Genomic DNA, 115,343 nt, shown 5'->3' with positions numbered 1-115,343 from the left:
CAGGTGCACCGATCATGGAAGCCGTAACTACCATTGATAAAGCCAGCATCATCGTTTGGTTAATACCAGCTAAGATGGTGCTTTTCGCTAATGGCAATTCTAGCTTGAACAATTTTTGGCTACCGGTCCCACCGAATGAATCCGATGCTTCCACCAGTTCTTTAGGAATTTGACGAATCCCTAAGTTGGTGAAGCGAACGGTTGGCGGCAAGGCGAAAATCACTGATGCGAAGACCCCTGGGACCATTCCGATTCCAAAGAAGGCAACGGCTGGGATTAAGTAAACAAATCCCGGCATGGTTTGCATAAAGTCTAAAACCGGGGTAATAATCGCTTTGGCGGTTTCGTTTTTTGCCATCAAGATCCCCAGCGGCACCCCAACGATGATGGAAATCAAACTGGACAGGATCACTAAGGTGACTGTACTCATCAGATCATTCCACAGACCTTGGTTGTAAATAAACAGCAAGCCGATTAAGGTGAAGGCGGTTAGGCCCCACTTTTTATTGGAGATGAAAAAGGCGACTGCTGTTAACAGGACAATTAATAGTAACGCTGGAATACTAGTTAAAATCCCAGTCATTCCATCCATGATGAACTGGCCGCCTTGTTGCAGAGCGGAGAACAGTCCAGTGAAGGTTTGAGTCAGCCAATCGGTAAAGTTTTCGACCCAATCAGCTACTGGTAAGCTTTGTTGTAAGAAATTAGTCATTTGCGGTCACTCCTTCTGGTTCTTCTTGGGATTCTTCCCGGGTTGCTGCTAATGATTCCAGCACACTGCCGCGAATTACCACCCCTTCTAACCGATCGTTTTCTACTACCGCTAATGGTGTAGGTGAATCAAAAATCAAATTGAAAATGTCTGTGACCAGCATGTCTTTAGGAATCGTGCGGACATTTTTATCGATCACATCTTTCAAGGATAAATTCTTTTTGCTGGCTTCTAAGGCTTTGTCGGCTGTCAGGCTGCCCTTCAGCATCCGTTTACGGTCAACGGCCAGCAGCATGCTGACTTCTTCCTTCCGCATCCGGTTCAAGGCTACGTTTGGTCCATCGATTTCAATATTCGTCGTCAAGGCTGGCACCATAATGTTGGCCGCTGTTAGAACCTTAGAACGATCGACATCTTCAACGAAGTCACGAACATATTGGTTGGCTGGGTTGGTCAAAATTTCTTCCCCGGTACCAATTTGCATGATTTGGCCATCCTTCATCAAGGCAATCCGGTCCCCGATCCGTAAAGCTTCATTTAAATCGTGGGTGATAAAGATAATCGTTTTTTGAACGTTGGATTGCAAATCTAACAGCTCATCCTGCATTTCCCGACGAATCAAAGGGTCCAAAGCTGAAAAAGCTTCATCCATTAGTAAAATTTCCGGATCGTTGGCTAATGCCCGGGCCAAACCAACCCGCTGCTGCATCCCGCCAGATAACTGGTTAGGATATTGATCTTTAAATGATAGCAAGCCGGAGTTATCCAAGGCTTGTTCGGCTAATTTTTGACGTTCTTCCTTTGGTACGCCGCGAACTTCCAACCCATACTCCGTGTTCTCAAGAATGGTGCGGTGAGGAAAGAGGCCAAAATTTTGAAAGACCATGTTTAGTTTGTGACGGCGGATTTCCCGCAATTCTTCCTTGTTCATTTTGGCAATATCTTGCCCATCAATAGAAATGACGCCAGAGGTTGGATCGATCAGACGATTCAACAGGCGAATCATGGTGGATTTCCCACTACCAGAAAGCCCCATTACCACGAAGATTTCTCCTTCGTTCACCTCAAAGCTGGCATCATAAACCCCGACGGTGGCGCCGGTTTTTTCAAATATTTCATTTTTGCTTTTATTTTCTTTAATCATAGCCAGCGCCTGCTGCTTGCGCTTGCCGAATATTTTCGTTAAGTGTTCTACTTTAACTTTACTCATTAAAAAACTCCTCCTTCAAACAAAGTGACCATATCATAGTAACATCATGTGGTCACTTTTGTCAAAGCACAACTGCAAGTTTTCAGAAAACCGTCAGCAAACTACAAAAAAAGCCCATTATTCGGCGACTATCTCCAAATAATGGGCAAACTTCTTAATTATTCTTTTATTTCGCTGGTTTCTTCGGGGTAAAAAAGATGCTGCATCCGCTGGAAGCCCAGCTCATTACTCACGAAGAACAACGTGCTGCCTGCACTTAGCTTGGCATAGGGACCTGGTGACAGCAGCAGCTCCTCACCATGCTGGATGGCTATCATGGTCGCTCCGGTCTCGTGCCAGAGGTTCAACTCATTCACCGTCGCATCTAAATGCTGAGCCTTTTCCGTCAGCTTCAGCTCATAAGGAATAAAGGGTGCAAAGTTGTGCACCCGCTTCGTCTGTGAAACCAATTGATCCAACAGGCCGGAAAAATTCTCCAGCTCTTGCTTTTGTTGTTCAACACTTTCCATAATATCGTTTTTGATTTCTTGAATCGATTGGACATCTTTATATTTATCTAAATAAGCCTGAGCCTTTTCAAGGGATAGAACATAGGCTCCGCTGCCGTGACGCACTTCCATAATTCCCAGATCCACCAGGACATTGATGGCTTTGCGGGCAGTTTCCGGCGACACATTAAAATTACTGGCCAAGGTGGAGCGGGCGTGAATTTTCTGGCCGACAACATAACGCTGGTCGGCAATCCGTTCGGCAATCTCCACTGCGACTTGCTGGTAGCGGGGTAAGGACACCCGTTTCTTTTCTTTATCCATGTTGACCCTTCTTTACGTGGTTTGTTCAATGCATCTCATAGTGTACCCTATGAATATATTTTTCCGCAAGAGAAACCTTAATTTGTTAGTGTTTACTATTTAATAACCCGCTAAAAATCCCGGTTTGACAAGTGATTTTGCTCGCAATTTTGTTAAAAAAGTCGTAATCTATCTCAGATCGAATTTTTAAGGGGGAGATTATTTGTCGTTTATAATAGGAATTATCGGACTGATTTTAGTCTTAGGATTGAGTTTTCTCATTAGTAGCAATCGCAAAAATATTAACCTGCGACCGCTCTTAGTGATGCTGATATTGCAATTTTTACTAGGCTTTATTTTACTGCGAACCACCTTTGGCACGACCTTGGTGAGCGGCTTGGCGAATGTCTTTGCAGCACTGCTTTCGTTTGCCCAATCAGGTGTAACCTTTGTCTTTGGCGGCATTGCCAATAAAGGTGAGGCACCGTTTTTCTTAACGGTGTTGATGCCGATCGTCTTCATTTCAGCGATTATCGGCATTTTGCGTTACATAAAGGTGCTGCCTTTCTTCATGAAATGGGTGGGCCTAGGCTTAAGCAAAATTAACGGCTTAGGCAAATTGGAATCCTACAACGGGATTGCCTCAGCGATTCTTGGTCAGTCAGAAGTCTTTATTTCGGTGAAAAAGGAATTGCCTCTTTTATCGGAAAAACGCCTGACCACCATGAGTATTTCCGCCATGTCTACAGTGTCCATGTCCATCGTCGGTTCTTACATGGCCCTGTTAGAGCCACGGTACGTAATTACGGCGCTGGTAATGAATCTGTTTGGCGGATTTATTATTTCTTCTATTGTAAATCCGTATCAGCTGGAGGAACAAGAAGATGAGCTGGTGATTGAAGAAGACGGCCAGCAAACCTTCTTCCAAATGCTGGGAGAATACATTTTAGACGGCTTCCACGTGGCGATTACCGTGGCGGCGATGCTGATCGGTTTTGTCGCCTTGATTGCCATGATTAACTTCATCTTCAGCAAGATCACCGGCTTAACCTTCCAGGAAATTCTAGGTTATGTCTTTGCACCACTAGCCTTCATCACCGGAATTCCTTGGAACGAAGCAGTGGATGCCGGCAGTTTGATGGCAACTAAACTAGTCACTAACGAATTTGTGGCCATGACTGAATTAGCCAACGGTTCTTGGGATTTCAGCGGACGCACTACTGCGATCGTTTCCGTGTTCCTCGTGTCATTTGCCAACTTTTCTTCCATTGGTATCATTTCCGGGGCCATGAAAGGTTTGAACGAAGAAAAAGGCAATCTAGTTGCCAAAAACGGACTGAAAATTTTACTAAGCGCCACCTTGGTCAGCTTCTTGAGCGCCATTGTGACGGGACTAATCTTTTAATGAAGGAAAGCTTAAGGTCGCCGAGATCTTAAGCTTTTTTTGTTCCACCATTGTGGAAAGATTGATCCCCAATAAAAGGCCCATAAACAAAAAAAGCCCCTAAGTTAGACTAAAAATCTAACCTAGGGACTGCACTTCAATTTACTTAGCTTATTTCTTTTTGTTCTCTTCGATGAATTTTTCACCCATCCAACGAGAAGCGATTTCGTCCATTGTGCCGTCTTCACGGTATTGGTTGATATACGTGTTAAATTCTGAAGTTAAATCAGAATCCTTGGCAAAGGCAATGTTAAAGGTGTTGTCGCCAGTAATTCCCAGCTCTTCATCGCTAAAAATAATGTAAGAGTAATCAGGGTTTTTCTCCGCTTCAATCGCTGCTTTGGTTGCATCCATCATGGCTCCGTCTACCCGGCCGTTGTACAAGTCCTGCAACACAGCAGCACCAGAGTCAAATGGTGTAACTTCTGCCCCCATGCTTTCGGCTTGTTTTTCGAAGTTGGTACCGAAGCTTACCGCAATTTTCTTGCCCTTCATGTCCTCAACTGACTTAATTTCACGATCTTTCGGGAAGATTACACCGGTTCTAGTGTAGAAATAAGGGTCTGAGAAATCCACGCTTTCTGCCCGTTCTTCAGTGGCAGTCATCCCTGAGATAATCAAGTCCGCCCGGCCAGATTGCAATTCACCAATCAAGCCTTTAAATTCCGTTTCGATAATTTCGTACTTAAAGCCCATGTCGTCTGCCAGCTGATCCATCAAATCCACGTCAAAGCCGACAATTTCCGTTTCACCCTCGTCGTTTAATTCCGCCGATTCAAAGGGTACAAAGTTCGGGCTCATAGCCACTTTAAGGGTTTGACCTGCTAGCGGCTTCGATGAATCGTTGCTGCTTGCTTCCTGTGTACTGTCAGTGGTGCCGCTCTCGCCGCCTCCACAGCCTGCTAATAATCCAACTAATCCTAGTGCTGCCATTGCTACTTTCCATTTTTTCATTTTTTCCCCATCCTTTTTTATAATACTTTCGCTAAGAACTCTTGCGCTCTTTGCGATTGTGGCGCGGTAAAGAAAATTTCTGGTGTTGCGGTTTCTTCGATAATGCCATTTTCCACAAAACAGATGCGATCGGCCACTTCCCGGGCAAAGCCCATTTCATGGGTAACCAAAGCCATCGTAATGTTGGTATCTGCCAAGCCTTGAATAACGGCCAATACCTCTTTAACCATTTCCGGATCCAAGGCACTGGTAGGTTCATCAAACAACATAACCTCTGGTTCCATACACAAGGAACGTGCGATGGCGACCCGCTGCTTTTGACCGCCGGATAATTTTGAAGGATACTCATTTTCCTTATCGCTTAACCCAACCCGCTGCAACAGCTGACGAGCTTTTTCAGTTGCGACTTTTTTATCCAGCTTTTTCACCTTCATCGGGGCATAGATCATATTTTCCAGCACGGTTTTGTGAGGAAACAGATTGAAATGCTGGAACACCATCCCAGTATTTTCCCGGACCTTCTTGATATCAACATTCTTTTGCGTGATATCCTGCCCGTCGATGATAATTTCACCAGCATCTGGTTGCTCCAGCAAATTCATACAGCGTAGAATGGTCGATTTCCCCGAACCAGAAGGCCCGATAATGGCGACAATTTCTCCTTTGCCAATTTGCAAATTAACTCCCTTTAATACTTCAACTGAACCAAAGGATTTATGAAGATTTTTAATATCGATCACTGCGCTTCAGTCTCCTTTCAATAAATCCGGCAAAGGTATTCAAAATCATCACTAAAATGTAATAGATCACGGCGACCAAAAGAAATGGCTCAAATGCCAGATAGGTCGCGTTCATGGCTACCTGTGCCGAACGCATCAAATCCAGCATACCGATCGTCGAAACCAATGAAGATTCCTTCAATAAAGCAATCGTTTCATTCACTAAAGCCGGCAGCACGGTTTTCAATGCTTGAGGAATAATAATATCCATCATGGCATCTTTTTTAGATACCCCCAAAGACAAGGCCGCTTCCATTTGACCGACATCGACAGCTTCGATTCCGCCCCGCAAAATCTCTGAGATATAGGCGGCGGAATTCAGTGAGAAGGCAATCACGGCTGCATTAAAGGCTGGAATTTCATAATTTACCAGCTGAGGTGTCGCAAAGTACACGATAAACACTTGCACCAGCAGCGGCGTTCCTCGAAAAATCGAGGTATAAAACTGCGCCGCCAGCTTCAATGGTTTGATCGACGATACTTTAATAATCGACAGCAAAATCCCTAAGATCAAGCCCCCGAACAGAGAAAACAGGGTAATCTTCAAGGTACTTTTCAGTCCGTTTAAATAGACTCCTTTGTAAGGGAAGACCCGCTCAAAATGCAGCTCCAGCCCCGCCGCCTCAGCCGGTGCACTAGTCAGCAAAACAACTGCCACAAGAGCCGCAAAGGTTAACAGTACAAGATGTTTTTTCTTCATTAATTCACGCCTCCTCTGATTTCACTTTTGGTTCCTTGGTTCAAGCTAGCTTCGTAATCTAGGTAGTCGTAAATATCTTGCTCAATTTGGTCCGAATAAGCTTGCAGCTCTTCTAGCGACAGTTCTTCAATCGAGCGTTCATGTTCTTCGCAGTACAAAACAATACTTCCCACCACATCATGAGCATCCCGGAAGGCCACGCCTTTTTTCACCAAGTAATCCGCTAAGTCGGTGGCGTTCAAGAAACCAGACTTGATAGCTTTTTCCATGTTCTCCTGATGAACCTTCAAGGTGGCGATCATCTTTTGCATGATGGTCAAGGTCTGATCCGTCCGATCAAAGGCGGAAACAAAGGCTTCCTTGTCCAGCTGCATATCCTTGTTGTAGGTTAGTGGCAAGCCCTTCATAATCGTCAGCATCGACACCAGCGAGCCAATCGCTAAGCCGGCATGTCCACGGACCAGCTCTGCAGCATCTGGATTTTTCTTTTGCGGCATCATACTGCTGCCAGTGGCATAAGCATCATCCATGGAAATAAATTTAAATTCCTGGGAACACCATAGAATCAATTCCTCGCTCAAGCGACTCAAATGCACCGCAATCAATGAACAAGCTGAAAGCAGTTCAATGATGTAGTCCCGATCACTCACCGCATCCATGAAGTTGACGGAAGCCGTGGCAAAATCCAAATATTCCGTCGTCTTGCTGCGATCAATTTGGTGGGTAGTCCCGGCCAACGCTCCCGAACCTAAAGGATTTTCATCCATAATCTCCAGGGCATTTTGGACCCGCTGCTTATCCCGCTTGAACATTTCTACATAGGCTCCTAAATGATACTGAAACGTCACCACCTGCGCCCGCTGCAAATGAGTATATCCCGGCATCAGCACCGGATTTTCCGCCCCCTTTTCCTGCAGGGCTTGAATCAAGCGCTCCAACAACTCAATAAAATGATTCCCTCTTTTGCGGCAATACAACTTCGTATCCACGGCTACCTGATCATTCCGGCTGCGGGCTGTGTGCAGCTTCTTGCCCAGCTCGCCAATCCGCTGCGTCAAGGTCAGCTCGGTAAAGCTGTGAATGTCTTCAAAAGCATCCTCATCAATCACTAATTTCCCAGAATCAAGATCCTTTAAAATCGCTTTTAAGCAGGTAACGATTTTATTGCTTTCATCTGGTGTTAAAATCCCGACATCTCCCAGCATCGTTGCATGAGCAATACTGCCGATGATGTCCTCTTCATAATAACGTTTCCCCAGAGGCAAAGAATTATCAAAATCCTTCATTAACTGGTCTTCTTCCTTGTTAAAACGTCCTCCCCATAACTTCATCCTTTTTTCTCCCTCGTGCATAAAATAATGATTTACTTGCCTTACGAAAACTGCTGTATATTTATGCATTTTACCATCAAAACCGCACTTTGTATACGTTTTTTCACACCGTTTTAACATTTTAATTCCATCGAAAAACCATCTGAATTTAACCTTAGAATGAGTGGAAAAGATCCGCTTCAAATTTCGGAGAATAGAAGTTCAGTTCCAGCCGTTTCAGCTAACTTCTTTTGCCTTGCCATCCATTGACCCTTACTGAAATTCAAGTGAACAACCAGATTCCCTAATCAATTTTACTGCATAAAAAAAACAGCTCCTGCTTTCGCAGAAACCGTTAATTAAGGTTGTTCATCTTCATATACATCCACTTCGTAAGGCTCGCCTTCATAGAAGTACGAGGTATCTACAACTGCTTCCGGATCACGGATAATCAGCTCTTTTCTAAAAGGAAAGCTGGATGCTGTGCCGCTTTTCGTCTTACTACCGGAAAGCGTATAGGTCAGTTTGCCGTCATCGTCAGCCGGCAAACTCAATTGCGCCATCACATCATCAATCACTGTTTGTTTGTCGAAATCCTCATCTTTAACTGCTTGCTTATAATCCTTAAAGAAGTTTTCTTGTCCGTCAAAATATTCTAATACCATCTTGATCGCTTCCTTTCACGTCCTCTTTCTTCTATTGTAAAAGAAATTCCCAAAAACCGTTAGTAAAAGGATTAAGACAGATCCAGCAAGCCTTCCTCGGTTTGATACAAGGGCCAGCTGCCGGTCAGCTCCAAGCGGATCAATTTCAATTGATCCTCAGCTTCCATCCCCCGCAGCTCAGTAATCAGCGCCTGCAGAAGCTGTTGCTGCTGGGAAAGGTGTTCATTGCTGGGCAGCAGCGCATCCTGATCCAAAGCCTGCAAATATCCGCGATGATCCGTCCGCATCTTTTTCAATATGCCCTTCAAATCCCGTTCATCGTTGCGGGAAAGCTTCGGCTTATTGTCCAAACTATAGGCCACCCGCTTTTTATCCAGTAAAAGAGTCGCGAAAATCAGCGGCACTGGAGAAACAGGCTTATTAGGTTCAACGATGTTCCATTCATTTTCTAATAGATCGATTGCTAGTGTCAGTTTCATTATGTATGTTCCTCCTTTGTAAAAGTAGTTTAGCACTTTTTATTCCAACGTCCCCATTCTACGTCGGGGAATTAGGCAATTTTAACTATTTCAAAAACTCACTTGTAAGTCGCGTCAATGTTCTCTATACTTGCAATCGGACAGCTTTTTAGTCTATAAATACTATGTACGCTAAACAATCAAGAAGGAGCATTTTTTGTGAAAAAGAGCATGAAAATACTAATTGGCATTCTCGTAGTGATCATTATCGCCTTGATCTTTGCCGGCAATTATTTCTATAACTACGCCGTGGTCCCCGCTGAAAAAGACTTTCTCGGTGACGGCAGCTACGAAAAATCTGCCGAACTGATCCAGGCTGAAGCTTGGTTTACTGACGACAACAACCGCACCACCTGGGAGCTGAAATCAGAGGATGGCCTGGATTTATCAGCGATTTACCTGCCCGCAGACAGCGATCAGAAGAAGACCGCCATTATCGCCCACGGCTACATGGGCAAGGCTGAGGACATGGCCCAATATGCCGAGCTTTACCACAGCTTAGGATATAATGTACTATTACCCGATGCACGGGGCCACGGCAGCAGCGAAGGGGACTATATCGGCTTTGGCTGGGATGAACGCAAGGATTATCAGCAATGGATTCAAGAAGTCTTAGACAAAACCAACGCTGATGAATCCATCGTACTCCACGGCGTCAGCATGGGAGCCGCCACTGTCATGATGACTAGCGGCGAAGAATTGCCCGACAATGTCAAAGCAATCGTTGAGGACTGCGGCTACACCTCTGCCAAAGACGAACTGTCTTATCAATTGAAGCAAATGTTTAATCTGCCGCAATTTCCGCTGATCCAAGTAACAAGCCTGATTACCAAAATCCGCGCAGGTTATTTCTTTGGCGAAGCCGATGCAGTGAAGCAGCTCCAAAAAAATACCACCCCAATGCTGTTCATCCACGGTGACAAAGACGACTTCGTTCCCTTTTTCATGTTAGATGAAGTCTATGACGCCACCGATGCACCAAAAGAAAAATATGTTGTACCCGATGCCGGACATGCTCAAGCGATGTCCAAAGATCCAGCGAAATACAAAGAGACAGTCGCGAACTTCCTGGCTGCTCACCCGTAACTAAAAGAGGCGCCGCAAACTTCAACATTTGCGGCGCCCCTTTTTTAATTTTCGATACGTTCAATTAAATACTCCGCCAGCACATCCGTCACGGCCACACAATTAAATATCCCTGACTTCATCGCCGCGTACAAAACTTCTTTTTTGGTATCCTCGTAACAAATCGTTGCCACTTTAGGAATCTGACGAATACTTTCCAGACTCACGCCAATGACATTTTTATTGATCGCGCAATCGACTTCCTGTCCTTCCGCATTAAAGAATTTGGAATTAATGTCTCCCACAACGTCCGCATCTGCCAACTGCTGAATATCTTCTTCATTAATATAGCCGATTTCTGTCATGGTATTGCTGGAGGAAAAAGGTGAAGCCAGACCCACCACAGCCATATCGACATCTCTTCCAGCTTCCAGCACATCCTTAATGGCCGCATTTTGAATCAAGTTTTCTCGAATGATCGAATTGTCCACCAAAGCCGGCGAGTACAAAAATTTACACTTGGCTCGCAGCTTGCGGGCTAAGTCATAGGCCAGCTGATTGGCATGAATGTCGACATAGTCCGAGCCCATTCCACCAATCAATGGAATAATCGTCGCCTCAGGATGGTTTTCATAAGGGTACTCGTCTACAAAACGCCGTAAAATCTTGCCCCAAGACAAACCGATCTTCTTAGCTTTAGCGATATCCTTTTTATAGGCTGTGATCGCCGTCTGAATAATGATTTTTTCAATTTCATTTTCCCTAAGGGTACTAGTATCCAAAACTACCGCATTTGTTAAACCAAACAGTTTTTCTAATTTCAATTCCAACTCTACGGAGTAAGCGCTTTCGCTTTTAATATAAATATCCACGATGCCCTGATTTTTTGCATCGATAAGATACTTCGATACCAGCGAACGGGAAATCCCCAAACGCTCGGCAATATCTGATTGCTTCATGTTCTCCTTATGGTACATCGTCGCCACTTTTACTAAGTCACGGTTGTTCTGCCCTTTTTCCATCCTGATCCTCACCTCTCAATAAAAAATCCTCCCTTAGAGTGTAAGGGAGGTCGTTGCAAATTACAATACTTCGATTGTATCGCCAACTTCAAATTTTGGAAATCCGCCAGGGCTTGCGATGATCGCGCCTGGAAGTACTTCCTCTGCTTCATTACGGAAGTAGATGGAAATGTGTCCCAATTCTTCAAAATTTGCGTTCGCCTGAGAGCCAACTTCATCAATTGTAAATTCTTGATCTCCGAATTTTATTTTTCCACCAACTTTTAATGCATCCTTTGGTGTATCTTCAAATTCATGAATCACACAAATATCTCTCAATTCAGCAGTTGCTGTTGGTCCAAAGAGGATGATTAACTGTTCTTCTTCAAAAGCTGGTACCATGCTGCCGATTTCTACAATTTTTGTTTTTGTCATTTATTCATTCGCTCCCATTCAACTTCTTTTTAATACATACCAAAACTTGCTAACCAAGCCAAGATTACTGCAGTAAACCCAGTTAACATCCGACCATAAAGGATTGCCGGAACACCGATCGCTACTGTTTCAGGTTTTGCTTCCCCTAGTGACAAACCAACCGGGATAAAGTCACAACCACAATGAGCATTAATGGCAAACAAGGCAGGCAATGCGTACTGCACTGGTATCGAACCGTTCGCAATTTGCGTACCAATTAGTACCCCGATTACCTGAGAAATTACCGCACCAGGTCCTAAGATTGGTGACATGAAAGGAATCGTACAAATTAGTGACAAGACAATCATCCCTGGCAGTGAGCCTGCTAGTGGTGACAACACCTCAGCCAACCAGTCACCGATACCAGTGTAGTTGATAATCCCTACCATCATACTGATAAAGGCCATAAATGGAATGATATTTTTCAATAGCATATCTACCGCATCACGACCAGATTGATAGAAGGTACTCATAACTCCACCGATGGCACGAGAGAAACGAACCAGAATGCCGTCTTTTTTCGCCACTTCTTGAGCATGTTCTTCTTTAATCTTCGAATAGCGTTCTTTAAACTCAGTTTCTGATTCGCGACCTTCTTCTTGCTTCGTAAGAATCGCTTCTGTTTTTGCTGCCGATTCAGCTGAGCTGGCATGAGCATGATCTACTCCAGCCATTTGACGATCTTCTAAATTAGCATCTTCGACTAACGTTACATCCTCTGGACGAACCCCAGAAACGAAGATATCTTCTGTAATATGTTTGGACAAAGGTCCAGAAGGTGACGAAGGTAAAATATCCACCGTTGGGATACGTTTCATTGGATAAACCCCAATACGAGCTGTCCCGCCACAGTCAATGACTGCACATAAGGTTTCATCCTCTGGAATTTGATTTTTAAAGCCGTCACAAGCTTGACAGCCAGTTAAGTTGGCAATTTGCTGCGCCACCGGATGGATGCCGCCGCCAGTAACTGATACAACTTTATTTTTCTTTTCATTCGGTACTAAGGTTAAACCAACACCCCAACCTTTATTACCCGGTTTTACAAAGACTGTTTTATACATGCCGCTTCCTCCTTTTTTATGCGTTCGCTTTTTTCGCTTCTTTGGCCATCATGAATTTCGTCAACGTTTCAGTTACAATCCCACGCATCAGGATAACTACGATCCCAACTAGGAAGTAACGAACCGCTAGACTGGACTGGTTGTAGCCAGCCTCCATTACCCCATTCGCAATCCCCAGATAAACGAATAATTCACCTGCATTGGCATATGGGAATAAACCAGTAACGGGATGGACAAAAGACACAGCTGCATCATAAAAGGCTGGTTTTTCTTCTTCTTTAACGAATTTTCCAAACGTATAAGCCATCGGGTTAGTCAGCATTAGTACTGCTAAAATCGGCATTAATGTATAGCGTAAAATCATGTATTTAGAACAATAGCGAATCGCCCGGTCAACACGTTCTTCCCCGATAAATGAGATAACTGAGTAAGTGAAAGTTAGCAACACAATCAGCAAAGGAATAATTCCGGTCATGTAGCCCATGAACTGTTCCCCGCCGGCTTCAAACAACCCAATAAAGTTTCTTCCTGCCCATTCAATATATTTCATATTAATTTCCTCCTTTTAGGTAATCGCTTCCAACTTACGTGAGTAGATTTTCGACAACGCTTCTTCAATTTTCGACAGTTGACTTTCTTGAACCTTCTTACTGTAAAACTCTTCCAAATGCTTTCCTTGATACGACGAATCTTCCTTGAATTTAGCAAAGACGGTCATCCCACTGCAGCAATAGCATTGAATCACTTTGCCGTCTTTATCCACAACAACTGCAACCACTGTTCTCATCACGCGGCCTTTAACGACCTCCGTATAAAAATCATAGTCTGTTCCAGCCTGCTCCGTTGTAACCTTTTTAATGAAGCTTTGATACTGTTTTACTTGGGCAACACTTAGCACGCTTTGCAGCAGCATTAGTCCAATGAAAAAAATTACGAATCCACTCATAGGTTTGTTCCTTTCCAAAAGCAGACAGGGGGCGCCCCCCATCTGCTTTAATGATTACTCTTAGTCACCAAACGTTGAATCTTGTAATTTACGTAAACGATAAACCGTAGTTGATTCATCAATCTCAATGTCATCATACGTTAAGAAGGTGCCATCTTTAATGTCGCGTTTTGCAACCGATGATCCGCCAACTAAACCAATTGGCACATTGCCATTTTTCGCCATGTCTTCATGAGTTTCCAGTACACCGCGGACACAATAGCCGCCGATACCATCGATTTTTTCGCCTTTTTTAATGTCTTTCTTCGCAACTGCGACTGTTTCAGAGATTGGAGCACCCATTGGAACGATCGCATGGTCATGATTCAAGACCGCTTTCGCAATTGTAATTGGTGTTTCCAAGCTTGCTAAGTGATATGGACGGTAAAGAATGTGATGATCACGATCGCCCTTCTTCATCAAGTAGCTTAATTCATGCTGCACGCCTTCGTTTTGGCCTTTTACAATCACGAATACTCCTGGTGCTAAACCATCAACGTATTCAACGACGCCATATTTGCTTAAGACACCGCCATTTTCTTTCGTATCTAAATCTTTCACAACTGAATCTACGTCGCCGCTGATTCCGTGCATTCCCACTTTATCAGGAACAAATCCGATCGCATTCGATAGTAAGTTCATTTCCGCCATGGTCTTCGTGCCATCTTGGAAAGCGGCTAACATGTGGCTAGACATATGTTTCGCATCAGCTTCTGCTTGAGCAGTGTCTGGATTTGCGCTAACTTGCAGTTTGTTGTTCTTCCCTTTACCTGCAACTAAGACTTCCATCCCCATGCTTTTCGCAAATTCGAACAATTCAGTGGTTGCTGCTGGCTCATCGCCATCAGATCCGGTATAAACTAAATTCGCTGAATCATACATTTTCTTCATCAAAGGTCCAATGGTAATGTCCACTTCTACGTTCAAGAGAACTAAATGCTTTTGAGCTAACAAAGTTTCTAAGGAAATTTGCGCCCCAACTTCAGGTACACCAGTTGCATCGACAATTACTTCCACTTTATCGGAATGAATAATTTCTTTAAAATCTGAACTGGTTAAAATGTCGACTTTCTTTTCTGCACTTGCGTTGTAGGCATCGGCTGCACGTTTGGCTGCATCAATGTGAATATCGCTGACGCCGGTCACGGCCATTCCCGGAATTGTCGAAATCTGTGCGACCATTCCAAAACCCATTTGCCCTGCGCCGATTACTCCGACTTTAATTGGGTCATTGTTTCTTTCTCTCTCTAAAAGCTTTCCATACAGTGTCATTTGAACCCCTCCATTTAATTGTCATATGACAACTCAACTGTCATATGCTTAAGACACCCTTAGTATAACACGGCCCAAAAACATGTCAACGCTTTCTTTTATCTTTTTGCACCTTTTGTATGTATTGGAACATATGTTACAGCGGCCGAAACCCCTATAGAAAAGGTGATAGACGGCTTCTCAACAGGCTTTCTTCATCACTGACCTTTATAATATGAAAAACCAAAAAGGTATTAAAATAACGCAACATTTTTTAGGTGAAATTCAAGAAATCAGATTTTTTATAAAACCAAAAGAGATTGATCAGTAATTCACGTTTCACAAATTCACGAAGTTAACTGATCTGCTCATGGTCCTCTACCTTAAAAATTATTTGTATTTATAATTGTTATTAATCAATGATTAATAACTTATCACAAGATTGTGAGCGTTTGCACATTAAGCAATAGTCCTTCCTCTGCTGAAAAAAAACCGTCTGCCCTTTCTCCGTCTGCTCCCTCTCCCTATGCAATTTGTCATTTTACTTCTTCAAGCAATGCCTCTTTTTCGCAACACACCAAAAAATCCTGCGAAAATTTCTTCTGTTTGAAGAATTTTCGCAGGATAAATTTATTTTAGCCTCTAGTCTTTCCCCCGGCTACATTAATGGTTACGCCACTAATGTAGCTGGCACGATCAAATCTGGAAATTGCTTCTCTACTATCACCTAAATATAGTAAAGAGCTCTTTTATTGTTCATTTACTATTATTAATTTTTCGTGGATAGGGCTAGACCAAGATAAATTCCTTCTATTATATAAAGAGCATCCCTGTCAAAAAACAAGGATGCTCTTTATACCAACAACTATTTATTGTGCAGCAAGTGCGGGAACCTCTGTCTCCACACCTGGCATCTCTGGAAACAAATTTTTTTCCAGTATATATCCTTTACCCCATAAAGTCTTCAAACAACTGCCGTCCAGCCCAGCTATTTCAAGCTTAATTCTTAATCGTTTGATTAAGCCAGATAACTGAGATTGATTGGAATTCGTCGGTTTTGAATGCCAGATCATCTCACAAAGTTCATCTCGCGAATAAACAGTACCATCTGCCTCTAACAAACAATGGAAAACTGCTTTCTCTAAACGGGATAGAGAAACATTTTCTAACAATTCCTGCTCATTATAGGGTATGGCTTTTGTCATTAAGACAACTCGGTTGTTCAACGATTTTGTACTCATTGCATTCGGAACACTTAATACTTCACGAAGCGTTTCCGTTGATGGCTCGTTTGACAAGAATCGTTTGACTCCAGATATCTTCTGCTTATCCAGTTCTTCTTCGGAAAATGAAGCATCAGTTTTTTGAATAATCAGGTCCACGTGATTTCCTAAAAGAAGTAACACACGCCCCCGTTCCTTATCTGTGATCGTATCGCTTAGCAGCACAATTTGGAATTCCTTTAACAACTCTTGGGGTACTGTACCACGCATAAGCATTTCTAAAAGTGAATTTGTACAAAAGACTTCATGACCTAACAAGCGAATTTGTTGTTCGATCTGTTGCTCAGCAAAACAGCACTTAGTTAATAACAAAATTCGACACATTGGTTATCTCCTTCTTTCTTCTTTCCTGTATTAAACTGTCTCTCCGTCTTTGCGATTTTTCTTGCGGCGGGTGACGATCAAGTAAATGATTAGAATTAAAATAATTCCACTAAGAATACCTAAGGCAATGAACAGCCAGCGATTATTACTTTCAACGGTAATTCCGACAGCATCGTTATTGATCCGGTCAGCGTCCTCATCTGTAACAGTAAATATCTTATCAAACTCCCAACGATTGCCGCTTTGATCTTCGGCCACCATATTGAGACGATAATCACCAGGGTACATCGGATCTCCATCTGTTGGAATGAAATAATTGAAGGTTGTATTCGGGGCTACCCGATGATCCGTCGTTTTGGCTTCTTTGACAACATCGTCTGAATCTGCGCGATAGACCTGCGCATCAATCGTTAAATCTGTAATGTTCATGGCCTGTGGATTTTGCAAGTTTACTACAAACTGCGGCTTGAATCCTCTAAGATCCGCAGTGACTTTCTTCAATTGCATATCTGGTTTAACAACCGTATCGTTTTCAGTCAGAATGACACCAATCACATAGGCCGTAGCTACACTGACACTATTCTCAGCCTGCTGGTTGTCACTAACTTTTGAAACCCGAATGCCGCCAAGGTTCATGCCATCAAATTCTTCTGCCGGCATTTTCAAGGTAATATCGATGATGGACTGGCTTTTTGGGGGAAGTTTGATTTGGTTTTGAGCACTAGCGATTGTGTCGAAGGGCTGAGCTAAGGTTTCATCAACTGGGTTCTCCGTTTTTTGATAATCGATAATGACATTATTGTTGGTAAATGCATTGTTTAATTGAATCTCGTAAGTTGCTGCTTCATCACTCTCATTACTGATTTCTACTTGAATGACTTGTTCTTGGTCTGGCGCCATTCGCAAATCAAAGAAGGAGCGTCCGGTATCCCGCTGATTCTCAGGGAGCATCGCCCGAACCGAATAGCCCACTCCGTCGTCAGCAGCATCTTCTGCATATACGTTCACACTGCCGATTAATCCAATCAATATAACGAATAAAACTCTACCTATTTTTTTCATCCTGTCCTCCAAATATGTACCAAGAGAACTAGAAGACTAGTTCTCTTAAAGGTTGTGCTATGAGCTTATATTGTGTCGTTTAATTCGAATGTGATCGTGCCATCGTAAGTACCTGCATTTGCGTCAGTTATCTTCATATTTGATTTAATCTGACCGTCTTTACCACCTTCTTTAAACACATAACTACCCACCACTCCTGTTGGAACAGTGACAACCGGTACAGTATCTCCATCAATAAGAGTTGCTAAAGTACCAGTAGCCTCTCCATTTGTAGAATCTCCCATAGTAACGTCAAGTGATACTAAGGTATTAGACGCTGTTAAATCTGCTTGTGTATAACTAGCAGATAATTCCCACTCACGATTAGTTAGGGTTGTTCCAACTGGCGCTTTATCTTCACCTGTAATAAAGCGAGTATCCATTACTTTAGCATCTCCTGTAACTGTAGCATCAGCACTGATTGTACCCGCAGATACTGCATGTGGGCCGTAATTAAACTCCGATGGAACTTGCAACAACTGAAGTTTGTCGTAATCATCGTGATTTTCATCCTCAATATTTTTAATCGTAATCGTTGTATCAGAATCTAATTCTCCACCTGCAACTACCGCTGCACTCGCTGGAGCAGCAGCCCCCACAATCGCCATTAACACTAACATTGAACCGAACAGTTTGATTTTTTTCAATTTAAATTCCTCCATTTTTCTATTTATATCAAGTTCATTTGATATCCATTTTATAAAACATCCTGTATTGCCCATTCCATCGGCGCATAATAATCGCCTAATTGGTTGTTTTCTTTGACCATCAGGGAAATATTTTCTTTAGGCACGCGATAAGTAATCGTCCCGCTTCCTTGATGATCCGTTAAACGTACGACCTCAGTTGCTTCACTGGTTGATACTGCATCGACGCGTTTTACTTCACTGCAGATATTTATGGGAAGCCACTCTTGATCGGCTTCTACCTGACCTGCACCTAATGTGTATTCGTAATTCTCCAGCTGATGACCTTCCACGCTAGTAAAAGGCTGAGAAATCAGCATCAATTTCCAATCAGCTGAGGTCTCTTGATTTTTCCTGATTACTACCGAAAAATCATCCAACGCCTGATAGGTTATTACCCCATCATTTGTGCCAACCAGACCAAAGTCTACATTCGTAACCGACATAACCTCAATCGGCTGCGGCAAAATCGTGATAGTCGTAGAGGATTGACCGCCATTGGCTAAGGCACTCACAGGAGAAAAAATGCTGCAGATGAGTAAAGCAACTAAAGCACCGAATCCTTTACCTTTCATTTGCTTTCCTCCTTGCCAACAGGATGATCACTACACCCAATAACAACAGCGTTCCCATCAACGCAGCTAGATAGCCAATGACTTCGTTGGTTTGCGGCAATTTTTTGTTACTCTCCGAAGCTGCCGCAGAGCCGTTTTGCGGTAACGTGGTTTTGCCAGTTCCAGATGAATTGCCGTCTCCGGCTGCCGGCAATTCATCTGTATTATCTACCAGCTGCACATGCACATAGGATCGTTGACTTGAGGCTTCACCCGTTAAAGGAAGCAGTGACAAAAAGCTGACTGAAAAAATACCGATGATAACAATTAAAAGCTTTTTCATTCTTCGCTACATCCTCTCCTTTTTTTAGAGTCCATCATTTAGTACAAACTCAACTTTTCCCTTGTAAGTTCCGAGCCCCAAAGCAGGATTCAGTTCAAACAGGATTCCCTGATCATCTGACCAGTCAGAGGAATAGTTGTTGTTCGATTGGGCAGCGGTTGCTTTATCAAGAACAACAGTCCCTTCATTAAGGTAGGTGTGATCAGCTTCTCCATAGAGTGCCAGCAAATCAAGACTTTTTGCGATGGCTGGTGATGATTCATCCCAAATAGGTTTTGTCGAAACTTGAACCTCCCAATTGGCATTGGCAGTTGAATCATAAACAACGATCTTGTTTTCCACTTGATCGATTGGGGCTGTAAAATTCTCGGCTGCCAGCTCATTAACAGTCCGAGAGCCATAGTCAAGGTTAGGAACTTGCATCAGTTTAAGCACAGATGCAAGTTGAATTTCAAAAGCTGTTGGTACTAAGGAAATATCGTGATAAGGAATCGTTTCTCCATAATCCAGTGTCCAATTTCCTTGATCTTTATTAATAGACTGCGGATCTCCAAATAGATTCCCTACTGGTCCGTCATCAATTAAGGTCACATCTGTTAAATCCGAAGTATCTTGGGCGTAGACAAAAACTTTTTCAAGATTTGTGAGATCCAACTTTGCAGTCCATGCACCATTCTCAGCTGCTTCGGTTGTGCCTAGTTCGGTATAATCACTACTATAGATAGCAACTTTTGCACCTGGCTCAGTCGTTCCTGCTATTGTAGAATCTGCCTCAGCTTTTACTTCTTCAGTAGTCACCTTTATTTCAGGAGGTAAAACATCTACTGTTTGCTGCGTACCCAATAAATCATCAGCTGCATAGTCTCCATATTCACTAGCACCCGGTTCAGACGTATCAGCTATTCCCTTCATTCCTTTATACCAAGAACCAAGTATTTCAATCGTTGTCCCCGGCTTCAAATGATTTCCAGCTCCTAAATCAATGCGGATATTGGCGTCTTGTGGTGCCCAGCCGACTCCCGATCCTCCTTGATTAAAAGAATTCACTAAGGTTGTTACTTTTTGATCTTCTTGATCCGTGTAGTGAACGATTAATGCACCTATGTTGGTTGAACTAGCCGCTTCATAAACGAAATCTGTTCTTCCATGTTCATCTTTACTAGTTTCAAAATGATTCTCTTCATCACGTTTTGGAAGTTCTATTTTGGCAAAAATACTGCTATCAGCATTGGTCGATTGATAGAAGTCTGTCACTCTTGCCTGGATATCACTTTGCGATTTCATATATGAATATTGGTTGATACCGTTAGCGAATTCCTCTGGATCAGCAGCTTTAAATTCACTTCCAGACAGTTTATAGTCCCTTCTAGAAATAATGTCAGTTGGCTTTTCTGCATGACCTGCCCCAGTTTTCCAAAGCGATGTCAAAATATTAATCGCATCTAATTCCGAACCTTCATGATAAGCGCCTAATAGGTCACCGTCGACGTTGTAATTTTGAATTTCATAATTAGCAGGTTTGTCTAATTTGAATTTTAATATTCCTTGGGCACCATGATCACTTGCAGCATTGAAGATTCCTGCCCCTGCCGTGTTTCCGCGAGCGATGAAATTCGTTCCAGGATTTGCCGTAACAGAAATGATCCCGTGATCCTCTCCTTGACCCTTGCCAGCATGAATGGCCGCACCGCCTTTAGCATCAATTAGCACACGGCTATTATCCGCCACACCAGATCGACCTAACGTAAAACTGGCTTGATTCCATTCCTCGTTTTGGATATTGTCAAACTGAACAGCTACAAGATCACCTTCACCTTTGGGGTCCATCCCCTCGTTGCTGCCCTTGCCTTTATGTGTTACTTCAAAAGCACCGCTGTTGGTCACATTAATTTGATTACTATTCCCGCCTACGCGAACACCAGCCGACTTAAAATTCCCTTGTTCTTTAGTCAATACAAAAGAGGCGTTATCAATATTAAACTTATAGTTCCCTTTCGCATCTCCCGTTCCGCCAGAGTATCCGAATAGACGTATACCAGGAAAACATTCTTCAGCATTGAATCTGCTGCCACCTTCATCAGGAATGATCCTAGGATCAATTCCCGATCCAGACACAACGTTAAATTCCGATTGATCCTTGATGTTGAATTGTCCTTCGTTTCCACGCATGAAAACGGCCGTCCCATAATCATTTTTCAGATCTACTTTACTAGAGTTTATTACATTAATGGAAGATCTCTGTTGCTTAATAGCAATCAGTCCTTCCTGATTATTACCATCATCTCCACTATTATAGGATCTTCCTTTGAGGGAAATAGTTGAACTATCAATAGTCAATTCGGAGGAAGTTTTGTCGTAATTATTTCCATGAGAAAAATCGATGATTGCTAGTACGGGAGTTTCAACATCAGAAACTACGGTGTCTTCACCATCAATATCAATATTCGATTGACCGTCAACGGTCATTTTGCTATTGCTGACCTCCGTATAATACAATCGAAAGGTTTGGCCGCCTCCATCAGGGGTAGTAATACTGGAGTTGTTTGTTACTAAAAATTCTCTTGCTTCTACAAATTTCATTTCAGGATTTACTGTTTGGATATTAATTTCTGCTGTTACTTGATCGAATGTTACTTTAGAGCCCTTCGCGAATGTTCCAGTTGATTGAGTCATATCTAAATTTATTGATTTAAACGCTATATCATTACTATCTAAGCTATCCGCAAAATTCCCACTAGACAAATTTAACCTTGCTGTGTTCGCTACATTCTTAGGGGTGAGACTTGCTACATCTGAAGTCAAGGTTACTAAACTGTTTCCTCCAACAAAACTTGTATTGGTTCGATCCATTTCAATTGAGGTATTTCCTTCGAAAGTCATCTTGTTTTGACCATCAAAACTACCAAACCAAAATATATGATGAGCACTTCCCTGAGTACCTGCTCCATTTTTTACAACAAACTTAGAATCTTCTTCGAATAAAACTTCACTTCCAACATTATCAAAAACAGTGAAATCATTACCATAACCAGTTAAAGTGTTGTTGCCGCTCATAGTTACCTTTGCCATTCCATCAAATAGCGCTCTGTTGACATTGCCATAATCACAGTAGATAGAAATTAAATTGGAGTCCTTAACAACAATCTCCTCTGCCCCTGAACCTACCATTGGCTGACGAGCACCATTGGCTGACGGCGGGGTTATAGTCACTTTGTTAAACATAACCTTCTTAGCACTTCCAATTACTAGCGCATTTATGTTAAAGGTGTTCATTCCCAAAGTAACTGTATCAAATGCTAGCTCCCCTTCTGGCCTAGCATTAAAGGAAACTCTACGATTGCCATCATTATAGGTAGGATCCAAATCCCGGTTAACTGCTTCCCCGCTAGTTTCGTCACCCTTCCAACCAATGATTTTTACAGGACGTACAATCGAAATTTCTCCTTTTTGGCTCCAGTTGTTTGATGGTGGTCCAATATCTTTTGTTACCCGAACTTCCGTAGCCCCATCATTGATTGCTCTTTTAAGTTCTGCCCAATTACTGACTGTACTAATTTTAACCGCATCTGCTAAAACTGAATTCTGACGTTGCGTGAATGCTAATTCATTACTCTTAGATTCTTCTGTCGACGATTGCTTTACTTCTTCATCTACAATCGATTCCTTAGTAGTATCAGTTTTCGCATCTGCTGTTAAATTGGTTGGGATTTCGGTTTCTAGGCGATTGCCGCTGTCTGAGGAAAGATCGTAGGTTTCCGAAGTTTGTTCAGTATCTGTAATTTTAGCTTCCATAATATCTTTATTTTCGGTGATCATTGTGGTAGTTTCTTTTATTTGTGGTTGAACAGTTACTCCTGCTTGTGTTGCATCATCCAATAAATCAGCGATTACAATCACCTGTTGTTCCTCTGCTGCCTGTCCATCTTCGCCAACCAAGTAAACACCATCTTGTTCTGTAAATAATTGATCGCCACTCGCATCGGTTACGGATTTCAATGACATCCCAGTAAAATCTGAGAAACTAATAAGCAGATGGCTGGTAACATTTTCTGAACTAACCGCTTTGGTCAATGTTAACTCCCATTGGATCGTGGATGCTGCTTCATCAATCGAGGGCTCAGAAAATATGAACCGTCCTTTTTCTGTCTGAATTGCCGCGATTGTTTCGGCATAACTAATGTTGCTGACTGTGCTGATAGTTGTTTCCGCTATCGTGGCCCCCAAAAACAAAGCAGTTGCACAAACTGCTCCCAACCTAATGATGCTTCTCTTCAAGTTCATCCCTCCTTTATATCCTTACCTCCGACAAATCACTCCGGATGAAACTAGTCTTGATCACCTATTCAAGTTAGAAAAAGTTGCTGATATTTATTGCGAATCAAAATATAGGAATTGAAAGGTTTTAAAACGATTGAGCCTTTTGGCAATATGTACTAGAGGACTACGTTTATTACACTTCCTTTAATAATCGCTTGCATCTATATCATCTTCTTCGAAATGCAACAAAAAAATAGTGACAAACACTCTTTTGTTATAAAAATATTCGCCTAAACAAAAATATGCAAAATATTAATTTGTAATAACGAAATAAATTATTATCGGGTAACATTTCAGTGTTTCAGGCTTATCTTATTATCAGCATACTTTAATATTTTATACGTGTCAACGTTAATTCATAATATATACGATAAACAAAAATTCAAATTAATTATTTTTTCGATGAGAATATCTGCAAAAATGTAGGGAGAGGTGTTCCATCGAATCAAGAGGTTCAACGTTCTTTAATCGCACAGGGTGCTGAATAGATACAGAAAAATTTCAGAAACTGCGTTATCATTCAATCAAACCTTTCATCCTTGCGAGTTATCACTTTTAAGAAGAAAAAAGATACGCTCCACCAATTAATTCAAAGGCCATTCGATAAAATTTGTTATTTTATATCGATAATAAACTTTGGGCATAGTCAATTACAAACGTGAAAAAGCTCTATTAATTCCAACCATTGTAGATATGCGATTCGTCTTAGATTGGCATTCATCGATAAAATCGACAATTCTCTTGCTTCACTCTCTAGACATATTTTCTATCCTTCTAAGAAAGATTCAAAGTGCTTAGCAGCTCATTCATTGTCTTTCATAAAACGGCAAAAAAAATCAGAGAATACATAATGATATGCCTCTCTGATTTTTCCACTTAACTAAGTTATTATTAAATTACCAATTATCCTCTATCCGTTCTTTCAACCTCTGGATAAACGGCTGATAATCCACTTTGCTAAAATCCGAAACATCAAACTCCACCAATTCCCCTAATTGGAACTGATTATAGCCCCGATCTTGGATCACCTGACGGAATTCTTCTTCGGTAATGATGGCATCCGCCTGGGTACGGTCTGCTAACTGATCGCCAAAATGATAGTGGGTCATGATATGACTTAAATGACGATCGTTTTCCACATCACGAACTTTCCGCCGCTGCCACAATACATCAAAGTCAGCAACTAATCGCACCGTAATTACTTGGTAGTCATACTTTTCAGCTAACCCCTGCAGCTTATCCGCTTGCTTAGCACTAAACGGATACTCCGACAGAATCACTCGTTTGCCAGCTTCCATATACAAATCCAGCACCCCATAGTAAAATTTCCAGACCCGTTTTTCCAATTCAGCTTTTTCGGCGGCATTATCAAAACCCACTGAATCAGCTAAAATTTCTTTGCCTTCATCCGGAGTTAGAACAAACAACTCCGGAATGACTTTTTTGATTTCATTGATTAAATAGGTTTTGCCAGTTGCCGGACTTCCTGCAAGTAAAATCAAATACTTCTTCATACTATTTTTTCATAGATAATGGGCTATCTGAATTCATAAATAGTCCGATTTTGTGTTTAACGATTTCTTTGACTTTCATGTTTGCAGGAATCACATTGTGACGCAATGATTTGTTGACTTCGGTTTCGCTAAATGATTCTTTCGCAGTTTTTGTCCAGTTGACTAACAATTCTGTACCGACATTGAATTTGCGGATGCCGTGGTTGATTAATTCAGGATAGTCTTCTTCTTTTACTCCGGTTCCACCATGAACAACTAACGGAATATCAACAACCGCGTGAATTTCTTTTAGTAATGGAATGTTCACTTCGGTTTTTGATTTGAATTGGCCGTGGTTTGTACCGATTGCAATTGCCAAAGCATCAACGCCAGTATGTTTAACAAATTCCACTGCATCTTCTGGTTTCGTATAAACTTTGTCGTCTTCAGCAACGGAAATACCTTCTTCGGTTCCGCCGATGGTTCCAAGCTCGCCTTCCACTGAAGCGCCGTGAGCGTGAGCATATTCAACAACTGCTTTGGTTTTGGCAATATTTTCTTTGAAAGGTAAATGTGAGCCATCGTACATGACACTAGAGTAACCAGCATCAATCGCCGCTTTGATTTCATCAAAGTCGCGGGCGTGGTCCAAATGCAGGCAGACGTCTACCATTTCATCTTCAGCGATTTCTTTAGCTACAGCCACCATTACTTTGTAGCCGATGTATTTAGCTGTATCAATACTTGTTTGAATGATGATTGGTGCGCCCATTTCTTTAGCCGCTCGGATCATTTCTGGCAGCATTTCTAAGTTGTGGGTGTTAAAAGCCCCAACTGTCATGTTCAATTCTGTTGCTGTTTGTGTTACTTCTTTTAATGTTTTATACATCTATCCATTACCTTCTTTTCTATTTTTAGCCACTGATAGTGACTTTTTTAGCAATTTGTCGCATGTCGTCCATCTTGTTCATGTAATAATCGATACCGGCATCATCGCCGTTGCGGGCAGCTTCTGCCCGCTTAGCATTGTAAAGACTCATCAATTTTTTGTAGCCGTCTTTGATGGTTAATTTGTAATCAAGGCTGGTTTCCAAAGCTTTGATGGCCTGATCGGTGTCATCTAGTTGGGCATAGGCTAAGCCTAGTTGTTCGTATAATTTAGCCATGGCTTCTTTTTCTTCCGGATCAGCCGCCTCAATTTGCTTAGTTAAGTCTTGAATCTGATTGTTGAGCGTTTGTTTTTCTTCTTCGGTTAAGGTAGGTTCAACAACTTCTTCCACCTTGGCCTTTTTATCTTTCTTTTTCAAAAATCCAAACATGATGTGCTCCTTTCCGTTCGCCTAAAATGCTTTCAGGATTGGACTTAAAATCCATGCGTATAACAAGGCTACAGTAACAGTATCAACATCGGTTGCCGTTGCATTGATGAAGCCCATTTGATTGAAGATCGTTACCAATAATGCTGGCAGCAGCGTGATAAAGAATCCGTGAGCGATACCACCAATAATTGCACCACGACGTCCGCCGACTGCATTACCGAAGATACCTGCTGTACCACCGGCGAAGAAGTTAGTTAACATACCTGGCAAGATCATTGCTAAGCCGAACATAGGCAGAACAAACATCGCAATAATGGTTCCGATCGTTGTTGTAATGAAGCCTAAAATTACTGCATTTGGCGAGTAAGGGAAGAATACCGGGCAGTCCAAAGCGGGAATCGCATTTGGTACTAGCTTCATCGCAATACCACGGAAGGCTGGTACAATTTCACCTAACAACAGACGAACACCTGATAGTAGAACGTAAACCCCAACAACAAATTGAATAGCTTGTAAAAAGGCAAACATCAAGTAGTGCTGTGAACCTGTATCCACCGCACCTGCTCCAGCAAAGGCTGCAGTGATGATGTACAACGGCACCATTACTACCATTACTGATAAGTAAGTGTCTTGTAAGAATTCAAAAGATTTTGGCATATTGATATCTTCGATTGATTTTTTATTTTCGCCTTTTTCACCGAAGATATAAGCAACGCCCGCTTCAAACATATAACCAATGGTACAGAAGTGACCCAAGGCAATATCGTTTGATCCGGTAATTTTGCGAATGATCGGTTGAGCAATCGCCGGCATTGCCACTGCGAAGACAGCACCAACGAACCCACCTACTAGAATCAAAACAATTCCTCGTAAACCTGAGAAGAATCCGAAGACTGTCGTCATCGTAGCCATCCATAAAATCGCTTGTCCAGTTAAGAAGATATATTTCCATTTCGTGAAGCGGGCAATGATAATATTAAAAACAAAAATTGCTAAGAAGGTTAACGCGATGTCGCGGCCTAAACCTAATTCATTCATCGCTTGTCCGTTAATTGCTTCAATGGAAGGAATAATCCCCTGCATATGGAAGCCGGCCGTAAAGATTTCCCCAAAGTAGGTTAAGCTGCCCACGATAATACTAGAACCAGCACTCAATACTTGGAAGCCCAGCAAGGTCTTCAACGTTCCGGAAATGACCATCCCAACGGATTTCTTTTGCAGCACTAGACCCAGCATGGCGATTAGTGCGATAGTGATTGAAGCTTGTGTCAAAATGTTCTGAATAATAAAATTAACTACACCCATTTTTTTGTCCCCTTTATTCTATTTTTTACAAAGCACCTTTTGCTTCTAAAACCGGTAATAATTTTTCTTCAATTTCCGCTTTTGAGACAATGTTCTTCAAGAAGACCACTGACGTTTTGCTTTCATCAATTGAAAATTTTTCAAACTGCGATTTAAAATTTTGCGCCGTAATGATAATGTCTGGCTGAACCGATGCTGCCGTTGAAATATCCACGTGATCCAATTTTGCATCTACATTATGTGCGTTCAATACATCCTCTGCTGCCATTTGAGCCGCAAAGCTGCTTCCTAAACCGGCACCACATACAAATAAAATCTCTACTCTTTTTCCCATAATCATTTCTCTCCATTCTATGTTTTAAATAATTAATTCCCTGGTTCACTAAATAATGCTGCTTTGAATTCTTCGATATCGGTATATTCACTCAACCGATCAATTTTGTCTTCGTCATTGATTAACTCCACTAAACCTTTCATAATGTTCAGGTGGGAGAAGGAATCAACGGCGGCTAAGCAAAAAACAATTTTTACTGGATCGTTTAGATCGTTGCCAAATTCAATCGGCTCCTTCAAGGTAGCCACACTTAGTCCCAGCTTGTTTACACCATCCTCGGGACGGGCATGAGCTAAGGCAATGTGCTTGCCGATCACAATATACGGCCCAAATTCCTTCACCGAATCAATCATGGCTTGGACATAACTTTTTTCAATCACGGCTTCCTTCAATAAAGGCTCGGCGACATTTTCAATTGCTTCTTCCCAGTCAGCGACGGGCTGATTCAACAAAATCGCACTATCCTTCAATACATCTTTCAACATCGGCTGAATCTCCTTTTTATTGATCACTAAATGATTTTGATCAAAGATTAGTTCTAACTCTTTATAAATTTCACCATTCACCTTGCCCTGACTTTTTTCGATAATATCGATCAAAGAATAAAACAGGCGAGTGGAGTCATTCGAATTGTTAATTAAACGCTTGTACTTGCTGTTCTCGTTTAAAAAGTGCTGAATCCGTTTTTTGCTTTCTTCCTTAATAATCGGGTCCAGCTCCAGCAGCGGTTTCTTGTCATAGGTAACCTGGACTGTCGAAAAGACTAGATCCACATCCAATTTCTCGATTAGATCAATTTCCCGTGAGCTTAAAACTGCTAGCACCTCGATATTGAAAAGCTCCTTTAGGTTTTCTGATAGAAGCTTTCCGGTAGCCATCCCGTGGTTGCAAATCACAACAGCCTTGTAGACATAATGCAAATCCTGATTAATCGCACTAACCGAAGTAGAAAAGTGAATGGTTAGAAAGGCGATCTCATCGTCACTCAATTTTTTGATGGTCCATTTCTCAATCTCTGGTGTGAACTGATGGATGGCGGTGTAAATATTGCCGTAATTCTTTTGGATGTTTTCCTTCAACGGATTAACGATTTGAACATCATTTCTCACGCGATTGATTAAGCCAGCAATGTGCTTATACAGCCCCTCCTGCAAAACTTCTTCCTTACGAGAAAAAGGAATCTTGGTTTGCTTTTCGACAAATTGAATCATCTGAATCGACAAGAGCTGAGCCTGTACCCACTCGATGGAATTATGCATGTCGCGGGAGTTGAAAGTGTTCAGCATGAACACAATGTACTTAATTTCAATTTCCGGCGGACGAATGGCGAAGGTTTCACAAATGGCATTCACGTAATCGCGAATTTCACTTTGTGGTGTATCGACAACCTCCCAGGTCGTGCTGGCGATCAAATCCTGCCGCATGTAACGACTAAGCCAAACAGCAGTAAAAACAATCAGCTGATTACGATAAATATTGTCTTCCACTGACGAGACCGACTGATCATGCAGCTGATCCAGCTTTTGCAGCAGCTGAATGGGAATATAACGATCCAGAATCGAACGGTTTAACGAGGAAAATTGTTCTTTGGCTGGATCAATCATCCCAACGGTGTGGTTGATAATGTCGTAAATCATGGTGCGAATCGATCGTTCTGCTCCCCGCAGGACAATCCCTTGCTTGGGAATACTTAGTACTTCGATCCCATAGCTTTGCAAAGTGGCGCGAACCCGCCGCATATCTTCATCCAAGGTACTTTTGGAAATGACATACTCTTCTTCCTTCTGATAGAGAAAAACCGGTCGTTTGCCTAAAGAAAAAGCTAGAATCAAATCAAAAATCCGATTTTCACGTTCCAGGTAATCCGGCGTATCCACCTTCTTAGTGAATTCGTTCAGCCGGTTCAGCTGTTCCTTGGTTAAAACCAGCTGGTAGCCTTTTTTGCGAACGTTCTCAATTTCAGGGAGCTTTTCGTTAACTAAAAATTCATTGATCTCCTTTAGCTCATTGCGAATTGTTCGAGCACTGATATGAAATTTTTCCTCCAGCGCCTGCAGGTCTAAAGGATACTCAGTAGTTATAAAAAGTTTTAGGATGGTCCGTGTTCGATCTTTCATTTCTTATCCCCTCGTCTAAACAAAGTATATAGTCGGCAGCAATTCTTGATAAGTAGAGATTGTTGCCACTTTTTTGTGCAAAAATGTAAGCGCTGTGATGCGTTTAGGTTATTCTCTACTATATAAATAGCTATCCCAGCAAGTTATTTTTATTAATTAAACAAATAGAAAAAAGCTCCCATTAACAAAAATTCTCTGTTAATGAGAGCCTTTCTTTTGGCCGTCTATTACTGCTGGCCGTATGTGCCGAACTTTTCAACCGCTTCTTGCAACTGTTCCTTGTTCAATAAAACAGGAGTGCCGATGCAGCGAGCCCGGTAATTTAATTTTGCGATAAACTCAATATCTTTAGCAGCTTCAAAGGCGTCTGATAAGCTGCCGCCGATGGTTAATACTCCATGATTACCTAATAAAATACCTTTGTCCTGCTTAATCGCGTGGTAGGCTTCTTCTGCTAATTCATAACTGCCGAAGGTTTTGTAGTCACAGCAGCGAACTTTTTCGCCAATCGAACCGATGATATAATGCAGCGGCTCAATCTCTTGATGCAAGCATGCGAAGGTAGTTGCATACTCAGAATGGGTGTGGACTACGCTATTCACATCCGGCCGATTTCGGTAAAAGATCGCATGCAAGTCATATTCACTCGAAGGCTTCCGCGTTCCTTCTACCACATTGCCTTCAAGATCCATCACAACAATATCTTCCATTCGGGTATCAAAATAAGGAATCCCGCTAGGACTGATCAGCATCACCTGTTCGTCTCGTAAATAGACGCTGATATTGCCGCCAGTACCCGTAGTCAAGCCTTCAGTAATCAGCTTCTTGCCGTACTCGACAACTAATTCCCGCTCTTTTAAATAGTTCATCTATCTTCCATCCTTAATAAAATGTATTTTCTGGGTTAACTTTCATGTAGCTGGCCAAATCATAAGGTGAGAAAACCCCACGATCGGTCACAATTCCGCCGATTAACTCAGGCGGCGTCACATCAAATGACGGATAAATCGCCTTAACCCCCGGCAACGTATGCTTGATCCCATTCATTTCCAAAACTTGTTCCGGATCCCGCATCTCGATCTTAATACTTTCATGGGTTTTCTTATCCGTATCCGGAATCCCCGTAACAAAGTAAGGAATCCCAAAACGATTGGCTAACAAAGCAATCTGATACGTACCCACTTTGTTGGCAATGTAGCCATCTTGAGCAATTGTATCAGCCGCCGAAGTGTAGATATCGATTTTTTCATGAGTCATCAAATAAGCAATCATGTTATCGGAAACAACGGTCGTATCAAAGCCCATCTCAGCACAGCAGCTAGCCGTTAAGCGTGCTCCCTGTAAATAAGGCCGAGTCTCAGCACAGAAAAAACGCAGCTGTTTGCCTTGATTTTTCGCCTCTCGCAACAAGGTTCCGATAATCGTTTCCCCAAAACATTGAGTCAAAACTGTCCCGCCATCAGGAATTTTATCGATTAAATACTTCGCTACTTTGCCCATTGTGAAGTAACGGCGATCTAGTGAATCAACTGTATTTTGTTTAATAGCCGCAGTCGGATCTTCCCCCTTGGCTAAAGCTTCTTCTGCTACTATGACACATTTTTCAGTAATCAAGCGCATACGGTTAGCCGTGGTTGGACGGGCATTGGCGATTGTTTCCGATGCTTTCTTCAAGTAATCCATGCGCGCTTCAGTAGACAGTTCTTTGCTTTGCTCACTTGCCAAAGCCATGCCCATCCCGGCTGCCGTATAAGGCCCTGCACTTTGGGTCACCATGTCAGTGATGGCTTGCGCAACTTCTTGATAAGTGGTACATTCTACAAATTCCAACCGGGTAGGATAAATTCTGCGGTCCAAAATCCGCACCTTGCCCGCTTCATACCAGGCAACATTTTCATATTGCAGTAAAGTCGGCATGCCTGTATCTTGTCGTTCCATTTGTTTATCGCTCCTTCAACTCATTAAAATGCTGAATCAATTGTTGGCCACTGGTGATTTTTCGCCGATCGGTAATTAATTGAATTCCGGTTTTGATCAACAGTCGTTCCAGTCTTAGCTGAGCATCGTGATCATCCAGTAATGACAGTTCCTTCACCTTCGAATCACCCACCACTCGACGAATCAATTCTGTTCCGGCATAGCCCAAAGCATCCGCAAAAACAGTATCCATCATACTCTGCTTAAAGGCCTCATTTTGATATAACGAACACTGCACCTTTTGATCATAGGCTAGTTCAAATTTGGCCTTTGTTTTATCATAGACTTCTTGAATAGCGGTCAAACTCCATTGCTGAAAGTCTTCATTGGATGGTTCCTCCATTAAATTTTTAGCCACTGGGAAATATAAATGCGCCAGCACATTGCCGATATCATAGCCAATCGGACCGTAAAATGCAAATTCTGGATCGATCACCTTCAATCCCGTTTGATTAATAAAAATCGAACCGGTATGCAAATCCCCATGAATTAAGGCTTGGGCATTGTTCATGAAATTGTTCCGCAGCCAGGCCACTTCCGTTTGCAGCGGCAGATTTTGGTATAAATTCTCCGCAACAAATTCTTCGTTACCGGCAGTCAATATATTGCGCCCTTTGTAATCATTATAGGGCTCGGTGAAAACTAGATCTTCGCTGATATCAGACATTTCAATATTGATAAAATCGCGAACCTTGCGTTTCTTCACATCACGATCCAACACCAGATCCGTCGTCGGCAGCAGCGTCTCCACTAAATAATCAGAAATTTCTTCGCTGAAATTAGGAAAAATCTTTTGATCAATCAACTGGTAACGCATATTTTGATAATCCGAGATATCTTCCATCACCAAAGCATACATATTGGTATCAAAGTAAAACACTGTTGGCACATAATCCGGCGCCAATTCATTTTGCCAGGTCAGAATGTCGGCTTCAATTCGGCTGCGATCAATCGACAAAGGCCGACCAGAAGAACGCAACAGTTTGTCCGCTTGCTTAATCACGACACTTTCACCCGTCGTCTGATTCATCACACGAAAAACATAATTAATATTCCCATCACCAATTTCAGCTACCTCTAGAATCTGATCCGCTGGAAAAAGATGTAACTCATTTACTACATAGTCTTTTACATCTTCTTTGTTCATCAAAAAATGGTTTTGGTATTTTGAGTTGTGTGCAGGTTGTACTTGCATTGTTTTTCCCTACTTTCTTATTTACTCAACACTCTACAGTTTCGTCGATTGCCTAAAATTTTTCAACTAATTTGTGATAGAGACTAGCAATATTTTCAGCCGTCCGACTTAAATTGATCTCAGTATTAGCAATTGCCTCAGACAAGTCCATCGGTTGACTAACAATCGGAAATACTGCCGTGATCCCTGCTTCAGCTGTATTCGTCAATTCTTTATCCACGCTGCCGCAAATGGCTACCACTGGAATTCCCGCTGGCACGCGACGAGCAATTCCTACCGGAGCTTTACCGGAAAGACTCTGCTGGTCCATCCGCCCTTCCCCAACAATTACCAAATCAGCATTTTGCACGAGTTCGTCAAAATCCATCAGGTCCAATACATAATCAATCCCTGAAACAATCTCGCCACCAGCGAAAGCCGTAATTCCGGCGGCCATGCCACCACCAGCTCCAGCGCCGGCTAATGATAAAATATCTGATTCTGCTTGTTGATAAAAACTTTGTAACGCCTCATCCACCAACGGGATTTCTTCTGGTTTTAAACCCTTTTGCGGTCCAAAAACAGCCGCAGCGCCTTGTTCACCACATAAAGGATTTTGTACATCGTTAATAATCTTGATCTTTACGTTTTCTAACTCCAACTGCGGTTTTTCTACAGCTACAACCTTCCCAAGATTCGCCCCAATCGGCAACAGCTCTTCGCCTTTTTCATCCAAAAAGCGATAGCCTAATCCAGCCGCAAAACCAATGCCGCCATCGACACTGGCACTTCCACCAACTCCGATACCGATTTCAGTGAAGCCTTGCTGAATCAAGTAAATCACCAGCTCACCTAATCCCTTAGTCTGCAGCTGCAACGGTGCCCGCTTTTCTTCAGAAATTTTCGGCAGTCCCACCAAATCAGCCATCTCAAAAAAGGCTTGGCTTTCCTTGAAACCATAGCGCATCGCAACTTTCTCGCCAAAGGGTCCCGTGACTTCCGCTGTCGCAGTAGTCAAATTCAAACTGCTGATCAAAGCATCTAATGTTCCTTCTCCGCCATCGCCAACTGGCAATAATTGAAACTCCGCTTTTGGTAAAACTTTTTCCATTCCCTGTTGAATCGCCGCTGCAACTTCTGGCGCCGAAAGACTTCCCTTAAAGGAATCCGGCATAATTAATACGTTCATCTTTTTCACCTCATCAAAAAAATACCTTCTTGGTTCAAGTCTTACATTTCTCAATCGAAAATGCAAAACTTTTCCAAGAAGGTATCACTTATTGAATGCTGATTTTGGTACCAACCTGAATTGTTGGCATTGGTTTGTCTTCTACATACAAGGTGCCAGGTAATTCAGCCTCGGTTGAACCATCGAAGCGTAAAGTAATGTGGCCTAGATCATCTAAGTTTTTCTTCACCACATCACCAACAGCGGTAATCTGGTAGCTTTGTTCATCAAAGGAGAAGGTCATACCGGGAGTGATCTCGCCAGTTGATGACTTCAACACAATGTTGTAGCAGTAATCTGCTAAAGTTTCTGGTGCTTCATCTCCAAAGAAAATCAACATGTTTTCCGCTTGAAACATTTCTGCTTCAGGCCCAATATTGGTTACTTCCGTCTCATAAATCATTTCTCATCTCTCCTAACTAATTACTTGCTACTACTAGTTTAACTGTACATACCGAAACTTGCTAGCCAAGCTACGACAACGCGGGGAGCACCGTTTAAGAAACGAGAGTATAATACAGATGGCACGCCGACTTCTACTGTTTCCGCTTCGGCTTCTTCCAACCCTAATCCAACCGGAATAAAGTCGCAGGCATTTTGGGTATTAATGGCAAACAATGCAGGTAAAGCCAATTGCGGCGGGATATTGCCTTTGCCGATTTCTACCCCGATCAACGTTCCTAAGATCTGACTGATAACCGCGCCAGGTCCTAAAAGTGGGGATAAGAAAGGCAGTGAGCAGATAAAGCCGATGATAATTAGTCCTACGACATTTCCTGCTAGAGGTTTCATCAAATTGGCAAATACAGTACCCACGCCGGAACCTTGAATGATCCCAATCAGTAAGGATACAAAGGCCATGAAGGGAATGACTGTGTTAATCATAGTCTGCACACCTTCACGCGCTGATTGGTTGAAGGTTGCTACGACTTTACCAGCACCCATCCCAATTTTAGCGATGAAGCTTTGTTGTTCTGCCCGTTGTTCAGTAATCTTTTTATCAGTAGAATACTTGAATTTCTTTTCTTCTTTTGGTGTTTCGGTTCCCGCAGCGACTGTTGCTTCGTTTTCGTCCGCTAACGTAATTTGTTCTGGGCCAACCGCCGAAACATAGATAGTCTCATTAATATACTGAGCTAAAGGACCACTTTTGCCAGTTGGGACAATATTCACTGTCGGAATGTTTTTCTTCGGATAAATCCCGCAGCGCAAGGTACCGCCGCAGTCAATAATCGCCAAAGCAATTTCATCATCAGGAATAGAAGTTTTAAAGCCATTTACTGATTCCATTCCAGTTAATTCTGCAATTTGATCAACGATGGCAGGTTTTTCACCGCCGCCGGTTACGTAAATAAATTTATGTTTTTCTTCGGTTGGAGTAATTACTAATGGTCCACCAAATCCGCCGTTACCTTTAACAATCTTTATACTTTTATAAGCCATGGTATTCTCTCCTTTATTCCGTCTTATTCTACGCTAGCAACGTCTTTGCTAAGTTCGATTCCTTGTTGTTTACAAACAAAAGCGGTTGTAAAGTCTGTTACCCAGCCGCCGATAAAGTTCATCACAATCCCTACTAACATATAGCGAATCGCAAGTTCCATTGAGTTCAATCCTAAAGCGGTAATCCCTTGAGCAACCCCCATCCAAACGAACAATTCACCTGGATTAATATGAGGAAACACGCCGTTGCTTGTATGACAGAATTGCGCTTGTGACGCATAATAGCTTGGTTTGTAATATTCAGGCAAGAAACGAGCCATGGTAAATGACATCGGATTGCCCAACATGAAGGCTGAAACAAATGGCAAAATTAAGTAACGAGTCAGTGGGTTTTTAGATGATGCCTTCGCTACTTTGGTTACTCGTTCTTCTCCTAAGAAGGCGATCAAGGTATTCATTGCCACCATCAAAAGTAATACGACTGGTACGATCCCCGTCATCCAGCTAATAAATGTCTCCGCACCTGTTTGGAAAAGTCCCATGAACCCTTCCGCAAAATTAATTAGAAAATCCATTTTTATACACTCCTTTTAGTAAACTTTGTTTGAACTGATTGTTTCATTAATGACAACTGCAAGCCTAGATTCATCACCGGCGATACTGGTTTAGTCTCTTGGTAATTGCCTTTTTCTACTTTTAGATAAACTTCCTGCGCATTCAATGCTGCCTGACGAGTTAGTTTATTTTCCTTCAACAATACCGGATGATCCTCACTCAACTCGTGAACATTTAGCCCAGCAAACTGCGGCCTTGGTTTGAAGCGAGCCAGAATCGAAGTTCCCTGCATCATTTCCGCTTCCTTGATCTTGCCAGTTGCGTCGACAGAAAATAATAGGATGGTCCCCGAAGCAATTTTTCCTGGTCTTCGTCCGATGGCAACTTTTCCATTACGCCGCATTCTTCCATACACCGTATTGAAATTTTTGATTTGTTTTAAGCCTAGGAACATTTGAACAATATAAGCAACAAGAGCAATAGCACCTAAGAAAAAGATATTCATGTTAGACTTCTCCTTTCGTCAGCAAGCGCGTGTAATCTTCTTTAGAAGAAACCGTTCTTACCTGCGCTCGTAAGCGCGGATTGGATGAAATAGTAAAGATTGTATCGTAAAAGCTCAGCAGTTCATCCTCTGCTTCCACCGTCAAATCGACTGGAATGGCTACTAAGAAAACCAATTCAATCTCTTCAATGGAGGTTAATTCCTGATAAGAGCCGATGGAAACAATAATTCGATCGCTTTGATTATTGATTCCGTGAGGAAAGGCAATGCCGTTTTCGATCACGGCTGACTCTTCCTGTGCTTTCAGCAAAATGTAATTCTTAAATTCCTCATCCACCCAGCTTTCCTCAGCTAATCGATTGAGCATTTGGATCAAGTTGTCCTCATAGGATGCCTGTGCATTCAGGTCTTCAAAGTAAAACTGAATGTTTTCAAAGGAGGCAGCCTTGGAAGCCATAATTCGTTTCCACTCACCCAGCAGCCAATTGTCATTGAATAAATCAGTCAGCTTAATCAAGGTAGTTGGCACTTTGGTTTCTGCTAGAGGAATTGTCGTAAATATGGCAAAATAGCGATTCAAATCTGTCGTCTGGTACTCCTCTTCTGAATAATGAGCAATCCGAATATTCGGTCCTAACACATTTCCCAACTGCCGTTTAATCATTAATGCCGTTCCTTTACCAGTATTGCAAACAATCGCAATCTCTTTGAAATTCCCACTGGTGTCAGCCTTCAACGCTAATTCAAAATAAATGGCTAAGTAAGAAATTTCCGTTTCCTGCTTTGGTTTTCCTAAAAAGTCAGCCAAGGCTTGAATCCCAATGTCAGCTAATTCATAAGCAAAAGCATGCTTCAAGCGGAAGTCCTGACCAAAAATATCGTAGGCATCCACCCGGAAAATAATGCGATTGGCTAAAAACATAAAATGTGCCTTTAAGCTGTTGAATAAATCAGCTTCGTCAATCGAAATAATTACCGCTTCGTGAATCGCCTCCAGCATAACTTGGAACAAGCTTTTGACTTCCTGATTTTCAGAGTAACTATCATCCACTACATTGTTGTTAAAAATGTTTAACGGGAAGCAGAGAAAATCAAAGTCAAACTGGCTAATAGTGATACTGTAGCTTTCCTCTAAAGTAACCAACAGCTCTTCCAGCTGAGGATCCTTGGCAAAGTAATTAACATAATAGGGAATCGCTTCAGAAAGATTGTATCCATCTAAGATCCGTTCAAAAGTTAAAGTAATCACCTTTTTCAGTAAACCCGATGTTCGAAAATCCAATTTTTTCGCTAAAGAGATTTCTTCTATTAATAGTAGAAGATTTTCGTTTAACCCGTTGTGATCCAAATAATCATAGGCATGATACAGATAGAGCATTCGCAAATTTTCTTCTTGTCCCTGCAGCAGCAGACCTTTATTCGGTGTACCAATTAAAGACAGATCGAACTCAGCTAAGATTGCCTTTAAATTTCGCAAATCCTTATTAACCGTCGAACGACTGACACCTATCATTTCTGACAGATCGTCAATTACCACATAATCCCCGCTTTTAATGAAGCATTCAATTAACACAGCGATTCGTTTAGAACTGGAATTGAAATCCATTTCCTGCTTTAAACTGCCGTTCATCACTTCTTCAAACTGTTTTGAATCAATTATCTTCAATTGATACACACCAGCTGATTCCACAATTTTTGCAATGTGTTCCAGTTGTTCATTCAATAGCTGAATGGTTTTTTTGACTGTCTGTGAAGTTGTATCGGTGATCAGCTTCAACTCATCTAAGGTCAGCCGATCTTGAGTAATAAAATGCTGCAATACTTGATACCAACGATTCACCAACGCCATCTTATTACCCCACTTTCACTTTAACCTCTTGTTTTACCACCCGCGACGTTGGTTGTAACTCCAGTGATATAACTTGCCCGATCCGACAAATAGTAACAAACCAGATCTGCTACTTCGCTTAATTTTCCGCTTCTTCCTAGTGGGATGGTCGTGGTTTTGCTGTAATTTTTTCTTAGATCATCAACAGTAATTCCGCGAGTATAAGCTAACGCTGTTTCATACTCAATCGTTCTAAGGCCAGTTTCTTCCATAATACCAGGAGCAATTCCGACCACTCGGACCCCTTGCTTACCAAGTTCTTTTGCCCACGAACGGGTGTAGCTGTTAACAGCCGCTTTGGTTGCTGCATAGGCGCTTTGTCCTTCAGAACCTTCAATTCCGCTTTCAGAAGACATGTTGATAATCACGCCGCGTTTATTCCCTACCATTATTCTAGCAACTGCCTGACTCATTAGGAAGAGGCCCTTTTGGTTAATGGCAAAGATCTTGTCGAAAATAGCATCGGATAATTCAAATTCGCCATGAGGCTCTTTTGCATCTACTAATAATCTTGGAACGTTGATTCCAGCATTGTTTACTAACCCATCAACTGTGCCGAACTGTTCTTCCACCTTCGCAACGTTTGCCTCAACCTGTTCCCTGGATGAAATATCTGTCGCAAAGAATGTAAGGTTTTCATGTTGCTGTTGGCCTTCTCTTAAATCAAAATTCGCTACCTGAACACCTGACTCCAACAATTCTGCAACAATACTGGCACCAATTCCTGATGATCCGCCTGTCACAATTACTTTTCTGCCTGCAATGTTTAACCAATCTGTCATAGCTTAGTTCCTCCTACTTCCTAATACTGGAATGATAAAATCACTCCTAGCTTCAAATCGTCTGCTCTAGGCCTCCGCTTGATTACATTCTTAGTATAGGACCCCTCTCATCAAAAATTAATACGGTCTTTTTTTCCGGCGCGATAAAAAACGTGCACTAATTCGTGAAGTCGTGAAAAAAAGACACTAAGAGTCTGGAAAATACAACAGATTTTATCTTAAAACCTCTTTTTGCAACAATGCGATTGATAATCATTTTCAATTGCATTATTATAGCCTTAAGAAGGAATTCACAAATTCCTGTATTCGGGAGGTTTCCATGAAAAAAATTCTCTATTTCTCTTTAGGCAGCGTCACCTTTGTTCTTGGAACGTTAGGAATGTTTCTGCCGTTTTTGCCAACAACTGTTTTCTATTTGTTAACCGCTTTTTTCTGGCTGCGAAGCTCAGACAAATACTATAATCGCTTTATTCAATCCTCCTTTTACCAGCGTTGTGTAGAAGAGCCGATTGTCAAAAAGCAAATCACGAATAAAGGGATGCTGAAGATGTTTGCGATGATCTTAGTCGTATTTCTGATTCCGGGATTGTTAGTGGACAACACCATTATGCGGATTACTTTAGCGATTGTTTATGTAGCTCATGTGATTGGCTTAAGCTGGTATTTGCGTAAGCCAAAGAAAGTGAAAATGGGGTTAGGTGAACCAAATGATTGATCGCCGCCTATTTCAAGTAACCGATAAGAAAATTTTACTGCTGCAAGTTTTACTGCGTTGCGGAAGCTTAGTATTATCAATTTTTATTTGGAAAAGCATCGCCCATTTTCTTAGTAATAGTGTTCTCGACACTTATCCGCCTTTATCGCCTTTTTTAGTACCGATCCTCCTAGCATTAGTGGGAAAATTGCTGCTGATCTGGATTTTGGCTGGTTTGTCTGATCAGGCTTCTGCTAATTTGCGGATTTCTCTGCGTCAAAAAGTGATGGAAAAAGCCTTTCGCCTTGGAAATACCCGTAAGCAATTGTCAGCCACCGCCCTCACTCAGCTTTCTGGTGATGGGATCGAACAATTGGAAACCTACTATGCGCGGTTTTTGCCGCAACTTTTTTATTGTCTTTTTGCATCAGTCGTTCTATTTATCAATCTTTTCATGCTAGCGCACTTGCCAGCAATTGTGATGCTTATTTGTGTTCCCTTCATTCCTTTAGTTATTATGCTGGTGATGAAGATAGCCAAACGAATCTTAAGCAAATATTGGTCCAATTACACTAACTTAGGGACAAAATTCCATGAAAGTTTAGCTGCTTTAAGCGTACTAAAGGCCTACAATCAAGATGAACAAAAGCAGCATGAATTAGCCGCCGATGCCAATAGATTTCGTAAAGCAACTATGAGTTTGTTAGGGATGCAGTTAAATTCCATCACGATTATGGATATTTTATCTTATAGTGGGGCTGCTTTAGGGATCGGTTTAGCCTTGTTTGCCTTCCAAGCACAGCAGTTAAGTCTCTATGGAATGCTGGTTTTCATCCTGCTAAGTGCGGAATTTTTCTTACCTATGAGACAATTAGGTTCGTTGTTTCATGTAGCTATGAATGGTATCAGCTCTTGTGAGAAAATTTTCGATTATCTAGATTTGCCTGAACGCAGCTTTGGTTCGCAACAGCTGACCGAACCGTTAACTGAGGTAAAGATAGACAATTTGAGTTTTTCATACTCTGGTGAAATACCTGCCTTGACTAATCTCTCTGCCCGCTTTTCTCGCGGCTGTTTTACCGCCTTTGTAGGAAAATCTGGGTCGGGGAAAAGCACCTTTGCCCAACTATTGTTAAATCAACTAGATGAATTTCAAGGGGATATTTGGTGGAACCAGTTTGCTTTGTCCGACCTTAGCCGAGGAGCGATTTTAGAACGAGCTGTTTTGGTAAATACTAAAGACTTTTTGTATTTGGGCAGCTTAAAGGACAATCTGCTGTTGGCAAACCCAGATGCCAGTGACGAGGAATTATGGGCCGTACTGAAAAAAGTGAAGCTGGAAACTTTTGTTGCTGACTCATCTGAGAAATTAGCGATGCCGATTGAAGAGAATGGTCACAATCTTTCGGGCGGTCAGCGTCAACGTTTGATTTTGGCTCGCGCATTGTTGAAGGACGCCGATCTTTATATATTTGACGAAATTACTTCCGGCGTGGATTTAGAAAGTGAAGAAATTATTTTAGCCGCCTTGAAGAAGCTGGCCCAGGAAAAAATCGTTATTTTCGTTTCCCACCGTATGTACAACGTGCTGCAAGCTGATCAAGTCTATGTCTTTAAGGATGGGAAGATTATCGAATCCGGTGCTCCAGAGGGACTGCGTAAAACTTCGGATTATTTTAAAGCCTATTTCTTGGAGGAAAATCAAACGATGAAAGGGGAGTTATCCTGATGAAAGATCGTTCATTGATTCGTTGGCTGTTGGGATTCGCTCGACCTTTTATTGGTAAAATGACCCTTGCGATTTTTTTAGGTATCCTAAGCAATCTTTCTGTGGTGGCGATTTCCATGATCGCTGTCTGGACTGTTTTTCGGCTATTGAACCAGCAAGCAGTTAACCTGTCTGTCATTCTCGGTGTCTTAATTGCTTGCGGCGTGCTTCGAGGGGTGGCTCGTTATGCGGAGCAATATTTGAATCATGATATTGCTTTTCGGCTGCTGGCCTTGATTCGCGAAGATATTTTTTCGACTCTGCGGAAAATGGGACCTGCTTATCTTTCTGGTAAAAACAGCGGTGATTTGATTACCGCTATTTCTACCGATGTCGAGGCGTTGGAAGTCTTTTTCGCTCATACAATTTCACCGGTGTTTATTGCTTTAGGTACAACTGTTATTACATTTGGCTTTATGGCTTTCTTCGACTGGCGGATGGCACTGATTTTACTTTTAGGACAACTGCTGATTGGTGTGATTATTCCTTTAATCAGCTACAATCGCAACCGTTCAATTGGTGACGACTACCAGACAGCATTTGTGGCAGTTAATCAAACCATCATGGAAAACATGAACAGCTTAAAAGATATCGCTCAATATCAGCTGGCTCAGCAAAGAACCGGCCAATTATTGTCAGACAGTCAACGGCTCAATCAGCAAAACAAAAAACGCATTCTCCATGCTAGTTCCTTACAGGCTTTTAGTGAAGGAGTCGTAGTTTTTACCACATTAGGAATTCTGTTATTTGGTTTTTATTCAATCGCTAATCCGCTGACTCTTACATTAGCAGCTGTTCTGAGCTTGAGTTCCTTTGGTCCGGTTTTGGCCTTGGGAAATCTGGGCAATGCCTTGCTGACGACCTTTTCCAGTGGACGACGCTTGTATCAATTAGTGCATGTAACACCTAGCGTTCAGTTTGATCCTGAAGGGCAAGAACCAGCGGAATTCCAGCAAACAGCGTTAGCACAAGTAACCTTTTCTTATCCCGAAACAAAGCAAAAAGTTCTCCAGCAGCTTTCGTTGAACGTAAACAAAGGGGATCGTATTGGCATCAGCGGTGAAAGCGGCAGCGGGAAAAGTACGTTGTTAAAATTAGTTATGCGCTATTGGGATCCTGATAACGGCAAAATAACATTGAATCAGCTACCCATAGCAAGGGTAACCGAACCTGCTTTGCATCAGCTGCAGGGAGTGATGGAGCAAACGACTTTTCTATTTGAAGATACGATTGCCAATAATATTTCGATGAAGCGGGCTGTTTCCCAAAGTGCGATTGAACAAGCCGCTCAGGATGCTGCGATTCATGAGTGGATTTTATCCTTGCCTCAAGGTTACGAAACCCGCTTAAGTCAGCTGTCGCGAAATATTTCCGACGGCGAACGACAGCGCATCGGCTTAGCACGTCTGTTTCTCTATGATGCGCCGCTGATTCTATTAGACGAGCCAACCAGCAACTTGGATTACGTCAATGAACAAGCGATTCTTGCCACGCTGGATAAAAAATTAACCGACAAGACCCTCCTGATCGTTTCCCATCGAGAGACCACTTTAGATATTGCCGATCAGACTTATCGAGTTGAAAAAGGGCATTTGCTGAAAAATTAGATGTTAAAAGGGCTGTCAGTTTGCAATTAAACGGACAGCCCTTTTTCTTTAAAATTCCCCCGGATTGGATTCAATCATGACTTTAATTTCGTTGCCTTCCATCACCTTATCAAAGGCTGTGCGCCATTCTTCCAGCGGGTACTTCTTAGTAATCATTTCATCAATGTGGATCGCACCTTTAGCCAACAAATGAATCGCAATTGGCCAATCATACGGATTTTGCGAACGGCTGCCCACGTACTCGATTTCTCGCTGAATAATGGTTTCTAAGTCCAGCTCATTCATCTTATCGCGGAATAATCCGACTTGAACAAAAATTCCTTGCTTACGCATCAGCGGCAGGCTGGCATTTACTGCTGGCAGAGCACCGGAAGCGTCATATACTTTATCGACACCGTAGCCATCAGTCACCTCTTCGACTACTTTTGCCAAATCTTCCTTCATCGTATCGACAATTACATCCGCGCCCATTTTTTTTGCTAACTCTAAACGGTGAGCATCTTTGGTAATCCCAGTCATGATGACAAAAGCACCGATGTCTTTAGCAATTTGCAGCAGGAACAAGCCAATCGGACCAGGGCCCATGATAATGATTTTGTCTTGTAATTCCAGGCGGCTTTTTTGGTACATGGCATGAATACAGCAAGCTAATGGTTCACTCATTGCTGCGCCTTCATAGCTCAATCCATCTGGCAACAAATGGATGCTTTCTTCTCTGGCTAATACATAATTGGCCATACTGCCGTTTTGCTGAGTTCCGATTCCTTTACGGTTAGGACAGAGATTGTATTGTTTTTCTTTGCAGTAATCACATTCGTTACAAACCGCAAATGTTGTTTCACTAGTCACGCGATCGCCGACTTTTACTTTTGACACTTGGTCTCCTGCAGCAACGACTTGCCCGGAAAATTCGTGGCCTAAAACCACTGGTGTGGTGGGATTTTTGTATTCCCCTTTAAAGGTGTGAATATCTGATCCGCAAATTCCCGTGTAAGCTACCTTAATTAATACCTTATCTCCAGATGCTTCAGGTACTGGTAAGTCAATAAATTCCATTTGGTCATAGCCTGGTGCCTGCTTTGAGACACCTTTCATCATTTCGCTCATTTATCTAAAAGCCTCCTACAATACTGAGTTCACTAGCTGTGCTAATTTCAAGAAGATCCAGTTTAAGATATTTCCGCCGGTGTCCAAGTTACTGATTTGAGCAGCCCCTTCTGGAAATTCCACGATTCCTTCTGCCATAGTCGTTAAAGTTGGCGCAAAGTCGGTAGCCATTAGTAAGGCTACAGCCATCACGACAGTTAAAGAAAGAACTGAGTGTAAAATGTTTCCTTTACGACTAGGTACAACTAAAGCAGCAAAGAATGGAATTGTTGCTAAATCACCAAACGGCAATACGCGGTTTCCTGGTAGTATAACTGCTAAGAACAACGTGATTGGTACCATCAATAGACCAGTTGATAAGGCTGCGGGTGAACCAGTCGCCAAGGCCGCGTCCATTCCTAAATAAATTTCGCGGTCGCCATAACGGCTTTGCAGCATTTTTTGGGCACTTTCTTGAATTGGAATTAAACCTTCCATCAAAATTTTAACCATCCGCGGCATTAAGAACATCACGCCACCCATGGTCATCCCGATTTGCAGAATACCTGCGATATCATAGCCTCCCAAGAGACCTAAGAATACCCCGATGATAATCCCCATGATCATTGGTTCGCCAAAAATTCCAAAACGTTTTTGAATTGTTTCTGGTTTTACGTCTAATTTGTTGATGCCAGGGATGCGGTCAATTACCCAACCGATGGGAATAGCTAAGACCGCATAGCCTTGTGCAGAGCCTGTTGGTAAGCTGACGCCTTCCAATCCATAGTATTCTTGCATCTTTGGTGCTGTCTTGTCGGCAATAATTAATACAAAAACGGTATAAATAATCCCGCAAACGATACCAAATAGGAAATTATTTGTTACAATATAACCGGTTGCTGCAGCAGCGCTCATGTGCCAATAGTTCCAAATATCGATATTTAGTGTTTTCGTCCAGTTCATTGCTAACATGATCAGGTTCACAATTAAAATAATTGGAATCATCACAGCTGCGATTGGTTGCGCCCAAGTACCAGCTGCGACGGTTGGCCATCCCGCGTCAATGATTGTTAAGTTTAACCCAAAACGTTCAACCATTGCTTGTGCTGCAGGACCAACACTTGTTGTTAATAAATTGATCACTAGATTAATCCCGATCATCCCGATACCAACTGTAAGACCTGAAATAATGGCTTTTTTCAGCGGAACCCGAAAAACAATCCCTACAATAAACATGATAATCGGCAACACAACACTTGAACCCATGTTCAAAATACTTTGTACAACGTTCGTTAAGCTATCCATTCAATTAAATCCTCCTTTGATTTGTGCTTATGAATAAATTTTTCCATGAAAAACTATTCCTTTTTTGATGTGGAAAATCCCCAGCTAAACGACTCTGCTTAATTACCGAATAGCTGGAATACCACTATTGAACTGCCTTAACGGCTTCTAAGATTTCATTTTCGACTTTTTCAGTGTTAATTCCAGTTAAAAAGGCCATCGCTTTAATCGCTGGAATGCTGTATTCTGTCGGCAACATCGTAGTTGAAATCAGGATATCCGCTTCGTCTTGTTTAGCTGCTGCTTCAGCGATCTTGATTTGGATAATTTCTGCGGGAATATCATTCCGGGCAAACAAGTCCTCTACCTTTTTCATTACCACGGTTGACGTTGCGATTCCTGCTCCACATGCGACTAATACTTTTACTTTTCTTTTCATTTTTATTGCTCCCATTCTATAAGTTATTTTTTTTAATGACTTCTAACAACGACACTTCATTTGACGCCAACAACATTTCAGACAATAAGGTTTCGTTTTGCAATAGTCCCATTAAGGATTGCAGCATCTCCAGCTGGGCATGGGGCTGATTTAAGCCTAAAACAAAGACAATATCGGTTTTCACCTGAACCTCTTTATCCTCCATGCTGTTAAATACAACCGGTCGACCGTTGGTTACAACCGCCACAAATTCCTTCAATACACATTCTGAATCCGTATGGGGAATCGCTGCGCCTAAGTTCTGCAGCTGAATGCCCGTGGGAAAGTTTTCTTCCCGTTCTTTGATCCGTTCTAAAAAATCTTCTCGTACCCAGCCTAGTGCATAGGCTCGCTGGTACACCTGCTCTAATAATTCTTCGCGGGAATCGTAAACCTCCTGCACAAAAATCAGGGACTCCTTTAGATACCCGCTTAGCTTCGTTTCTGCCGTCATCTAATTACCTCCAATAATCTTCGTTAAAGCTTAGTAAAGCCGCGCGGGCTTCCGCTTCATTTTTTGCTTGTTCTAATTGATCAATTTGTTTGGCACCAGCCAAACTCATCAGCTCAAAAATCAAATCGATATGCTCATCCTTGTCGTTTGAACCTAACAGCACGACTGTCTTGATCCGACTGCCATCATCAGCGGTTAGGGCATGTTTTAGTATGCCTAAGCTGATTCCTACGCCCGTTGCTCCTGCTTCAGGAACAGTATGAGGCAAAACAATTCGGTTACGCAGTACGGTATAGGCCGGCAAAGTGGGCATTTCTTCTTTTAGTGCTTCGATATAGTGCTCGTTGATTACCTGTTGTCGTTGCAGCGGCTGCGCCAATTCATCTAGTACCGTCAACCATTCAGTAGGCTCTTCAAATATTTGAATCGTTTCTCCTTTTAACAGATCCACTAAGCGTGGTCGCTTCCGGGTTAAAATTTTTGATTCCTTCGGTGTAAACAGATTCAACAGCTCACTATACAATTGATCCTCATCGGTTATCGTTGCGTACTTTTTCACTACCGATAAAACCTTTTCCGGTGTCACAACGCCGGGCTGGATTACCGCAGTTGAGCGCAGTACTCGTTCCCGCAGCTGTTTTTTCTCTTGCTCCGTCAAAAAACTATTCACTACAAATACATTTTTCTCGGTTTTTAAGGGAACAGCTGAAAAGATAAAATCAGCCTCATGTTCCTTTTGATAAAATTCGCGGGCAGACATCAGGGCTACAAAATCAATTTCCGGCAACAGGTTCCGCAGCGTGTTTTCCAATAGCACCGCGATCGAAACACCGTTGGGACAAACGATGATGCCTTTCTTGCGATTTTCCGGATGAATGATCTCCGTGCTCTCGATAATGTGGCTGCCGATGAATAAGGAAATGAAAAACAACTCGGCTTCAGGAATTTCTTGTCCGAAGAACTCCTCCAACGGACCACTCGCCTCTTTGACTAAATAAGCCAGTGAGAACAAATTGGCATCTTTATTTTCTTGATAATACTTGGTTTGTAAATTCAAATGATACTTAATCCGGTAATAGGCTGGCCGCATATGAACCAGCAGACGCTCCAAAAGCTTTTCTTTGTTCTCCAGGTTAACGCCGGCGATTTTCTCAAAATTAGCAATAACTCCTTCCAAGGCTTCCTTCAGCTTGTTGATTTCCTTCACTGAAAGAATATCGCCCCGGGAAAGATTGGTGGTTAAAAGCAGCAGCGTTAGATACACCCGTTCATTTTCACTAATCCCATCCACGTCCCAAACTACCCGATCGGCAGCTAGATATTCTTTCGTATCTGCCAGTTCCCGATAGTTGACTTTAAAGCTGTAAGAGATCAGTTTGCCTCTTTGGGCCCGGCGGATTAACAAGATAATCAGCAACGGTAGGATTTTCAATCGGTCATCAGTAAATTGAACATTCAAGTCTTCTTCAATTAATTCCACCCGTTTGCGGAAGGTTTCAATCATAGCAATATCCATATTGGCAAACTGGATAATAAATTGAACTCCGTTGTACATTTCCGCTAGATGACTGAGAACATCCGATAATAGCTGACGTTTGTTCCATTCATCGCCATCAATGAAGTAGCCTTTTTGCCGGGTGTACTTCAAGGTTAGGTCATGGCGGATGACATCTAAATTGGTTTCTTTTAAATCCCGTAAAATCGTATTGCGACTAACCTGCAAATCATCAATAAAGTGATTCAAGGAAAGATAATCCTCTTTGCTTAACAGCATTAATTCGATTAGATACACTCGCTCTTTGCCAGAAAACACATAATTTTCCTTAACCTCGCCGAGTGTTTCATCACCACCTTTAAAGTAAGATAAGGTTTCATTTGGAATGATAAAACGACCATTTTTTGTTCTTTTAATGACCCCAAGCTTTTCATCTTGCAAGGACTCGTTGATTTTTTTTAAGGCGTAATTCAACTGCCCTCGTGATAGATCAAATTTTTCGCACACGGCTTTACTAGTCATCTGCGGATTGTTGATTAATTCGATAAAGATTTGATTCGTTCGTTTTTCTAAGTTCATAGCCATCCCTCTCACAACTACAATTTATTATAAAATCGCTTACAATACTACTAGTGTTGTTCCCAAAATATTCAGTGTTTTTTATGCAACATGAGACCTTTTTTTACAGCTTATACCGTTTCTTGCTTGTTCTTTTATGAACAAGGCGGTCAAACCAAAGAATTTCATTCCTTCAATATACTTTTTTTCTAACCCTTTAGGCAACTTGGTGCTCAACATTTGGCTTTTTTTAACCAGTAAGTCTCATTATTTAACTATCCCGTGATGTAACGAGAGACTGATTGTTTTACAATTTTTTCCAATCGCGCTATAGTGAAATTGGATACATTATAGTAAAAAATACTAAAAAAGGAGCTTTTACTTATGACAGTAAACGTAGATTCTAAAGAATATTTCGACCGACTCAACGCCTGGTGGCGGGCAGCCAATTATATTTCTGTCGCTCAAATTTATTTAAAGGACAACCCTTTATTAAAGCGCTCCATTGAAAAAGAAGATATTAAAACACATCCAATTGGACACTGGGGAACGATTGCCGGTCAGAACTTTATTTATGCCCATTTAAATCGGGTGATTAATAAGTATGACTTGAACATGTTTTACATTGAAGGACCTGGTCATGGCGGTCAAGTAATGGTGTCCAACTCTTACATCGACGGCAGCTATACCGAAATTTATCCGGAAGTAACTCAAGATGAAGCCGGTTTGAAACGTCTATTTAAGATGTTCTCATTCCCAGGGGGGATTGCCTCTCATGCTGCACCAGAAACTCCTGGTTCAATCCATGAAGGCGGCGAGCTGGGCTATTCCATTTCCCACGCTACTGGTGCTATTTTGGATAACCCCGACGTGATCGCAGCTACGGTTATCGGTGATGGTGAAGCAGAAACTGGGCCCTTAGCCGGCAGCTGGTTTTCAAATGTCTTCATTAATCCGGTCAATGACGGAGCTGTTTTGCCAATTCTCTATTTAAATGGCGGAAAAATTTCCAATCCGACGATTCTTTCTCGCAAGAGTAATGAAGATTTAACCAAGTATTTTGAAGGAATGGGCTGGAAGCCTTACTTTGTTGAAGGAACTGATCCGGAAAAGGTTCATCCAATTATGGCGGAAACCTTGGATAAAGTGATTGAAGAAATTAAAGCAATCCAAACCAAAGCTCGCCAATGCAAAGCCGAAGATGCAACCATGCCGCAATGGCCGGTCATTATCTTCCGTACACCAAAAGGCTGGACAGGTCCAGAAGAATGGGACAATGAACAAATTCAAGGGACTTTCCGGGCTCACCAAGTGCCGATTCCGGTAGATGGTGAACATATGGAACACGCTGATAAATTAGTTGAGTGGTTGAAGTCTTATCGTCCGGAAGAACTGTTTGACGAAAATGGTACCTTAGTTGAATCGATCCGTGAAATCTCACCTAAGAGAGATAGACGGATGTCTACCAATCCAATTACCAATGGCGGGATTGATCCAAAACCGTTGAATATGCCAGATTGGCGAGAACTAGCAGTGGATACGTCACATCCCGGTGCTGTCACTGCACAGGATATGATCGTCTTTGGTGGTCATGCACGGGGTATTATTAAGAACAACCCTGACAATTTCCGAATTTTTGGACCGGATGAAACTAAGTCTAATCGCTTGAATAAGGTCTTTGAGGTAACCGATCGCCAATGGCTAGAGCCTAAGAAAAGTTATGATGAATGGCAGGCATCAGCTGGTCGGGTAATTGATGGTCAATTGTCTGAGCACCAAGCAGAAGGCTTCTTAGAAGGGTATGTATTAACTGGGCGTCATGGCTTCTTTGCCAGTTATGAGTCCTTCTTGCGAGTAGTTGATTCAATGTTAACGCAGCATTTCAAATGGATGCGCAAAGCTAGTGATCAATCTTGGCGCAAGCATTATCCATCCTTGAACTTGATTTCAACATCGACAGTCTTCCAGCAAGACCATAATGGCTATACCCATCAAGATCCAGGTGTCTTGTCTCATTTAGCTGAGAAGAAACCTGAATTTATTCGCGAGTATCTGCCAGCAGATGCTAATACGTTAATGGCCGTTATGGACAAAGCCTTGCAGGAAGAGCAAGTCATTAACTTGATTGTTTCCAGCAAACATCCCCGTCCTCAATTCTATTCAGCCCAAGAAGCGGAAGAATTAGTCGACAAAGGAATGAAGATCATTGACTGGGCAAGTACCGATGGCGACAGCGAGCCGGATATCGTCATCGCAGCTGCCGGAACTGAGCCAAACTTGGAAGCACTGGCTGCTGTCAGCATTCTGAATAAGCATTACCCAGAGATGAAGATTCGCTTTATCAATGTGGTAGATATTTTGAAATTGCGTCATCCTGATAACGACCCACGAGGGTTAAGTGATGAAGCATTTGATGACTTGTTTACAACAGATAAGCCAATTGTCTTTGCTTTCCATGGCTATGAAAATATGATTCGCGATTTCTTCTTTGATCGCCACAATCATAATCTGCATATCCATGGCTACCGGGAAAATGGCGATATCACTACGCCGTTTGATATGCGGGTCTTTAGCGAAATGGATCGCTTCCACTTAGCTCAAGATGCAGCCAATGCCGTTCATGGTGAAGCAGCTGCGGAATTTTCGGAAGAAATGGACGAAATTCTGCAACGTCATCACGACTACATTCGCAAAGAAGGAAAAGATCTAGTTGATGTTACTGACTGGACTTGGGAAGATTTGCAAAAATAAGCCTTAAACACAAAAATAAGACCGAAGCCTTTGGAATTATCCAAGGTTTCGGTCTTTGCTTATTTAACGACTTCTAAAAATTCGTAGGCTGGAATGGAAAAGATCTCCTGCAGCACTTGATTGACTTGAATGAATCCTTCTTCTTTGACTGCTGCACACTTAGGGATTGAACATCTGTAGTCAGCTTTTTGATAGGTAATCATGGGGCCGACTTCGTGAACCTCAATCTGCTGATCGGCTTTTTTGAAGACCAATTCATCCTCGCCGATTCCGATTGTTACGTAGTCCTGCCGCCAGCCATTTTCCATCACTAACGCCGTAATCAAAGAAGGATTGTCATACTCGTCCAGCAAGATGGTTTTCTGATTTTCTAAATGCAAGGTATAGGTGATGCTGCTTTGAAAGCCGCAAGCATTGCAGCCGCCCTCGGAGATAAACTTCTGCTGATTAATGACTGCTTGCTGCATCTTGTTCATCTCTCACTTCTTGTTGGATTTTTGCTAAAGCTTCTCGATCTAACGCATCAAAACTTTCTACGATGCGATCTGCTTTTTGCAAATCTTGTTTAGGATAAATAGGATTGTGGAAACCTACGCAAACCATCCCAGCACGATTAACCGAGGTACTGCCGTTTTTGGTGTCTTCAATGCCTAAGCAATTCACTGGCTCTACACCTAAACGTCGTGCCACTTCCAAATAAACATCTGGAGCGGGTTTGGAGTTAGGAACTTCTTCGCTGCTCATGACTACTTGAAAGCATTCAGCAATTCCTAAGGCTTTTAAGTTGGATTTGATTTCTTTTAAAGTCGAAGAAGAAGCCACTCCTAAAGGTAATCCTGCTTCGTATAGGCGTTTAACAAATGCTGGTGCCCCTTCGATTGGGCGAACTCCGTCCTTTTCTACCATTACTTCCCGCATTTGAACCATTTTTTTCACGTATTCTTCCACTGACAGCGACAAATCAAATTCTTCCTTCATCTTTTGCCACATGAATTCACCGGTAGTCCCCATAAACTGGTAATGATAGCTTTCTTCTACTGGATGACCTGCTTCCTTCAAAATAGCGGACTTGCTCTCAAAATAGGTATATTCTGAATCAACTAATACCCCGTCCATATCAAAAATAATTGCTTCTAGCATGCTTTTGCTCCTCATCATTTATTCATTTTGCTTCTACTCTAGCATAGTTGCACAAACTAAGATAGCTCCATTTTAACAAACTTCTCATACTAATAGCCAATCTAGAAATACATCTTAGGTTGGACGTTTTTAATAAAAACCTTTGTTATACTTTATACATCATCAAGAACAACAAGGAAGAAGGAGAAACTTATGAAAGAATATTCAACGCCTGTACGTATTTTAATGGTCATCGGCTTTTTTCTCGTAGCTAGTCTTGCTTTGCACATCGTCGGCCCGCTGATTTCCGGATTACTGTCAGTTGTCTTTCGCGTTGGGGTTCCTTTAGCAATTGCTTACTTTATTGTTAATTGGTTAACCAAACGCAGCCAGCAGCGTCGCTATTAATACCTAATTTAGTTTAAACGTATCCTTACAAATACGAAAAAAGAGAACAAATCATCTCAAACAGGATCAGATGATTTGTTCTCTTTTGTGTACCTAGAAGATTAGTTAATTTTGGTATCCTGCAGATCCGCATAACGAATGACTGTAGTGAAATCGTGCAATGTTTTGGTAGGGCTAAGAACAATTTTAACGACAGCCGAGTTATTCAACATGGTTTCAATGACACCAACTTGCGCTTCTTCCTTATAAAAGAACGCGACTTCCGAGCCCACCATAAATTTTTCACCAATTTCTGAAGGGACATTAGGTCTATATCCAAACGTTTTTCCAGCCATTTTTTCATCCTCCTAAAATGTAAAAAAAAAGAGAAGATCTTAATAGATCTCCTCATTAATTAGTGTGATTAAGCTTTAACAATGTTAGTAGCTTGAGGTCCACGTTGACCTTCTTCGATATCGAAAGTAACTGCTTGGCCTTCTTCTAAGCTCTTGAATCCTTCGCCTTGGATAGCTGAAAAGTGAGCAAATACATCGTTGCCGTCTTCTCCAGTGATAAATCCAAATCCTTTGTCTGCGTTAAACCATTTTACTGTACCGTTATTCATAATAAGTACCTCCAAATACACATCAACTGTGTTTATTTTTGTAATAAGAAATGACGTGTAGAAAGAAGTGCGTATCAACAAGTATAGATAAACAAATAGTCACATATCAAAAGTATTACATGAGATAGCATAACATCTCCCAGCTGAAATTGCAACTAAATATGAACATTTCCATGAAATATACCGTAAAACATTAAGAAACTGCTTTTCCTCTTAATAACTTAACCTGTGTTGCTTTGGCTGTTAGTAGCTGCAGATAAACGAAAAAAAGAACGGTATAAAACCGTTCCTACATTTACCCTAATGCTACATCTAGAATCATCATAATAATAAAGCCGGACATGGCGCCAAATACAGCATGATGATGCTTGCTGTCGGTGGTTGCTTGTGCTTCTGGAATAAGCTCTTCCACCACGACATAGATCATCGCACCTGCGGCAAAAGCTAACGCATAAGGCAATAGCGGCTGAACCCGCATCACCAGTACGGCCCCAATGACTGCGGCAATCGGCTCCACAATCCCCGATGCTTGGCCATATAAAAAGGATTTCCACCGGCTAAGCCCTTCTTGCCGCAGCGGGATCGATACTGCTGCCCCTTCAGGAAAGTTCTGAATCCCAATCCCTAAGGAAACCGAGACCGCTGCCAGTACCGCTGCTGTTGGATTCGCGGCTTCGCTTGCCGCTCCAAAAGCAACTCCTACTGCCAAACCTTCCGGAATGTTATGTAAGGTAATAGAAAATACCAGTAAGATCGTCCTCTTTAAATGACTAGGCAAGCCTTCTTTTTCCTGGTTTGGCCCAAAATGCATATGAGGAATTGTCTTATCTGCCAGATATAAAAAGAGTCCGCCTAAACCAAAGCCGATACTGACTACCAACCAGGGAATCGAACCGTTCTCTTCTGCTGCTTCAATTGCCGGATCTAACAACGACCAGAAGCTGGCGGCAATCATGACCCCAGAAGCAAATCCCAGCATTGTGTTTAATACATTGCGATTAATATTTTTAAAGAAGAAAACCATCGCTGCTCCCAAAGCAGTCATTCCCCAAGTAAACAGTGTACCCACTAATGCCTGCTGCCAAGCAGACAACGTCAACAACCATTCTGCCATACTAACCTCCTAAAGCGTTTTTACGCTCTTTTTTAGTTTATCACAAGATAGACCGCCTCTCAAATGCTAGGCGAAACACATTCTTTGGTTGGATTTAGCAAAAGCGTTATACTTAAGGTGTTAGCTATTAAGAAAGCGAGTGAGAAACATGACAAAAATTAATGCTGCTATTGCAATGGTCAAAGTGTTCGAAGCTTGGGGCGTTGATCATATTTACGGAATCCCTGGAGGTTCCTTTAACTCAACGATGGATGCCTTATACAAAGAAAGAGAAAGTGTAAAATACGTTCAAGTCCGTCACGAAGAAGTCGGTGCTCTAGCTGCCGCCGCTGACGCCAAACTTACAGGCAAAGTCGGTGCAGTTTTCGGTTCTGCCGGACCAGGCGCCAGCCATTTGATTAACGGCTTATACGATGCCCAAATGGACCATGTTCCGGTTGTGGCTTTGTTAGGCCAAGTTGCTTCAACTGCCATGAACTACAATATGTTCCAAGAAATGAATGAAAATCCAATGTTCGCAGACGTAAGTATCTACAACCGGACAGCTATGACACCTGAAAGTTTGCCTCATTTAGTTGATGAAGCGATTAAAGCGGCTTATGAACACAAAGGTGTAGCTGTAGTAACGATACCGGTTGACTTTGGATTTGAAGATATTGAAGAACAAGAAATTGCAACAGCTAAAAATCATCGTACCGGTGTTGCGATGCCGGCTGAAGAGGATTTGAAGGCAGCGATTCCTTTGATTGAAGCGGCTAAACAACCGGTTCTATATGTAGGACAAGGAACACGAGGCGGTTTTGAAGATATCAAGGCTTTCTCTGAGCATTTCTCAATGCCAGTAGCTGCGGCTGTTTTGGCTAAGGGGATTGTTCCGGATACCTATGAAAACTTCTTAGGATTTGCGGCTCGAGTAGCGACTAAACCAGCCAATGAAGCACTAGCTAAGGCGGACTTAATTGTCTTTGTCGGTAGTGACTTCCCATTTGCACGAGCTTTCTTCAATCCTGAAGCGAAGTTCATCCAAGTGGATATTGATATGGTTAAATTCGGCCGTCGCCATCATACCGATGTAGCAATCTTTGGTGATGCCAACACTGCTTTGCGCAGAATGGTTGAACTAGGTGAAGCTCGACCAGCCGATCATTGGTTCAAAGCCAATCAAACAAACATTAAAAACTGGCACAACTGGCGTAAAAGCTTCTATGAAGACAAACAATCGCCATTACGCCCAGAACCTGTCTTTAAAGAAATCAATCGGATTGCCGAAGAAGATGCGATCTTCGTTACCGATGTCGGTAATACAACCATCAACTCGATTCGCCATTTAGAAATGAACGGCCAACAGCTTCATACGACTTCTGGCTGGTTTGCGACGATGGGGAATGGCGTACCAGGCGGGATCGCTGCTCAATTGAGCTATCCAGATCGCCAAGTCTTTACGTTAAGCGGTGACGGCGGCTTCGCCATGGTGATGCAAGACATTATGACCCAAGTGAAGTACGAATTGCCGATTATCAACGTGGTCTTCTCCAATGAATCATTTGGTTTCATTGAAGCCGAACAAGAAGATACCGAACAAAAGAAATTTGGTGTGTTCTTAGGGGGCGCAGACTTCGGTAAAGCAGCAGAAGCCATGGGTGCTGAAGGCTTCACTATTACTGAATATGATCAATTACAACCTGCCTTTGAGGCAGCTAAAAACAGCAAACGACCTGTCGTTATCGATGTAAAAATCGAAAATGCTCGTCCATTGCCAGTCGAAGAATTGAAATTAGACCCAGCTGAATTTTCAGCTGAAGAAGTTCAAGCCTTCAAAGAGAAATACAAGGTTCATGATATGCCTGCCTTAGGGGAACTTTTGAGAGAAGAATAACCTAGTAAAGGCCATGCTGAGGATTCAGCATGGCCTTTTTTGTTGGTTAGGAATTACAGTTACATTCTAAATAGCATTCACGATTAAGCCTAGTGCAGCTAAGACTGCCCCACCGACAATTTGAATCACCAGTACTTTGGTTGGTGTGTATTTTTTGTTTTTCAGCAAATAATACGTCAACAAAGTGACACCTAAAGGCAAAATTCCTTTGATCAGGCTGTCTAACACATCGGTTTGAATCGACAATGACTCTTTGCCGCTTAAGTGTACCTGCAGCGGTGTAGCAATTTTAACGAAGTTTGCCGCTAGCGATCCAATTACAATCGCTCCCAGAGTTTGTGAGAAGGTCATGATATAGGATAAACGACCACCAGCCATCATCTTTTGAATTCCTTCTTTACCTTGCTCATAGCCTTGAATCCATAAGAAGTAGGCAATCACAGTCATGATAATCCAATGCAGCGCGAAGAATAAAACTGGTCCCATGAAAATATTTCCCTGTGAACCAAAAGGCAGCGTAAAGGAAAGTAAGATCGGAATCAAAGTTCCTTGCCAAAGCGTATCGCCAATACCGGCTAAAGGCCCCATTAACCCAGTTTTCAACCCATTAATTGTCTGATCTGGAATATCCGCACCACTGGCACGTTCTTCCTCCATGGCAATAACCATTGATAAGATCGGTCCGCCAAAGGAAGGCTCGGTGTTGAAAAACTGCATGTGGCGATCCAATGCCGCTTTCATTTCGTCCTCATCTTTACCATAAAGCTTTTTCAAAATTGGGCTAAAAGCGTGTACTACACCGGTTGCTTGCAACCGCTCGTAATTGTAATTGGCATGTGAAAAGAAGGTCCAGCGCCAGAAGGCTTTGACAACATCCTTTTTCGTCAGTAATTTAGTTGGTTCCGTTGTCGTTTGTTCCATTAGACCATTCCTCCATTCTTATCTTTCAGATACAGCTCAGTAAATACATAACCGATCACTAGCGCGAACACGGCAATTGGTACAGCAGGAAGACCAGAGTAAACAGCTAACATGAAACCAAGTACAAAGAACAATAATGTTCCTTTCCCGTTCATCGCGCGTAAGTTCATCGCAATCCCTAATGCTGGCAAGATCCCACCAATTGCTGATAGAACGGCTAACGGTCGACCGCCTAACGCATCGACAACACCTTCAACAGCATCCGCACCTAAATAAGCAGCTGCAGCAACAGGAACAACGGTAATTAATAGTAGAAATAATTGCGGTGGTACGATATGAAGCCAATTAATCTTGTCAATGTTACCCTCTTCGGCTGCTTTATCCGCCATATGGACAAAGGTAATATCCACAGTCATATGAGCAACCCAGATCAGCGTACCCAACAAACCGATTGGTACTGCCAAGGTTGTCGCAACAGACGGACTAACGTTGGCTGCCATTGCTAAAGCAGTCCCTAATGTACCAGCCAAAGCCGGGTCCATTGCTACGGTTCCACCAGCTGAGATAAAGGCTAAGTACGGCAAGTTAATAGCTGCACCGATAATACAGCCTTGAACCGGATCACCTAAGATCAAACCGACGACTGTTCCATTGACTAACGGTCGCATCCACCCATGGGTACCAACCAATGAAAGCCAAGGTGTACCATTAATTCCCAAATAATAAACAACACCAATTAAAATTGCTTGAATTAAATTGATTTTCATTTTTTCACATCCTCTTCACTTATAGTAAGTTATCAATTGCATGGGAACCTTGATCCGGAATTACATGAATTTTCATCTTGACACCGCTTGCAACAATTTTTCTAAAGGTCTCTTTTTCTTCATCTGTCGCAGAGATATTTTTATAGAAGGTTTTACGATCTTTTCTAGACCCCATACCGCCGATAATGATTTCTTCAAAAGAAACGCCGTTTTCAATTAATTGCCAATAAGTTTGGGGTTCTTTGGCTAAGACAATTACCTTTTCATTTCCAGGAATTTCTTTTAACAACGCCGCCCCGTCAGTAACACCTAAGATAGACAATTTAATCCCGTTAGGAACCGCCATTGACATAATTGATTTAGTAAATTCATCACCAGCAGTGGCATCGTCGACAATGACGATATGATTTCCTCCGGTAAATTGCAGCCAGGCTGTCATTACCTGCCCATGAATCAAACGATCGTCGATTCTTGCTAATACTATTTCGCCCATTTTTATACGCTCCTCTAGTTCATTTTTTGTATTTCTTCAAAAAACTCTTTGATACCTGTTTGACCGGCCTGCATGGCTGTTTGATAAGTCGTTTCAAGATCCGAACCGATCAACCGCTGATTAAAGGCTTCGATCACCATCGGCAAATTCACTCCAGAAAGCAGACGATACGTGTGCTGCCCTTTTAATTGGTTGAAGCACATAGCCGCTTGATTATAAGGGCTGGCTGAGAACAAATCTGTCATAACCAGTACCCCTTTGCCTTGATCCAATTGAATAATTGCTTCTTGAATTTGTTCATTGAAGACACCGATATCATCCCCATGCTTCAATCCCATGGTTAGGTAGTCTGTTTGCTCTCCCATGATCAGCTGCAGGCTATCCATAATTCCTGCAGCCATTTCACCATGGGTAATAAGTAAAATCCCTGTCATTGCCATCCACCCTTCTATTATTTACCAGTTAAAGTGCATAACCGTTTTATTCCAGCCAGGATTTTCAACGAATTTAGCCATCGTTTGACGGAAATCTTCACCGCTGGCTATTTCAGTCACTTCTTCAGGTAAAATTTTGCTCAATGCTTCTCGGTAATCCGCGTTTCTCATTCCTTCTACTACAGCGGCAAAGTCTACTGTAGAAGATCGGCTGCTGCCATGAACGGTGATGCCTTTTTCTAAAATATCGCGGGTATTAATCGGAACGAGTTCTTCCGTCACACCCATAATGATGATATCCGCCAGCGAATCGGCAATTATAATTGCTTGATTAATCGCACTTTCACTAAAACGTCCGCCGGTACATTCAATCACTACATCGAATTTCTCCGTTTCGTTTTGGAAATCATAGGTCAAAACATTGGCTGTTCTGGCAAAGTCAAAATTAGCCAGCTTATCTTCCGCAGCACCAAACACCATGAAACGCTCTGCTTCAATACCGTATAGATATCTCATCATTGCTGCCGTAAAGTAACCTACAGGACCATCACCAAACAATGCCACTCGCGTACCTTTTTTGCTTAGTTTTTCTTCTACATGGCTGATCGCATGATGGGAAACCGAAGACAACTCAGAAAGTACCGCAATCTCATTAGGAATTTCCTCTGGTATCGAAACCAGACATTCGGCTGGATGAACCAACACGCTTTGGGCCATTCCATCATACCCACTGCCTAAAAAAGCATTTCCTTGGGAGTAGTTAGGTGGAACATCATTTTTCTGTTGGATTTCCGGATGAAGAATCGCTCCTGGAATATTCGGAACAACTACTACTCGGTCACCGACTGAAAAATCTGGTGAACCGGATTCCTTCACTACACCGATTCCTTCATGCAGCAAAGCCATCGGTAATTTCTTAGCTAAAGCTTCTGGTCGGCGCAAACCCGCAAAATATCTTAAATCAGCATGGCAGATGCTGGCATAGCTTGGTTCAACTGCCACCCAACCGGGTAAAACCTCCCGTTGCTTGCTAACTTCTTCAATTACTTCTGGTTTTGTTAAACTAAACACTCTCGATTCAAGCGCTACTGTCATTTCTCAACCTCCTCATATTCGAGCACCATTTACTCTTCCTTCTGCTCGTAAACGAGTATATCACGCTCATTTAGAATTGTAAACGTTTTTTAAAACTATATTTTGCTTTTATTGCTCTTTTCAACTCGAAATAGGTTTAGTTGGTGATCGATAACGCTTGTATTGCTGCTGAAAAACGCACAAAAAAGCATGATCCATTTTTCTTTGTTCACGAAAAATGGATCATGCAAATTGATTAAACGTGTTGTGATTCTTACATACGACGAATAGCTTCTTTGCTTTCATCCTCCAACTGCTTTGTCAGCGATGCAGCTGGCAGATCACGATTGGTTAGTGCCTGCAGCATCATTGGTAGATTAATGCCGGTTACTAAATGCTGTTTTGGATTATTGACAACACATTGGCTCGCGTAACGAAACGGTGTCCCGCCGAATATATCAACCAGCCAAACGATTTCGTCTACTTCCTCAAGCATCTTTTTGGCTTTATTGTCAAACATCTCCTGGAGATTTACTGCCTTAGCCTCCACAGCGATGGTATCTACGTGTTGTTGTTGCCCCATAATTGCTTGTGCTGTCTCAACCAGTCCTTCTGCTAAATGATCATGCGCAACTACAATTATCCCGATCATCTCACCCTCACTCCTTCCCATCATTAGTCTAACGTATTTTAAAACACAAGTAAATTCACAGTTATTGGCTTGAAACTTCTTTAACCCCTAGTTATAATGCACAAGAGGCTTACGCCAATAAAGAAAAGCGAGGAAAACAATTGATTACTGTAAGTGATGTAAGTTTACAATTTTCTGACCGTAAACTTTTTGATGATGTGAATATTAAATTTACCCCTGGCAACTGTTATGGACTGATTGGCGCAAACGGCGCTGGCAAATCGACCTTTTTAAAAATTTTATCCGGTGAAATTCAACCGTCAACCGGCACCATCGTTTTAGGACCGAATGAACGGATGGCCGTTTTAAAACAAAATCACTTTGACTATGAAGATTTCCCAGTCATTGAAACGGTAATGATGGGGCATGAACAGCTCTATAAAGTGATGAAGGAAAAAGACGAGATTTATATGAAGGAAGATTTTTCGGACGAAGATGGCCTTCGTGCGGCTGATTTAGAAGGCGAATTCGCTGAATTAGGCGGCTGGGAAGCTGAACCGGAAGCAGCTGTTTTGTTGCAAGGGCTGAATATCCCTGAAGAGCTGCACCAGCAAAAAATGAGCGAATTAACCGCTGGTCAAAAAATCAAAGTCCTTTTAGCCCAATCATTATTCGGCAAACCAGATGTTTTACTATTGGACGAGCCCACTAATGGACTGGACATTCAATCCATCAATTGGCTGGAAGATTTCTTAATTGATTTTGATAACACCGTTATCGTCGTATCCCATGACCGCCACTTTTTAAACAAAGTGTGTACTCACATGGCCGACCTTGATTTCGGTAAAATCCAACTGTATGTCGGCAACTACGATTTCTGGTTGGAGTCTAGTCAATTAGCGACTAAATTGAAATCTGACTCGAATGCTAAAAAAGAAGAAAAAATCAAAGAGCTACAAGACTTTATTGCCCGATTTAGTGCCAACGCATCTAAATCTAAGCAAGCAACTTCTCGGAAGAAAATGCTGGAAAAAATCACGCTTGATGACATTCGACCTTCTTCACGTCGTTACCCGTTTGTACAATTCAAACCAGATCGTGAAATCGGCAATGACCTGCTTCAGCTTGAAAATGTCAGTGTCACAATCGATGGCAAGAAGATTCTTGATAATATTTCCTTTATTTTGAACCGGGAAGACAAAGTAGCCTTTGTTGCAGAAAATGATATTGTCACAACTACTTTGTTCCGCGTTATCATGGGAGATTTGAAACCCGATACCGGTACTGTTCGTTGGGGTGTTACCACCAGCCAAGCTTACTTGCCAAAGGATACCAGCCATGAATTTAACAGTGAACTGCCAATTTTAGACTGGCTGCGTCAATATGCCAGCAAAGAAGAAGACGACAACACCTTCTTACGCAGTTTCCTAGGCCGTATGCTGTTTTCTGGTGACGAGGTAATGAAACCTGTCAACGTCCTTTCAGGGGGCGAGAAGGTCCGTTGTATGCTTTCTAAGCTGATGCTGTCTAAAGCCAACGTCTTAGTTTTAGATGATCCAACTAATCACTTGGATTTGGAATCGATCTCGGCCTTGAACGAAGGTTTGATTGCTTACAAGGGTGCGATGCTGTTTGCATCCCATGACCACCAGTTCATCCAAACCATCGCTAACCGGATTATCGCTATTTCAGAAAATGGCGTGGTTGACCGCAGCGAAACAACCTACGATGAATTTTTGGAAAACAAAGATGTGCAAGCAAAACTTAGCCACCTGTTTACTGGGAACTAGGAAAAGTTTAACAAACTCGCTTTGTTAAACCGGACATCAAAAAAGGAAAGCTCGCATTTGAGCTTTCCTTTTTTTGTTTAAATAAATTGTACTAGCTGCATCAAGATTGGAACAACAATGACGAATAGCAATGTACTTGTTGTAACTAAGTTGGTAGCGTACTTCACGTCACCGTGAGCTTCGTTAGCCAAGATTGGCAAGACAGCCAACATTGGAGTCGCTGACTGAACAATCAAGGTTTGTTGCAATAGTGGCGCTAATTCTGCACCAAAAACGTTTTGTCCAACTAGCAGCAGACCAATTAGAATGGCTGGTGCTAAAATGAAACGACCTAGTAAAGCTACGACAGTATCCCGATCAAAGCGGATACTCTTAAGCCCTGCATCGTACAGTACAATCCCAATGTAAAGCAAGGACAATGGTGTTACGATATTCCCAACGTAAGTCAACGTAGAGTTAATAAATGTTGGCACTGGAATACCGACTAGTAAGAAAATGATCGCTACGATAAAACCAAGTAATGGTGGTGGCAGCAATTTTTTCCAATTTAGTTTGGCTTTGTTTTCACCTTTCACTTTGGTTGGATCATCGTTGGAGATCAAGAACACCCCAAAGGCCCAAGTAGAAACCGTGTTAGTTACATAGTAAACCAAGAAGTAAGGTAAAGCTTTGTCGCCAAACAAGGCAATATTTAATGGCAACCCAATAAAGATGGTGTTGGCATTAACCACCGCGTTCATAAAGATCCCGCGACGACCTGGTCTGATTTTCAATACTTTTACTAAAATATAAGCAACAATGTAGGAGATAACTACCCCGCCAACTGGGTAGATCAAACTACCCGACAGTTGGAATAAGGTATCCTTTGTTAAATTTTTCAAAACTGAAACGAAAATGGAAGCTGGCAAAGCGACTTTCGTAATTAATGATGAAATGCTGCCGCCAAATTTTTCGTCAAACCATCCCTGGCCCTTCAAGATATAACCCAAAGCAATCATGAGAATGATACTAATGACGCTTTGAATCGATTGAAAGAAGATCATCTTAATTTCCCCCTCTAAAGATTATTCAGCGTCTAGTGAGCGGTATTCTGGGTACCATTTCATGTCAGCGACTGCTTGTTTAATATCTTTGATTTCTTCTTTGTTTAATTTTTGATCCAAGACACTTTGTCCCACAACTTCAGCAATTGTATGAGAAAACTCAGTTAACTTAGATACTGGTGGCAATACGGCTGCACCTGGTTTGCTTGTATCCACGATTCCCCCTAGAGCATGGCTGGCTTGTGATAAGATCTCGCCATTTACCCGAGAAGCGGTAGAAGCGATGATACCAAGACCTAAACCTGGGTACATCAAGGCATTGTTGGCTTGTCCAATTTGGTAAGTCACACCTTTGTATTCGACATCAGCTGCTGGAATCCCAGTACCGATCAAGGCTTTACCATCGGTCCATTTGATCAAATCTTCAGCAGTTGCTTCTGCCAACTTAGTTGGGTTAGACAATGGGAAGATAATTGGACGTTCAGTATTAGCTGCAATTTCTTTCACGATTTCTTCAGTGAAGGCACCTGGTTGAGTAGATGTCCCAATGATAATCGTTGGGTGAATTGCTTTGACTGCTGCTGTTAAGTTGGTTAATTCGTCAGCATTATCAAATTCGCTGCGTTGGCGAGTAAATGGTTTTTGACCATTCGTCAACTCTTCAGTGTCTTCGAACAATACGCCTTGTTTGTCTACCATGTAGAAGTGTTTGCGAGCTTCTTCTTCAGATAGACCTTGACGAGTCATTTCGTCTAACAATTGGTTGGCAATACCGACACCGGCAGTACCTGCACCAAAGGTCATTACTGTTTGTTTAGTCAAATCTTCACCTGAGATATTCAAAGCACCTAGAACACCGGCTAATACTACAATACCAGTTCCTTGAATGTCATCGTTGAAGGTAGTAATTTTGTCTTCGTATTTTTCTAAAATATTGGCAGCATTTGAACGACCGAAGTCTTCCCAGTGCAGCAATACTTTAGGGAACAATTCTTGGGTAGCATTGACGAATTGATCGATAAAGTCGTAATAACGATCGCCTCTTACCCGTTCGTGACGGTTACCTAAATACAAAGGATCATTGATTAGTTCTTGGTTGTTGGTTCCGGCATCAATTGATACTGGCAATACTTGTGATGGGTCGATTCCAGCAGCTGCTGTATAAACCATCAATTTACCAATGGCAATATCTACACCATTAACGCCCCAGTCACCAATTCCTAAAATACCTTCAGCATCAGTTGCAACGATCAAACGAATGTCGCGGCCGGCTGCTGCGTTTTCCAAGCTAGCTTTTATAGCTTCTGGTTCGTCTACTGACAAGAACGCTGCATCTTGCGGTTGAACAAACAATTCGTTGTATTGTTCGATAGAATCAGCAACAGTTGGATCGTAAACGATTGGCATAAATTCAACGACATGTTCGTCCATTAACTTGAAGAATAATGTACGGTTTGTATTGAAAATGTTCATCAAGAAAATACGTTTTTCAAGATCGGTAGTTTTGCTTAGATATTGACCATAAGCTTGAACAGATTGTTGTTCCAGTGTTTGTACTTGTGAAGGCAGCATCCCTTCTAGTCCGTATTGTTTTCTTTCTTCTTTAGTAAAGGCTGTTCCTTTATTCAAAAATGGATTGTTTAAAATTTCGATCCCTTTCATAATTAAATTCCTCCTTGGATTTGTTTTGGAATTAATTTTTCAGCGAAAAATTAATCTCGTGGTCACATCGCATGTCCTTCAAACTTTTTGCACTTGCCAAAACTGCCGAGCTGTCAAAGCTGAGTCACATCCTTATTGATTACATTAACAAGGTACACCCTCTGGCTTGTCATAGTCAAAAATTAGGATTATGATAAATAATATTTATATGAGAAAAAGTTTGATATTCATTTAAGGAGAGTTTTTATGAACCTAAAAGACTTAGAATATTTTCAACGCCTAGTGCGGGATAAAAGCTTCACCAAGGTGGCGCAAGCTTTCCATGTCAGCCAGCCAACGGTGACTTATGCGATTAAACGGTTAGAAAAAGAATTGGGAGCCGATCTGATTATTCGCGATCAGTCTCATCGTTCCGTTGTCATCACAAAAGCTGGCCAAATTTTGTCCAAGCATATCAGTAATATGCTAAAGGAATTATCAGTTGCTATCCGTGAAATTGATCGTTTAAAGGAAGAAACCTTGGAATTTGGCCTGCCGCCGATTATCGGCAACTACTACTTTCCTAAGCTTTCCACCTTCTTATTCAAAAATGATTTGATGGAACATGTGAATTTGATTGATGGCGGTTCGAAGGATTTATATGCCTTATTAAAACGGGGAAAAATTGATATGGCCCTGTTAGGCTCCACCGAACCGATTCGCGATCCTGAGCTTTACAGCGAGCTGCTGGTGAAAAAGCAGTTTACGATTGTGGTGAGTCCGGAGCATCCCTTGGCACAAAGGAAAAGTGTCGCTTTTAGTGAACTAGAGCATGAGTCCTTTGTTTTACTGAATGAACACTACGTCCACCCGATCGCCTTTGATAAATTTAGTCAGCAGGCTCATTTTGAACCGAAGATTATCTATCAAAGCAGCAATTTGAATATCTTAAAAGGGATGATTAAAGAGCAGGTAGGCATTGGTTTTCTAGTGGAGTTGGCGATTAACGCCGATGATCATCTAGTCAGTATTCCGATTGAGGATCGCCCTCAGCCAGATTTTCTGATTTCACTGGTTCAACGAGAAAATGTGCTGCAGACCACTTATCGTAATCAAATCAGTCAGATTATCCGCGAATTCTCAGATGTCGAAAAAACAGCCCAAACTCCTGAGTGAGAAGTTTGGGCTGCTGCATTTTGTATCTATTTTTACTGTCTAACTGGTCCTCTAGTAAAAGCCACCACACAGCCTAAACCAGTATGGCTGGCAATGGTCGGTCCTAGCGGGAAGATTTCGATAGCTTTCGGCTGCATTTGTGCTTCAATCAGCCGTTTCACTTCCTCGGCACCCTCATTGTCGCCGCTGGCATGAATGAAAATAACCTGATCTTTAGGATCACCGGTATTTTCAACAATTTTGTCAGCAATGTGCTGCAACGCTTTTTTACGTCCGCGGATTTTTTCCAGCGTACGCAGCTTTCCTTGCGGATCCACATCGATAATCGGTTTGATATTCATCAAGCCGCCAATGGCTGCACTGGTTTTAGAAATCCGGCCGCCCCGCTGCAGGTGATTCAAATCATTGACGGTTACCCAATGCTGATAGGTTAAGCGGTTGGCTTCCAACCACTCCAGCAAATCTGCTAACGCCATTCCGGCCTGCTGCATTTTAGCTGCTTCATAAACCATTAAGCCTTCGCCGCCACTAGCTGCTAGAGAATCGAAGACATGAATCTCCGCTTGCGGAAAATCTTCTTTGACAATCTCAACGGCCTGCAGGGCACTTTGGTAAGAGCCGCTTAAACCAGATGAAAAGCAAATATATAAAATCGGGATATCCTTTGCTGCATATTGCGTAAAGAATTCGGTATAGCGACCGACGTTCACCTGCGAGGTTGTCGGCAACGCACCTTCTGCGATTTCCTGATAAAACCCATTAATATCAAAATGTTCACCTAAATCATCAACCAATTCTTGCCCGTTGACATTAATGAACATGGAAATAAAGTCTACACTTAATTCCTTTAACACTTGATAAGGAACATCACAACAGGAATCGGTTAGAATTTGATACATGTTTTATCCTCCTAACACTTTTTAGTAATTGTTATTATACTAAATAACTTGTTGTTTGTTCCATCAAAACCCTTAAATTTGTGCCCAAACACTTTCTAAAATATTGGTTTGAGTACGATCTGGTCCAACAGAGAATGTTGAGATCCGTACACCCACTAATTCAGACACTCGGCGCACATAATTGCGAGCATTTTCTGGTAAATCTGCTAAGTCGCGGCAGGCGGTAATATCTTCACTCCAGCCAGGCAATTCTTCATAGACTGGTTTGCAGCGATTCAATTCCTTCAAGCTGGCAGGGTAATGATAAATCAGTTCCCCATCCAATTCATAAGCCGTACAAATCTTAACTGTTTCTAAGCCGCTTAATACGTCAATTGAGTTCAAAGATAGATTGGTAATCCCTGAAACCCGTTTTGAATGGCGCATTACCACAGAATCAAACCAGCCGACACGTCTCGGACGTCCCGTTGTTGTGCCGTATTCCCGGCCGACTTCGCGGATTTGTTCGCCAATTTCGTCATGCAATTCAGTTGGGAATGGTCCGTCACCCACCCGAGAAGTGTAAGCTTTACATACGCCCACTACTTTGTCGATTTTAGCTGGTCCTACGCCGCTGCCGATGGTTACGCCACCTGCAACTGGGTTAGAAGATGTAACAAACGGATAGGTTCCTTGGTCGATATCCAGCATTACGCCCTGGGCGCCTTCAAACAACACTCGTTTGCCTTCATCCAATGCATCATTCAAGATTACCGATGTATCCGTTACATATTGTTTAATTTGCTGTCCGTACTCAAAGTATTCTTCAAAAATCGTATCGAAATCGATAGGTTCAGAATCAAACATCTTCACAAACTGGCGATTTTTTTCTTCTAGATTGATGGTCAAGCGCTCTTCGAAAATTTCTTTGTCTAAAAGATCCGCAATCCGAATCCCTACGCGAGCTGCTTTGTCCATGTAAGCTGGTCCGATCCCTTTAATGGTCGTACCGATCTTATTGTCGCCCTTTGAATCTTCTTGTAATTGATCCAATTTAATATGGTAAGGCAAAATCACATGGGCCCGATCAGAAATACGTAAATTATCTGTGGAAACGCCACGTTCATGTAAATAAGCCAATTCCTCAACTAAAGATTTTGGATTGACGACCACACCATTACCAATGACACTGATTTTTTCCTTGTAAAAAATACCGGAAGGAATCAAGTGCAATTTGTATGTCTCATTATCAAATTTGATGGTATGTCCTGCGTTGTCTCCACCTTGATAGCGAGCAATGACTTCCGCATTTTCGCTTAAGAAATCAGTAATCTTTCCTTTTCCTTCATCGCCCCACTGCGTGCCTACCACTACTACAGATGACATCTGAACACCTCGTTTTATTTTATTTAATCCTGAACCATTGTAACAATAAAACCGCTATTTTTCAATCTAAATTCGAATATTAAAATTTTTGATTAAACTATTTCCGCCAAATCACGAACATTATTTTGGATAAAGAGCTTTACTTGCCAATTTTTCTTAACCTTGTCAAAATAAACAGCAGAAGAGAAGAAAAAAATAAAGCGCATGTCGTAAATGACAGGCGCTTTAGAATTCATCCCTCGGTGATAAAGAAGAGAATTTATTGTACTCTTTAATAAACAGCAGCTCCACCGTACCACGGGCACCGCTACGGTTTTTTTCGATGATGACTTCAATCACATTTCGATTGGCACTCATATCTTCCTCTTCGTCGCCTTCTCGCTCGTAATAGTCATCACGATACAAGAACGCCACGATATCGGCATCTTGCTCAATTGATCCAGATTCACGAATATCACTTAACACCGGTCGCTTATCCTGACGCTGTTCCACGCCACGAGAAAGCTGTGACAAAGCAATAACTGGAACTTTTAATTCCTTAGCTAATTTCTTTAATTGACGGGAAATTTCCGAAACCTCTTGTTGGCGGTTTTCCCGACCTGTTCCTTCAATCAATTGAAGGTAGTCAATTAGTATCAGACCTAAGTTATCTTTTTCCTTTGCCAGTTTGTGGCATTTAGCCCGAATCTCCGAAACCTTGATACCTGGAGTGTCATCAATAAAAATGTTGGCTCTAGACAGACTCCCCATGGCCACGATCAAGTTCTGCCACTCTTCTTCTGACAGCTGTCCAGTACGTAAATGGCTGGCCTCAATCGAACCTTCTGCACAAAGCATCCGGTTAACCAATGACTCAGCCCCCATTTCCAAACTAAAAATAGCGACAGACTTATCGGTCTTCGTTCCGATGTTTTGAGCAATGTTCAAAGCAAAGGCGGTCTTACCTACCGCCGGACGGGCTGCTAAAATGATCAGTTCCTCCGGCTGCAAGCCAGCAGTCATTTTATCTAACGCAGCATAACCGGTTGGGATTCCGGTAATATCTTCATCATTACGAGCCAGCTGGTCAATGTTTTCAATCGCGGTATTTAGAACTTCCGCTATCGTTAAGAAACCACTCTTATTTCGCCGCTCAGATACTTCCATGATACTGCGTTCGGCGGTGTCCAGAATGGTCTGGACATCGTCACCTTGTTCAAATCCGGTAGTCACAATATTGGTAGCTGCTTGAATCAAATTGCGCAGCAGCGATTTTTCTTCTACAATTTTTGCATAGTAACCCACATTAGCTGCAGTAGGCACACTTAAAGCCAATTCCGATAAGTAGCTTAACCCGCCGGCATCCTCCAGCAAATGCTCCTGCTCCAAAACATCCTTGACGGTAACCACATCAATCGCATCGTTGCGGTCGTTCAGCTTGATCATCGTCTGGAAAATTACTTGGTGGCTGCGACGATAGAAGTCTTCCGGCTGGATGAATTCCATCGCCGTAATCAGCGCATCTGTATCTAAAAATATCGAGCCTAATGTTGCTTGTTCTGCCTCAGCACTCTGTGGCGGTATGCGATCTTGTAACATTTCACTCATGTTTTTCGCTCCTAAAATTCTTCGTCCACCTATTTTACAAAATAAACTTGAGAAATACAACAAAGGCTGAGACAAATCGTCTCAGCCTCATTTATTCCTCACTAACGTGAACTTTGATGATCCCGCTAACCTCGGTATGAAGCTTCACAGGAACTTTGGTGTATCCTAATGCTCGAATCGGATTCTCTAATTCAATTTTCCGTTTGTCTAATTTCAAATCATATTGTTTCTTTAAGCCTTCTGCAATCTGCTTAGAGGGAATTGAGCCGAATAGACGACCATCTTCACCAGCTTTGGCTTTTAATTCCACCACAGTATCCTCTTGCTCTAAAAAGTCTTTCAGCTTTTGGGCTTCTGCCAAAACTTCTGCATCCTTTTTAGCTTGGGCTTTCTTTTGCGCTGACAATGCCGAGATACTGCTTTTATTGGCTTCTTGGGCCAACTTGTTTTTGATCAAGTAGTTTTGCGCGTAGCCTGTTGGTACTTCTTTTACTTCACCTTTTTTTCCTTTGCCTTTTACATCTTCTAAGAAAATTACTCTCATTCTTCTTCTCCTCCCGACAATTGTTCTTTGATGGTTGCTAATAACTGTTGTCTCACATCAGCAATGGTAGCATCTTCTACCTGTGCAGCGGCATTAGTAAAGTGTCCGCCGCCACCCATTGCTTCCATAATCAGTTGGACATTAATAGTCCCGGCGCTGCGTGCACTGATAGCAATTACGCCATCATTACGCTTTATGATTACAAAGGCTGCATTGATGTCTACCATTGATAATAGTGTATCTGCCGTTTTAGCCGCCGTCACACTATCATACTTTTTGGTTTCGCTTCCCGCAGTTATCACAATATCGTTGCGAACATATTCACTCTCACCCACCAATTGACTAATCTCAAGGTAAGATCGAATATCTGTACTTAAAATATATTGTACTAAAGAAGCATCGGCACCACAAGTCTTCAAATAGCTGGCTACATCAAACGTGCGTGCCGTGGTGCGAATAGAAAAGTTTTTAGTATCTACCGTAATTCCCGCCAACAGCAACGTTGACTCCATCTTGGTCATCTTGCGATTCTCTTTACTTTCAAATTCCACCAGTTCCGCAACTAGTTCTGAAGCCGAAGACGCTGAAGATTCAATGTAGGTCAACAATGGTTTACTAGGAAACTCTTCCCCTCTTCGATGATGGTCAATGATCACTACATTATCGAATTGTTCGTACAAGTCTTGTGAGATCGAAAGAGAAGGACGATGATAATCCACCATCACTAACAGGTCGCCAGCTTTTCGCTGCTTGATTGCTTCAGCAGGTGAAATCAGCAAGCCTTCCAATTCCCCATCCTTATGAATCTCTTCTAAGCAGCGATCCACATCCGGAATGGTTTCCTGTTCATCAATCACTACTCGAACATTCTTGTTGTGGAAACGTGCCAGACAAGATACCCCAAAAGAAGCACCGATGGCATCCATGTCTGGAAAGCGGTGACCCATAACGTAAACATTTCCGGTTTCGTGAAAAACATTTTTCAAAGCCGTCGACATGGCGCGGGAACGGACCCGAGTCCGTTTGGTTGCACTAGTTGACGTCCCACCATAGAAGACCGGTTTCGCATTCTCTGCCGCATCCTTTACTACAACCTGATCGCCACCCCGTACTAAGGCGATATCCAGATTATTCTGAGCGGTGTCTCCGATAATTTCTAACGATTGGTTCCCATAGCTGATCCCCATACTAACTGTAATTAAGACGCCTTCTTTTTCCGCAGCTGCTCGAATTTTTTCCAGCAGGTCAAAATTATTGTCCGTCATCTTTTCTAAATCTTCATGTCGCGCAAAAAAGAAAAACCGCTCAGCGTTCACTCGCTTGTAAAAGATTTGATAGGAGTCCATCCAATCAGAGATAACTGTGGTTATAAAGGAATTCAAATAGGAGATCTCTTTATCATCTCTGCGGTCCATTACATCGTCATAATTATCAACGGAGAGCAGTCCCACCACCGTCTGAAGATTTTGTTCCTTCGTCTCTAGTTCAACTTCCTTGGTGATATCAATCAAATAAACCAATTGTTTTTCTTTGTTCAATTGAAAGTGGTACAAGGTATCTTTTATCTTGTATACATTCTTTCCTTTTTCATCCCGCTGCATTAATTCGTTAATCATGTCCTGCTGGTCCGCCAACGAAAGGTCCTTCACTTCATCCGTAATATAGGGGTTCATCCAAATAAATTGCTGATCGCTTCCCCATGAAACAACCCCCACTGGCATATCCTCTGATACAAAGTCCAGCGCCTTTTCAGCCACTCGAGAGGCTTGCATAATTTTTTGATGATTACTGATTTGCAAACGTCGGTTCTGCAGAACAATTTGAATTAACAATAGTAGATCAATCACAACAACGATTGTCGCTGTCACGTAATTGAGCGGCAGGAAAAAGATTGCCATTAATTGCATCAACAGCAATAAAAAAAAGAAAAAAAGAGACAACGTAAATTTCGTGTTCTTTTTCATCCATGTTCCTCCTGACAGACTTAATTCTATCACAACCACTGCCAGCAAGCGAATTTCAAAATGTTTCACGTGAAACAAAAAAAAGACTTCACAAGGAAGTCTTTTGAATTCTTACTCTTCTGAAACAAATGGTAGTAAGCCCATGATACGTGCGCGTTTAACTGCTACAGTAATTTTGCGTTGGTTTTTAGCGCTTGTACCTGTTACACGACGTGGTAAAATTTTACCGCGTTCGCTAATGAATCGTTTTAACAATTCAATATCTTTATAATCAATATATTCAATATGGTTTGCTGCAATGTAATCTACTTTGCGACGTTTACGACCTCTTCTTTGTTGTGCCATTCCGTTTCCCTCCTATCAATTGTTAGAATGGTAAATCATCATCTGAAATGTCGATCGTTGAACCGCTGAACGGATCAGAATCCCGATCGAAGTCAGGCATCGTGTTTTTAGCTGACGGCGAAGATTGTTCAAAGTTGTTGTTAAAGCTATTATTGGATCCTTGCGTTCCACCACCATCAAAGTTAGGACTTTGTTGGCGTTGTTCACTTGCCGTACGTGATTCAAGCAGTTGGAAGTTATCCGCTACTACTTCAGTTACATACACTCTTTGACCTTGCTGGTTCTCATAGTTACGTGTTTGGATACGTCCAGTTACACCTAATAGAGTTCCTTTACGGGCATAGTTTGCTAGTGTTTCTGCTGATTTACGCCAAATCACACAATTGATAAAATCTGCCTCGCGATTTCCACTTTGATTGGTAAAATTACGATTTACCGCCAAAGTAAAAGTAGCTACTGCAGTACCGCTTGCAGTGTAACGTAAATCTGGATCTTTTGTTAAGCGACCAACTAATACAACATTGTTAATCAAGTAAAGCCAGCTCCTTTCTCGTCAATTGTTTCACGTGAAACAATTACTCCTCAATCTTTACGATCATGTGACGAATGATATCGTCGTTGATTTTTGCAAGACGATCAAATTCGTTGATTGCGCCGGCTGATGCTGGAGCAGTTGCATTGACGATATGGTAGATACCTTCGCGGAAATCGTTCATTTCATATGCGAAACGGCGTTTTTCCCAATCTTTTGAATCGATAATTTCTGCACCATTATCTTTCAAGATTGTATCGAAACGTTCTACTAAAGCAGATTTTGCTTCTTCATCAATGTTTGGACGAATAATGTATGTGATTTCATACTTCGTATTTTCCATTGATTTTTCACCTCCCTATGGACTATAAGGCCCTCAGCTTTCCTGAGAGCAAGGAGAGCGATCTAAAAAAATATAGACACTCACAAATAATCATTATACACAATCGTCCTGCAAAAATCAAATGTTTCTTTTGGTTCTATAATTAACATACGCAAAAAGACTGAGAATTCTCTCAGTCTTTCAAAATTTATTCACTTTTTTCTTCATTTGTATCTTCTGAAACTGTTTCAGCAGCTGTTTCTCCAGTTGCTTCCTCTGCTTCTTCCGGTACATTTTCAACAACTGCCATCGTTACAACTTGGGTATTTTCTTCCATCTTCATCAGACGAACCCCTAAGGTTGCTCGACCAGTTTGTGAAACGCTGGCTACGTTGAAACGAATAATGACACCTTTATCAGTAATCAGTAAGATATCTTCATCGCCGTTAACAGCAGCTAAACCAGCTAGTGGACCATTTTTGGCAGTGATATTAGCCGTCTTAATCCCTTTACCACCCCGGCCTTTAACTGGATAATCAGAAGCTTTGGTGCGCTTGCCATAACCTTTTTCAGTGATGACTAAGACTTCTTGATCTTCCTTCAAGACAGCTGATCCGATGACATAATCATCTTCCCGCAGGCGAACGCCGCGAACACCGCTGGCTGTCCGACCCATGTCACGAACGGCTTTCTCAGCAAAAGTAACCGAATAGCCGTTATGCGTACCTAGAATGATTTTTTCTTCACCTTCAGTAAAGAGTACATTGACTAGTTCGTCATTTTCCTTCAATCCGATGGCAATCAGACCATTGCTGCGGATATTGGAGAAGGCGGTAACGGTCGTACGCTTAACAATTCCTTTTTTAGTAACAAAGAACAAGAATTGATCATCTGGTGCTTGGCCAGTCAACGAAATAACCGCTTGGATCGTTTCGCTGGAGTCAATTCCCAAGAGATTGATAATTGGGATACCCTTGGCTGTCCGACCGTATTCCGGAATTTCGTAACCCTTCGCACGATACACCCGGCCAGTATTGGTAAAGAACAGCAAGGTATCGTGAGTGGAACAAGAAATTAGTGTTTTCACGAAATCATCATCATGAATACCCATTCCTTGAACTCCGCGGCCGCCACGACGTTGTGCTCTAAATTCACTAGAAGCAACCCGTTTGATGTAGCCATTATTGGTTAAAGCAATGACGATATCTTCTACTTCAATCAGATCTTCGTCTTCTAAGCTTAAGACTTCACCGACTAATAATTCCGTCCGGCGCGCATCTCCGAATTTGACTGCTACTTCACTTAATTCAGTCTTGATGATTTCCACCACACGCTCAGGACGCGCTAGGATGTCGTCTAAGTCCTCAATAAATTTTAGCAGCTCTTGGTATTCATTCTCGATTTTCTCGCGTTCTAAGCCTGTTAGACGGCGTAGACGCATATCTAAGATGGCTTGTGCTTGACGATCAGATAATTCAAAGCGTTCGATCAAAGTATTTTTTGCTACATCGTCGGATTCAGATCCGCGAATGGTGGCAATAATCTCGTCGATATGGTCCAGCGCAATCCGCAAACCTTCTAAGATATGGGCGCGCGCTTCCGCTTTGCGTTTTTCAAATTTAGTCCGGCGAGTAATAACAATTTTTTGATGAGCTACGTAATTTTCCAGAATTTGTTTCAAATTCAGAATCCGCGGTACCCCATTTTCGATTGCCAGCATGTTAAAGCTGAAAGAGGTTTGCAGAGACGTCAATTTGTACAAGTTATTCAAAATAACTGAGGCACTGACATCACGGCGGACTTCAATCACCACCCGCATCCCTTCACGAGAGGTTTCATCCCGCAAATCAGTAATCCCTTCAATCCGTTTATCCCGGTGAAGTTCGGAAATACGTTCAATTAACTTGGCTTTATTTACCATGTAAGGCAATTCAGTCACGATAATTCGCTCTTTGCCGTTCTTTTGTTCTTCAATTTCAATTTTCGCCCGAACAGTAATCGAACCTTTACCTGTTTCATAGGCGCGGCGAATGCCGGATTTCCCCATGACGATACCGCCAGTTGGGAAGTCTGGACCAGGAAGGACTTCCATTAATTCCTGCGTAGTAACCTCAGGATCTTCCATCAATAAGCCGATTGCTTCAATAACCTCTTTCAAGTTATGCGGAGGAATATTGGTAGCCATCCCAACCGCAATCCCAGTTGCTCCATTGACCAAAAGGTTCGGGAAGCGAGCTGGCAAAACATCGGGTTCTTGTTCACTGTCATCGTAGTTGCCGTGGTAATCAACGGTATCTTTGTTAATATCCCGCAGCATTTCCATCGCAATTTTACTCAATCTTGCTTCGGTGTACCGCATCGCTGCAGCACCGTCGCCATCGACTGAACCAAAGTTTCCGTGTCCATCTACCAGCATGTTGCGGTAGCTGAAGGGCTGTGCCATCCGAACCATTGATTCATAAATCGCACTATCGCCGTGGGGGTGATACTTACCCATTACATCCCCTACGATACGGGCTGATTTTTTATGGGGCTTATCTGGTGTAACACCTAACTCGTTCATTCCATATAGGATTCTTCGGTGAACCGGCTTCAAACCATCACGAACATCTGGCAAAGCCCGAGCCACAATAACACTCATGGCGTAGTCAATGAAGGATTCTCGCATTTCACTGGTCAGATTGACATTCTGGATATTTTCTCTTTTTTCTTCCAAATCGATCCTCCTCACTAAATATCTAAGTTCTTCACGTAATGAGCATTTTCTTCAATAAAGGCCCGACGTGGTTCTACGCGATCACCCATCAGCATTTCAAACACCTGATCGGCCTCGATGGCATCATCCACGCTGACACGCAGCATTAGACGGTTATCCGGGTCCATGGTTGTTTCCCATAGTTGATGGTCATCCATCTCTCCTAGACCTTTATAACGCTGAATATTGGCCTTTGGTGAAGCAGGCAGTGCTTCTAGCTTTTGCTGCAGCTCTTCTTCGGCATTTTTTCCTGGTTGAATGTAGGTAATATTTTTCCCTTGTTTGATCCCATATAAAGGTGGTTGCGCGATATAAACATAACCAGCCTCCACAATCGGACGCATGTAACGATAGAACAAGGTTAACAGCAGCGTACGAATATGAGCACCATCGACATCGGCATCCGTCATGATAACGAGCTTATGATAACGAGCTTTTGCTACATCGAAGTCCGCGCCAAAACCAGTTCCCATTGCGGTAAACAATGAACGAATTTCTTCATTCGCCAAGATTTTTTCCATCGAGGCTTTTTCGACATTCAGGATTTTCCCGCGAATTGGCAAAATTGCCTGGAATTCACGATTACGTCCTTGTTTAGCCGAACCGCCGGCTGAATCTCCTTCGACGATAAATAATTCGCAACGTTCTGGATCATTACTGGAGCAATCCGCCAATTTACCGGGCAAGTTGCTGATTTCCAAGGCACCCTTACGACGAGTAACTTCACGGGCACGCTTGGCAGCCAGCCGTGCTCTTGCAGCCAGCATCCCTTTTTCAACGATTTGACGGCCAACAGTTGGATTTTCCATCAAGAATTTTGAAAAGCTTTCAGAAAACAGACGATCGGTAACTGTTCGAACTTCTGAGTTGCCTAGTTTTGTTTTCGTTTGTCCTTCAAATTGCGGATCTGGATGTTTGATAGAAATAACCGCGGTTAGTCCCTCACGAACATCTTCACCCGAAAGGTTCTCTTCGTTGTCCTTCATGATTTTCTGCTTACGAGCATAATCATTAATGACCCGAGTCAAGGCTGTTTTAAAACCAAATTCGTGAGTCCCACCTTCATAGGTGTGAATGTTGTTGGCAAAACTTAAAATATTGGTGTGGTAGCCGTCCGTATATTGCATAGCGACTTCCACGGTAATATCTTGCTGTTCCCCATCTACAAAAACCGGTTCATCAAACAAGACGGCTTTATTGGCATTTAAATGTTCCACATAGCTCTTAATTCCGCCTTCGTAGAAGTATTCCCGCATTACAGGCTCTTCTGGACGTTTATCTTCAATCGAAATGGTCAAGCCGCGATTCAAAAAGGCCAGCTCACGAACCCGTGTTGCTAGTCTTTCAAAATTGAACTCGGTTGTTTCGGTAAAAATTTCAGTATCGGGGATAAAGTGAACCATGGTTCCGTGTTTTTCAGTATCGCCGATTACTTTCAAATCATCAACTACTGCCCCGCGACGGTATTCTTGGTAATAAATTTTACCATTTTTGAACACTCGCACGTCCAAGCTGCTGGACAAGGCATTTACGACTGAAGCCCCCACGCCGTGCAAACCACCAGAAACTTTGTATCCGCCGCCGCCGAATTTTCCTCCGGCATGCAAAACGGTATAAACAGTTTCAAGAGCGGGACGTCCGGTTTTAGCTTGAATATCCACCGGGATTCCCCGACCATCGTCACTAACTGTGATACTATTGTCTTTTTCCACTACTACTTCAATCCTAGTAGCGAAACCTGCTAGTGCTTCATCGATAGAGTTATCAACGATTTCCCAAACTAAGTGGTGCAATCCTTCGGTACTGGTTGATCCAATATACATCCCAGGACGTTTACGAACCGCTTCCAGTCCTTCGAGTACTTGAATCTGACTGGCATCATATTCTTTAGCCCGTTCTCGTAAACTCTTTTCTTCTTCTGTCATTTAAGTTTCGTTCCTTTCTATCTGTCCTTGTTGGACATAAAAGATATCCGGGTGAACGGTCATCTTTCCTTTTACATGATCTAAGGTCGTTGTTGTTAAAAAGGTTTGAACTTTGTCTTCGATTGTTTCTAACAAATGAACTTGACGGTTATCATCCAGTTCACTCATCACATCATCTAACAGCAGCAAAGGGTATTCCCCCGTCTCTTCCTTCATCAAATCAATTTCAGCCAATTTGACACTTAAAGCCGTTGTTCGCTGCTGGCCTTGCGAGCCGTAGGTTTGAACATTTTGCCCGTTCACTAAAAAGCGCAGATCATCCCGATGCGGTCCGACGAGGGTGGTCCCTCTGAACAATTCCCGCTTGCGGTTTTTTTGCAGCTCCCCTTGAAAGATGGTTTGGATATTTTCTAACGACTCAGCTTCTATCGGCAGACTGCCAACATATTCGATCTCCAGGTGTTCACGCTGATTGGTGATTCTCGTGTGCAGTTCATTCGACCAATGCTCTAGGCGCTTGATAAATTGCAAACGGTTGGTTAATACCTTGCTGCCGAATTCCACCAGCTGCTCGCTGAGGATATCCAAATAGATTTCGTCCGTCTGCTTTTTTTCCGCTAATTGTTTGAGGTAAAGATTGCGTTGTTTTAACGTTTTTTGATACTGGGCTAAATCGTATAAATACATGGGACTAATCTGCCCCAGCTCCATATCGATAAAGCGCCGTCTCATCTGGGGACTTCCTTTCACTAAAGAAAGGTCTTCAGGTGCAAATAAGATGACATTTAATTGGCCTATGTAACTGCTTAAGCGCTTTTGTTCAATATGATTAACCTTAGACTTCCGACCTTTTTTTGTTAGCAGCAGCTCTAATTCAGTCTCACCCACACCTTTTGAGATACGACCCTTGATTTGGGCAAAATCATCTTGCCAGCCAATCAGTTCGTGCTCATTATTGGTGCGGTGACTCCGCGTTAAAGCCAGTACATAAATACTCTCTAACAAATTGGTTTTCCCTTGAGCGTTTTCCCCTAAAAAGACATTTAAGCTATTAGGGAATTCTAAAAACAACTCTTGGTAATTCCGATAATTTTTCAGTTGAAGCTTATTCAGTTTCATCTTCAGTATTCCCGTTTTTAGCCATAAAAAAAGTACCCATCTCAGGTATTTCAATCATCATACCCGGATAGAGTTTGCGCCCGCGACGATTTTCTGGCTCACCATCTACAAACACAGTTTCCTCTGCTAAATACCATTTAGCCTGCCCGCCGCTGGATATCACATTGATCTCTTTCAACAGCTGGCCCAGCGTCATATATTCTGTTTTTAAAACTATTCGTTGTTTCACATTTCATCCCTCGTTTTCATTTCAGAGACACCTCTATATTATACTCTTTTTTTAGTCAAAAAACAAATAACATCCTTGTATTTTTCGTTTTAAGAAGTTTCATTCAAATTCCAATGTTTTACTACAAAAAGAAAAAAAGGCCTTAAAATCGATTTTAAGACCTTTTACTCATATTTCAGCTCTTTCATAAGTTTTTCAAAAAGAGCTGTGAAACTTTTCAAATTAGTTAGTCCGTACTGGCGTAATTAGTTGAATAAATGAAACTTCGCCTTCGGTTGGTTCTAAAGTAAATGGACGAATTGGTGAGATGAAGTGAATGGTAATACTCATGTCGCCAAAGGCCCGCAGCGCATCCTTCATATAATCTGGATTAAAGGAGATTTCTAATGGATCTCCGGTTACTTTTTCATACGCCAGCTCTTCTTCTACTTTCCCGATTTCAGGGGAATTTCCGTAAAGTACCACTGAATCAGACTCAATCGCCAGACGCACGATATTGTTTCTGCCTTCATGTGATAGCAATGATGCCCGTTCAATTGCTGCTAGTAAGGTTGGAACGGAAAAAGAAATTTCGGTATTGAAGCTGGTTGGAATTAAACGATTCGTATCAGGATAGTTTCCTTCTAACAAGCGTGAATAGAAATACATCGATGGTGTCTTGAATAAGACTTGATTTTCCATAATACTGATTTCTACTTCGGCTTCTTCATCACTCATTGAACGTGAAAGTTCCACTAAGCTTTTTCCTGGAATGACGATATCAAAATCACTAGTAGCATTTTCAACCGGTACTACTCGTTGGCTCATTCGGTGTGAGTCAGTAGCCACAGCTAGTAATTGATTATTGGCCAACATAAAATGAACCCCGGTCAAAATCGGACGACTTTCATGCTGGGAAACGGCAAATACGGTTTCGCCAATTAATTTTGTCAACATGTGGACAGGTAATTTTAATTGGTTTTGTTCTTCCACAACCGGCAAATGTGGATAATTATCGGCATCTAATCCATTAACGGTAAATTCAGCTGCGCCTGAAGTAATGGCTACTTGAAGATTGTCTAACACTTCTAAAGTAAAGGTATCTTCTGGCAAACGGCGAATGATTTCACTGAAGAAACGGGCTTGTAAAACAATCATCCCGGTTTTTTCAATTTGCAGCTGGGCTTTTTCGTCTGCTGCCGCTAAAAAGGTTTCGATAGAGATATCAGCATTACTACCGGTTAAGTTCAGTCCTTCTTCGGTTAAGACGATTTTTACACCGGTTAAAATAGGAATAGTGGTTTTAGTTGAAATAGCACGTTGGACCGTAGCTAGTTCTTGAATGAAGCGTGAGCGATTAATCGTAAATTTCATTGGGAGACTCCTTTTTATATATATTTATTTATAATATTAAGTAATAAAAGTAGTAGGGCCTGTGGAACCTGTGGAAAACCGAAAAAAAGAGTGATTCTCAAGGTTTTCCACTTGTGGAAAAGGTGTGGAAAACCTTCGCTGTTTTTCCATAGGTTTTCCACATGCTAATTCAGCAGCAGATTCTTAATCTCAGCTACTTCTTGCTGCATACTGCTGTCATTTTTGATTAGTTGAGCAATTTTTTCGTGGGCATGAATGACGGTGGTATGATCCTTGCCGCCAAACTCGGCACCAATTTTTGGTAAAGAGCTGTCGGTCATTTCCCGGGATAAGTACATGGCAATTTGTCGGGGAACGACGATCGCCTTCACCCGTTTCTTACCTTTTAAGTCTTTTACTTGAATGTGGTAGTACTTGGCCACTTCTTCTTGAATTTGTGTGATCGTTAATTGTGTATTGCTGGTACCTTTTAGACTTTTCAAGGCATCAGCTGCGATGCTGGTGGTAATATCCGCATTATTCATAGTAGCAAAAGCTTGAACTCGGACTAAAGCCCCTTCTAATTCCCGAATGTTGGAATCGATCTGACCAGCGATATAACTTAAGGTGTCATCCGGGATCTCAAGATTCTCCGCTTGGGCTTTCTTGCGTAAGATCGCTGTTCGGGTTTCCAAATCTGGCGGTGTGATGTCGACAGACAGTCCCCAAGCAAAGCGGGAAACCAGGCGTTCCTGCAATTTTGGAATTTCATTAGGCAAACGGTCGCTGGTTAGAACAATTTGTTTATTATCATTATATAAGTTCTCAAAGGTGTGGAAGAATTCTTCCTGCGTTGCTTCTTTTTCCGCAAAAAATTGAATATCATCTACTAAAAGCAGGTCGACATTGCGGTACTCTTGCCGAAATTCTTCGGAGATTTTATTTTTGATGGAATTGATAAAATCGTTGGCAAAGGTCTCACTGGAGACATACTTTACTTTCGCCTGTGGATTAATGGCTAACATTTGATGACCAATCGCATGCATCAAGTGAGTTTTCCCTAATCCCACGCCTCCATAGAAAAATAAAGGGTTATAAATGGAGCCTGGTTCTTCAGCCACCACTAACGCTGCGGCATGGGCCATTTGATTTCCTTTACCAATAACAAAGGTATCAAAGGTGTATTTTGGATTAAGCATGGCTCGTTTTGTTACTTCAACTGTTGGTGTCGGCGGTTTTGCTACAGGCGTAAAAACCGGTGCTTCGTCGGGTGTGACAAAGGCCGGCATAATTTCATCCCCTGTTAGTTTAAAGCCTATTTCAACAATTTTTGCTGCTAAGTGTTTCTCCCAATATTTCTTATGGAGATCACTGGTTACTTCAATAGTTATTTGATTGTTGTTAAAAGACAAAGGCTTGGCAGTATCTACCCAAGCGTCGTAGCTGGCAGGGTTCAATTCATTCTTGTAGCTTTCCTTCAACTCTTGCCATATATCTTCTAATGAGGTCAAATAATTCGCCTCCTATCTTAATTAAATTCAGATAGGTCTACTTTATCATTTTTTACGAAAGTTTTCCACAGGCAAAAGCTGAGGATGTTTTTTTTGCAAAGTTTGTCCACACTGTGGGAAAATAAAAAAAGAGCTATACACGTTGTTAAAAAAAGTTATCCACATCCCTGGGTATAGATAATAGGTTTCCTCTTTTTCCACGGGACTTTCCACAGATTTACGGATAAATTGACCGCGTTATATCAATGGAAACCAGAGTTATGCACAAAAGTTATCCACCATGTGCATAACTTTTCCATAGTCCAAAATTATGGGGATAAATATGCGGATATAAAAAAAGCAGATTTTCTTGTGGATAAATTATCCCCAGGCAACTGAGACTTATCCCCAAAAAATGTGGATAAACTAAAATTTTTTTTATTTTTTTTGGATTGACAAATGGTAGGGTTAGTCGTTATACTACTAAAGTATGTCTATGTATCGTTGATAATGGAGGTGGAATAGATGAAAAGAACTTATCAACCAAATAAACGTAAACGCCAGAAAGTTCATGGTTTCCGCAAACGTATGAGCACTAAAAATGGCCGCCGTGTTTTGGCTAGCCGTCGCCGTAAAGGAAGAAAAGTACTTTCTGCTTAAACCACTGCCGGTCCAGTGGTTTTTTTCTTTATAAAGAGGCTTATTATTTGGACTTATTAAATAGTGTGTTTAACGATGTCTGGCTTCACGAACTTGCTTTATCGTTCTTAAGCGAAAGAGCCAAATCAGTTCGTGGAGCTTTTTTTGTAAAAAGAAGGCATTTCTCATCTTTTCATTTAAATGAGATGAATCCTTAATTTGAATTATGGTATTATTGGTAAGTATAGATTTTAAGAAACGAAGGAAGCTGAATGAAAAAAGCATACCGCGTAAAGAAAGAAAAAGAGTTTCAAAAAGTTTTTCAGGAGGGAACTTCCTTTGCCAATCGCAAATTTGTTGTTTATCGATTAGAGCCTTCTGATCAACCCCATTTTAGAGTTGGACTTTCTGTAGGTAAAAAGATTGGAAATGCGGTAGCCCGCAATCGAGTAAAACGTCTTATTCGGGCCGTTTTGCAAGAATTGGCACCGGCGATTGATCCTAGGCTGGATTTTATAGTGATTGCCCGTCCTGCGATCAAAGACCTTTCCTATGAAGAAGTGCGCTCTAATTTGATACACGTCTTAAAATTAGCAAAAATTTTGAATGAGGAAGGGAACAGAATTAAGTGAAGAAATACAATCGAATAATTTTAATGGCAGGTTTGCTTGCCTTAGTAGTCTTATTGTCTGCCTGTGGTACTGGCGATGTAGACGCGAACAGTACCGGTATTTGGAGCCGATACATTATCTACTACTTTGGTGAAGCAATTCAAGCATTGTCCTTTGGCAGCGTTGGTGTAGGGATTATTTTGTTTACGATCATTATCCGGATTATCCTGATGCCTTTGATGCACTTCCAAACAAAAAGCATGCGTAAAACGCAAGAGCTGCAGCCGAAAATCAAAGCGCTTCAACAAAAGTATGCTTCCCGGGATCAAGAAACCCAAGCCAAGCTGCAAGCTGAAACCAAGAAGCTGTATGCAGAGCACAATGTAAATCCGTATGCCGGATGTTTGCCGCTGGTGGTTCAAATGCCAGTAATGATTGCTTTGTATCAATCTATTTTGCGCGTACCAGCGTTAAGACAAGGCCAATTCATGTGGTTAGACTTAAGTGCTCCTGATCCATACTTCATTTTACCGATTCTAGCAGCGATCTTTACCTTTGCTAGTACGTATCTGTCAAGTATGAGTCAATTGGAATCAAACCCTTCCACAAAGATTATGACCTTTTTCATGCCAGTAATGATTTTTGTAATGGGTATGAATTTAGCTAGTGGTTTGTCACTATACTGGGTGGTTTCAAATGCCTTCCAAACGGTTCAAACTTTATTGATTAACAATCCGTTTAAAATTCGTCAGGAAAGAGCCGAAGAAGCTCGTCGAATTCGTCAAAAAGAACGGGCATTGGAAAGAGCAAAAAATCCAAAGAAAAAACAAAAACGCAAAAAGTAAAAACACTGGTCCATTCATTTATTGAGTGTCCAGTATGAAAATAGAACAAGGAGGTAAGGATGAATGCCTGTTTATGAAGGTGCTACGATTGATGAAGCAATCAAGCATGGATTAGATGTTCTAGGGTTAACCAAAGATGAAGCTGAAATCAGCATCTTGGATGAAGGAAAAAAAGGATTCTTAGGAATCGGTAAAAAGAATGCGCAAGTATCCATTGAACCAACTGTTGCGGAAGAAATCAGTGAAGCTGTTGAAGAAGCGGTGGAAGAAGTGATGGGCGAACCCGTCACCGAACCTGTCGTAGAAAAAATTAGTGAAACAGCTATTTCAGAAGAGCTTAGCGAGTTGGACAATGAAGAAGCCATCAAACACTTAGCCATTTATCTGACAGATATAACGAGAGAAATGGGTGTACCCGCGTTAGTAAAAATTGAGCGGGGAGACAATAATCTGACAATCTTCAACTTGGAAACGAACAAACAAGGCATGCTGATTGGTAAACACGGAAAGATCTTGAACGCTTTGCAGTATTTAGCGCAAGTCTTTGTTCACCGAGTAGCCAAAAATAAACTTTCAGTGGTTGTGAATGTCGGCAACTACCGCCAAAAACGCGAAGAAGTACTGGTACGCTTAGCGAAGCGTACCGCTGAAAAAGTCAAAGAAACTGGACGTCCAGTCTTCTTAGAACCAATGCCAGCCTTCGAACGTAAGATGATTCATTCAGCATTAAGCTATGATGATTACATCAAAACCCATTCCGAAGGCGAAGAACCTTATCGCTATTTAGTAGTAGAACCGGCTAAAAAATACTTTTAGCATAAAAGCTAGAGCTTAACAGGCTGCAAACGAAGTCCTAAACAAGGGATGATGTTTGCAGTCTTTTTTTATGCTTTTCCCCAATAACGTATCGATTAGTATGTAATTTTCAAGGAACGAATGGATCTTTTGCGAAGGACCCAATCTTCGCGGATGCTTGGTATTGAGGGCTCTCATCATGAACAAATCATGATGAAACCTCGGCTAACGATCGATCAAATTAGCATTTAACTTGCGGGCAGGTTATTCAAGACTTTTCTTCTGTTGTTCCTGCGCTTTTCTCCGATTTCTCCTGCGCCGCAGTATTTCTGAGATGCGGTAGTTGGAGTTTGGTTGAGTTTCAGTTGGAGTTTCAGGTGTTTCCTCCACTATTTCAGGTGTTGCTGGTAACGTTTCTTTTGGCTTATCAAGAGAGACTTGGGGCACTGCTGGTAATGCTTTATAGCTGCTTTGAGCTTTTACTTCTTCTAGTTTTTGATTTTTATCGGCTTCAGCAACTTCTTCCACCGTTTTTTCTTCTAAAGATACTTCCGGTACGTCCATCACAGGCTCAGCAGGCGCATAAGCCAACATGGACTGGTTCAAGATCACTGGTGCATTAGCTTCGCCAAAATATTCGTCACCAATAAAAACTGGTGTCTCAATCGTTTCTACATACTTGGCGCTAACTACTTCTTGGAACAAACCAACGCCGTCTTTTTCAAAGATGTCTAAGGTGGTTAGCAATTCTAGCGACTGTTTGATTTCAGCTGGACTTAGATCAGTATTGGGATCTTTGATGTTAAGCGTGTGCTTTTTTCCAAGACTATTTAGGAATTTGGTTTCGAGTTTAATCATTTTGTTTACTCCTTCCATTTATTTTTTGCGTAGGGGACAGGACAGTAACATCGTCAAAATCAGGTGGCAGCTGCTTCAATCGGCAATAACTTGGCAAGTGGTGACAGGATCAGGGACTTGGCTTTTTCAATAAAATTACGAACAGGGAACACTCTCAAATTTATTCTCTTCCACTCCGACGTCTCGAAGTAATCCTGGAAAAAGTAGATGAATTTCTTCATGGTTTTGGTTACTTTGGTTCGGGTAAATAGATACTTCACTAGATCTTTTAACACCAAAGCAAACTCCTCCGCACCTAACTGGTAGCGAACACGTAACGCTAGCAATAGTTGGATCGTCGTGGCGTTGTCTTGGGTTTCCTCATAAAAATCCATCATGCGCTGCTCGATGGTGTTTAGTGATAAGTTGAAAATCTGATTGGGTGTGAAGGGTTGCTCTGACATCTCATATCTCCTGCTTTCTCGTAAATTTAGGTAATAATTTTTTTCAAAAATTAGTTTGATCCTCGAGCCGCATACCATTCTGCTAGGTGGCTCGATCAGTGTTTCGGTTTAGAGTTGTTTGAAGGATGTTTAATCCTTATAGAACTGCGAAAAGCAGAACTGGCATCCTCTAATGGACAGAAGACTATCCACAACTACCACTGTTGTGCGCACAAACTAGTAACAACGGGAATTGGCAGGATATCCTACTTAATATTGCTTAGCTCTTAGCGACGTTTATAGGCAGCTAAGGCTTCTTGTTCTAAATCAAAGACAGGTGTTTCAATCGTTTCTACAAATTTGGCACTAATGAGAGTTTCATAGGAACGGACGCCATCTTTTTGGAACAGATTCAGTCCGACAAAATCAGTTAACAAGGTTTTGATTTGAGATGGTGTTTTGGTTGTATCGGGATCTTTGAAGCTGATTGTCTGACTTTTACCCATGGCATTTCTAAAGTTCACCACTAATTTCTTCACGCTGTTTATCATCTTATTCAATCCCCTCAGTCATGTCTTTGATCACACGAGATTGTACGGTCATAATTACGCTATCGAAGCTGCTTCCGGTTTTAGATAACCCAGCTACGATTTCTCCCAGTCGTACGACTTCTGCTTCGGGTGGGTTATCAATTACGTTTTGAAAATTCACTTTCTTCTGTTTGTCTTCGCCTTCTTGTTCGATTAGTACTTTCAGTTTGGTGCCTAGCTTCTGAATCATTTTTTGAATTCCTCCATTTTCTGTTGTTGTTTATCTTTTTATTTTTTGTTGCTGTGATGTTGCCCCGGCCGGTGATTAAACGATAAGATATTTCCAGCAAAAATGCCACATGCGACTTAGAAGGGTCATCTACGACTTAGAGAACTTTCAATTTTTGAAAACCTTGATTTAAAGAGATTCTTGATTTTTTGGATAGAAAAAACGGCTCTAAGTCGAAGGTGAATTCCTGCCCACTTTTTTTGCGAAAAAAGTCCTGAAGTGCTAGAAACGTTGATATAACAATAAATTCCGTCTTAAACTTTTCTTAAGGTTTTCAGCGGGAATCGGATAAACAGAGAGAAAAAGAGTAGGAAAAGAAGCCGACGTCCATCCTTAGATAGAAAGTTACTTCCTTCAACGTTGTTATTTATATAGTGTTTGAATCTATGAGATAGTCATCTGCAAATTACAACTAAAAAGAAAGTTCCACAATAATGTGGAAAAAAGAATGCATGTTAATAAGAAATTTTTTTCGATAAGATAGATATATAAAGAATTCTTTATAAAACAGGGAGATGGGGAAGATATGAACAAAAAGTCTTTTCGGCAATGCCAACTGTTCAAGCTGTTGTCTAGCGAAAAAGAGTACCGATCCTCTCGATATTTTAGTGAGATACTGGCTGTCTCAACTAAAACTGTATACAACGACATGAATAAATTGAATGAAGCAATGAAGGAATTTGATTTGTTTATCGAAAAAAAACCTAGTTCAGGATTTCTGTTAATTGGTGAAGCAAAAAAACGTAAATTATTTGAGCAGTATCTTCTTTCTTTACAGGAGGAGAAAACCGATTACTTTACTACAGAAGACCGACAAATCGATATTGTTTGCAATTTATTACGCAGTAAAAAAGGTATTTTGCAAGAGGAGTTAGAAGAGAAATACTATATTTCAGATTCAACGCTGCGCCTAGATTTGGAACAGATTCGTGGAGACCATTCGATGCAATTTTTCAGCCGTAACAGAGGACGTATTTGTTTGAAAGGAGATGAAGCATCAGTTCAATATTTGGTAAAAAATTACTTAATGGAAAAAATTCCATGGTCAGTTATCGATTTAGAACAAAAAAGTAAAGTAAGTCGTTTTTTTACAGAAGAAGAAGTTAGTTTTGCCAAAGAAAGTTTAAAGCAAGTGCTGATATTATCAAATGCTGTAACTTCCGATTATTACATGAATTCGTTGTTTTTCTTTTTCTTAGTATTTGGTATCCGAGTGAATCATGAATTCCACTACTGTCATGACGTAATGAGTAAAGAAGACTTGAGTATGTTGGAAACCTACTTTATCTCTTATGAATTAACGAGTTTTTATCGCGAGCAGTTTCAATTGGAATTGACAAAAAAGGATATACAAGCAATTAACGAGCAGTTATATGCTAATGGTATTTATTTGACCTTGGATCCTGAAACAATTGATCCAGCAACTGAAAAAACCGTAGATAATATTTTGAGAAATCTGGGAAATCTTTTGAAAGTAGATATTTCTGACGATGTAGAACTAAAGCGTTCTTTGATGGCTCACATACCGCCAATGGTTTTTCGGTTAAAACGTAATATGCGGATCGAAAATCCTTTACTTGGAGAAATTAAGAAGCAGTATCTGCTGCTGTTCTCACTTTTGTGGTATGTCCTTAGTGATTTAGAGGAACAATACGATATTCGTTTAAATGATGATGAAATTTCATTTTTATTGATTTATTTCCAAGTTTCATTGGAGAAACGTCATGGTGTGTATTTTAAAAATATCGTGATAGTTTGCCCCCGGGGACTATCTACTTCAGAGCTGCTTTATACCAAGGTTCGTGGGATGATTCCGATGCGGGATCGGGTATTAACGCGAACAGTAGAAGAGTTGCACGATCTATCCCTGGATGACATTGATTTTATTATTTCTACCGTCTATTTAGAAGTTGAAGAGGTGCCAGTCGTTTATGTCTCACCTCTGTTGACTGGAGCTGATGCTATTAAAATTATGGATGAGTATGCTAATCAAGACAATCAGTACAAGAGCATCGCCTTAACTAGCAAATCTACCATCTATAAAAATATAGATACCTTTATTGATGAAAAATATATCTTCTGCAAAAAGAACTTCTCGAATAAGCGAGAGTGTTTGGATTTCCTGATCGAAATCTATGAAAAAGAAGGAACTGTCTCAGAAAAATTCCGTCAATCTGTCTACGATCGTGAAGCGATGGGGGACACTAGTATCTATACAGGTGTAGGAATACCTCATGCAGCGCCTGAGACAATCCAGCATACGAAGATCAGCTTTGTTACATTAGAAAAACCGATTCAATGGGGTGCAAATGAGGTGAGCTTTATCGTTTTATTAGCAATATCCAACAAAGATGTTGATTTAGCGCGAGAGATCATAAAAAAAATCTTTAGTATGGCTGAGGATAAAACGGTAGTGGAACGAATTAATCGGATTGAAACTAAAATCCAACTTATTTCAGCAATACGAAACGAAGTATTTGAACAAAATCGATGAGTGGAAAGGTGATTATTGTGGCAGATAGTTTAATGGATATGTTTATTTCCAGCAATTTAGTACGAATAAATATTGAAGCGAAATCAGATTTAGAAGCCCTGCAACAACTTGCAGACATGATGATTGAAGAAAAAGTCGTCAAGGATTCCTTCAAAGAAGCCGTTCAGACACGAGAAAAAGAATTTCCTACGGGATTGTTGCTAGAACGTTTAGGTGTAGCAATCCCTCATACTGATGCGATTCACGTAGAAAAACAGTCACTGGCAATAGGTATCTTAAAGAATCCAGTGAAATTTCATGTGATGGGAGGAGATGAAAATGACTATGTAGATGTAAAAATCCTTTTTATGCTGGCAATTAAGAATCCGCATAAACAGCTGGAATTTTTACAAGCACTAATTAATCTTATGCAAGATGATCAGCAAATCTTGCAGCTATTAGATTCAACATCAGAAACAGAAGTTGTCGAAACGTTTAAAAAAATTATTCAATAGGAGGAATACAGAATGAAAAATATTTTATTGGCTTGCGGCTCAGGCATCGCTACATCAACCGCGGTAAACGCAAAAATCACAAAAATGCTAGATGAAAACGGGTATAAAGGAAAGTACAAGATTACCCAATGTAAAATTTCTGAAGCGACACAAAAATCCAGCAGCTATGACTTTTTAATTGCTACAACCATGGCACCAAAAGAGCTGAATTGTCCATTTGTTCCAGGGGTTTGTTTCTTAACTGGCGTCAATGCTCAAAAGTCGATCGATATGATTTTAGAATTGATGGAGAAGTAGTTTGGTTTAAATAAAGGAGGAAAAAAATGGATGCAATTATTTCGTTCTTTCAGTTTATTCAAGGATTAGGCGTTTCTGTCGTTATGCCTCTGGTTATCTTCATTTTAGGCTGTGTTTTAGGGACAGGCGTGGGTTCAAGTCTACGGGCTGGTTTGACAGTAGGTGTAGGTTTTATTGGGCTAAATTTAGTCATTAACAGCCTATTAGGTACAAGCTTATCGCCAGCTGTGCAAGAGATGATCAGCCGTTTTGGCTTAAATTTATCAATTATTGATGTTGGTTGGCCGGCTTCAGCAGCTATTGCGATGGGCTCAACGGTAGGATTAATCATTATTCCGTTAGGTTTATTGGTAAATATAGTCATGCTCTTGACGAATACAACACAAACAGTTGATGTTGATATCTGGGATTATTGGCATTTTGCCTTTACTGGAGCACTGGTTGCTATTCTTACTGACAGCTTGCCTCTAGGTATCTGTGCTGCGGTCATTAATATGGTCATTATTATGGTGTTGGCAGATTACACTGCACCAGAAGTTGAAAAATCGTTAGACTTGCCGGGCATTTCTTTGCCTCATGGATTTACGACTGCCTATGCACCGATTGCAATGCTTTTCAATAAAATAATGGATAAAATTCCAGTTATCAATAAGATCGAAATTAATATGGATACGGTCCAAAGACGCTTTGGCGTGTTCGGTGAACCAATTTTAGTAGGTACACTTTTAGGTATTGGTATTGGGATTCTAGCTGGTTATGATGCAACAGGTGTTTTAACATTAGGTGTTTCGCTAGGAGCAGTACTAGTCTTGATTCCTAAAATGGCAGCACTTCTAATGGAGGGCTTAATTCCAATTAGTGATGCCGCAAGTGAATTTATTCAAACAAGATTTCAAAATCGCGGCAAAATCTATATTGGTTTAGATTCTGCTGTAGGTGTTGGGCATCCCGTTACATTGGCTATTTCATTTGTTCTAGTTCCATTGCTGATTTTTATTGCGGTAATCTTACCAGGAAACCAAGTATTGCCATTTGCTGACTTAGCGGTTATTCCGTGGATGTTCGTTTTGATTACCCCGATCGTAAAGGAAAATGGCTTCCGCGGCATTATTATCGGGATTATTGTATTAGTCGTCGGTTTACTGATTGCGACTGATTTAGCACCAATGATCACTGTCGCAGCCCGCAACGTTAATTTTGAAATGCCGGAAGGTGCAAAAATGATCTCTTCTATCTGTGATGGTGCGAATCCATTAACTTGGGTACTAGTTCGCTTAAATGGATTAGGATATATCGGAACGGGTATTTCTGCTGTGGTGGCTGTAGTAATGGCTGTTTGGAATCGCGGTCGGATCAAACAAGAAGCTAAATTGCTGCACGAATCTGGTGCCAGCGGCGAATAAATTGATTAGACAGGCATTTGAAGTTTAAATGCCTGTCCACTAATCAAAAGGGAGGTTTTACTCATGCAGACAAAAATATTTTCTTATGACAAACTGCTCTTTTTTTTCGATGTAAAATTGACGGGCGGATTCAGTGGAATAATTACAGTAGTTTGCTTGTATTTAGGCATTGCTGGAAGGGTTAATCGCGGTATTCTATTTTTTATAGCACTCATTGCTTTTTATACCTTTTGGAATAGTTTTATCGGGAAATGTAACACTCAACAAGTAAAAATCAGCGAGACAACTCTTTCTTTTGAATCCTTAGGAAGAGAAGATTCTTACAAAATCGATGAAATTAAGAAAATTCGCGTGAGAGAATTTCCTACTGGTGGAAAAATGTATATTCGAATAAATGACTACAATCTATTAAAAGGCCGTTATTGGGTTCAGTTTAAGAAATTTAACGATGGCCAAGATTTAATGCGTCAGATATTAGACATTGAATACAAGATTCATCCAGAAACCTTAAAAGCAAGAGCTCGCAGAGTCAATACGCAATACTTGGAATTGGAGAAAAAACGCGGACAATAACGAGAGGGTGGATATATGTTTACTGCAGAAAAGGAAATGGTTATCGAAACAGGTAAAAAATTGGATCGATACGGTTTAATCGCCTTATCTGGCGGAAATGTCAGCTGGCGTATGGATTCAGGGGAAATTCTAGTGACACCCAGCGGGATGATCTATGAAGACCTTACTCCTGAGGACATTATCGTAATGGATATCGATGGAAATATTTTAGAGTCTAAGCGCAGACCAAGTGTTGATACAATCGCTTTGTTATACATTTTCCAAAAAAGGCCGGATATTAAAGGTATTATCCATACACATCAACCATACGCCACAGCTTTAGGCTTGATTGAAGACGAAATTCCGTGTAATTTGACCACCTTAGCCAATGCCGCCAGAGGAGATGTTAAAGTAGCGCCTTACTCTTCAGCAGCCAGTCTTGATATGGGAGTCAAAGCTGTTGATTATCTAGGCGAGCAGTTAGCAGTAGTACTAAAGCATCATGGTGTAATTGGTGTGGGAGACTCTTTAAAGCAAGCCTTGTATTCATGTGTCTATTTAGAAGAAGCTTGTAAAACGATCGTCGCAGCCAGGTCTTGCGGAAGAGAACTAGCCATGATGAATCAAGAACAAATCCGAGAAGCTGTAGACGTATTTAAAAATTATGGACAGAAATGAACGATTGGAATAATACAGGGATTCCTAACTATCTAAATCCTGTTTTATTTTTGGTGATTTTTGATTGAATACAGTCGTAAATATGAATGCTATCGCCATCTATTCGCTAAAATCCATCAGAACTGATTGACAAAGCTTAATAAAGCAAGTATATTGTGGTAGAAATCATTCTTATCAGAGTATACGACAGAGTTGTTCCTACTTTGATATGACCCTCGTCGTGGCGGGGGTTTTTTCAACTTGATAAATAAAATAAAATGTGCTAATGTAGCACAATAATATTGAGACAGCAGTCAAAGTGCGAAGTCCACCCGTTCATTACAAGGGGTGGAGTGGGCGCTTTTTTTGTGCGTTTAAGGAGGATTTTTCGTGGCAGAGATTTTGGAATTTGACACAATAGCAGCAATTTCCACACCTCCAGGAGAAGGAGCGATCAGCATTGTTCGTCTAAGCGGCGACCAAGCGGTTGAAATTGCGAGTAAAGTATTTCAAAGCGGTAAAAAATCTTTAAAAAATGTAGATAGTCACACCATCCATTATGGACATATTGTTGACCCTACCAGTCAACAGCTGGTAGATGAGGTTATGGTCAGCGTCATGAGAGCGCCCAAAACCTTCACTAGAGAAGATGTAGTAGAAATCAACTGTCATGGCGGTATTGTGGTGGTTAATGAGATGCTGCAGCTTATCTTGCGGCAAGGGGCACGTTTAGCAGAACCAGGTGAGTTCACCAAACGAGCATTTCTAAACGGCCGAGTGGATTTGTCACAGGCTGAAGCGGTGATGGATCTGATTCGAGCAAAAACCGATAAAGCGATGAATGTTGCGATTAATCAATTAGACGGCAACCTGTCTAAGTTGATCCGTCAATTGCGTCAAGAAATACTGGAAACCTTGGCTCAAGTAGAAGTAAATATCGACTATCCTGAGTACGACGATGTAGAAGAACTGACTACTAAGCTGTTGCTGGAGAAAGCCGCGCAAGTCAGTCAGCAAATTGACGCCCTGTTAGTAAACGCTAAACAAGGCAAAATTTTGCGGGAAGGCTTAAGCACAGCAATCATCGGTCGACCAAACGTCGGGAAATCGAGCTTATTGAATTATTTGCTGCATGAAGAAAAAGCCATCGTGACCGAGATTGCCGGTACCACTCGTGATGTAATTGAAGAATACGTGAATGTCCGAGGCGTACCGTTGAAATTAGTTGATACTGCCGGCATTCGTGAAACCGAAGATATTGTGGAACGAATTGGGGTAGAACGCAGCCGCAAAGCCTTGAGTGAAGCGGACTTGATTTTATTAGTCTTAAATCAAAGCGAAGAGCTGACCCTAGAAGATCGCAACTTATTAGAAGCAACTCAAAATTTAAAACGAATCATTTTGCTGAACAAGACCGACTTGCCAGCTAAATTGGACCAAGACGAATTGCGTCGTCTAACCGGTGAAGACGAGCTGTTGGCTATCTCTGTTTTGCAGCAGGATGGCTTGGATCAATTGGAAGAAGCGATCGCTGCCTTATTCTTTGGCGGTCAAACCGGCGAAAAGGATGCGACTTACGTATCTAATACTCGTCATATCGCGTTGCTGGAGAACGCCTCACAGGCGCTATATGAGGTGCAAGGCGGGATTGAGGCAGGAATGCCTGTTGACCTTGTTCAAATCGATATGACGCGTTGCTGGGACTATCTAGGCGAAATTGTCGGCGATAGTGTCCAGGATGAATTAATTACACAGCTATTTAGTCAATTCTGTCTAGGAAAATAAAGGAGAGAGTCATGGAATATCAAGCAGGATCATATGATGTCATCGTAGTAGGAGCCGGCCATGCCGGATCAGAAGCAGCCTTGTCTGCTGCACGCATGGGCTCAAAAACCTTATTAATTACAATCAATTTAGAAATGGTAGCCTTTATGCCATGCAACCCATCAATCGGAGGACCGGCCAAGGGTGTCGTTGTCCGTGAAATTGACGCATTAGGCGGCGAAATGGGCAAAAACATTGATAAAACCTATATTCAAATGCGGATGCTGAATACTGGTAAAGGACCAGCTGTCCGGGCCCTAAGAGCACAAGCCGACAAGCATGCTTACGCAGAAGAAATGAAGCATACGATTGAAAAAGAAGAAAACTTGACCTTGAAACAAGGCGTAGTGGATCGTTTAGTTGTTGAAGACGGTATCTGTAAAGGTGTTGTGACTTCCACTGGAGCTGTTTACTCAGCCAAAGCCGTTATTATTACTGCTGGAACAGCTTTACGAGGCGAAATTATTATTGGTGACTTGAAGTATTCTTCCGGCCCTAATAACTCTCAGCCTTCAATTAAGCTGTCTGACAATCTGAAAGAACTAGGCTTTGAGATTCACCGCTTTAAAACAGGCACCCCACCGCGGGTAAAATCCGGCACAATTGATTACAGCAAAACCGAAATTCAACCAGGGGATGAAGCACCAAATCATTTCAGCTACGGTACACCAGACGAAGCTTACAACATGGAACAAGTACCTTGCTGGTTAACCTATACGAACCCTAGAAGCCATGAAATCATTCAAGCCAACTTGCATCGCGCACCGATGTTTACTGGTATCGTGGAAGGTGTAGGCGCTCGTTATTGCCCTTCGATTGAAGATAAGATTGTTCGCTTCTCAGATAAAAGCCGTCACCAATTATTCTTGGAGCCGGAAGGTTTGCATACCGAAGAAGTTTACGTACAAGGGCTATCTACTTCTTTACCAGAAGATGTCCAAAACGACGTATTACACTCAATTGAAGGCTTGGAAAATGCGGAAATGATGCGGACAGGTTATGCGATCGAGTACGATATGGTGGCACCTCATCAGCTGCGTCCAACACTGGAAACAAAGGTAGTTGAAAATCTTTATACAGCTGGCCAAACTAATGGTACCAGCGGCTATGAAGAAGCTGCTGGCCAGGGCTTAATTGCCGGAATCAATGCTGCCTTGAAAATTCAAGGCAAAGAACCATTCATTATGAAACGCAGCGATGGGTACATCGGTGTCATGATCGATGACTTAGTAACTAAAGGAACCAACGAACCTTACCGTTTGTTGACTTCTCGTGCGGAATACCGTTTGATTTTGCGTCATGATAATGCCGACTTGCGTTTGACAGAAGCTGGACATCAAATTGGTTTGGTAGAAGAAGAACAATACCAAAACTATTTGTCTAAGAAAGCCAACGTCGAAGAAGAAATCAAACGATTAGAAACAATCCGTATCAAACCAACTGCTGAAGTTCAAAGCTTCCTACGGGAAAAAGGCAGTGCGGAATTGAAGGATGGTGTCTTAGCAGCCGATTTCTTGAAACGTCCAGAGATCAGCTATCAAGAAGTCATTCAATTTATTCCTGCCAATGACAACCTAACTGCTAAAGAAGTGGAACAAGTAGAGATCCAAATCAAGTATGAAGGCTACATCAAAAAAGCGATGGAAAAAGTAGAAAAATTGAAACGTTTGGAAGCAAAACGCATTCCAGAACGGATTGACTACGAAGCAATCAACGGCTTGGCTACCGAAGCACGCCAAAAATTGCTAAAGATTCAACCAGAAACTATCGCTCAAGCCAGCCGGATCAGCGGCGTAAATCCAGCTGATATCAGTATCTTGATGGTCTATATCGAACAAGGAAAAATTGCCAAAGTAGAAGTATAAAATGATTTATCCTTCGATCTAAAGAGTTATATATTTCGCAAAATCAGCGACCGATCCATCTTGCCAGGTCTAGTGACCAGAGTGTAGATGTCGGTCGTTATTTTTGTGGACTTGTGCCCAAGAAGCCGCTTTTCCTGAAGTTGTGTTCAAAGACCTCGCTTGTCTAGTCACCTGCTTTGACAGTGAGAGGGGATGATTCCCAGGAACATAAAGAAATACCTCAGTGCTTAAAACCAATCTGTTATAATTGATTGAAACGCTTTTAAAATTTGCAGTGAATAGATAAAGAAATTAGCTGCTTTGAGATTGCTATGGCTCGTTAGTTGCAAGCGATGCTGACAGAAATAAAATTCGTTAGAGAGACTTAGGTGAATAGAAGTGAATATTGTAGAAAATAATACCCTTGAGATGCAAGAATTGGTCAAAGACAAAATAGTTGAATTTGGGAACAGCAGCTTACCTCCTTCAATTGATACATTGCCAGAATCCACTTACGGCTGTTACTTGTATGATGAGACAACTAAGCTGATGGGTGGTATTGTTGCCCACTGCTTCTGGAATATCATGCATATTGATTTTTTCTGGGTAGATGAATCCTTGCGTGGTCAAGGGCAAGGAAGAAATTTGCTGAATAAAATGGAGAGTATCGCAAAAAGAGAAAAATGCAAAGTGATTCATTTAGAAACCTTTTCCTTTGAGGCACCGCGATTCTATGAAAAAAACGGCTATAAGGAATTTGGAAAGATCAAAGATGTTCCGGTAGCGGACTGCGATTACTTTTTCTTTAAGAAAGAGATTCAATAATTCTTTAGTTCGTTAATTGAAGAATCGCAATCTTTTATAGTTAATAAACAAGCTGCTAAGAAAAGTCAGTTGGATTCTTCTTATTGATCGTTTGCTGGAAAACAAGTTGTTAAGTACGAGTCTCTTAGCTTATAACTTTTAAGTAAATCCAGTATGATGAGGATAACGATTAAACATTCGCTGATAGTAAAATAGTGGAGTGGCTTAGTTGATTGATTTATTGGAGGTGTCTTATGAAAAACGTTTTATTGATCGTTAATCCTAGCTCTGGTGGTGAAAAAGCTAAGGAGTACGAAGCTTCAGCAAAAGAGAAACTAGCGAGCCTTTTTGATAAGGTGGAAGTGAAGCGGACCGAGAAGGCAGGAGATGCGGAGAATTTTGCAGCAAAAGCAGCGCAAGAACAGTATCACAGCGTATTCACGATGGGTGGAGATGGGACTGTTAATGAAGCGGTTAATGGCTTAGCTGGGCAAGAAAATCGTCCAAATTTCGGCTTTTTCCCTTTAGGAACGGTCAACGATTTGGCCCGAGCTCTTAACATGCCTTTAGATCCTAAAGAAGCGATCTCTTCTTTAGATATTACCAAACAAAGACACCTGGATATTGGCAAAATAAACGATCGCTATTTCACTAATGTCGTTGCGATTGGTGCTATTCCTGAAGGGATTAACCAGGTTGATACTAAAGAAAAAACCAAGTTTGGCAAAATGGCCTACTTCATTTCAGGAGCGAAACAGCTGTCGGCTAATCAATCCTACCAATTCAAGCTGACTATCGATGGGGAAGAACAGGAAATCGAAAGCAGCACCTTATTGATTGGTTTGACTAACTCAATTGGCGGGTTTGAATCTCTGATACCAAATGCCACAATCGACGATGGCAAATTACATCTGCTATACTTAAAAGACCAAAAGTTTTTGGATACAGTAAAGACCGTGCCAGATCTCTTAAAAGGAATAACAGAATCCACTAAAAACGTTGCGTATCTGACAGCAGAAAACTTGATCATTGAAGTGTTAAATCAGGCAAAGCTAGCTACTAACGTAGATGGAGATCCAGGGGCGGCGTTACCGGTAAAGATTCAAGTACTACCGGCTCACCTGACTGTCTATTCAGGCTAAATAGAAAAAGGCAGACATACAAATTAATGGTTAATGATTGTTGTTGTTTAAAATTGGAGGATAAATCGATGGAAGAAACAGTCTTTTTCAACTTAGGAAATGCTTTAGCATCAAAACGTGATCCAAAAGAATTAATTAAAGAAGCACAAATTGTAAAGGATCAGAGAGAGTCATTAGGGAAATTGGTTATTGTAGAAGATCCAGCGAATGGCGATCATATTCTATTTGAATTATCGGATCAAGAATCAAATTCTGAGGAAAACAAAGCCTTCAAAATGAAGAAAGTACTGGAGTAAATGATATAGCTGTCAGCTGATAAATTTGGCCGACAGCTGTTTTTTATTATTTCGATAGATAGTTATTTTAATTCGAGTGAACCAGCTAAAATGTTTCACGTGTAACATTTTTAAACTTAAAAATGACAGTGTTTGAGGAATAGCAAACAATCAACTTTCTGTAGGTCGCAACTCACCAGATAAGACCAGTTATTACCGTTGGATTTGCGAGATAAATCGAAGATAAAGCTGGAAGGGGAAAAATTTATTAGTTGAGATAGTCGGATTTTAAATCCGTATATGAGCTATGAAAAGTTGTTTTGAATAACGACAAATCCGATGGTGGCAAAAAATATTGTATTGGAAAAATTCACTGTTTAAGTGTTTTTTGTTTGGTATTGATAGGTTTTATATGTGTTTGAGAATATCGCTTAATTTGATTGGGTTATAGATGAGTCCTTTATTTAAATAACGAGATATATTGTTTTTGCTAATTGCTAAATCAACAGAATTCCCAAATTTATAGTTGTGATCCGGGAGTGCATACCGGTATCTTCACAGTTTATGTGCTTTCTTATTATTTATTTTTCATTGAGTTAGATAAGTACTCAGATTCGACGTTTTACGCTATAAACATGAGCCTGTCTTCCAATTGATCCCAATATTTACAAGACAAGCCTGATATTCATCTGTGGAAGTTGCAGAAGAATTAATTTATCAGTTATTCAGCATGTAGTTATTTTTAAAGATAGATAAATTTGTATCACGTTATATATCTTTACTCATGTCACTATGTTTAGTGAACTTTGGTTGAGGACATCTGATCCCTTATTTGAGATTCAACTCTACGATTGAATATGTTAGTGTGAGAGGTTTGGTTTGTTTAGGAAACTAAATGTACCTTCAAGAAGCGTAGTCAGGGGAAAGAAGATGTTTTCGAAACATTAAGAACTGATATATTATGTTGTATGTAATTATGCTGAAAACAGATGGAAAGTTCCACATGAAACAACTCTTGCATAACAGTCCACAACAAGTCTGAACATTTCGGCTGAACTTAATTGAGAAAACTCAGAGATATGCATTCATTTTTTATTAAATTGATTCTTGTGGGAGCGGCTACAAACAGCGTTTTAGTTGTGTGTTATATAACAACGAGAATCGACTGGTGAATTTTTATGCATTTCTATGCAGCGTTGTTTTTATACATTTAATGAAAATTTTTACACATTTTTTAACAACGCAATCAATGAAGTGGATAGGATTGAAAATCTATTAAAGATAAGGTTAACGACATATTCTGATCCAGCAAAAAAACGCACAGGAACATTGTCCTATGCGTCTAAATCCAAGCTTATTCTTCGTTAAAAAGTAAGTCTTTGATATAATCTACTGGCATGTCTTCACCTGTAAATAACTTAAAGGCTGCAGCGCCTTGATAAAGCATCATGCCTAAACCATTAATGGCTTTTTTAGCACCATGTTCTTTGGCGAACTTCAACAGCTTTGTTTCTCTTGGAGAATAAACAACATCGAAGACCACTAAGTCTGGACGGATCATTTCCGGATCTTCAATTAAACTAACATCTTCTAAAGGCTTCATGCCGGCACCAGTTGCATCGATATAGATAGAACTTTCGGCAACTGATTTTTTGAAGGCTTCTTGATCAGCTAAGTCTGTTGCAGTAGCGATACAATTGGTATGTTCGTTGATTTTTTTGACTGTTTCTTGAGCGTTTGCGAATACGCCGTCGTTTACGTTGAAAATACGGATTTCTTTCGCACCGTCAAAAGCAGCTTGAACAGCTACCGCAGTTCCAGCTCCGCCAGCACCTGTTAAGGTAATGATTGCATCTTTTACTTCTACACCTTCATCTTTTAGTGCTTCCATTGCGCCGATGCCATCAGTGTTATACCCTGCTAAGTGTCCTTTAGCATCTTTGTTAGTAACGGTATTCACAGCACCGATTAATTGGGCTTCTGGTGAGACTTCATCTAAATATTGAATGATTTCTTGTTTGTTGGGCATTGAAACGTTAGATCCTCGCAGACCTAAAGCACGAATCGCTTGCACCGCGTCTTTCAATTCGTCATTGCCAACTTCAAAAGCCAAGTAGGCATAGTCAAGTCCCAGTTTAGCAAATGCTTCATTGTGCATGGTAGGCGACATACTGTGACGGATTGGATAAGCCATTAAACCAATGAGCAGCGTGTGTCCGGATAATCGTTCAGTCATAAATTGTACCCTCGCTTCTTTTATTTAGTTACATAGTCATTCTACGCGAGGAGATGCTTAAGTACTAATGTTTTATTTTGATAAGTTAGATAAAGGAGGTTTATACAAAAAATAGCTGCAGATTTTGGGTGTTAAATCTTTCTTTATTCAAGTTGTGAAACTTGTTCAAAGCATTGCATCATAAGGGAATTTGCGTTAAAGTAGAGGTTAGTCTGTGAAACATTTTATCTGTTTCACAATATGAGAGGATTTTCTATGAAACCAGAAGAATTTCAGGCTGAATTAGCCAAACATGGACTGGAATTGACCAGTAGGCAAATGGAACAATTTTCCGCCTATTATAGACTCCTTGTTGAATGGAATCAAAAGATGAATTTAACGGCCATTACTGAGTTGGAAGAGGTGTATTTGAAACACTTTTACGATTCACTGACTTTACTTTTTTCAGAGGATTTTCAAACCGACGGCTCGCTATGTGATGTGGGGGCTGGTGCTGGTTTTCCAAGTATTCCTTTGAAGATTGTTTGTCCCGAGCTAAAGGTAACGATCGTCGATTCCTTAAACAAACGAATTACCTTTCTTACTACTTTAGTAGAAGAGTTAGGCTTAGATAACGTTTCTTTGTATCATGATCGGGCAGAAACATTTGCTCAGAGAAAAGACCTGCGGGAATCCTTTGACTCTGTCACGGCTCGAGCAGTAGCGCGACTAAACGTGTTGGCAGAACTTTGCCTGCCGTTAGTGAAAAAACAAGGCTATTTTTTTGCGCTAAAAGCAGCTAAAAGCGACGAAGAGCTGGAAGAAGCAAGAAAAGCGATCGCAGTTTTAGGTGGGAAATTAGTGAAAGAGCAAGACGTTTCATTACCTAATGACGGCGGCAGCCGCTATGTGTTGACGATCCAGAAGAAAAAGGAAACACCGAAAAAGTATCCGCGAAAACCAGGGCTGCCGAATAAGCAACCACTGAAATAGGAGGAAAGTACATGGCACGGATTATTTCTGTTGCAAATCAAAAAGGTGGTGTTGGTAAAACAACCACTACCGTTAATCTGGGCGCTTGCTTGGCTTTTATTGGGAAAAAAGTCCTATTAATTGATAGTGATGCTCAAGGCAACGCAACCAGCGGCCTGGGTATTAGAAAACCAGATGTTAAAGAAGATATTTATGATGTATTGGTTAACGAAGTTCCGATTAAGGAAACGATTATTCAAACGGAAAGAGAAAACTTATCCATCGTTCCTGCCACCCTGCAGCTAGCAGGTGCAGAAATTGAATTGACTTCTATGATGGCTAGGGAATCTAGACTAAAGGGTGCACTTAGCGATGTTACGGATGATTATGACTTTATCTTAATCGATTGCCCGCCTTCTTTGGGACACCTGACCATCAATGCGTTTACCGCCAGTGATGCCATTTTAATCCCAGTTCAATGCGAGTATTATGCGTTGGAAGGATTAAGTCAATTGTTAAACACTGTACGTCTTGTTCAAAAACACTTTAATCCTGAATTGGAAATCGAGGGCGTCCTGCTAACTATGTACGATGCTAGAACCAATTTAGGTGCGGAAGTTGTTGAAGAGGTACGTCGCTATTTCCAAGAGAAGGTTTACGATACCATTATTCCTCGTAACGTACGTTTGTCTGAAGCTCCAAGTCATGGCAAACCGATTATTGATTATGACCCACGTTCAAAAGGTGCGGAAGTGTATCAGGCGCTAGCAAAGGAAGTGTTAGATCGTGAGCAAAAATAATAAAGGACTAGGTCGCGGAATTGATGCGTTGTTTCAAGATTTGTCAGAAATCGAAGAGGTTGATATGAAAAATGATCAAATTATCGAAATCCCCTTAAGTGAATTACGTCCCAATCCTTACCAGCCGCGAAAGTCATTTGACGAGACTTCGCTGCAGGAGCTGGCAAACTCGATTGAGCAATCCGGGGTATTTCAACCAATTATCGTGCGAAAATCGGCAGTAAAGGGCTATGAAATAATTGCCGGCGAACGCCGTTTCCGGGCTTCGAAATTAGCTGGAAAAGAAACCATTCCAGCAATTGTTCGTGAGTTCGACGAAGAAGCAATGATGCAGATTGCCGTATTGGAAAACTTGCAGCGGGAAGACTTGAATCCTTTGGAAGAAGCAGAAGCCTATGATATGCTGATGAAGAATTTAAAATTGACCCAAGCGGATGTAGCAGAGCGTTTAGGCAAGAGCCGTCCGTATATCGCTAACTACTTGCGTCTATTGACGTTACCTAAGCTGGTAAAAGAAATGGTGCAGGATGAACGTCTTTCGATGGGACAGGCCCGAACCCTTTTAGGTTTGAAGAAAAAAGATCAAATCTTAAAGCTGGCTAACCGGGTAGTAAAAGAAGGCTTAACTGTTCGCCAACTGGAACTAATGGTGGCGGAATATAACGAAGGCAAAACCAAAGAAAAGAAAAAAGGTCCGCGGTTAGCTAAGGAAAAACCGTATTATCTAAGAGAAAGCGAAGATCGCTTAATGGATAAATTCGGAACCAGCGTTGAAATTGTCGAGAAGGATGGCAAAGGAAAAATTGCTATTGAATACTTGTCGCCGGATGATTTGACGCGGATTTTAGATATTTTAAGTATTCATTTTGATGAAGCGTAGGAGGAATGACTATGTATGATTTAGGCGATATTGTAGAAATGAAGAAGCCTCATGCTTGCCAAACCAATCGCTGGGAAATCGTGCGAATGGGAGCAGACATCAAAATCAAATGCGTGAATTGCGGACATGTTGTAATGATGACACGTCGCGATTTTGAAAAAAAGATGAAAAAAGTTCTTGAGAAAAAAGAGAGCGAAAACGAACAATCGTAATCTAAAACAGAAAGAGATGAAAAAGACATGGCCTTAACAGCCGGAATCGTTGGCTTACCAAACGTTGGTAAATCAACTTTATTTAATGCAATTACCAAAGCAGGAGCCGAAGCGGCCAATTACCCGTTTGCGACAATTGATCCCAATGTTGGAATGGTGGAAGTACCTGACTGGCGCTTAGAGCGTCTAACAGAATTAGTAAAACCGAAAAAAACAGTGCCTACTACGTTTGAATTCACTGATATTGCTGGAATCGTCAAAGGTGCCAGCAAAGGTGAAGGATTAGGAAATCAGTTCTTGAGCCATATTCGCCAAGTAGATGCGATCTGTCATGTTGTTCGCTGCTTCGACGACGAGAACATCACCCACGTTGAAGGACGCGTAGATCCATTAGAAGATATCGAAACCATTAATTTGGAATTGGTATTAGCCGATTTGGATTCAGTGAATAAACGCTACGCCCGCGTAGCTAAAGTAGCTAAAACGAAAGAAAAAAATGCGGTAGCAGAATTAGCCGTATTGGATAAGATCAAACCAGTTTTAGAAGAAGGCATGTCAGCACGGACGATTGAGTTCTCAGATGACGAACAAAAAATTGTACGAAGCCTGTTCTTGTTAACCAGCAAACCAGTTTTATATGTAGCCAATGTTGATGAAGAAACGGTAGCCGATCCTGATGGCAATCACTATGTGCAAGTAGTACGCGACTTTGCGGCAACTGAAAATTCACAAGTCATTGTGATTAGTGCTGAAGCAGAAGAGCAAATTGCTGAATTAGACGATGAAGACAAAGCCGAATTTTTAGAAGCAATGGGCGTAGAAGAATCTGGCTTAGACCAATTGATCCGTACAGCCTATGATTTGTTAGGCTTAGCAACTTACTTTACCGCCGGAGAACAAGAGGTTAGAGCTTGGACCTTCCGTAAAGGGATGAAAGCACCTCAAGCAGCTGGGATCATTCATACGGACTTCGAGCGAGGATTTATCCGGGCTGAAACCGTATCTTTTGAAGATTTAGACAAATATGGCAGTATGCATGCTGCTAAGGAAGCCGGACGTGTTCGTTTGGAAGGGAAAGACTACGTTGTTCAAGATGGCGACGTTATGTTATTCCGTTTCAACGTCTAAGCTGAAAGGGGAAAAAAGATGGAACCAGAAAAGTTGCAGGAGCTAGCGGCAGAAAACCGTCAGCTAGAATCACAACTAACAAAACGTAATCAGCAATACATCTTTGACTTGAAAAAATCATTGGATGCGGCTAATTTTTCGGAGGAACAGCAAGAAGAAGCGCTGCATGATATGCTGCCAATCTTGGTGACTGAACAAAAAACCGGGAAAACAGCACGCCAGTTGTTTGGTACAGTCTCCGAGCGTTTGGATGCGATTGTTAACAAACCGGTAAAAAATGAATTAGCCACCAAGCCAGTCTTAATGTGGTTGGATAACTTTATGTTTTTATTCGGCTTATTGTCCCTTATTTCAGGCGCTATGGCGCTGTTTGTTCCACGTGGAACACAAACGGCTACGTATGGCTTAACCGCCTTAATCGTTGCGTCAGCGACTGGTGGGCTAGTGTTCTACTTCATGTATTTGTTTGTTTATCAATATGAACAACCAGGAGCAGATAAATCTAAGAAACCAAAAACCTGGAAAACGATTTTGATTCTAGGATCTATGACCTTAGTCTGGTTTTTGATCTTCAACGGGGCCGTCTTCTTACCGTCATCGTTGAATCCGACGATTGATCCAGTCATTTTAACAGCGCTGGGGGCTATCGCCTTAGCTGCTCGTTACTTCTTGAAAAAACGGTATGGTATTGTCAGCAGTTTGGCAGGACCAAAACCTCAAAATCAGAAATAATCACAAAAAATGCGACCTCCAATTTTGGGAGATCGCATTTTTTTATTGTGTAACTTCAGCAATAAGCTTGGTCATCGCTTCTTTTTGATAGTCAGCAGTTGCCTGCTTAGCTATCTGTTGTTGAGCGGCTTGATCCAAAGAAGGGTTTTGCGTCATCGCTTGACCCACTTTTTCTTGGACAAAAGCTTTAGCCTGTTCAGCCATCGCTGACTGGTTGTCAGCAGCGAGCTTGGCTAATTTTTTAGCCTGATCAGTAGTTAATACAAACCAATCATCGCTGACCTCGAAGGTATTATCTTCTTTGACTAACTCATGGTCTTTGCTAGTCAGATTAAACCAACGTTTCGCTGTGTCGTTTTTGTACGTCCAGTAGGTTATCTTTTCGATCAATTGCGCCTTTTTCTGGTTCGTTTTTAGGTGATTAGCAACTAAATCTGTTCCAGTTGCCTTAGGTTTCTTTTGGTCCTTCGTTGTTTTATACAGATAGACCTTTTCAGTACCATTTCCTAAAGGCTGATACAATAACATATTGCCTTGTTGTCCATCAGCACTGGAGACTAAGGGCTTAACCGTTGTTTCAGTTACTTTTTTCATCCCATAATGGTAATGGTCATTGGCTGTGATGAAACCTAAACTAACTAAGAAGATGGCAGCAAACAAAACGGAAAGTCCTGTTTGCCAATGTTTTTTTGCAAAAATATTGGTTAAAGCAAAGGCTAAAACACTTAAAATAGTCACAACAAAAATCATGATTCTTGCCCCCCAGCTTCTACTTTTTTCTGTTTCAAGAAGAAGGTAATGGCAAAGCCAACGATACCAAAAGCGACTGCAGTATAAAAGGCAGCGTGGTAACCAGATAAGGTAGCGTTTAACGCTTGGGTCTTATAGGTCAGCGGCAAAGTCTTCAATAAGCCCGCCTTAGGTAAGTTTCCTTTGGTTACGTTACTTAAGATACTAATCAAAATAGCCGTTCCAATTGAGCTGGCTACTTGACGGAAGGTGTTATTAACCGCTGTTCCGTGACTAATTAAGTCCATTGGAAGAGCGTTCATGCCAGAAGTAGTAACGGGCATCATAACCATCGAGATCCCAAACATCCGTAAGGCATACAAAATGACGATCATAGCAATCGGTGTTTCTTTAGTTAAGAAAGCAAAAGGCAAGGTCGCCGCAGTTAGGATCAGCATGCCGCCGATAGCTAAACGTTTCGCACCATATTTATCAAAAATAGATCCAGTGATCGGCATCATAGCCCCCATCACAATCGCTCCAGGAAGCAGCATCAAACCAGAATGGAAAGCTGATTCTCCCCGAATATTTTGAATATATAATGGAAGAACCATCTCTGCACCTACCATCGCCATATTAACGACCCCAACTAAGATAGCTGCAATCGTAAAGGTGCTTGATTTGAACACCCGCAATTCCAAGAAAGGGTGCTCCAAATGCAGCTGCCGCCAAGCGAAGGCCGCAATGACTAGAACCCCAACGACTAAAAAGCCAAGAACTTTAGGACTGCCCCAACCGTTGTCCCCAACTGTCGAAAAGCCATAAAGCAAACTACCAAAACCGATGGTAGACATGATTGCTGAAAGAATATCGATACTTGGATTCGACAAGCGAATCACACTCTTCATTAAAAAGCTGGCTAAAATCAATACTAAGATAACAATTGGGATTACCATCCCAAATAGGTCACGCCAAGTATAATGGTCAATAATCCAACCCGAAAGTGTGGGTCCTAATGCAGGTGCTAAGCCGACAACAATACCTGCCATACCCATTGCAGAACCACGTTTTTCTGGAGGGAAGATGGATAGCATAATGTTTTGCAAAAGCGGCATAGAAATACCAACTCCAGCGGCTTGAATCAACCGTCCAATTAATAGAACGGAAAAGCTAGGAGCAGAAAAACAAGTAATCGTTCCGATCAAAAAAATGATCATCGCGGTCATATATAATTTTTTAGAACTGAATTTGTTAATTAACCACGCACTGATGGGAATCATAATCCCATTTACCAGCAAGAAGCCAGTAGTCAGCCATTGTACACTAGAAGCTGAAATATCAAAATCTTTCATTAGTGTAGGAAATGCTGTGGTTAATAAAGTTTGGTTTAAAACCGTACAGAAGGTTCCGATTAGTAATACGGCTACCAACAAAGAACGGTTGTACGGTTTTCCATAGATGTCGACCGATTGTTTCACGATCTCACGCCCTCTCTATTTTTATGAAAATTTCAGAAAAAATGTTCGAGAGTTACTTTACTGCTGTTTGTGATTTTTGTCAACTTACTTGACACGCTTGTTATCGAAAGTATAATTTAAGGTAGAAATGAGGTGTTCCTGTGAATAAAGCAAAGGTAAAACAACTGCTGGAAAGTGATGAGTTAGTGGTGGGTATTAGTGAGCTGAGTAAAATGACGGAGGTTTCTCCAAGGCAATTGAGGTATTGGGAAGAAAAGGGCTATATTTCTTCCATCGTTTCTGAAGGGAAGAGTAACCGTAAATACCGACTTCCGATGGTCGTTAAAGTAGAAATGATCAAAAATTATTTAGATGAAGGCTATACGCTGACCACAGCCGTAGAAAAAGCCAGAGAGCAGCAAAAGGGAATTCATGAAACAAAACGCATGATGAAACAGGTAGTCAAAGGAATACATCAGGTAGGGGAGCAGTTTGTTGTTTTGCATTTAGCTGATTTCACGAATCAAGGGGAGCTTTATTTGATCAGGAACACCATCAGCGGCGCGACGTGGTATCAAGTATCCCCGCAAGAAGTCGTGTTATCAGAGGAACAATTGATCGAGTGGACAGAAAAGTGAAGGTTAGATGAGGATTTCTCTCCGGGTTATTGACTTAAGTAAAACCATCTGTTAGTTTATTCAGTAAAAATAATTTAGAGGAGTGGTTACGAACAATGTCTAATTGGGAAACGAAATTTGTAAAAAAAGGTCTAACCTTTGATGATGTCTTGTTAATTCCAGCTGAAAGTCATGTGTTGCCAAATGAAGTGGACATGAGTGTGCAGTTAGCCAAAAATATTAAACTGAATATTCCATTGATGAGTGCAAGTATGGATACAGTGACCGATGGTAAAATGGCAATTGCAATGGCACGTCAAGGCGGTTTAGGTGTTATACACAAAAACATGAGTATTGCAGCCCAAGCAGATGAAGTTCGTAAAGTAAAACGGTCAGAAAGCGGCGTTATTATCGATCCGTTTTTCTTAACTCCGGACCATAAAGTGCGTGATGCAGAAGACTTAATGAGTCGTTACCGCATCAGTGGCGTACCCGTGGTGGAAACCTTGGAAAACCGCAAATTAGTCGGTATTATTACGAACCGCGACATGCGATTTGTGACTGATTTCCAAATGTCGATTGCCGAAGTAATGACTAAAGATAACTTAGTCACTGCACCAATTGGAACTTCTTTAAAAGATGCTGAAAAAATTCTACAAAAACACAAAATTGAAAAATTACCAATTGTTGATGAAGAGGGCCGTTTAAGCGGACTAATCACCATTAAAGATATCGAAAAAGTTATCGAATTTCCTAATGCAGCCAAAGATGAACATGGACGTTTATTAGCAGCGGCCGCAGTTGGCGTAACCAGTGATACATTTGAGCGCGCAGAAGCTTTACTAGAAGCGGGAGCAGATGCCATCATAATCGACACTGCTCATGGACACAGTGCTGGAGTACTTCGCAAAATCGAAGAAATCCGAGCGACTTTCCCGGAAGCTACGTTAATTGCCGGAAATATTGCAACAGCTGAAGGTGCCAAGGCTTTATACGATGCCGGAGTGGATGTAGTAAAAGTTGGGATTGGACCTGGTTCTATTTGTACCACCCGGGTTGTTGCCGGAGTAGGTGTTCCTCAATTGACCGCTATTTACGATGCGGCATCTGTGGCTCGTCAATACGGCAAAGCAATTATTGCTGATGGCGGAATCAAATATTCAGGGGATATTGTTAAAGCTTTAGCAGCCGGTGGACATGCCGTAATGCTAGGTTCAATGTTAGCTGGAACGGACGAATCTCCAGGTGAATTTGAAATTTATCAAGGCCGTCGCTTCAAGACGTATCGCGGCATGGGATCTCTTAGTGCAATGGAAAAAGGATCTAGTGATCGTTATTTCCAAAGCGGCGTAAATGAAGCAAACAAACTAGTACCTGAAGGAATCGAAGGTCGCGTAGCTTACAAAGGAAGTGTCTCCGATATCGTCTTCCAAATGATTGGCGGGTTAAAATCTGGGATGGGTTATGTTGGAGCTCCTAACTTAAAAGAGCTAAGAGACAACGCGCAATTTGTTCAAATGAGCGGCAACGGACTAAAAGAATCGCATCCCCATGATGTTCAAATTACTAAAGAAGCACCGAACTATTCAGTAGAACAATAAAATAAACGACAAAAAGAGGAAAGAATCCCGCAATTCTTTCCTCTTTTTGTATATGGATGAATTCAAAGACAGCAGCCGCTCCCGTCTTTGAATTTTTCCCGTTGCTTTTATTTTTCGATGACTTTCAAGTTCCCCATATATGGTACCAAAACTTCAGGAATTGTAACAGTCCCATCTTCATTTTGATAATTTTCCAAAATCGCTGTAACTGTTCGACCGACAGCCAAACCAGATCCGTTCAAGGTATGAGCGTACTGTACTTTTCCATCTTCATCGCGGTAACGGATCATTGCCCGTCTTGCTTGGAAGTCTTCGCAGTTAGAGCAAGAACTGATTTCCCGATAGGTATTTTGAGCCGGAACCCAAACTTCGATATCATACGTTTTAGCTGCTGAGAAGCCCATGTCACCGGTAGAAAGTGCCACCACGCGATAAGGTAAATTCAGTTTCTGTAAAAGTACCTCAGCATCGTTGGTCATTTTTTCAAGTTCATCGTAAGAATTTTCTTTGTTGCTGAATTTCACCATTTCTACTTTATGGAACTGGTGCAGACGGATTAATCCGCGGGTATCTCTACCGGCACTGCCCGCTTCAGAACGGAAAGAAGGAGATAGCGCAGTAAAGTAAATCGGCAAATCTTTTCCGTCCAAAATTTCGTGACTGTAATAGTTAGTTAACGGTACTTCGGCAGTTGGGATTAGAGTAAGATCCCGATCTTCAATTTGGAAGACATCTTCTTTGAATTTAGGAAATTGTCCAGTACCAAACATCGCTTCGCTATTCACTAAGTAAGGGGTGATCATTTCGGTATAGCCCTGTTCATAAACATGCTCATCCAACATAAAATTATAAAGAGCACGCTCTAGACGGGCACCTAATCCTTTATAGTAAACAAACCGACTGCCTGCCACTTTTGCTCCTCGTTCAAAGTCCAAAATATCCAGCTCTTCGGCCACATCCCAATGAGGTTTTGGCTCAAAATCAAACTGGCGCGGAGTACTCCAGCGACGAACTTCTACGTTGTCGTCTTCGTCTGCTCCAACTGGAACTGTATCATGAGGCAAGTTTGGCAGAGTAGTAGCAATCTCAGTTAATTGCGCATCAATTTCCGCCACTTCGCCGTCTAAGTCTTTGACTTTAACCCCAACTTCTTTCATTTCAGCGATTTTATCTTCGGCATCCAGCTTCTCACGTTTCAGCTTCGCAATCTCGCCAGATACATCATTCCGATATTTTTTTAGTTCTTCTGTTTTAACCAATAGTTGGCGACGACGCTCATCTAAATCGACAAAACGCTCTAAGACTTCACTTTTCACGCCCCGTGTTGCCAATTTTTCTTTGACTTCTTCAAAGTTGTGACGAATCATTTTTACATCTAACATTTATTTTTTCCTCCTTAGATAAAATAAAAAACACCATTTCATCCCTGTAATCTTGGGACGAAACGGTGTGTTATTTCGCGGTACCACCCGAGTTCAGCCAAAAATCGGCTGCTCTTAGTTGACAGATATCGGCTGTCTTCCGGCTTCTTTTTCAAAAAGCGCAGATCATGAAACTGGATTTCCTTAAGCCGTCTATTGGTTTTCACCAGCCACCAATTCTCTAAAAGGACGAACTTACGTACTTGGTTTCCTGCATTTGTAATAATTAATGATTAACCACAGTATAAGCAAAATGAAATTTAAAGTCAATGGTCTTTAATAGTAGGTTCTTTCGGCAAATTGGCTTTCAACGGCAAATGAATAATGAAAGAAGTCCATTGTTTATTGGACTGCGCATAAATATAGCCGCCATGCAAATTGACAATATTTTGAGAAATAGCCAAACCTAACCCCGTCCCGCTGATTTCCTGGGAACGCGATTCATCTACGCGGTAAAAGCGGTCAAATAATTGGTCCAGTGATTCCCGAGGTATGGGTGTTCCATTATTTCTCACCGTAATAATCGCCTCGGTCTTCGCTTTCTCAAGCTGCATGACAATTTGTGTCGCATGACCACCGTATTTGAGAGCATTTGTAATCAGGTTGTTGAAGACACGAACTAGTTTTTCAGTGTCACCATCCATAATCAGACTGCTTTCGCTGGTTTCAACCGAGAGCTGAATATTCTTTTTACTGGCCTCTAGTTCAAAATCAGCAGCCAATTGTTCTAATAGCTGTACCATATCAAAAGACATCGCATTAACTGGAACAGTAGGCTGGCGAACTTTAGTGTACTCAAACAGGTCATCAACTAGGGATTTCATTTGTTTCGCTTTAGTGTAGGCAATATGTGTATACTTAAATACTTCTTCTTTAGATTGATACTGGCCATCTTCAATTAACCCCAGATAGCCGATAATAGAAGTCAATGGTGTTCGAATATCATGACTAACATTTGTAATCAATTCATCTTTTGATTTTTCGATCTCTCGTTCATCTTCAATCGCAGCTACCGTACTATCAACTAGCCCATTAATGCTGGCAACAACCTTACTCAAATCTCCTCGTAATTCAAAAGGGATTCGATAATCATAGTTGCCGTTAGCTATATAATGAAGCTCATTTATAATATGGCGCAGCTGCATCTGACGATAACGTCGGATCAGCCGCCAAAAAACGATTAGTCCATCAACAATGAAAAAGAAAGGGAAAAGAAAATTCCGAGCGCTTAAAAAGATATCCGTATTAAAATTCTGGGCAAAGATATTTCGCGAGTTGTAAATGGCATCACTTAAGTTAGGTGAGTTCTCAATCATCTGAGTAAGAACGACCATAATTGCTACATTTAATAGAAGCAAAATGATTATCGTGACAATACCTTCAGCAATTAATTCGCTAATTTCTTTTGAAGTAAGCGTAACACGGCGTTTTTTTTCTACACTATTTTGCATCGATCTTGTATCCGACGCCCCAAACGGTTTGAATGACTTTTTCTCCATCGGTGGCTTCTTCAATTTTGTCTCGCAAGTGGCTGACATGAACCATTACCGTTTTAGCCGATACAATACTTTCTTGTTTCCACACACGTTCAAAAATTTCATCCGCACTGAACACGCGATTAGGGTGACTAGCCAGCAAGTACAAAATACCAAATTCCAAAGCAGTCAGTTGAATTTCTTTACCATCCACTGTTTTTACTTCGTGAGAGTCTTTGTTGATAATCAGTGACTGAATCTCTAGAATATCCGGTTGGTCTTCAGCTACTTGCATTTTAGTTCGGCGTAATAACGATTTCACTCGTGCCATTACTTCAAGTGGATTAAACGGTTTAGTCACATAGTCATCTGCTCCAGCTACCAAACCTTTAATCTTGTCCATATCGGTTGTTTTAGCAGTTAACATAATAATGGGGATTTGCGATTCTTTGCGCAGCTCTTTAACAACTTGCATTCCATCCATTACCGGCATCATAATGTCCAAGATTAGTAATTCGATATCACTGGATGTTCGTAACTTGCTTAACGCGTCTTTTCCATCATACGCTTTAACAACCTCGTAACCTTCATTGTGTAAATAAATACTCAGCAACTCAACAATTTCTTTATCATCATCAGCAACTAATACTTTCATGTGAAAACCTCCATAATTAAAAAATATGTTCTTACCCCCATTTTACCAGAGAAACAGAACGAAGGCGAAAATCCGCTTTATGAGTTTAAAAAAAATCAAGAATACAAAAGCCCAAAAAGGTTATATAAATCGCGAATAATCACACCCGTTTTTGACGAAAAACGAACAAAAACAGGTTATTGAACACCGATCTGTCGGATTTGAAAAAAAGTGAAAAAACATGCCTTTTTTTCGTTGACCAACGGCTTTAAAACTGCTATATTATTGAATGTTCCAAAGCGAAACAAACATTTACAATTTGATAAAAAAAGACGTTGACAGACGACTGAAAATCAGTTATTCTATCAAA

The 115,343-nt window shown here is 41.5% G+C and carries 112 protein-coding genes and 1 other annotated feature (1 of these 113 running past the window's edge); of the genes, 33 read left to right on the top strand and 79 right to left on the bottom strand.

The features are described 5' to 3' along the window. The 3 genes from JZO70_RS09765 to JZO70_RS09755 form a co-directional block, all read right to left on the bottom strand. Positions 1–712: the 5' portion of an ABC transporter permease/substrate binding protein gene (locus JZO70_RS09765; RefSeq protein ID WP_207673375.1), read on the bottom strand. It extends 1,010 nt beyond the left edge of the window; only the first 712 of its 1,722 coding nucleotides appear in the window; its start codon is at positions 710–712; its stop codon lies beyond the left edge, outside the window. After that, positions 705–1,922, bottom strand: coding sequence for a quaternary amine ABC transporter ATP-binding protein (locus tag JZO70_RS09760; protein WP_207673374.1), 1,218 nt, complete (start codon positions 1,920–1,922; stop codon positions 705–707). Before JZO70_RS09760 ends, JZO70_RS09765 begins: the two co-directional genes overlap by 8 nt. A 158-nt stretch (positions 1,923–2,080) precedes the next feature. After that, complete coding sequence (locus JZO70_RS09755; protein ID WP_207673373.1) at positions 2,081–2,734, bottom strand: GntR family transcriptional regulator; 654 nt, start codon at positions 2,732–2,734, stop codon at positions 2,081–2,083. Between the two features lie 202 nt (positions 2,735–2,936). Here JZO70_RS09755 and JZO70_RS09750 point away from each other — a divergent pair, with 202 nt between their 5' ends. After that, the gene (locus JZO70_RS09750) at positions 2,937–4,118 is read left to right on the top strand and encodes a NupC/NupG family nucleoside CNT transporter (RefSeq protein ID WP_207673372.1); all 1,182 of its coding nucleotides are present in this window, start codon (positions 2,937–2,939) and stop codon (positions 4,116–4,118) included. A 150-nt stretch (positions 4,119–4,268) separates the two neighbouring features. Here the strand turns inward: JZO70_RS09750 and JZO70_RS09745 are convergent, their stop codons facing one another. From JZO70_RS09745 to JZO70_RS09720, 6 genes are all read right to left on the bottom strand, one after another. Then, on the bottom strand, positions 4,269–5,111 hold the full coding sequence (locus JZO70_RS09745; RefSeq protein ID WP_207673371.1) for a transporter substrate-binding domain-containing protein: 843 nt from the start codon (positions 5,109–5,111) through the stop codon (positions 4,269–4,271). A 17-nt stretch (positions 5,112–5,128) separates the two neighbouring features. Further along, positions 5,129–5,851 carry an ATP-binding cassette domain-containing protein gene (locus tag JZO70_RS09740; protein ID WP_207673370.1) on the bottom strand — a complete coding sequence of 241 codons (723 nt, stop codon included), beginning with the start codon at positions 5,849–5,851 and terminating at the stop codon, positions 5,129–5,131. Next, positions 5,838–6,590: an amino acid ABC transporter permease gene (locus JZO70_RS09735; protein WP_242703876.1), complete on the bottom strand. Its 753-nt coding sequence runs from the start codon at positions 6,588–6,590 to the stop codon at positions 5,838–5,840. The genes JZO70_RS09740 and JZO70_RS09735 overlap by 14 nt, the downstream gene beginning before the upstream one ends. After that, the gene (gene argH, locus JZO70_RS09730; RefSeq protein WP_207673369.1) at positions 6,590–7,921 is read right to left on the bottom strand and encodes an argininosuccinate lyase; all 1,332 of its coding nucleotides are present in this window, start codon (positions 7,919–7,921) and stop codon (positions 6,590–6,592) included. The genes JZO70_RS09735 and argH overlap by 1 nt, the downstream gene beginning before the upstream one ends. 338 nt (positions 7,922–8,259) lie before the next feature. Then, complete coding sequence (locus JZO70_RS09725) at positions 8,260–8,565, bottom strand: hypothetical protein (RefSeq protein ID WP_207673368.1); 306 nt, start codon at positions 8,563–8,565, stop codon at positions 8,260–8,262. A 71-nt stretch (positions 8,566–8,636) separates the two neighbouring features. Then, positions 8,637–9,044: a hypothetical protein gene (locus tag JZO70_RS09720; protein ID WP_207673367.1), complete on the bottom strand. Its 408-nt coding sequence runs from the start codon at positions 9,042–9,044 to the stop codon at positions 8,637–8,639. Positions 9,045–9,242: 198 nt separating this feature from the next. Here JZO70_RS09720 and JZO70_RS09715 point away from each other — a divergent pair, with 198 nt between their 5' ends. After that, entirely contained in the window at positions 9,243–10,169 is a 927-nt protein-coding gene (locus JZO70_RS09715; RefSeq protein WP_207673366.1) for an alpha/beta fold hydrolase, read from the top strand. A gap of 44 nt (positions 10,170–10,213) precedes the next feature. Here JZO70_RS09715 and JZO70_RS09710 read toward each other — a convergent pair whose 3' ends face one another. The 28 genes from JZO70_RS09710 to JZO70_RS09575 all read right to left on the bottom strand — a co-directional run bounded on the left by JZO70_RS09710 (position 10,214) and on the right by JZO70_RS09575 (position 39,651). Then, positions 10,214–11,170 carry a sugar-binding transcriptional regulator gene (locus JZO70_RS09710; RefSeq protein ID WP_207673365.1) on the bottom strand — a complete coding sequence of 319 codons (957 nt, stop codon included), beginning with the start codon at positions 11,168–11,170 and terminating at the stop codon, positions 10,214–10,216. Between the two features lie 60 nt (positions 11,171–11,230). Beyond that, positions 11,231–11,584, bottom strand: a complete 354-nt coding sequence (locus JZO70_RS09705; RefSeq protein ID WP_207673364.1) for a PTS glucitol/sorbitol transporter subunit IIA — start codon at positions 11,582–11,584, stop codon at positions 11,231–11,233. 29 nt (positions 11,585–11,613) lie between these two features. After that, positions 11,614–12,687: a PTS glucitol/sorbitol transporter subunit IIB gene (gene srlE, locus JZO70_RS09700; RefSeq protein WP_207673363.1), complete on the bottom strand. Its 1,074-nt coding sequence runs from the start codon at positions 12,685–12,687 to the stop codon at positions 11,614–11,616. Between the two features lie 16 nt (positions 12,688–12,703). Next, entirely contained in the window at positions 12,704–13,237 is a 534-nt protein-coding gene (srlA, locus tag JZO70_RS09695) for a PTS glucitol/sorbitol transporter subunit IIC (protein ID WP_207673362.1), read from the bottom strand. A 15-nt stretch (positions 13,238–13,252) separates the two neighbouring features. After that, positions 13,253–13,633, bottom strand: coding sequence for a transcriptional regulator GutM (locus tag JZO70_RS09690; protein ID WP_207673361.1), 381 nt, complete (start codon positions 13,631–13,633; stop codon positions 13,253–13,255). 60 nt (positions 13,634–13,693) lie between these two features. Next, the gene (locus tag JZO70_RS09685; RefSeq protein WP_207673360.1) at positions 13,694–14,944 is read right to left on the bottom strand and encodes an NAD(P)H-dependent oxidoreductase; all 1,251 of its coding nucleotides are present in this window, start codon (positions 14,942–14,944) and stop codon (positions 13,694–13,696) included. An 848-nt stretch (positions 14,945–15,792) separates the two neighbouring features. Continuing rightward, positions 15,793–16,530 carry a helix-turn-helix domain-containing protein gene (locus tag JZO70_RS09680; RefSeq protein WP_207673359.1) on the bottom strand — a complete coding sequence of 246 codons (738 nt, stop codon included), beginning with the start codon at positions 16,528–16,530 and terminating at the stop codon, positions 15,793–15,795. Between the two features lie 30 nt (positions 16,531–16,560). Beyond that, complete coding sequence (locus tag JZO70_RS09675; protein WP_207673358.1) at positions 16,561–17,592, bottom strand: WxLIP family cell surface protein; 1,032 nt, start codon at positions 17,590–17,592, stop codon at positions 16,561–16,563. 65 nt (positions 17,593–17,657) lie between these two features. Beyond that, the gene (locus JZO70_RS09670) at positions 17,658–18,278 is read right to left on the bottom strand and encodes a hypothetical protein (RefSeq protein WP_207673357.1); all 621 of its coding nucleotides are present in this window, start codon (positions 18,276–18,278) and stop codon (positions 17,658–17,660) included. Positions 18,279–18,328: 50 nt separating this feature from the next. Continuing rightward, complete coding sequence (locus JZO70_RS09665; protein ID WP_207673356.1) at positions 18,329–18,892, bottom strand: WxL domain-containing protein; 564 nt, start codon at positions 18,890–18,892, stop codon at positions 18,329–18,331. Beyond that, a complete protein-coding gene (locus JZO70_RS09660) occupies positions 18,882–19,214 on the bottom strand; it encodes an LPXTG cell wall anchor domain-containing protein (RefSeq protein ID WP_207673355.1) in 333 nt (110 codons plus the stop codon). Before JZO70_RS09660 ends, JZO70_RS09665 begins: the two co-directional genes overlap by 11 nt. 24 nt (positions 19,215–19,238) lie before the next feature. Beyond that, positions 19,239–23,489 (bottom strand): Ig-like domain-containing protein, encoded by a 4,251-nt coding sequence (locus JZO70_RS09655; RefSeq protein WP_207673354.1) that lies wholly within the window; start codon positions 23,487–23,489, stop codon positions 19,239–19,241. 938 nt (positions 23,490–24,427) lie between these two features. Next, the gene (locus JZO70_RS09650; RefSeq protein ID WP_207673353.1) at positions 24,428–25,045 is read right to left on the bottom strand and encodes an AAA family ATPase; all 618 of its coding nucleotides are present in this window, start codon (positions 25,043–25,045) and stop codon (positions 24,428–24,430) included. A 1-nt stretch (position 25,046) separates the two neighbouring features. Beyond that, a complete protein-coding gene (locus JZO70_RS09645) occupies positions 25,047–25,913 on the bottom strand; it encodes a class II fructose-bisphosphate aldolase (RefSeq protein ID WP_207673352.1) in 867 nt (288 codons plus the stop codon). Between the two features lie 25 nt (positions 25,914–25,938). Beyond that, entirely contained in the window at positions 25,939–26,343 is a 405-nt protein-coding gene (locus JZO70_RS09640) for a tetratricopeptide repeat protein (protein WP_207673351.1), read from the bottom strand. 21 nt (positions 26,344–26,364) lie between these two features. Then, positions 26,365–27,648: a PTS sugar transporter subunit IIC gene (locus JZO70_RS09635; RefSeq protein ID WP_207673350.1), complete on the bottom strand. Its 1,284-nt coding sequence runs from the start codon at positions 27,646–27,648 to the stop codon at positions 26,365–26,367. Positions 27,649–27,673: 25 nt separating this feature from the next. Further along, entirely contained in the window at positions 27,674–27,982 is a 309-nt protein-coding gene (locus JZO70_RS09630; protein WP_207673349.1) for a PTS sugar transporter subunit IIB, read from the bottom strand. A 32-nt stretch (positions 27,983–28,014) separates the two neighbouring features. Then, positions 28,015–30,099 (bottom strand): BglG family transcription antiterminator, encoded by a 2,085-nt coding sequence (locus JZO70_RS09625; protein ID WP_207673348.1) that lies wholly within the window; start codon positions 30,097–30,099, stop codon positions 28,015–28,017. A gap of 227 nt (positions 30,100–30,326) precedes the next feature. Beyond that, positions 30,327–30,968: an L-fuculose-phosphate aldolase gene (locus JZO70_RS09620; protein ID WP_207673347.1), complete on the bottom strand. Its 642-nt coding sequence runs from the start codon at positions 30,966–30,968 to the stop codon at positions 30,327–30,329. A 13-nt stretch (positions 30,969–30,981) separates the two neighbouring features. Beyond that, positions 30,982–32,037, bottom strand: a complete 1,056-nt coding sequence (locus JZO70_RS09615) for an S-methyl-5-thioribose-1-phosphate isomerase (protein ID WP_207673346.1) — start codon at positions 32,035–32,037, stop codon at positions 30,982–30,984. Positions 32,038–32,041: 4 nt separating this feature from the next. Further along, positions 32,042–33,271, bottom strand: coding sequence for an S-methyl-5-thioribose kinase (gene mtnK, locus JZO70_RS09610; RefSeq protein ID WP_207673345.1), 1,230 nt, complete (start codon positions 33,269–33,271; stop codon positions 32,042–32,044). Between the two features lie 52 nt (positions 33,272–33,323). Continuing rightward, on the bottom strand, positions 33,324–34,439 hold the full coding sequence (locus JZO70_RS09605; RefSeq protein WP_207673344.1) for a glycerate kinase: 1,116 nt from the start codon (positions 34,437–34,439) through the stop codon (positions 33,324–33,326). Between the two features lie 88 nt (positions 34,440–34,527). Beyond that, positions 34,528–34,881, bottom strand: coding sequence for a PTS glucitol/sorbitol transporter subunit IIA (locus JZO70_RS09600; protein WP_207673343.1), 354 nt, complete (start codon positions 34,879–34,881; stop codon positions 34,528–34,530). A gap of 38 nt (positions 34,882–34,919) precedes the next feature. Next, positions 34,920–35,921 (bottom strand): PTS glucitol/sorbitol transporter subunit IIB, encoded by a 1,002-nt coding sequence (gene srlE, locus JZO70_RS09595; RefSeq protein ID WP_207673342.1) that lies wholly within the window; start codon positions 35,919–35,921, stop codon positions 34,920–34,922. 23 nt (positions 35,922–35,944) lie between these two features. Continuing rightward, the gene (srlA, locus tag JZO70_RS09590; RefSeq protein ID WP_207673341.1) at positions 35,945–36,496 is read right to left on the bottom strand and encodes a PTS glucitol/sorbitol transporter subunit IIC; all 552 of its coding nucleotides are present in this window, start codon (positions 36,494–36,496) and stop codon (positions 35,945–35,947) included. Between the two features lie 2 nt (positions 36,497–36,498). Beyond that, complete coding sequence (locus JZO70_RS09585) at positions 36,499–36,981, bottom strand: transcriptional regulator GutM (RefSeq protein WP_207673340.1); 483 nt, start codon at positions 36,979–36,981, stop codon at positions 36,499–36,501. A 1-nt stretch (position 36,982) separates the two neighbouring features. Further along, the gene (locus JZO70_RS09580; RefSeq protein ID WP_207673339.1) at positions 36,983–38,830 is read right to left on the bottom strand and encodes a BglG family transcription antiterminator; all 1,848 of its coding nucleotides are present in this window, start codon (positions 38,828–38,830) and stop codon (positions 36,983–36,985) included. A gap of 20 nt (positions 38,831–38,850) precedes the next feature. Next, complete coding sequence (locus tag JZO70_RS09575) at positions 38,851–39,651, bottom strand: SDR family oxidoreductase (RefSeq protein ID WP_207673338.1); 801 nt, start codon at positions 39,649–39,651, stop codon at positions 38,851–38,853. Positions 39,652–39,970: 319 nt separating this feature from the next. Here JZO70_RS09575 and JZO70_RS09570 point away from each other — a divergent pair, with 319 nt between their 5' ends. From JZO70_RS09570 to JZO70_RS09560, 3 genes are read left to right on the top strand one after another with little or no spacing between them, the layout of a single operon-like run. Next, entirely contained in the window at positions 39,971–40,366 is a 396-nt protein-coding gene (locus JZO70_RS09570) for a YbaN family protein (protein ID WP_207673337.1), read from the top strand. After that, positions 40,359–42,074, top strand: coding sequence for an ABC transporter ATP-binding protein/permease (locus JZO70_RS09565; protein WP_207673336.1), 1,716 nt, complete (start codon positions 40,359–40,361; stop codon positions 42,072–42,074). The genes JZO70_RS09570 and JZO70_RS09565 overlap by 8 nt, the downstream gene beginning before the upstream one ends. Next, a complete protein-coding gene (locus JZO70_RS09560) occupies positions 42,074–43,720 on the top strand; it encodes an amino acid ABC transporter ATP-binding/permease protein (RefSeq protein ID WP_207673335.1) in 1,647 nt (548 codons plus the stop codon). The genes JZO70_RS09565 and JZO70_RS09560 overlap by 1 nt, the downstream gene beginning before the upstream one ends. 48 nt (positions 43,721–43,768) lie before the next feature. Here the strand turns inward: JZO70_RS09560 and JZO70_RS09555 are convergent, their stop codons facing one another. The 5 genes from JZO70_RS09555 to JZO70_RS09535 all read right to left on the bottom strand — a co-directional run bounded on the left by JZO70_RS09555 (position 43,769) and on the right by JZO70_RS09535 (position 49,096). Continuing rightward, complete coding sequence (locus JZO70_RS09555) at positions 43,769–44,827, bottom strand: zinc-binding dehydrogenase (RefSeq protein ID WP_207673334.1); 1,059 nt, start codon at positions 44,825–44,827, stop codon at positions 43,769–43,771. A gap of 15 nt (positions 44,828–44,842) precedes the next feature. Further along, complete coding sequence (locus JZO70_RS09550; protein WP_207673333.1) at positions 44,843–46,111, bottom strand: PTS galactitol transporter subunit IIC; 1,269 nt, start codon at positions 46,109–46,111, stop codon at positions 44,843–44,845. Between the two features lie 124 nt (positions 46,112–46,235). Next, positions 46,236–46,529 carry a PTS sugar transporter subunit IIB gene (locus JZO70_RS09545; protein WP_207673332.1) on the bottom strand — a complete coding sequence of 98 codons (294 nt, stop codon included), beginning with the start codon at positions 46,527–46,529 and terminating at the stop codon, positions 46,236–46,238. 16 nt (positions 46,530–46,545) lie between these two features. Further along, positions 46,546–47,022, bottom strand: a complete 477-nt coding sequence (locus tag JZO70_RS09540; protein ID WP_207673331.1) for a PTS sugar transporter subunit IIA — start codon at positions 47,020–47,022, stop codon at positions 46,546–46,548. Positions 47,023–47,026: 4 nt separating this feature from the next. Further along, positions 47,027–49,096, bottom strand: coding sequence for a BglG family transcription antiterminator (locus tag JZO70_RS09535; protein WP_207673330.1), 2,070 nt, complete (start codon positions 49,094–49,096; stop codon positions 47,027–47,029). 363 nt (positions 49,097–49,459) lie between these two features. On the opposite strand from JZO70_RS09535, the gene JZO70_RS09530 reads away from it, so the two are divergent. After that, the gene (locus tag JZO70_RS09530) at positions 49,460–51,826 is read left to right on the top strand and encodes a phosphoketolase family protein (RefSeq protein ID WP_207673329.1); all 2,367 of its coding nucleotides are present in this window, start codon (positions 49,460–49,462) and stop codon (positions 51,824–51,826) included. 59 nt (positions 51,827–51,885) lie between these two features. On the opposite strand, the gene JZO70_RS09525 is transcribed toward JZO70_RS09530, so the two are convergent. After that, positions 51,886–52,302 carry a DUF4809 family protein gene (locus JZO70_RS09525; protein WP_207673328.1) on the bottom strand — a complete coding sequence of 139 codons (417 nt, stop codon included), beginning with the start codon at positions 52,300–52,302 and terminating at the stop codon, positions 51,886–51,888. Next, entirely contained in the window at positions 52,274–52,966 is a 693-nt protein-coding gene (locus JZO70_RS09520; RefSeq protein ID WP_207673327.1) for an HAD family hydrolase, read from the bottom strand. Before JZO70_RS09520 ends, JZO70_RS09525 begins: the two co-directional genes overlap by 29 nt. A gap of 192 nt (positions 52,967–53,158) precedes the next feature. Between JZO70_RS09520 and JZO70_RS09515 the strand changes: the two genes are divergently transcribed. Beyond that, positions 53,159–53,353, top strand: a complete 195-nt coding sequence (locus JZO70_RS09515; RefSeq protein ID WP_207673326.1) for a hypothetical protein — start codon at positions 53,159–53,161, stop codon at positions 53,351–53,353. Between the two features lie 101 nt (positions 53,354–53,454). Here JZO70_RS09515 and JZO70_RS09510 read toward each other — a convergent pair whose 3' ends face one another. From JZO70_RS09510 to JZO70_RS09500, 3 genes are all read right to left on the bottom strand, one after another. Further along, positions 53,455–53,688: a hypothetical protein gene (locus tag JZO70_RS09510; protein WP_207673325.1), complete on the bottom strand. Its 234-nt coding sequence runs from the start codon at positions 53,686–53,688 to the stop codon at positions 53,455–53,457. A gap of 68 nt (positions 53,689–53,756) precedes the next feature. Then, positions 53,757–53,957: a cold-shock protein gene (locus JZO70_RS09505; protein WP_207673324.1), complete on the bottom strand. Its 201-nt coding sequence runs from the start codon at positions 53,955–53,957 to the stop codon at positions 53,757–53,759. A 295-nt stretch (positions 53,958–54,252) separates the two neighbouring features. After that, on the bottom strand, positions 54,253–55,071 hold the full coding sequence (locus JZO70_RS09500) for a ZIP family metal transporter (protein WP_207673323.1): 819 nt from the start codon (positions 55,069–55,071) through the stop codon (positions 54,253–54,255). Positions 55,072–55,219: 148 nt separating this feature from the next. Between JZO70_RS09500 and spxB the strand changes: the two genes are divergently transcribed. Further along, positions 55,220–56,947, top strand: a complete 1,728-nt coding sequence (gene spxB / locus JZO70_RS09495; RefSeq protein WP_207673322.1) for a pyruvate oxidase — start codon at positions 55,220–55,222, stop codon at positions 56,945–56,947. A 66-nt stretch (positions 56,948–57,013) separates the two neighbouring features. On the opposite strand, the gene JZO70_RS09490 is transcribed toward spxB, so the two are convergent. From JZO70_RS09490 to JZO70_RS09465, 6 genes are all read right to left on the bottom strand, one after another. Beyond that, positions 57,014–57,868, bottom strand: a complete 855-nt coding sequence (locus JZO70_RS09490) for a PTS system mannose/fructose/sorbose family transporter subunit IID (RefSeq protein WP_207673321.1) — start codon at positions 57,866–57,868, stop codon at positions 57,014–57,016. Continuing rightward, positions 57,868–58,635 (bottom strand): PTS mannose/fructose/sorbose/N-acetylgalactosamine transporter subunit IIC, encoded by a 768-nt coding sequence (locus JZO70_RS09485; protein WP_207673320.1) that lies wholly within the window; start codon positions 58,633–58,635, stop codon positions 57,868–57,870. Before JZO70_RS09485 ends, JZO70_RS09490 begins: the two co-directional genes overlap by 1 nt. Positions 58,636–58,654: 19 nt before the next feature. Continuing rightward, positions 58,655–59,128, bottom strand: a complete 474-nt coding sequence (locus JZO70_RS09480) for a PTS sugar transporter subunit IIB (protein ID WP_207673319.1) — start codon at positions 59,126–59,128, stop codon at positions 58,655–58,657. A 14-nt stretch (positions 59,129–59,142) separates the two neighbouring features. Then, on the bottom strand, positions 59,143–59,562 hold the full coding sequence (locus JZO70_RS09475) for a PTS sugar transporter subunit IIA (RefSeq protein ID WP_207673318.1): 420 nt from the start codon (positions 59,560–59,562) through the stop codon (positions 59,143–59,145). Between the two features lie 21 nt (positions 59,563–59,583). Further along, complete coding sequence (locus JZO70_RS09470; RefSeq protein WP_207673317.1) at positions 59,584–60,657, bottom strand: alcohol dehydrogenase catalytic domain-containing protein; 1,074 nt, start codon at positions 60,655–60,657, stop codon at positions 59,584–59,586. Positions 60,658–60,910: 253 nt separating this feature from the next. Further along, positions 60,911–61,288: a PTS sugar transporter subunit IIA gene (locus JZO70_RS09465; RefSeq protein ID WP_207673316.1), complete on the bottom strand. Its 378-nt coding sequence runs from the start codon at positions 61,286–61,288 to the stop codon at positions 60,911–60,913. A 140-nt stretch (positions 61,289–61,428) separates the two neighbouring features. Between JZO70_RS09465 and JZO70_RS09460 the strand changes: the two genes are divergently transcribed. Continuing rightward, entirely contained in the window at positions 61,429–63,057 is a 1,629-nt protein-coding gene (locus JZO70_RS09460) for an ABC-F family ATP-binding cassette domain-containing protein (RefSeq protein WP_207673315.1), read from the top strand. Positions 63,058–63,134: 77 nt separating this feature from the next. On the opposite strand, the gene JZO70_RS09455 is transcribed toward JZO70_RS09460, so the two are convergent. Beyond that, entirely contained in the window at positions 63,135–64,100 is a 966-nt protein-coding gene (locus JZO70_RS09455; protein WP_207673314.1) for an AEC family transporter, read from the bottom strand. Positions 64,101–64,121: 21 nt separating this feature from the next. Beyond that, positions 64,122–65,798, bottom strand: coding sequence for a malolactic enzyme (locus JZO70_RS09450; RefSeq protein ID WP_347565125.1), 1,677 nt, complete (start codon positions 65,796–65,798; stop codon positions 64,122–64,124). Between the two features lie 210 nt (positions 65,799–66,008). Between JZO70_RS09450 and JZO70_RS09445 the strand changes: the two genes are divergently transcribed. Further along, positions 66,009–66,917 carry a LysR family transcriptional regulator gene (locus JZO70_RS09445; protein ID WP_207673313.1) on the top strand — a complete coding sequence of 303 codons (909 nt, stop codon included), beginning with the start codon at positions 66,009–66,011 and terminating at the stop codon, positions 66,915–66,917. Positions 66,918–66,949: 32 nt separating this feature from the next. On the opposite strand, the gene JZO70_RS09440 is transcribed toward JZO70_RS09445, so the two are convergent. The 14 genes from JZO70_RS09440 to dnaA all read right to left on the bottom strand — a co-directional run bounded on the left by JZO70_RS09440 (position 66,950) and on the right by dnaA (position 83,328). Then, positions 66,950–67,816 carry a DegV family protein gene (locus JZO70_RS09440; RefSeq protein ID WP_207673312.1) on the bottom strand — a complete coding sequence of 289 codons (867 nt, stop codon included), beginning with the start codon at positions 67,814–67,816 and terminating at the stop codon, positions 66,950–66,952. A gap of 72 nt (positions 67,817–67,888) precedes the next feature. Beyond that, a complete protein-coding gene (locus tag JZO70_RS09435) occupies positions 67,889–69,181 on the bottom strand; it encodes an adenylosuccinate synthase (RefSeq protein ID WP_207673311.1) in 1,293 nt (430 codons plus the stop codon). 225 nt (positions 69,182–69,406) lie between these two features. Beyond that, positions 69,407–70,768 carry a replicative DNA helicase gene (gene dnaB, locus JZO70_RS09430; protein ID WP_207673310.1) on the bottom strand — a complete coding sequence of 454 codons (1,362 nt, stop codon included), beginning with the start codon at positions 70,766–70,768 and terminating at the stop codon, positions 69,407–69,409. Positions 70,769–70,859: 91 nt separating this feature from the next. Beyond that, entirely contained in the window at positions 70,860–71,312 is a 453-nt protein-coding gene (gene rplI, locus JZO70_RS09425; protein WP_207673309.1) for a 50S ribosomal protein L9, read from the bottom strand. Then, on the bottom strand, positions 71,309–73,276 hold the full coding sequence (locus tag JZO70_RS09420) for a DHH family phosphoesterase (RefSeq protein ID WP_207673308.1): 1,968 nt from the start codon (positions 73,274–73,276) through the stop codon (positions 71,309–71,311). Before JZO70_RS09420 ends, rplI begins: the two co-directional genes overlap by 4 nt. 111 nt (positions 73,277–73,387) lie before the next feature. Next, positions 73,388–73,621, bottom strand: coding sequence for a 30S ribosomal protein S18 (gene rpsR, locus JZO70_RS09415; protein ID WP_207673307.1), 234 nt, complete (start codon positions 73,619–73,621; stop codon positions 73,388–73,390). A 22-nt stretch (positions 73,622–73,643) separates the two neighbouring features. Then, positions 73,644–74,153, bottom strand: a complete 510-nt coding sequence (gene ssb / locus JZO70_RS09410; protein WP_207673306.1) for a single-stranded DNA-binding protein — start codon at positions 74,151–74,153, stop codon at positions 73,644–73,646. A 43-nt stretch (positions 74,154–74,196) separates the two neighbouring features. Further along, the gene (gene rpsF / locus JZO70_RS09405) at positions 74,197–74,496 is read right to left on the bottom strand and encodes a 30S ribosomal protein S6 (protein WP_207673305.1); all 300 of its coding nucleotides are present in this window, start codon (positions 74,494–74,496) and stop codon (positions 74,197–74,199) included. Between the two features lie 187 nt (positions 74,497–74,683). After that, positions 74,684–77,191, bottom strand: a complete 2,508-nt coding sequence (gene gyrA, locus JZO70_RS09400; RefSeq protein ID WP_207673304.1) for a DNA gyrase subunit A — start codon at positions 77,189–77,191, stop codon at positions 74,684–74,686. 14 nt (positions 77,192–77,205) lie between these two features. Then, on the bottom strand, positions 77,206–79,155 hold the full coding sequence (gene gyrB, locus JZO70_RS09395) for a DNA topoisomerase (ATP-hydrolyzing) subunit B (RefSeq protein WP_207673303.1): 1,950 nt from the start codon (positions 79,153–79,155) through the stop codon (positions 77,206–77,208). Continuing rightward, positions 79,156–80,274, bottom strand: a complete 1,119-nt coding sequence (gene recF / locus JZO70_RS09390) for a DNA replication/repair protein RecF (RefSeq protein ID WP_207673302.1) — start codon at positions 80,272–80,274, stop codon at positions 79,156–79,158. Further along, positions 80,261–80,503: a S4 domain-containing protein YaaA gene (yaaA, locus tag JZO70_RS09385; protein ID WP_207673301.1), complete on the bottom strand. Its 243-nt coding sequence runs from the start codon at positions 80,501–80,503 to the stop codon at positions 80,261–80,263. The genes recF and yaaA overlap by 14 nt, the downstream gene beginning before the upstream one ends. Before the next feature lie 222 nt (positions 80,504–80,725). Further along, the gene (dnaN, locus tag JZO70_RS09380; protein WP_207673300.1) at positions 80,726–81,856 is read right to left on the bottom strand and encodes a DNA polymerase III subunit beta; all 1,131 of its coding nucleotides are present in this window, start codon (positions 81,854–81,856) and stop codon (positions 80,726–80,728) included. 164 nt (positions 81,857–82,020) lie between these two features. Beyond that, positions 82,021–83,328, bottom strand: coding sequence for a chromosomal replication initiator protein DnaA (gene dnaA, locus JZO70_RS09375; RefSeq protein WP_430748894.1), 1,308 nt, complete (start codon positions 83,326–83,328; stop codon positions 82,021–82,023). 522 nt (positions 83,329–83,850) lie between these two features. Between dnaA and rpmH the strand changes: the two genes are divergently transcribed. The 4 genes from rpmH to jag all read left to right on the top strand — a co-directional run bounded on the left by rpmH (position 83,851) and on the right by jag (position 86,236). Continuing rightward, a complete protein-coding gene (gene rpmH, locus JZO70_RS09370) occupies positions 83,851–83,985 on the top strand; it encodes a 50S ribosomal protein L34 (protein ID WP_002293121.1) in 135 nt (44 codons plus the stop codon). A 251-nt stretch (positions 83,986–84,236) separates the two neighbouring features. Continuing rightward, positions 84,237–84,596, top strand: a complete 360-nt coding sequence (gene rnpA / locus JZO70_RS09365) for a ribonuclease P protein component (RefSeq protein ID WP_207673298.1) — start codon at positions 84,237–84,239, stop codon at positions 84,594–84,596. Then, the gene (locus JZO70_RS09360) at positions 84,593–85,420 is read left to right on the top strand and encodes a membrane protein insertase YidC (RefSeq protein WP_207673297.1); all 828 of its coding nucleotides are present in this window, start codon (positions 84,593–84,595) and stop codon (positions 85,418–85,420) included. Before rnpA ends, JZO70_RS09360 begins: the two co-directional genes overlap by 4 nt. Positions 85,421–85,483: 63 nt before the next feature. Further along, entirely contained in the window at positions 85,484–86,236 is a 753-nt protein-coding gene (gene jag / locus JZO70_RS09355) for an RNA-binding cell elongation regulator Jag/EloR (RefSeq protein WP_207673296.1), read from the top strand. Positions 86,237–86,479: 243 nt separating this feature from the next. On the opposite strand, the gene JZO70_RS09350 is transcribed toward jag, so the two are convergent. The 4 genes from JZO70_RS09350 to JZO70_RS09335 all read right to left on the bottom strand — a co-directional run bounded on the left by JZO70_RS09350 (position 86,480) and on the right by JZO70_RS09335 (position 88,275). Then, on the bottom strand, positions 86,480–87,073 hold the full coding sequence (locus JZO70_RS09350) for a DUF2922 domain-containing protein (protein ID WP_207673295.1): 594 nt from the start codon (positions 87,071–87,073) through the stop codon (positions 86,480–86,482). 59 nt (positions 87,074–87,132) lie between these two features. Beyond that, complete coding sequence (locus JZO70_RS09345; protein ID WP_207673294.1) at positions 87,133–87,516, bottom strand: hypothetical protein; 384 nt, start codon at positions 87,514–87,516, stop codon at positions 87,133–87,135. 266 nt (positions 87,517–87,782) lie between these two features. Next, entirely contained in the window at positions 87,783–88,046 is a 264-nt protein-coding gene (locus JZO70_RS09340; protein ID WP_242703874.1) for a DUF2922 domain-containing protein, read from the bottom strand. Between the two features lies 1 nt (position 88,047). Beyond that, positions 88,048–88,275: a hypothetical protein gene (locus JZO70_RS09335; RefSeq protein WP_207673293.1), complete on the bottom strand. Its 228-nt coding sequence runs from the start codon at positions 88,273–88,275 to the stop codon at positions 88,048–88,050. A gap of 565 nt (positions 88,276–88,840) precedes the next feature. Here JZO70_RS09335 and JZO70_RS09330 point away from each other — a divergent pair. The 11 genes from JZO70_RS09330 to JZO70_RS09280 all read left to right on the top strand — a co-directional run bounded on the left by JZO70_RS09330 (position 88,841) and on the right by JZO70_RS09280 (position 100,121). Further along, positions 88,841–90,808 (top strand): BglG family transcription antiterminator, encoded by a 1,968-nt coding sequence (locus JZO70_RS09330; RefSeq protein ID WP_207673292.1) that lies wholly within the window; start codon positions 88,841–88,843, stop codon positions 90,806–90,808. A gap of 17 nt (positions 90,809–90,825) precedes the next feature. Then, entirely contained in the window at positions 90,826–91,302 is a 477-nt protein-coding gene (locus tag JZO70_RS09325) for a PTS sugar transporter subunit IIA (protein ID WP_207673291.1), read from the top strand. 12 nt (positions 91,303–91,314) lie between these two features. Continuing rightward, positions 91,315–91,599, top strand: coding sequence for a PTS sugar transporter subunit IIB (locus tag JZO70_RS09320; RefSeq protein ID WP_207673290.1), 285 nt, complete (start codon positions 91,315–91,317; stop codon positions 91,597–91,599). Between the two features lie 26 nt (positions 91,600–91,625). Further along, complete coding sequence (locus tag JZO70_RS09315; protein WP_207673289.1) at positions 91,626–93,002, top strand: PTS galactitol transporter subunit IIC; 1,377 nt, start codon at positions 91,626–91,628, stop codon at positions 93,000–93,002. Between the two features lie 63 nt (positions 93,003–93,065). Further along, on the top strand, positions 93,066–93,575 hold the full coding sequence (locus tag JZO70_RS09310) for a hypothetical protein (protein WP_207673288.1): 510 nt from the start codon (positions 93,066–93,068) through the stop codon (positions 93,573–93,575). A 15-nt stretch (positions 93,576–93,590) separates the two neighbouring features. Further along, a complete protein-coding gene (locus JZO70_RS09305; RefSeq protein ID WP_207673287.1) occupies positions 93,591–94,232 on the top strand; it encodes a class II aldolase/adducin family protein in 642 nt (213 codons plus the stop codon). Between the two features lie 369 nt (positions 94,233–94,601). Continuing rightward, positions 94,602–95,996, top strand: coding sequence for a tRNA uridine-5-carboxymethylaminomethyl(34) synthesis GTPase MnmE (gene mnmE / locus JZO70_RS09300; RefSeq protein ID WP_207673286.1), 1,395 nt, complete (start codon positions 94,602–94,604; stop codon positions 95,994–95,996). A gap of 11 nt (positions 95,997–96,007) precedes the next feature. Continuing rightward, positions 96,008–97,900 carry a tRNA uridine-5-carboxymethylaminomethyl(34) synthesis enzyme MnmG gene (gene mnmG / locus JZO70_RS09295; RefSeq protein ID WP_207673285.1) on the top strand — a complete coding sequence of 631 codons (1,893 nt, stop codon included), beginning with the start codon at positions 96,008–96,010 and terminating at the stop codon, positions 97,898–97,900. A gap of 378 nt (positions 97,901–98,278) precedes the next feature. After that, on the top strand, positions 98,279–98,704 hold the full coding sequence (locus tag JZO70_RS22420; RefSeq protein WP_207673284.1) for a GNAT family N-acetyltransferase: 426 nt from the start codon (positions 98,279–98,281) through the stop codon (positions 98,702–98,704). 233 nt (positions 98,705–98,937) lie between these two features. Next, positions 98,938–99,825 (top strand): diacylglycerol/lipid kinase family protein, encoded by an 888-nt coding sequence (locus JZO70_RS09285; RefSeq protein WP_207673283.1) that lies wholly within the window; start codon positions 98,938–98,940, stop codon positions 99,823–99,825. A 68-nt stretch (positions 99,826–99,893) separates the two neighbouring features. Next, on the top strand, positions 99,894–100,121 hold the full coding sequence (locus tag JZO70_RS09280) for a hypothetical protein (protein WP_207673282.1): 228 nt from the start codon (positions 99,894–99,896) through the stop codon (positions 100,119–100,121). A gap of 1,333 nt (positions 100,122–101,454) precedes the next feature. Here JZO70_RS09280 and JZO70_RS09275 read toward each other — a convergent pair. Further along, a complete protein-coding gene (locus JZO70_RS09275; RefSeq protein WP_207673281.1) occupies positions 101,455–102,336 on the bottom strand; it encodes a shikimate dehydrogenase in 882 nt (293 codons plus the stop codon). A 255-nt stretch (positions 102,337–102,591) separates the two neighbouring features. Between JZO70_RS09275 and rsmG the strand changes: the two genes are divergently transcribed. From rsmG to JZO70_RS09245, 6 genes are read left to right on the top strand one after another with little or no spacing between them, the layout of a single operon-like run. After that, entirely contained in the window at positions 102,592–103,308 is a 717-nt protein-coding gene (rsmG, locus tag JZO70_RS09270; protein ID WP_207673280.1) for a 16S rRNA (guanine(527)-N(7))-methyltransferase RsmG, read from the top strand. 11 nt (positions 103,309–103,319) lie between these two features. Beyond that, on the top strand, positions 103,320–104,087 hold the full coding sequence (locus JZO70_RS09265; protein WP_207673279.1) for a ParA family protein: 768 nt from the start codon (positions 103,320–103,322) through the stop codon (positions 104,085–104,087). Then, positions 104,074–104,967 carry a ParB/RepB/Spo0J family partition protein gene (locus JZO70_RS09260; protein WP_207673278.1) on the top strand — a complete coding sequence of 298 codons (894 nt, stop codon included), beginning with the start codon at positions 104,074–104,076 and terminating at the stop codon, positions 104,965–104,967. The genes JZO70_RS09265 and JZO70_RS09260 overlap by 14 nt, the downstream gene beginning before the upstream one ends. An 11-nt stretch (positions 104,968–104,978) precedes the next feature. Continuing rightward, the gene (locus JZO70_RS09255) at positions 104,979–105,179 is read left to right on the top strand and encodes a DUF951 domain-containing protein (RefSeq protein ID WP_207673277.1); all 201 of its coding nucleotides are present in this window, start codon (positions 104,979–104,981) and stop codon (positions 105,177–105,179) included. A 27-nt stretch (positions 105,180–105,206) separates the two neighbouring features. Continuing rightward, a complete protein-coding gene (gene ychF, locus JZO70_RS09250; protein ID WP_207673276.1) occupies positions 105,207–106,307 on the top strand; it encodes a redox-regulated ATPase YchF in 1,101 nt (366 codons plus the stop codon). Between the two features lie 18 nt (positions 106,308–106,325). Next, on the top strand, positions 106,326–107,039 hold the full coding sequence (locus tag JZO70_RS09245; RefSeq protein WP_207673275.1) for a DUF1129 domain-containing protein: 714 nt from the start codon (positions 106,326–106,328) through the stop codon (positions 107,037–107,039). A gap of 42 nt (positions 107,040–107,081) precedes the next feature. On the opposite strand, the gene JZO70_RS09240 is transcribed toward JZO70_RS09245, so the two are convergent. Beyond that, positions 107,082–107,789 carry a DUF4811 domain-containing protein gene (locus tag JZO70_RS09240; RefSeq protein WP_207673274.1) on the bottom strand — a complete coding sequence of 236 codons (708 nt, stop codon included), beginning with the start codon at positions 107,787–107,789 and terminating at the stop codon, positions 107,082–107,084. Then, the gene (locus tag JZO70_RS09235; protein WP_347565122.1) at positions 107,786–109,246 is read right to left on the bottom strand and encodes an MDR family MFS transporter; all 1,461 of its coding nucleotides are present in this window, start codon (positions 109,244–109,246) and stop codon (positions 107,786–107,788) included. The genes JZO70_RS09240 and JZO70_RS09235 overlap by 4 nt, the downstream gene beginning before the upstream one ends. Positions 109,247–109,386: 140 nt before the next feature. Between JZO70_RS09235 and JZO70_RS09230 the strand changes: the two genes are divergently transcribed. Both JZO70_RS09230 and guaB read left to right on the top strand, forming a co-directional pair. Continuing rightward, positions 109,387–109,863 (top strand): MerR family transcriptional regulator, encoded by a 477-nt coding sequence (locus JZO70_RS09230; protein WP_207673273.1) that lies wholly within the window; start codon positions 109,387–109,389, stop codon positions 109,861–109,863. 95 nt (positions 109,864–109,958) lie between these two features. Beyond that, positions 109,959–111,443 (top strand): IMP dehydrogenase, encoded by a 1,485-nt coding sequence (guaB, locus tag JZO70_RS09225; RefSeq protein WP_207673272.1) that lies wholly within the window; start codon positions 109,959–109,961, stop codon positions 111,441–111,443. 107 nt (positions 111,444–111,550) lie between these two features. Here guaB and serS read toward each other — a convergent pair whose 3' ends face one another. From serS to croR, 3 genes are all read right to left on the bottom strand, one after another. Further along, entirely contained in the window at positions 111,551–112,825 is a 1,275-nt protein-coding gene (gene serS / locus JZO70_RS09220; protein WP_207673271.1) for a serine--tRNA ligase, read from the bottom strand. A 50-nt stretch (positions 112,826–112,875) separates the two neighbouring features. Further along, positions 112,876–113,090: a binding site (T-box leader), on the bottom strand. Between the two features lie 40 nt (positions 113,091–113,130). Beyond that, positions 113,131–114,315, bottom strand: coding sequence for a sensor histidine kinase (locus tag JZO70_RS09215; protein ID WP_207673412.1), 1,185 nt, complete (start codon positions 114,313–114,315; stop codon positions 113,131–113,133). Continuing rightward, a complete protein-coding gene (gene croR, locus JZO70_RS09210) occupies positions 114,305–114,994 on the bottom strand; it encodes a response regulator transcription factor CroR (RefSeq protein WP_010758780.1) in 690 nt (229 codons plus the stop codon). Before croR ends, JZO70_RS09215 begins: the two co-directional genes overlap by 11 nt. Between the last annotated feature and the right edge of the window lie 349 nt (positions 114,995–115,343).

The sequence above is a fragment of the Candidatus Enterococcus moelleringii genome, assembly GCF_017377575.1.
In the GTDB taxonomy this organism is placed as follows: domain Bacteria; phylum Bacillota; class Bacilli; order Lactobacillales; family Enterococcaceae; genus Enterococcus_A; species Enterococcus_A moelleringii.
Note: the sequence above shows the minus strand (reverse complement) of the source record. Positions and strands in the feature narration are given on the sequence as shown.

Coding starts and splice junctions, on each gene's coding strand:
- ychF (WP_207673276.1), top strand. CDS start 105,207: ATGGCCTTAACAGCCGGAATCGTTGGCTTACCAAACGTTGGTAAATCA.
- JZO70_RS09725 (WP_207673368.1), bottom strand. CDS start 8,565: ATGGTATTAGAATATTTTGACGGACAAGAAAACTTCTTTAAGGATTAT.
- JZO70_RS09280 (WP_207673282.1), top strand. CDS start 99,894: ATGGAAGAAACAGTCTTTTTCAACTTAGGAAATGCTTTAGCATCAAAA.
- dnaN (WP_207673300.1), bottom strand. CDS start 81,856: ATGAAATTTACGATTAATCGCTCACGCTTCATTCAAGAACTAGCTACG.
- JZO70_RS09500 (WP_207673323.1), bottom strand. CDS start 55,071: ATGGCAGAATGGTTGTTGACGTTGTCTGCTTGGCAGCAGGCATTAGTG.
- recF (WP_207673302.1), bottom strand. CDS start 80,274: ATGAAACTGAATAAGCTTCAACTGAAAAATTATCGGAATTACCAAGAG.
- JZO70_RS09705 (WP_207673364.1), bottom strand. CDS start 11,584: ATGACAAAAACAAAAATTGTAGAAATCGGCAGCATGGTACCAGCTTTT.
- JZO70_RS09575 (WP_207673338.1), bottom strand. CDS start 39,651: ATGACAGATTGGTTAAACATTGCAGGCAGAAAAGTAATTGTGACAGGC.
- JZO70_RS09505 (WP_207673324.1), bottom strand. CDS start 53,957: ATGAATAACGGTACAGTAAAATGGTTTAACGCAGACAAAGGATTTGGA.
- JZO70_RS09240 (WP_207673274.1), bottom strand. CDS start 107,789: ATGATTTTTGTTGTGACTATTTTAAGTGTTTTAGCCTTTGCTTTAACC.
- JZO70_RS09550 (WP_207673333.1), bottom strand. CDS start 46,111: ATGGATAGCTTAACGAACGTTGTACAAAGTATTTTGAACATGGGTTCA.
- gyrB (WP_207673303.1), bottom strand. CDS start 79,155: ATGACAGAAGAAGAAAAGAGTTTACGAGAACGGGCTAAAGAATATGAT.
- JZO70_RS09645 (WP_207673352.1), bottom strand. CDS start 25,913: ATGTATAAAACATTAAAAGAAGTAACACAAACAGCAACAGAATTGAAC.
- JZO70_RS09620 (WP_207673347.1), bottom strand. CDS start 30,968: ATGAACTATTTAAAAGAGCGGGAATTAGTTGTCGAGTACGGCAAGAAG.
- dnaB (WP_207673310.1), bottom strand. CDS start 70,768: ATGAGTGAAATGTTACAAGATCGCATACCGCCACAGAGTGCTGAGGCA.
- mnmG (WP_207673285.1), top strand. CDS start 96,008: ATGGAATATCAAGCAGGATCATATGATGTCATCGTAGTAGGAGCCGGC.
- JZO70_RS09625 (WP_207673348.1), bottom strand. CDS start 30,099: ATGAAAGATCGAACACGGACCATCCTAAAACTTTTTATAACTACTGAG.
- JZO70_RS09465 (WP_207673316.1), bottom strand. CDS start 61,288: ATGATCGGGATAATTGTAGTTGCGCATGATCATTTAGCAGAAGGACTG.
- JZO70_RS09585 (WP_207673340.1), bottom strand. CDS start 36,981: ATGAATATCTTTTTCTTAGGTGCTATTGCTCTTGTTGCTTATATTGTT.
- JZO70_RS09665 (WP_207673356.1), bottom strand. CDS start 18,892: ATGAAAGGTAAAGGATTCGGTGCTTTAGTTGCTTTACTCATCTGCAGC.
- JZO70_RS09335 (WP_207673293.1), bottom strand. CDS start 88,275: ATGATTCAGAAGCTAGGCACCAAACTGAAAGTACTAATCGAACAAGAA.
- guaB (WP_207673272.1), top strand. CDS start 109,959: ATGTCTAATTGGGAAACGAAATTTGTAAAAAAAGGTCTAACCTTTGAT.
- argH (WP_207673369.1), bottom strand. CDS start 7,921: ATGAAGTTATGGGGAGGACGTTTTAACAAGGAAGAAGACCAGTTAATG.
- JZO70_RS09485 (WP_207673320.1), bottom strand. CDS start 58,635: ATGAAAATCAATTTAATTCAAGCAATTTTAATTGGTGTTGTTTATTAT.
- JZO70_RS09570 (WP_207673337.1), top strand. CDS start 39,971: ATGAAAAAAATTCTCTATTTCTCTTTAGGCAGCGTCACCTTTGTTCTT.
- JZO70_RS09525 (WP_207673328.1), bottom strand. CDS start 52,302: ATGAACAAGATGCAGCAAGCAGTCATTAATCAGCAGAAGTTTATCTCC.
- rpmH (WP_002293121.1), top strand. CDS start 83,851: ATGAAAAGAACTTATCAACCAAATAAACGTAAACGCCAGAAAGTTCAT.
- JZO70_RS09470 (WP_207673317.1), bottom strand. CDS start 60,657: ATGACAGTAGCGCTTGAATCGAGAGTGTTTAGTTTAACAAAACCAGAA.
- JZO70_RS09510 (WP_207673325.1), bottom strand. CDS start 53,688: ATGGCTGGAAAAACGTTTGGATATAGACCTAATGTCCCTTCAGAAATT.
- JZO70_RS09435 (WP_207673311.1), bottom strand. CDS start 69,181: ATGTCATCTGTAGTAGTGGTAGGCACGCAGTGGGGCGATGAAGGAAAA.
- JZO70_RS09565 (WP_207673336.1), top strand. CDS start 40,359: ATGATTGATCGCCGCCTATTTCAAGTAACCGATAAGAAAATTTTACTG.
- JZO70_RS09275 (WP_207673281.1), bottom strand. CDS start 102,336: ATGACTGAACGATTATCCGGACACACGCTGCTCATTGGTTTAATGGCT.
- JZO70_RS09490 (WP_207673321.1), bottom strand. CDS start 57,868: ATGGAACAAACGACAACGGAACCAACTAAATTACTGACGAAAAAGGAT.
- JZO70_RS09340 (WP_242703874.1), bottom strand. CDS start 88,046: ATGATAAACAGCGTGAAGAAATTAGTGGTGAACTTTAGAAATGCCATG.
- JZO70_RS09215 (WP_207673412.1), bottom strand. CDS start 114,315: ATGCAAAATAGTGTAGAAAAAAAACGCCGTGTTACGCTTACTTCAAAA.
- JZO70_RS09455 (WP_207673314.1), bottom strand. CDS start 64,100: ATGATCTTCTTTCAATCGATTCAAAGCGTCATTAGTATCATTCTCATG.
- JZO70_RS09650 (WP_207673353.1), bottom strand. CDS start 25,045: ATGAAGAAGTATTTGATTTTACTTGCAGGAAGTCCGGCAACTGGCAAA.
- JZO70_RS09245 (WP_207673275.1), top strand. CDS start 106,326: ATGGAACCAGAAAAGTTGCAGGAGCTAGCGGCAGAAAACCGTCAGCTA.
- srlE (WP_207673342.1), bottom strand. CDS start 35,921: ATGGCTTATAAAAGTATAAAGATTGTTAAAGGTAACGGCGGATTTGGT.
- JZO70_RS09520 (WP_207673327.1), bottom strand. CDS start 52,966: ATGCTAGAAGCAATTATTTTTGATATGGACGGGGTATTAGTTGATTCA.
- JZO70_RS09660 (WP_207673355.1), bottom strand. CDS start 19,214: ATGAAAAAGCTTTTAATTGTTATCATCGGTATTTTTTCAGTCAGCTTT.
- JZO70_RS09535 (WP_207673330.1), bottom strand. CDS start 49,096: ATGAACTTAGAAAAACGAACGAATCAAATCTTTATCGAATTAATCAAC.
- JZO70_RS09475 (WP_207673318.1), bottom strand. CDS start 59,562: ATGACAGGGATTTTACTTATTACCCATGGTGAAATGGCTGCAGGAATT.
- JZO70_RS09445 (WP_207673313.1), top strand. CDS start 66,009: ATGAACCTAAAAGACTTAGAATATTTTCAACGCCTAGTGCGGGATAAA.
- JZO70_RS09440 (WP_207673312.1), bottom strand. CDS start 67,816: ATGTATCAAATTCTAACCGATTCCTGTTGTGATGTTCCTTATCAAGTG.
- mtnK (WP_207673345.1), bottom strand. CDS start 33,271: ATGCAAGTACAACCTGCACACAACTCAAAATACCAAAACCATTTTTTG.
- JZO70_RS09285 (WP_207673283.1), top strand. CDS start 98,938: ATGAAAAACGTTTTATTGATCGTTAATCCTAGCTCTGGTGGTGAAAAA.
- JZO70_RS09720 (WP_207673367.1), bottom strand. CDS start 9,044: ATGAAACTGACACTAGCAATCGATCTATTAGAAAATGAATGGAACATC.
- JZO70_RS09305 (WP_207673287.1), top strand. CDS start 93,591: ATGTTTACTGCAGAAAAGGAAATGGTTATCGAAACAGGTAAAAAATTG.
- JZO70_RS09640 (WP_207673351.1), bottom strand. CDS start 26,343: ATGTTTGGATTTTTGAAAAAGAAAGATAAAAAGGCCAAGGTGGAAGAA.
- JZO70_RS09265 (WP_207673279.1), top strand. CDS start 103,320: ATGGCACGGATTATTTCTGTTGCAAATCAAAAAGGTGGTGTTGGTAAA.
- jag (WP_207673296.1), top strand. CDS start 85,484: ATGCCTGTTTATGAAGGTGCTACGATTGATGAAGCAATCAAGCATGGA.
- JZO70_RS09545 (WP_207673332.1), bottom strand. CDS start 46,529: ATGAAAAGAAAAGTAAAAGTATTAGTCGCATGTGGAGCAGGAATCGCA.
- JZO70_RS09600 (WP_207673343.1), bottom strand. CDS start 34,881: ATGATTTATGAGACGGAAGTAACCAATATTGGGCCTGAAGCAGAAATG.
- JZO70_RS09680 (WP_207673359.1), bottom strand. CDS start 16,530: ATGTGTCGAATTTTGTTATTAACTAAGTGCTGTTTTGCTGAGCAACAG.
- JZO70_RS09515 (WP_207673326.1), top strand. CDS start 53,159: ATGAAAGAATATTCAACGCCTGTACGTATTTTAATGGTCATCGGCTTT.
- JZO70_RS09540 (WP_207673331.1), bottom strand. CDS start 47,022: ATGACGGCAGAAACGAAGCTAAGCGGGTATCTAAAGGAGTCCCTGATT.
- JZO70_RS09745 (WP_207673371.1), bottom strand. CDS start 5,111: ATGAAAAAATGGAAAGTAGCAATGGCAGCACTAGGATTAGTTGGATTA.
- croR (WP_010758780.1), bottom strand. CDS start 114,994: ATGAAAGTATTAGTTGCTGATGATGATAAAGAAATTGTTGAGTTGCTG.
- JZO70_RS09420 (WP_207673308.1), bottom strand. CDS start 73,276: ATGAAAAAGAACACGAAATTTACGTTGTCTCTTTTTTTCTTTTTTTTA.
- JZO70_RS09560 (WP_207673335.1), top strand. CDS start 42,074: ATGAAAGATCGTTCATTGATTCGTTGGCTGTTGGGATTCGCTCGACCT.
- srlA (WP_207673341.1), bottom strand. CDS start 36,496: ATGGATTTTCTAATTAATTTTGCGGAAGGGTTCATGGGACTTTTCCAA.
- JZO70_RS09690 (WP_207673361.1), bottom strand. CDS start 13,633: ATGAGTGGATTCGTAATTTTTTTCATTGGACTAATGCTGCTGCAAAGC.
- JZO70_RS09615 (WP_207673346.1), bottom strand. CDS start 32,037: ATGGAACGACAAGATACAGGCATGCCGACTTTACTGCAATATGAAAAT.
- JZO70_RS09350 (WP_207673295.1), bottom strand. CDS start 87,073: ATGATTAAACTCGAAACCAAATTCCTAAATAGTCTTGGAAAAAAGCAC.
- spxB (WP_207673322.1), top strand. CDS start 55,220: ATGACAAAAATTAATGCTGCTATTGCAATGGTCAAAGTGTTCGAAGCT.
- JZO70_RS09320 (WP_207673290.1), top strand. CDS start 91,315: ATGAAAAATATTTTATTGGCTTGCGGCTCAGGCATCGCTACATCAACC.
- JZO70_RS09345 (WP_207673294.1), bottom strand. CDS start 87,516: ATGTCAGAGCAACCCTTCACACCCAATCAGATTTTCAACTTATCACTA.
- JZO70_RS09630 (WP_207673349.1), bottom strand. CDS start 27,982: ATGGGAAAAAGAGTAGAGATTTTATTTGTATGTGGTGCCGGTTTAGGA.
- JZO70_RS09685 (WP_207673360.1), bottom strand. CDS start 14,944: ATGACACTGTATGGAAAGCTTTTAGAGAGAGAAAGAAACAATGACCCA.
- JZO70_RS09760 (WP_207673374.1), bottom strand. CDS start 1,922: ATGAGTAAAGTTAAAGTAGAACACTTAACGAAAATATTCGGCAAGCGC.
- JZO70_RS09310 (WP_207673288.1), top strand. CDS start 93,066: ATGCAGACAAAAATATTTTCTTATGACAAACTGCTCTTTTTTTTCGAT.
- srlE (WP_207673363.1), bottom strand. CDS start 12,687: ATGTATAAAACAGTCTTTGTAAAACCGGGTAATAAAGGTTGGGGTGTT.
- rpsR (WP_207673307.1), bottom strand. CDS start 73,621: ATGGCACAACAAAGAAGAGGTCGTAAACGTCGCAAAGTAGATTACATT.
- rsmG (WP_207673280.1), top strand. CDS start 102,592: ATGAAACCAGAAGAATTTCAGGCTGAATTAGCCAAACATGGACTGGAA.
- srlA (WP_207673362.1), bottom strand. CDS start 13,237: ATGAAATATATTGAATGGGCAGGAAGAAACTTTATTGGGTTGTTTGAA.
- rplI (WP_207673309.1), bottom strand. CDS start 71,312: ATGAGAGTAATTTTCTTAGAAGATGTAAAAGGCAAAGGAAAAAAAGGT.
- rnpA (WP_207673298.1), top strand. CDS start 84,237: ATGAAAAAAGCATACCGCGTAAAGAAAGAAAAAGAGTTTCAAAAAGTT.
- JZO70_RS09635 (WP_207673350.1), bottom strand. CDS start 27,648: ATGGGTGTAGTTAATTTTATTATTCAGAACATTTTGACACAAGCTTCA.
- JZO70_RS09580 (WP_207673339.1), bottom strand. CDS start 38,830: ATGGCGTTGGTGAATCGTTGGTATCAAGTATTGCAGCATTTTATTACT.
- JZO70_RS09255 (WP_207673277.1), top strand. CDS start 104,979: ATGTATGATTTAGGCGATATTGTAGAAATGAAGAAGCCTCATGCTTGC.
- JZO70_RS09755 (WP_207673373.1), bottom strand. CDS start 2,734: ATGGATAAAGAAAAGAAACGGGTGTCCTTACCCCGCTACCAGCAAGTC.
- serS (WP_207673271.1), bottom strand. CDS start 112,825: ATGTTAGATGTAAAAATGATTCGTCACAACTTTGAAGAAGTCAAAGAA.
- JZO70_RS09555 (WP_207673334.1), bottom strand. CDS start 44,827: ATGAGCGAAATGATGAAAGGTGTCTCAAAGCAGGCACCAGGCTATGAC.
- rpsF (WP_207673305.1), bottom strand. CDS start 74,496: ATGGAAAATACGAAGTATGAAATCACATACATTATTCGTCCAAACATT.
- JZO70_RS09315 (WP_207673289.1), top strand. CDS start 91,626: ATGGATGCAATTATTTCGTTCTTTCAGTTTATTCAAGGATTAGGCGTT.
- JZO70_RS09710 (WP_207673365.1), bottom strand. CDS start 11,170: ATGGAAAAAGGGCAGAACAACCGTGACTTAGTAAAAGTGGCGACGATG.
- JZO70_RS09605 (WP_207673344.1), bottom strand. CDS start 34,439: ATGAACGTATTAATTATGCCGGATTCCTTTAAGGGAAGTCTTTCGGCG.
- JZO70_RS09330 (WP_207673292.1), top strand. CDS start 88,841: ATGAACAAAAAGTCTTTTCGGCAATGCCAACTGTTCAAGCTGTTGTCT.
- JZO70_RS09735 (WP_242703876.1), bottom strand. CDS start 6,590: ATGAAGAAAAAACATCTTGTACTGTTAACCTTTGCGGCTCTTGTGGCA.
- JZO70_RS09530 (WP_207673329.1), top strand. CDS start 49,460: ATGACAGTAAACGTAGATTCTAAAGAATATTTCGACCGACTCAACGCC.
- JZO70_RS09675 (WP_207673358.1), bottom strand. CDS start 17,592: ATGAAAAAAATAGGTAGAGTTTTATTCGTTATATTGATTGGATTAATC.
- JZO70_RS09480 (WP_207673319.1), bottom strand. CDS start 59,128: ATGGGCGAAATAGTATTAGCAAGAATCGACGATCGTTTGATTCATGGG.